General features: G+C 37.4%; 81 protein-coding genes and 3 pseudogenes (1 of these 84 running past the window's edge). 57 read left to right on the top strand and 27 right to left on the bottom strand.

The features are described from left to right. Positions 1-140: 140 nt before the first annotated feature. Together RTR43_RS06160 and RTR43_RS06155 are read right to left on the bottom strand one after the other, a co-directional pair. Positions 141-608 carry a phage tail protein gene (locus RTR43_RS06160; protein WP_312470438.1) on the bottom strand — a complete coding sequence of 156 codons (468 nt, stop codon included), beginning with the start codon at positions 606-608 and terminating at the stop codon, positions 141-143. A gap of 22 nt (positions 609-630) precedes the next feature. Continuing rightward, positions 631-1,110 carry a GyrI-like domain-containing protein gene (locus tag RTR43_RS06155; RefSeq protein ID WP_312470437.1) on the bottom strand — a complete coding sequence of 160 codons (480 nt, stop codon included), beginning with the start codon at positions 1,108-1,110 and terminating at the stop codon, positions 631-633. Between the two features lie 110 nt (positions 1,111-1,220). Here RTR43_RS06155 and RTR43_RS06150 point away from each other — a divergent pair, with 110 nt between their 5' ends. Beyond that, entirely contained in the window at positions 1,221-2,183 is a 963-nt protein-coding gene (locus RTR43_RS06150; protein ID WP_312470436.1) for a helix-turn-helix transcriptional regulator, read from the top strand. 419 nt (positions 2,184-2,602) lie between these two features. On the opposite strand, the gene RTR43_RS06145 is transcribed toward RTR43_RS06150, so the two are convergent. Beyond that, a complete protein-coding gene (locus RTR43_RS06145) occupies positions 2,603-3,169 on the bottom strand; it encodes a TetR/AcrR family transcriptional regulator (RefSeq protein WP_312470434.1) in 567 nt (188 codons plus the stop codon). A 129-nt stretch (positions 3,170-3,298) separates the two neighbouring features. Here RTR43_RS06145 and RTR43_RS06140 point away from each other — a divergent pair. From RTR43_RS06140 to RTR43_RS06130, 3 genes and pseudogenes are all read left to right on the top strand, one after another. After that, positions 3,299-3,463, top strand: a pseudogene (locus RTR43_RS06140) (dihydrolipoyl dehydrogenase); the annotation flags it as partial. 87 nt (positions 3,464-3,550) lie between these two features. Further along, complete coding sequence (locus RTR43_RS06135; RefSeq protein ID WP_312470433.1) at positions 3,551-4,183, top strand: biotin/lipoyl-containing protein; 633 nt, start codon at positions 3,551-3,553, stop codon at positions 4,181-4,183. Next, a complete protein-coding gene (locus RTR43_RS06130; RefSeq protein ID WP_312470432.1) occupies positions 4,167-5,363 on the top strand; it encodes an ABC transporter permease in 1,197 nt (398 codons plus the stop codon). The genes RTR43_RS06135 and RTR43_RS06130 overlap by 17 nt, the downstream gene beginning before the upstream one ends. A 470-nt stretch (positions 5,364-5,833) precedes the next feature. Here the strand turns inward: RTR43_RS06130 and RTR43_RS06125 are convergent, their stop codons facing one another. After that, positions 5,834-6,148: a thioredoxin family protein gene (locus RTR43_RS06125; RefSeq protein WP_312470431.1), complete on the bottom strand. Its 315-nt coding sequence runs from the start codon at positions 6,146-6,148 to the stop codon at positions 5,834-5,836. Between the two features lie 125 nt (positions 6,149-6,273). Between RTR43_RS06125 and RTR43_RS06120 the strand changes: the two genes are divergently transcribed. Then, on the top strand, positions 6,274-7,188 hold the full coding sequence (locus tag RTR43_RS06120; protein WP_312470430.1) for a LysR family transcriptional regulator: 915 nt from the start codon (positions 6,274-6,276) through the stop codon (positions 7,186-7,188). Between the two features lie 330 nt (positions 7,189-7,518). Here RTR43_RS06120 and RTR43_RS06115 read toward each other — a convergent pair whose 3' ends face one another. Further along, complete coding sequence (locus RTR43_RS06115; RefSeq protein ID WP_312470429.1) at positions 7,519-8,316, bottom strand: AraC family transcriptional regulator; 798 nt, start codon at positions 8,314-8,316, stop codon at positions 7,519-7,521. Positions 8,317-8,454: 138 nt separating this feature from the next. On the opposite strand from RTR43_RS06115, the gene RTR43_RS06110 reads away from it, so the two are divergent. From RTR43_RS06110 to RTR43_RS06095, 4 genes are read left to right on the top strand one after another with little or no spacing between them, the layout of a single operon-like run. Further along, positions 8,455-9,225: a sugar phosphate isomerase/epimerase family protein gene (locus RTR43_RS06110; RefSeq protein ID WP_312470428.1), complete on the top strand. Its 771-nt coding sequence runs from the start codon at positions 8,455-8,457 to the stop codon at positions 9,223-9,225. Positions 9,226-9,239: 14 nt separating this feature from the next. After that, complete coding sequence (locus tag RTR43_RS06105; RefSeq protein WP_396954539.1) at positions 9,240-10,331, top strand: Gfo/Idh/MocA family protein; 1,092 nt, start codon at positions 9,240-9,242, stop codon at positions 10,329-10,331. 21 nt (positions 10,332-10,352) lie between these two features. Further along, positions 10,353-11,399: a Gfo/Idh/MocA family protein gene (locus RTR43_RS06100; RefSeq protein ID WP_312470426.1), complete on the top strand. Its 1,047-nt coding sequence runs from the start codon at positions 10,353-10,355 to the stop codon at positions 11,397-11,399. After that, the gene (locus RTR43_RS06095; protein ID WP_312470425.1) at positions 11,396-12,364 is read left to right on the top strand and encodes a sugar phosphate isomerase/epimerase family protein; all 969 of its coding nucleotides are present in this window, start codon (positions 11,396-11,398) and stop codon (positions 12,362-12,364) included. Before RTR43_RS06100 ends, RTR43_RS06095 begins: the two co-directional genes overlap by 4 nt. A gap of 340 nt (positions 12,365-12,704) precedes the next feature. Here RTR43_RS06095 and RTR43_RS06090 read toward each other — a convergent pair whose 3' ends face one another. From RTR43_RS06090 to RTR43_RS06060, 7 genes are all read right to left on the bottom strand, one after another. Beyond that, the gene (locus RTR43_RS06090; RefSeq protein ID WP_312470423.1) at positions 12,705-13,487 is read right to left on the bottom strand and encodes an alpha/beta hydrolase; all 783 of its coding nucleotides are present in this window, start codon (positions 13,485-13,487) and stop codon (positions 12,705-12,707) included. A gap of 31 nt (positions 13,488-13,518) precedes the next feature. Then, positions 13,519-14,484, bottom strand: coding sequence for a LacI family DNA-binding transcriptional regulator (locus RTR43_RS06085; protein ID WP_312470422.1), 966 nt, complete (start codon positions 14,482-14,484; stop codon positions 13,519-13,521). 61 nt (positions 14,485-14,545) lie between these two features. Further along, positions 14,546-15,376 (bottom strand): carbohydrate ABC transporter permease, encoded by an 831-nt coding sequence (locus tag RTR43_RS06080; protein ID WP_312470421.1) that lies wholly within the window; start codon positions 15,374-15,376, stop codon positions 14,546-14,548. Between the two features lie 15 nt (positions 15,377-15,391). Next, complete coding sequence (locus tag RTR43_RS06075; protein WP_312470443.1) at positions 15,392-16,285, bottom strand: carbohydrate ABC transporter permease; 894 nt, start codon at positions 16,283-16,285, stop codon at positions 15,392-15,394. 272 nt (positions 16,286-16,557) lie between these two features. Next, positions 16,558-17,805, bottom strand: a complete 1,248-nt coding sequence (locus tag RTR43_RS06070) for a sugar ABC transporter substrate-binding protein (RefSeq protein ID WP_312470420.1) — start codon at positions 17,803-17,805, stop codon at positions 16,558-16,560. 86 nt (positions 17,806-17,891) lie between these two features. After that, positions 17,892-21,257 carry a GH36-type glycosyl hydrolase domain-containing protein gene (locus tag RTR43_RS06065; RefSeq protein ID WP_312470419.1) on the bottom strand — a complete coding sequence of 1,122 codons (3,366 nt, stop codon included), beginning with the start codon at positions 21,255-21,257 and terminating at the stop codon, positions 17,892-17,894. 13 nt (positions 21,258-21,270) lie between these two features. Further along, complete coding sequence (locus tag RTR43_RS06060; RefSeq protein WP_312470418.1) at positions 21,271-23,427, bottom strand: glycoside hydrolase family 3 N-terminal domain-containing protein; 2,157 nt, start codon at positions 23,425-23,427, stop codon at positions 21,271-21,273. Positions 23,428-23,659: 232 nt separating this feature from the next. Here RTR43_RS06060 and RTR43_RS06055 point away from each other — a divergent pair, with 232 nt between their 5' ends. From RTR43_RS06055 to RTR43_RS06015, 9 genes are all read left to right on the top strand, one after another. After that, entirely contained in the window at positions 23,660-24,028 is a 369-nt protein-coding gene (locus RTR43_RS06055; RefSeq protein WP_312470417.1) for a GntR family transcriptional regulator, read from the top strand. Continuing rightward, on the top strand, positions 24,025-24,726 hold the full coding sequence (locus RTR43_RS06050) for an ABC transporter ATP-binding protein (RefSeq protein ID WP_312470416.1): 702 nt from the start codon (positions 24,025-24,027) through the stop codon (positions 24,724-24,726). The genes RTR43_RS06055 and RTR43_RS06050 overlap by 4 nt, the downstream gene beginning before the upstream one ends. 657 nt (positions 24,727-25,383) lie before the next feature. Continuing rightward, positions 25,384-25,938: a class I SAM-dependent methyltransferase gene (locus tag RTR43_RS06045; protein ID WP_312470414.1), complete on the top strand. Its 555-nt coding sequence runs from the start codon at positions 25,384-25,386 to the stop codon at positions 25,936-25,938. Between the two features lie 487 nt (positions 25,939-26,425). Continuing rightward, positions 26,426-26,887, top strand: a complete 462-nt coding sequence (locus RTR43_RS06040; protein ID WP_312470413.1) for an FMN-binding protein — start codon at positions 26,426-26,428, stop codon at positions 26,885-26,887. A gap of 4 nt (positions 26,888-26,891) precedes the next feature. After that, positions 26,892-27,773: an FAD:protein FMN transferase gene (locus tag RTR43_RS06035; RefSeq protein WP_312470412.1), complete on the top strand. Its 882-nt coding sequence runs from the start codon at positions 26,892-26,894 to the stop codon at positions 27,771-27,773. Next, positions 27,774-28,601 carry an RnfABCDGE type electron transport complex subunit D gene (locus RTR43_RS06030; RefSeq protein WP_312470410.1) on the top strand — a complete coding sequence of 276 codons (828 nt, stop codon included), beginning with the start codon at positions 27,774-27,776 and terminating at the stop codon, positions 28,599-28,601. Positions 28,602-28,697: 96 nt separating this feature from the next. Then, entirely contained in the window at positions 28,698-29,369 is a 672-nt protein-coding gene (locus RTR43_RS06025) for a response regulator transcription factor (RefSeq protein WP_312470409.1), read from the top strand. Between the two features lie 8 nt (positions 29,370-29,377). Beyond that, positions 29,378-30,625, top strand: coding sequence for a sensor histidine kinase (locus RTR43_RS06020; protein ID WP_312470408.1), 1,248 nt, complete (start codon positions 29,378-29,380; stop codon positions 30,623-30,625). Between the two features lie 361 nt (positions 30,626-30,986). Next, positions 30,987-32,564 (top strand): cation:proton antiporter, encoded by a 1,578-nt coding sequence (locus tag RTR43_RS06015; protein WP_312470407.1) that lies wholly within the window; start codon positions 30,987-30,989, stop codon positions 32,562-32,564. Positions 32,565-32,752: 188 nt separating this feature from the next. On the opposite strand, the gene RTR43_RS06010 is transcribed toward RTR43_RS06015, so the two are convergent. From RTR43_RS06010 to RTR43_RS05995, 4 genes are all read right to left on the bottom strand, one after another. Then, positions 32,753-33,889, bottom strand: coding sequence for a Ger(x)C family spore germination protein (locus RTR43_RS06010; protein WP_312470406.1), 1,137 nt, complete (start codon positions 33,887-33,889; stop codon positions 32,753-32,755). 44 nt (positions 33,890-33,933) lie between these two features. Next, the gene (locus RTR43_RS06005) at positions 33,934-35,352 is read right to left on the bottom strand and encodes a spore germination protein (RefSeq protein WP_312470405.1); all 1,419 of its coding nucleotides are present in this window, start codon (positions 35,350-35,352) and stop codon (positions 33,934-33,936) included. Next, the gene (locus RTR43_RS06000) at positions 35,349-36,434 is read right to left on the bottom strand and encodes a GerAB/ArcD/ProY family transporter (RefSeq protein ID WP_312470404.1); all 1,086 of its coding nucleotides are present in this window, start codon (positions 36,432-36,434) and stop codon (positions 35,349-35,351) included. The genes RTR43_RS06005 and RTR43_RS06000 overlap by 4 nt, the downstream gene beginning before the upstream one ends. A gap of 133 nt (positions 36,435-36,567) precedes the next feature. Beyond that, positions 36,568-36,972 carry a VOC family protein gene (locus RTR43_RS05995; protein ID WP_312470403.1) on the bottom strand — a complete coding sequence of 135 codons (405 nt, stop codon included), beginning with the start codon at positions 36,970-36,972 and terminating at the stop codon, positions 36,568-36,570. A 411-nt stretch (positions 36,973-37,383) separates the two neighbouring features. Here RTR43_RS05995 and RTR43_RS05990 point away from each other — a divergent pair, with 411 nt between their 5' ends. The 5 genes from RTR43_RS05990 to RTR43_RS05970 all read left to right on the top strand — a co-directional run bounded on the left by RTR43_RS05990 (position 37,384) and on the right by RTR43_RS05970 (position 41,477). Further along, entirely contained in the window at positions 37,384-38,688 is a 1,305-nt protein-coding gene (locus RTR43_RS05990) for an alkaline phosphatase (RefSeq protein ID WP_312470402.1), read from the top strand. Positions 38,689-38,844: 156 nt separating this feature from the next. Continuing rightward, positions 38,845-39,486, top strand: a complete 642-nt coding sequence (locus tag RTR43_RS05985; RefSeq protein ID WP_312470401.1) for a hypothetical protein — start codon at positions 38,845-38,847, stop codon at positions 39,484-39,486. 154 nt (positions 39,487-39,640) lie between these two features. Then, positions 39,641-40,231: an MOSC domain-containing protein gene (locus RTR43_RS05980; RefSeq protein ID WP_312470400.1), complete on the top strand. Its 591-nt coding sequence runs from the start codon at positions 39,641-39,643 to the stop codon at positions 40,229-40,231. A gap of 175 nt (positions 40,232-40,406) precedes the next feature. After that, positions 40,407-40,859: an NUDIX hydrolase gene (locus RTR43_RS05975; RefSeq protein ID WP_312470399.1), complete on the top strand. Its 453-nt coding sequence runs from the start codon at positions 40,407-40,409 to the stop codon at positions 40,857-40,859. A 276-nt stretch (positions 40,860-41,135) separates the two neighbouring features. Continuing rightward, the gene (locus RTR43_RS05970; RefSeq protein WP_312470398.1) at positions 41,136-41,477 is read left to right on the top strand and encodes a DUF6054 family protein; all 342 of its coding nucleotides are present in this window, start codon (positions 41,136-41,138) and stop codon (positions 41,475-41,477) included. Positions 41,478-41,527: 50 nt separating this feature from the next. Here RTR43_RS05970 and RTR43_RS05965 read toward each other — a convergent pair whose 3' ends face one another. Further along, positions 41,528-42,595 (bottom strand): BMP family lipoprotein, encoded by a 1,068-nt coding sequence (locus tag RTR43_RS05965; protein WP_312470397.1) that lies wholly within the window; start codon positions 42,593-42,595, stop codon positions 41,528-41,530. 398 nt (positions 42,596-42,993) lie between these two features. Here RTR43_RS05965 and RTR43_RS05960 point away from each other — a divergent pair, with 398 nt between their 5' ends. From RTR43_RS05960 to RTR43_RS05935, 6 genes are all read left to right on the top strand, one after another. Then, positions 42,994-43,602 (top strand): histidine phosphatase family protein, encoded by a 609-nt coding sequence (locus RTR43_RS05960; protein ID WP_312470396.1) that lies wholly within the window; start codon positions 42,994-42,996, stop codon positions 43,600-43,602. A gap of 95 nt (positions 43,603-43,697) precedes the next feature. Continuing rightward, positions 43,698-44,660 (top strand): LacI family DNA-binding transcriptional regulator, encoded by a 963-nt coding sequence (locus RTR43_RS05955; protein WP_312470394.1) that lies wholly within the window; start codon positions 43,698-43,700, stop codon positions 44,658-44,660. Between the two features lie 57 nt (positions 44,661-44,717). Continuing rightward, on the top strand, positions 44,718-45,329 hold the full coding sequence (locus RTR43_RS05950; RefSeq protein WP_312470393.1) for an HAD family hydrolase: 612 nt from the start codon (positions 44,718-44,720) through the stop codon (positions 45,327-45,329). Between the two features lie 420 nt (positions 45,330-45,749). Then, entirely contained in the window at positions 45,750-46,130 is a 381-nt protein-coding gene (locus tag RTR43_RS05945) for a GntR family transcriptional regulator (RefSeq protein WP_312470392.1), read from the top strand. Beyond that, entirely contained in the window at positions 46,127-46,999 is an 873-nt protein-coding gene (locus RTR43_RS05940) for an ABC transporter ATP-binding protein (RefSeq protein WP_312470390.1), read from the top strand. The genes RTR43_RS05945 and RTR43_RS05940 overlap by 4 nt, the downstream gene beginning before the upstream one ends. Beyond that, a complete protein-coding gene (locus RTR43_RS05935; RefSeq protein WP_312470388.1) occupies positions 46,987-47,616 on the top strand; it encodes an ABC-2 transporter permease in 630 nt (209 codons plus the stop codon). Before RTR43_RS05940 ends, RTR43_RS05935 begins: the two co-directional genes overlap by 13 nt. A gap of 225 nt (positions 47,617-47,841) precedes the next feature. On the opposite strand, the gene RTR43_RS05930 is transcribed toward RTR43_RS05935, so the two are convergent. Together RTR43_RS05930 and RTR43_RS05925 are read right to left on the bottom strand one after the other, a co-directional pair. Further along, the gene (locus RTR43_RS05930) at positions 47,842-49,095 is read right to left on the bottom strand and encodes an ATP-binding protein (protein ID WP_312470386.1); all 1,254 of its coding nucleotides are present in this window, start codon (positions 49,093-49,095) and stop codon (positions 47,842-47,844) included. A 222-nt stretch (positions 49,096-49,317) separates the two neighbouring features. Then, complete coding sequence (locus tag RTR43_RS05925) at positions 49,318-50,766, bottom strand: L,D-transpeptidase family protein (RefSeq protein WP_312470383.1); 1,449 nt, start codon at positions 50,764-50,766, stop codon at positions 49,318-49,320. A gap of 356 nt (positions 50,767-51,122) precedes the next feature. Between RTR43_RS05925 and RTR43_RS05920 the strand changes: the two genes are divergently transcribed. Continuing rightward, entirely contained in the window at positions 51,123-51,728 is a 606-nt protein-coding gene (locus RTR43_RS05920; protein ID WP_312470442.1) for a Crp/Fnr family transcriptional regulator, read from the top strand. Here the strand turns inward: RTR43_RS05920 and RTR43_RS05915 are convergent. Both RTR43_RS05915 and RTR43_RS05910 read right to left on the bottom strand, forming a co-directional pair. Continuing rightward, positions 51,715-52,434: a DUF4386 domain-containing protein gene (locus RTR43_RS05915; RefSeq protein ID WP_312470382.1), complete on the bottom strand. Its 720-nt coding sequence runs from the start codon at positions 52,432-52,434 to the stop codon at positions 51,715-51,717. The genes RTR43_RS05920 and RTR43_RS05915 overlap by 14 nt on opposite strands. 228 nt (positions 52,435-52,662) lie before the next feature. Next, entirely contained in the window at positions 52,663-53,916 is a 1,254-nt protein-coding gene (locus RTR43_RS05910) for a cation:dicarboxylate symporter family transporter (protein ID WP_312470381.1), read from the bottom strand. 116 nt (positions 53,917-54,032) lie between these two features. Here RTR43_RS05910 and gltC point away from each other — a divergent pair, with 116 nt between their 5' ends. The 9 genes from gltC (at position 54,033) to RTR43_RS05865 (ending at position 66,432) form a co-directional block, all read left to right on the top strand. After that, on the top strand, positions 54,033-54,935 hold the full coding sequence (gltC, locus tag RTR43_RS05905) for a glutamate biosynthesis transcriptional regulator GltC (protein WP_312470380.1): 903 nt from the start codon (positions 54,033-54,035) through the stop codon (positions 54,933-54,935). A 796-nt stretch (positions 54,936-55,731) separates the two neighbouring features. After that, the gene (locus RTR43_RS05900) at positions 55,732-57,675 is read left to right on the top strand and encodes a BglG family transcription antiterminator (protein WP_312470379.1); all 1,944 of its coding nucleotides are present in this window, start codon (positions 55,732-55,734) and stop codon (positions 57,673-57,675) included. Between the two features lie 186 nt (positions 57,676-57,861). After that, positions 57,862-58,167 carry a PTS sugar transporter subunit IIB gene (locus RTR43_RS05895; RefSeq protein WP_312470378.1) on the top strand — a complete coding sequence of 102 codons (306 nt, stop codon included), beginning with the start codon at positions 57,862-57,864 and terminating at the stop codon, positions 58,165-58,167. A 13-nt stretch (positions 58,168-58,180) separates the two neighbouring features. Continuing rightward, positions 58,181-59,533, top strand: coding sequence for a PTS cellobiose transporter subunit IIC (gene celB / locus RTR43_RS05890; RefSeq protein ID WP_312470376.1), 1,353 nt, complete (start codon positions 58,181-58,183; stop codon positions 59,531-59,533). Between the two features lie 10 nt (positions 59,534-59,543). Further along, the gene (chbG, locus tag RTR43_RS05885; protein ID WP_312470374.1) at positions 59,544-60,305 is read left to right on the top strand and encodes a chitin disaccharide deacetylase; all 762 of its coding nucleotides are present in this window, start codon (positions 59,544-59,546) and stop codon (positions 60,303-60,305) included. Between the two features lie 90 nt (positions 60,306-60,395). Further along, positions 60,396-60,704 carry a PTS lactose/cellobiose transporter subunit IIA gene (locus RTR43_RS05880; RefSeq protein WP_312470372.1) on the top strand — a complete coding sequence of 103 codons (309 nt, stop codon included), beginning with the start codon at positions 60,396-60,398 and terminating at the stop codon, positions 60,702-60,704. 31 nt (positions 60,705-60,735) lie between these two features. Beyond that, a complete protein-coding gene (locus tag RTR43_RS05875) occupies positions 60,736-62,064 on the top strand; it encodes a 6-phospho-beta-glucosidase (RefSeq protein ID WP_312470370.1) in 1,329 nt (442 codons plus the stop codon). A gap of 457 nt (positions 62,065-62,521) precedes the next feature. Beyond that, positions 62,522-65,692: an ATP-binding cassette domain-containing protein gene (locus tag RTR43_RS05870; protein WP_312470369.1), complete on the top strand. Its 3,171-nt coding sequence runs from the start codon at positions 62,522-62,524 to the stop codon at positions 65,690-65,692. A gap of 398 nt (positions 65,693-66,090) precedes the next feature. Further along, positions 66,091-66,432, top strand: coding sequence for a zinc ribbon domain-containing protein YjdM (locus RTR43_RS05865; protein WP_312470368.1), 342 nt, complete (start codon positions 66,091-66,093; stop codon positions 66,430-66,432). Between the two features lie 191 nt (positions 66,433-66,623). Here the strand turns inward: RTR43_RS05865 and RTR43_RS05860 are convergent, their stop codons facing one another. Further along, positions 66,624-67,508 carry a helix-turn-helix domain-containing protein gene (locus RTR43_RS05860; RefSeq protein ID WP_312470366.1) on the bottom strand — a complete coding sequence of 295 codons (885 nt, stop codon included), beginning with the start codon at positions 67,506-67,508 and terminating at the stop codon, positions 66,624-66,626. A 96-nt stretch (positions 67,509-67,604) separates the two neighbouring features. Between RTR43_RS05860 and RTR43_RS05855 the strand changes: the two genes are divergently transcribed. The 4 genes from RTR43_RS05855 (at position 67,605) to RTR43_RS05840 (ending at position 70,116) form a co-directional block, all read left to right on the top strand. Beyond that, the gene (locus RTR43_RS05855; protein ID WP_312470365.1) at positions 67,605-68,333 is read left to right on the top strand and encodes a CPBP family intramembrane glutamic endopeptidase; all 729 of its coding nucleotides are present in this window, start codon (positions 67,605-67,607) and stop codon (positions 68,331-68,333) included. A 130-nt stretch (positions 68,334-68,463) separates the two neighbouring features. Further along, positions 68,464-68,655: a hypothetical protein gene (locus RTR43_RS05850; protein ID WP_312470364.1), complete on the top strand. Its 192-nt coding sequence runs from the start codon at positions 68,464-68,466 to the stop codon at positions 68,653-68,655. Positions 68,656-68,682: 27 nt separating this feature from the next. Further along, entirely contained in the window at positions 68,683-69,648 is a 966-nt protein-coding gene (locus RTR43_RS05845) for an alpha/beta hydrolase (RefSeq protein WP_312470363.1), read from the top strand. A 219-nt stretch (positions 69,649-69,867) separates the two neighbouring features. After that, the gene (locus RTR43_RS05840) at positions 69,868-70,116 is read left to right on the top strand and encodes a hypothetical protein (protein ID WP_312470361.1); all 249 of its coding nucleotides are present in this window, start codon (positions 69,868-69,870) and stop codon (positions 70,114-70,116) included. A gap of 92 nt (positions 70,117-70,208) precedes the next feature. Here the strand turns inward: RTR43_RS05840 and RTR43_RS05835 are convergent, their stop codons facing one another. Together RTR43_RS05835 and RTR43_RS05830 are read right to left on the bottom strand one after the other, a co-directional pair. Then, positions 70,209-70,475 (bottom strand): hypothetical protein, encoded by a 267-nt coding sequence (locus tag RTR43_RS05835; protein ID WP_312470359.1) that lies wholly within the window; start codon positions 70,473-70,475, stop codon positions 70,209-70,211. Positions 70,476-70,478: 3 nt separating this feature from the next. Beyond that, complete coding sequence (locus RTR43_RS05830; RefSeq protein WP_312470358.1) at positions 70,479-70,679, bottom strand: hypothetical protein; 201 nt, start codon at positions 70,677-70,679, stop codon at positions 70,479-70,481. Positions 70,680-71,052: 373 nt separating this feature from the next. Here RTR43_RS05830 and RTR43_RS05825 point away from each other — a divergent pair, with 373 nt between their 5' ends. Further along, the gene (locus tag RTR43_RS05825) at positions 71,053-71,553 is read left to right on the top strand and encodes a hypothetical protein (RefSeq protein ID WP_312470356.1); all 501 of its coding nucleotides are present in this window, start codon (positions 71,053-71,055) and stop codon (positions 71,551-71,553) included. A 4-nt stretch (positions 71,554-71,557) separates the two neighbouring features. Here RTR43_RS05825 and RTR43_RS05820 read toward each other — a convergent pair whose 3' ends face one another. Together RTR43_RS05820 and RTR43_RS05815 are read right to left on the bottom strand one after the other, a co-directional pair. Continuing rightward, the gene (locus tag RTR43_RS05820; protein WP_312470353.1) at positions 71,558-71,941 is read right to left on the bottom strand and encodes a hypothetical protein; all 384 of its coding nucleotides are present in this window, start codon (positions 71,939-71,941) and stop codon (positions 71,558-71,560) included. Between the two features lie 338 nt (positions 71,942-72,279). Beyond that, on the bottom strand, positions 72,280-73,251 hold the full coding sequence (locus RTR43_RS05815; protein ID WP_312470352.1) for a TRM11 family SAM-dependent methyltransferase: 972 nt from the start codon (positions 73,249-73,251) through the stop codon (positions 72,280-72,282). Positions 73,252-73,549: 298 nt separating this feature from the next. Here RTR43_RS05815 and RTR43_RS05810 point away from each other — a divergent pair, with 298 nt between their 5' ends. From RTR43_RS05810 to RTR43_RS05785, 6 genes and pseudogenes are all read left to right on the top strand, one after another. Further along, positions 73,550-73,696 carry a hypothetical protein gene (locus RTR43_RS05810; RefSeq protein WP_312470351.1) on the top strand — a complete coding sequence of 49 codons (147 nt, stop codon included), beginning with the start codon at positions 73,550-73,552 and terminating at the stop codon, positions 73,694-73,696. A 369-nt stretch (positions 73,697-74,065) separates the two neighbouring features. Beyond that, positions 74,066-74,540 (top strand): annotated as a pseudogene (locus RTR43_RS05805) (PspA/IM30 family protein); the annotation flags it as partial. Positions 74,541-74,590: 50 nt separating this feature from the next. Then, entirely contained in the window at positions 74,591-75,619 is a 1,029-nt protein-coding gene (locus tag RTR43_RS05800) for a TFIIB-type zinc ribbon-containing protein (RefSeq protein ID WP_312470349.1), read from the top strand. Then, positions 75,616-76,530, top strand: coding sequence for a TPM domain-containing protein (locus RTR43_RS05795; RefSeq protein WP_312470347.1), 915 nt, complete (start codon positions 75,616-75,618; stop codon positions 76,528-76,530). The genes RTR43_RS05800 and RTR43_RS05795 overlap by 4 nt, the downstream gene beginning before the upstream one ends. A gap of 78 nt (positions 76,531-76,608) precedes the next feature. Continuing rightward, on the top strand, positions 76,609-77,613 hold the full coding sequence (locus RTR43_RS05790) for an SPFH domain-containing protein (RefSeq protein WP_312470345.1): 1,005 nt from the start codon (positions 76,609-76,611) through the stop codon (positions 77,611-77,613). Between the two features lie 769 nt (positions 77,614-78,382). Beyond that, complete coding sequence (locus RTR43_RS05785; RefSeq protein ID WP_312470344.1) at positions 78,383-79,297, top strand: hypothetical protein; 915 nt, start codon at positions 78,383-78,385, stop codon at positions 79,295-79,297. A gap of 348 nt (positions 79,298-79,645) precedes the next feature. On the opposite strand, the gene RTR43_RS05780 is transcribed toward RTR43_RS05785, so the two are convergent. Next, positions 79,646-80,089: a GNAT family N-acetyltransferase gene (locus RTR43_RS05780; protein WP_312470342.1), complete on the bottom strand. Its 444-nt coding sequence runs from the start codon at positions 80,087-80,089 to the stop codon at positions 79,646-79,648. Between the two features lie 298 nt (positions 80,090-80,387). Here RTR43_RS05780 and RTR43_RS05775 point away from each other — a divergent pair. From RTR43_RS05775 to RTR43_RS05745, 7 genes and pseudogenes are all read left to right on the top strand, one after another. Further along, positions 80,388-80,522: pseudogene (locus RTR43_RS05775) on the top strand (hypothetical protein); the annotation flags it as partial. Positions 80,523-80,554: 32 nt separating this feature from the next. Continuing rightward, positions 80,555-81,190: a YczE/YyaS/YitT family protein gene (locus tag RTR43_RS05770; RefSeq protein ID WP_312470341.1), complete on the top strand. Its 636-nt coding sequence runs from the start codon at positions 80,555-80,557 to the stop codon at positions 81,188-81,190. Between the two features lie 559 nt (positions 81,191-81,749). Then, positions 81,750-82,997 carry a TerD family protein gene (locus RTR43_RS05765; protein ID WP_312470340.1) on the top strand — a complete coding sequence of 416 codons (1,248 nt, stop codon included), beginning with the start codon at positions 81,750-81,752 and terminating at the stop codon, positions 82,995-82,997. 556 nt (positions 82,998-83,553) lie between these two features. Then, the gene (locus RTR43_RS05760) at positions 83,554-83,745 is read left to right on the top strand and encodes a site-specific integrase (RefSeq protein WP_312470339.1); all 192 of its coding nucleotides are present in this window, start codon (positions 83,554-83,556) and stop codon (positions 83,743-83,745) included. 363 nt (positions 83,746-84,108) lie between these two features. Beyond that, entirely contained in the window at positions 84,109-85,446 is a 1,338-nt protein-coding gene (locus RTR43_RS05755) for an ABC transporter substrate-binding protein (protein WP_312470338.1), read from the top strand. 61 nt (positions 85,447-85,507) lie between these two features. Beyond that, the gene (locus RTR43_RS05750) at positions 85,508-86,368 is read left to right on the top strand and encodes a carbohydrate ABC transporter permease (RefSeq protein WP_312470337.1); all 861 of its coding nucleotides are present in this window, start codon (positions 85,508-85,510) and stop codon (positions 86,366-86,368) included. A gap of 8 nt (positions 86,369-86,376) precedes the next feature. After that, positions 86,377-86,479, top strand: the 5' end (the start) of a protein-coding gene (locus tag RTR43_RS05745) for a carbohydrate ABC transporter permease (RefSeq protein ID WP_312470336.1). Its footprint extends 722 nt past the window's final position; 103 of the gene's 825 nt are visible here — the first part of the coding sequence; the start codon lies at positions 86,377-86,379; its stop codon lies beyond the right edge, outside the window.

Raw genomic sequence — 86,479 nt, 5'->3', positions numbered from 1 at the left:
TTTCCTTTATCTCAGTTGGAGTGCTCCAGGCCATACGCCGCTGACCAGGGCGCTTCCGCTTTTCTTATCCAAATGAAGAAAATCCTGATTGAGCAAATACAAAAAATGGCTGAATTCCTCCACTTGCGTTTTTGCTTACTTTAATATTCTCCTTTAATTACAAAAAACGTGCCCCGAATTGTTCCAGCTAGTTTAGACTTCTGCCTAGCAAACTTAAACTTCTCTTCTAACTCCTTTGGTACCTCCATCCCCTCAGAAAGCTTAAAACCAACGGCCCGCTTCGGCTTAGGGTCATCAACCGTATACATGACGTTGACCGCAAGACCATCCTCATAAAAGACGTAGGCAAATTTGATATTTTCCACTTGAAAACGCGACGTTTCTAAAGGTTTGGCCGCAAACTCAATATCACGTTCTTCTTTCAAAATTCGGTTCACATAATCAAGGGTCTCGCAGGACTCGCTAGCTGGTACAACCGTAAATTCATGCTTGTATTTGTTCATAAAATAACGGGCTTCATTAGCACGTAAACCAGCAAGCGCTTCTACTACAGGTGAAGACTCTAAACCAACCGTAGACACATTTTTAAAATCAACGATATAGGACATTTCTATCTCTCCTTTTATCTCTTTATTTCCTAACAACAGGAATCCACATTTCACCAAAAACTAAGCCGTTTCGCTGCCCCATCTCAACCGTTGCATTCGGCCCACCAACATAGGCAAAATTCTTTGCTTCTGGCAAGACTTGACCAAAGGCAATGCCAGTAAGCTTATTATTCAATTCATCAGCCGTCTTCCCTTCCCCTTTAACAACTAGGTAATCCCCCTTCGGAAATTGGATGACTCTGGTTGCTTCTGGTACCGATACCTCTGTCATAACGCCAGCATAATGCATCATCTTGTTATTCACCGCTTCGTTCACGGCAAAAATGTAGTCATTGGTTGCGATGGTTTTTAAAGTGTCAAGCCTTCCATCTTGTTTGACGGCCCCCCAAAAGTCTGCCTTTTCCTTGGTTATGCCAGCAAAGTCTGTGTAATCGCTCTTAAGCTCAGTTCCAATACCTAAAACGGTAAAGCTGTCTTTTTCATCTAGGATATAATCTGCCATATTCAAAACCTTCCTTTTTTTAAAATTAATCAAATGATTTGTCTTTTCACTTGATGAGTTTATAATAGCCTTAAATCATGTCAAAAAATGATACTGTTTAGGAGGTCCCGATGAAAAAAGTTGAACGGATTAATATCATCATGCGGTATATTAACAACCGCGCCCACTTTACAATTTCTGAAATCATGCGAGAATTCAACATCTCTCGTTCGACAGCTATTAGAGATATCAGAGAAATTGAAGCCATGGGGATGCCACTTGTCGCTGAAGTTGGAAGGGATGGGGGTTATTTTGTCATGAACAACTCTGTCCTGCCCACTGTCCGCTTTACCGATAATGAAATTAAAGCTCTTTTTATTGCCTTTATGGCCACAAGAAATCAACAACTCCCTTATCTAAAGAGTCGTCAGTCTTTAGCTGAAAAATTACTAGGCCTCATCTCAAAAAACCAGCAAGATGACCTTGTTCTTTTAAATCAAATCTTGCTTTTTGAAGGGACCAACCCTTATAATCCCGACTTGCTTGATCTTTCAGACCTCCCCCATCCTATGTTAGAAAAACTCATCCAAATCCTTCTTTTGGATAGCTATTTATTGATTACCATCAAAGAAGAGAAGGTAATAAGGTCTTATCCAATTTATCTCTTGCACCTTTATCATGAAAAAGGCTTTTGGCTGATTGAAGGCTTTGTCTTAGAGGATGAAAAGAGGAGGATTTTCCCTGTCGACAATCTCACCAATGTCGACCCATTCCCTACGGAAAAAAGATTAAGTAAGAAAAAGATTTTAGAAAAACTAAGTAAGCAGGATGAAGTAATTAACCTTGTCCTTGAACTTGGTCCAAAGGCGATTGCCCAGTTCAAAAAATACCATACTTTAAAAGTTTCAATTTCCTATACGAATCCTTACCAAACCACAGCCATTCTAAAGACTTTTATCAATGTTAATAATCCCGAAGAATTGACCGAAATAACAAATTGGCTCCTTTTCCTAGGTGGGGATATCAAGGTCAGGGAAGTGCCAGAAGAAGTCTTAGAAGGTTTACAAGAGAGATTATGCTTATTCTGCCCATAAGCAGTGCCAGTTAAAACCCAAATAATTTTGAGCTTGGCCAGTTACCCCTTATTTTCGCATACCCAGAAGATGAAGGTTTCTGAATGTTAGAAAAAATTTTAAAGGGTAATAGCATTTTTATCAGTATTGTTCTTGATTGAATTTCTAGTAAATTCATTTTAGTAAAAAAGGTTAAACCACATTTAGATGCGTTACGGTGAACCGTATCACAAATAGTGGTAAAACGGAGAATGGAGTTAGTGGTGAGATTGAAAGAGTGCAATCATGTTAATAATTTGCTCTGCATACCCCTACACAAAAGGATGTAAGAGGTGTTTCACAGATAAATTAATTGATCCCGCAATCGTCCACCAAGTACCTAACACAAGCGGCAGAGATGCCGCTTTTTAGATTATGCGCCTCAAAGCTGGGTTGTAACATTAGGTCTTAATTAGCCCTTTGGCATGCTGCTTGCCTGCCGTGAGAAGGCTGTCGCTGAGTTTACAATCATTAACGGATCGTGCCAGCACTAGCGCTCCGACCATCGTACTAAGCAGTACGCTACCTGTGGCTGTGTCTACTTTTGCCGTGTTGGAAATAAAGTCAATCATTCGTTCCAGCTCGTGGGTGAACACCTGCCGAACCTCATCTGAGGATCGGGAAATTTCACTGGAAAGGGCAGGAAGGATGCAGCCCATCTCTGTTCTGTCACGGTGATGCCGGCTTAAATAGTAATCAATGATGGCATTGATTTTGGGTCCTTGCTTCTCCTGGTCAGCGGCTTTCTGCAGAAGCGCAATCGTATCGCTGATGGCATACCGGCAGGCTTCGGCGACTAGTTGTTCTTTGTTGTCAAAGTGCGAGTAGAACCCTCCATGAGTCAGTCCGGCTCCTTTCATAATGAAAGGGACACTTATGTCACGAATCCCATTCGTACGAAAAGCTTGAGCGGCACTTTCGATGATCTTTCTTCTAACTTTTAACTTATGGCCTTCAGGATAAGGCATCGCAATCACTCCGATACTTATAAATCTATTTTAAAATATTATAGTTATCATAATAAAGCCTGTCAATTTTTCTTATGGCGTCGTAAGCAATAGAGAAAGAATAAACTAAGCTATTGACTAGGTTAAAATATGATGATTATAATATATTACGGTCATCATATTTTAATTTGGCATTTTATTAGGAGGTGTCAGGGGGTGAGTCAGCTTGAAACGGTTGACACATTGGTTATTGGATCAGGTACAGGAGGGTATGTGGCGGCGCAGCGATCCGCGCAGCTTGGGATGAAGACGTCAGCCGAGAACGCCGTTCGAAAAATCAAAATGAATAGATATAAAGAGCTGCACGTTTAGAAGCATTCAGGGAGAGGGAGAGATCGAACTATGAAACTTAAAGTAGGTTTGTATATTGGAATTGCCGTTGCGGTTATTGCAGGAGGTGCGCTTCTTGCTGCTAAAGGCAATGATGCAATTAGTCAGGCGGAGAGCAGAAAACAAGGCGTGCTTGAGGCGGAGCAAAAGATGATCGTGTATGATAAAAGTCCAGGGACAATCATTAAAATCAACGCAGTTGCAGGCGATTCCATCAAACAGGGAGACATTCTATTTAAGGTGAAATCAGCCCAAGGAGCCGAAGTCGACGTGCTTTCGCCGGATGATGGATTGATTAGCAGAATCATTGTAAAGCCGGGAGATCAGCTTGCGCAAGGTATGCCGGTTGCAGTCGTGCAAAAGACCACCTATTATGCAGACCTCTATGTGCAAGAAGGGGAAATTCAGAAGCTTGAGGTCAATAAAAGCGTCCAAGTTCGTTTTCCATATCTGAAGCGTTCTGCCCAGGTCGATGGCGTTGTCGCTTCGATCTCGGCCGCTCCTCAATTTGCCAGCTTACGCATGACGCGCGAGAGAGGGCAAGCTGATTTAAGCATGTTTCTTGTCAGAATATCCGTAAATTCAAACTCCGATCTTCTTCCAGGGATGACTGCGGAGGTGGACCTCGATGAAATCGCTGATTGAGGAGTGGAAGTACGTAGCGGGCAGCAAGTTCCTTCTTACGATTTTTATCGGTCCGCTGATTGCGGCTTTGTTTTTTGGGTTGATGTTTTCGAAAAACCAAATCAGCAAATCACCGGTTATTGTTATTGACGAGGACCACAGTGCTTATTCGCGACAACTGATTTCGAAAATGAACGCGTCCCAATATATGAAAGTCACGAATGTAATCGCCAACCGCATGGACCCCGAAACCTTGCTTGCAAACGAGCAGGCTGTAGCGGTCATTATGCTTCCTAATCAACTGGAGTTGCGTAAGCTGCAAGGGAAGTCTTCGAATATCGGGATTCTAATGGATAACACGATGCCCTCAGGGCTAATGGGTATCCGAACCGCGATTCAAGAGATCCTCACAACGGAAAATATGACTCTTTCCATGACACGTCTGGGGCAAAGCGGGATGGATGCGGAAACTGCCAAAGGGCATATATCTCCGTTATCTCTCCAACAGCGAATGCTGTTTAATCCGACGACAAGTTATGTCGACTTTATGGTTCTTGGATTTGTGAATATCATCGTGCTAATGATGACAACTAGCGCAGCCGGATCGATTGCCCCTCGTCTTCGCAAAGAAAGGAAGCTGCTTGCAAATGGCGTATCGCCTGTCCAGCTTTGGGTTCGCAGTGTACCTTATTCTGTTCTGAGTACATTCTCTTTAATCCTAAGTTATGGACTTTTAAAGCAAGTAGGAAATATGCGGTTTGAAGCGGAGACTTATCTTTTTATTATCCCATTGCTGGTTTATTCTTTTGCCTTGTCTCTTATGGGGATATTGATTGGTTATACGGCCAAAGATACGTCCAAAGTGGGTTCACGAACAAGTCTTGTCTTGTATCCGTCATTTCTGGCCACGGGGATTCAGTTGACCCCGCTTGCGTTTCCAATGTTTTTTCAGGTTACCGCATGGGCGTTGCCAATGAACTGGCTTAACCGTTTAATCCGTGGAATGGCATTTCGTCATGGATCACTGACAGCCTACAGTCTGGAGATCGGAGCACTGTTAGTCATTATTGGCGTTGCGTCCTTGTTAATCGGATTGTTGATGCTTCGTGAAGCGCGCAAAACGAATTCTCCTGTGGAGCAGCGGCAGATTCCGGCGTTTTATCCGTCAGCAATTAAAACGGAAGAGCCAACGACTTGCTGATAGGATACAAAAAAACGACATATCTGTCGTTTTTTTTTGGTGCTGGTTTTTATCTCCGAACCCAACACATGTGGAGTGTTACACGTAGGTTTAAAAAAAAGCAGGAACTAGCTGGAAGTTCCTGCTTATAGGTTTAAAGGAGCAAAGCCTTGGCACAGAATTAGTATCGTTCATTGTCTTCAACCCAGTTAATTAATCTATTTACTTCAGCTGGTGTTTGTTCTTTAAAGCTTAGAAAATCAAATAACTTATTATTAACTTTGGAGGATTTTCGGTAATTTGATCATTTTAGTCTAATCATTATTTTCTCTGTCTACTAATTTCTCAGCAGCTTCTAGATTATTGACTTCACCTATTTCAAGAAATTCCTTTTGAGTAATTTTGTTAGCAGTTATCCTATTGATATATTTTTGGGTCCTTCAATACATAAGGTATTTATTTAGGAGAATTATAGAAAATGCTCTTTTTATTCAATCCATCCACTCTTTTAAGGATTCAATCAGCAATGCTTTAGGTTGAAAACCAGTTATCCTCTTCACAAGTTGACCATCTTGAAAAAGCAATAATGTAGGTATTCCGAGTACCTGAAACTTACTTATAAAATCTTCATTATCATCGGCATTCACTTTTACAATTTTTATTCCAAATTCTTGATGAATTTCCTCCAAAACGGCACCTATCATCCTACAAGGAGGACACCATGGTGCCCAACAATCTATAAGCACTAAATTACTTGTTTGGATTTCATTAAGAATTTCTTGCCCTTGTGCGTGTAAAATACTCATCAAACTTCCTCACCTTTCTTCTGTTTGTCGTTGATTGTAGTATATGATGAGTTATGATATAAGTAAAATTAATACTTTTAATAATTTATATAAGTAAAAACTAATGCATATGAAAGAGGTTTCCAATGACTCTATTTCAATTAGAAGTTTTCTTAAAGGTAGTTGAAACGGAAAGTTTTACAAAAGCTGGAGAGCAAATCGGTCTCTCACAATCTGCAGTCAGTCAAGCTGTAGCAGCTTTGGAATCAGAGTTAAATATCAAATTAATAAACCGACATAGGAAGGGTGTTAGCTTAACAAAAATTGGAGAACGCATAACGGGTCTGATTAGAGATTTACTAATAATTAAAACAAAGATAATAAATGAAGCAGCTGGAATCACGGGACTTGAAACTGGGACGATAAGAATCGGAAGTATATCAAGCATATCAGCTAAATTATTGCCAGGAATAATCAGTTCGTTTAAGAAACAATTTCCTGGTGTAGAAGTCATTCTCTATGAAGGAAATTATGAAGAGGTAAATAACTGGATTAAATTGTCAGTTATTGATGTTGGTGTGGTCACTGAGGAAAGTCATGAATTTGAATTTATCCCCTTGCTACAGGATAAAATGATCGTTTTTGTACCAGAAAAACACCCATTGAGTAATCAAGCATTCATCCATTTAAAGGAAATCGCTAATGAACCTTTCATTATGCCAAAAGAATGTCATCGTGTGCTTCATTCAATCTTTAAGGAACATGGAATATCTCCTAACATTCAATTTGAAGTAAGTGACATTGCCACCATCATAGCTATGGTTCAAGAAGGGGTTGGAAATACGATACTTCCGGAGATGGCAATTCCCACAACATTGCCCAAAGTCACTGCTTCATATTTAAGTCCTCAAGTGTACCAAAATTTAGGGCTTGAGATACGTTCAACGGATTACATTAGTCCCGTCCTAACTGCCTTTATTCATGTGACACAAGAATTTACAAAGAATTTATCATTAAAATTATTTAACAGCTATCATTCCGTTATTGTAAAAAAAAGGTAAATAAAGTAGACGGTTTTCCTGCACTTTTTTAGTTAGGCTGAAACTGGAGGAAAAAGGAGGAAGCAAAAGAACTGTCCAAATAGGACCGGGATTCAAACAGGTTTTCGTTTTTGGGTCCTTGTCCTGTCCGAATAAGACTGGGGTTCAGACAGGATTTCACTTTTTGGCCCTCGACCTGTCCGAATAGGACCGGGATTCAGACAGGATTTCACTTTTGGGTCCTCGACCTGTCCGAATAGCACCGGGATTCAGACAGGATTTCACTTTTTGGCCTTCGACCTGTCCGAATACGACCGGTATTCAGACAGGTTCGTCATCCATCCCTTCACTTTATCCCATCCGTCTGTATGCCCCCGGGGCTAAGCCGTACTTCTTATGAAATACCCTGTGAAAATATGTATAGCTACCGAAGCCGCAGTCTTCAGCAATCTGTTCAAGCGTCATTGTGGTGTACTTCATTCGCTCGATTGCAGCGGTCAAACGGATTTCTAACGCGTATTCAATTATCGTTTTTCCGACGCTGCTTTTGAACAAATGAACGGCACGGGAGATACTAAGATCAGCATGCTGCGCCACCTCCTCCACTTTCAATGCTGTAGTCGCATGTTCTTCAATGTAGCGCATCATCCGTGTCACGGTATAAGGTCGATTGAAGGAGGGAGCAGTTTCATTAACTGACCGCTCTAGAGATAAACAAAGTGCTCGTAGTAAATAGTCGGAAAGCTCTTTGTTTTCCTCGGATGATGGACGTCGTTCTTCGATAATGAGGTGGCGCCATAATGCTAATAGCTTTTCGTCAAGATCAATCCGGGAGATCGTTGGCTTGTCAGAACGTTTCCACCATTCGTCCACCCAAGGGCCTTCGCAAGCTAGATGGTAGTCCCCGCTCACAACCATTGTATCCTTGGAATTATCCCGCTTCCCTTCAATTAACAGTTCATAATGATCCCCTGGTTTAATGAGCAAAAGGTCACCTTTCCCGATAGAAACCTTTCTTCCCTTAACAATCACTTCGCAAGTTCCCTCTGTTTGTAGGCGGAAAAGGTACGCGGGAAACCCATTTCGATCGTGGGAATAGAAGGGTTGTGTATGGTAGGAATATCCGCAATAGCCAATGTTTGTCGTCATATGCTCTCCTTAGAAAAATACAAAATAGCAAAATAGTAGATATATTAATTATATCATCTATGTTTATTTACTGATATGTAATATAAGATTGTGTCAAATAAGTAATGTTAAAAATAGTAGAAGAAATGAGGGTTAAAGATGAAGAAAATTCCAGTAGCTGTACAAATGTACACATTGCGTGAGGAAAGCGAAAAAGATTTTGCCGGTACGTTAAAAAAGGTGGCAGAGCTTGGATATGCTGGTGTTGAATTTGCCGGTTATGGAGGTTTGACTCCAATAGAGTTAAAAACGTTATTGGATGACCTTGGACTAAAAGCAGTTTCCAGCCATGTGCCTCTTGAAGAAATAGAAAGTAATTTAGCACAAGTCATTGAAGATCAAAAAATATTAGGAAGCAATTATGTTGTCTGTCCCTATTTAATGCCAGATTGTCGAAGTGAAAAGGATTATTATGCGCTTATTTCCGTCTTAAACCAAGCAGGTGAGCAGTGCCACCTTGAAGGGCTTACACTTCTATACCACAACCATGATTTTGAACTGGATCTCCTTTCGGATGGCAGAATGGCCCTTGAAACCATTTTTGACGATACAAATTCAGATTATGTAAAGACAGAGCTCGATGTGTACTGGCTGACAAAAGTAGGTGAGAATCCAGGAGAGTGGATGAATCGTTATAAAAATAGAACACCGCTTGTCCATTTGAAGGATATGACGCGTGACGCGGAACAGTTTTTTGCCGAGCTTGGTACAGGTGGTGTTGATATTGAAGCGGTACTAGATGCAGGAGAAGGAGCTGGGGTTCAATGGTGGGTGGTTGAGCAGGATTTCAGCCGACGTACTCCGTTTGAAAGTATTGAGATTAGCATGAACTACTTGAAATCAAAACTGCCGTATCTAGCGAATAAATAAAAGGGGTAATGACCTTGGGCTTAAAAGTGGGGCTTGTTGGCTGTGGAAATATTAGCAGCATTTATATTGAAAATAGTCATCGTTTTTCGGAATTTGATATTATCGCTTGTGCGGATTTGGATCATTCAAAAGCAGAGGAAACTGCTTCAAAATACGGAATTAAGCACGTATTCACTGTAGAGGAAATGATGGTTTCACCACATATTGATCTCATTCTGAATTTAACGATTCCTCAGGCACACTCAGCATTAGATTTGAAGGCCATCGAGCATAAAAAGCATGTGTATTCAGAAAAACCACTCGCTATTTCGTTTGAAGATGGAAAGCTGGTTGTGGATACAGCACGTCTAAACAATGTCCTGGTCGGTTCCGCACCAGATACCTTTTTAGGTGGAAGTATTCAGCTTGCTGGTCAAGTAATTGAAGAGGGGATTATTGGCAGGACAATCGGTGCGACGGCATTTATGATGTCATGTGGTCCTGAGTCCTGGCACCCAAATCCCGAGTTTTTTTATTATCTTGGCGGCGGCCCAATGTTCGACATGGGTCCATATTATCTTACCGCACTAGTCAGCTTAATGGGCCCAGTCAGTCGGCTCACTGGCTCAGCGCGAATAACATTCCCTGAGCGCATCATAACGAGCCCTGAGAAATACGGAGAAAAAATAAACGTTCAAGTACCGACACATGTATCTGGTATTCTGGAATTCACAAACGGTGCAACGGCAACCATTACAACAAGTTTTGATGTAGCAGCAGCCCGTACTCCATTCATTGAAATATACGGAGAAAAGGGAACCATTGGTTTGCCTGATCCGAATCAATTTAACCAGCCAATTTTACTTAAATTGCACGGTGAAAAAGAGTGGAAAGAAATGAAGCCAGACGGAGACACCCACGATAATTTGCGTGGAATCGGACTTGCAGATATGTCACATGCGATTGAAACAGGTATTACTCCACGTGCCAATAGTGCGCTTGGCTTACATGTGCTCGAGATCATGCATGGTATTCACCGATCATCGGAGATAGGGAGTCATTACACAATGGAAACTACATGTGTGCGGCCAGCATTATTGAGTAAAAAAATGGAGCCTTTCAAGTAAACAAATAGGAGGAAAATAACAATGAGTAAATTAAAAGTAGCGGTTATTGGGTGTGGAAGTATTGCGAAATATCGACATTTACCTGAATACCATTTGAATAATCAAGTAGAACTGGTAGCAGTATGTGATATTGTGGCAGAGCGCGCAGAGGAAATGGCTGCCCAATATGGTGCAAAGGCGTTTACGGATTATAAAGAAGTGATCAAACTTGAGGGTATTGATGCGATTAGCGTGTGTTTGCCAAACTACTTACATGCACCAGTATCGATTGCTGCACTGAATGCGGGTAAACACGTCCTTTGTGAAAAGCCAATGGCTACTTCAAAAGAAGAGGCAGAAGCAATGATTCAAGCAGCGAAAGCAAACGATAAAAAGCTAATGATCGCCCATAACCAGCGTTTCGTTTCTTCACATCAAAAAGCAAAGGAAATTCTTGATCTCGGCAAGCTCGGGAAAATTTACAGCTTCAAAACAACTTTCGGCCATCCAGGTCCTGAAGGTTGGAGCGTAGACGGGGCTGGAAGTTGGTTTTTTAATAAGGAAAAGGCATTTATTGGTGCAATGGGTGACCTTGGTGTTCATAAGGCTGACTTAATGCGTTATTTGCTTGGAGAGTTTACAGAAGTAGGGGCATTCATTGAAACGAATGCGAAGCAAAATACAGAAGTCGATGACAATGCAGTTTGTATTTTGCGTACAGCACACGGTGTAATCGGAACCCTTACCGCAAGCTGGGCCTATGTATCAGGTGGTGGAGATAATTCTACGATAATTTACGGCGAAAAAGGGACGCTTCGTTTAGAAGCAGACCCAGAGTACTCACTGATTGAAGAATATCGTGACGGAAGCGTCGTCTATCATAAGCTTGATAAGATCCAAACAAATGAAGAGGGCGGTCAGTCAACCTCCCATGTCATTAACCACTTTGTTGAAAGTATTGCCCTAAATAAGGAACCACTCATTACTGGTGAAGAAGGAATGAAATCGCTAGAAATTATTCTAGCTGCGCTCGAATCCCAGGAAACGAAACGAATTGTTTCCTTAAAGAAGGAAGTGTTATCAAAATGAAATTAGGCGTCTTTTCTGTTTTATTTGCAAATAAATCATTTGAAGAAATGCTCGATCATGTAAAAGCATCAGGGTTGGATGCAGTGGAAATTGGCACCGGCTGCTATCCAGGTAACGCTCATTGCCCACTGGATGAGCTCTTAGAAGACGAGCAAAAACGAAAGGCCTATTTAGAAGCGGTCACATCACGTGGTTTGACCATCAGTGCATTCAGCTGCCACGGAAACCCACTTACGCCAGACAAAAAGTTTGCGGAGGAATCCGATTCCGTTTTGCGTAAAACAATTAAACTAGCTGGGCTTCTTGGTGTGCCTGTTGTAAATGCATTTTCCGGGACCGCAGGTGACAGCGAGGAAGCTAAGCAACCGAATTGGCCGGTCGTTCCGTGGCCAGCTGAATTTGGCGATGTGCTTACGTGGCAATGGGAAAACAAATTGATTCCATACTGGAAGGGAATCGGAGAACTTGCTAAGGAGCACAATGTCAAAATCGGGCTTGAACTACACGGCGGTTTTCTTGTTCATACACCCTATACGATGCTGAAACTCCGCGCGGCAACCTGTGAGACAATCGGTGCAAACCTAGATCCAAGTCATTTGTGGTGGCAGGGAATTGATCCGGTTGCGGCCATAAAAATCCTCGGTAAAGCGGGTGCCATTCACCATTTTCACGCAAAAGATACGTATATCGACCAAGACAATGTTAATATGTATGGCTTAACAGATATGCAGCCATACGGGAATGTGCTGTCACGGTCATGGACGTTCCGAAGTGTTGGCTGCGGACATAGCCTACAGGAATGGTCTGATATGATGAGCGCTCTTCGGATGTATAACTATGACTACGTTGTCAGCATAGAACATGAAGATCCGCTCATGTCAATCGACGAAGGCTTTGCACGTGCTGTGAAAAACTTAAACGACGTCCTGATCCGCGATACGGCGGGTAATATGTGGTGGGTATAGAGAGTTTTTAAATGTAATTTTGTGATTTTGGGGTCTGTCCCTCACCCAGATAAAGTTAAAATCGGTAATCCAATCACTTTACGAAATGAAAAAAACTCCTATTCTAGAAGACTTGTTTTGTTCCCTAAACAAGTCTTCTACAAAGGAGTTTTCACTTTTAATAAAAAAATATAAGCCATGAAAAGCTAATTTGTCAATGCCTATCCATTCTTCCCGACAGAGGACGTTTATTGTCCACTGATAGAATTACCCCCACCATTCAAAGTGAATGCCGGGTGCAAACTGGCATAAGGACGTATCATTGGTCCTTATTCTCCATGAAGATGTGGCTGTTTTATGGTTAGGTTCGTTGATTGGCTTTTAGAGGAAGCCATGCTAGTACATCCTGAATTTTTTTATCCCAATAGCCCCATTCATGGTCTCCTGGTCCAAAATCTGATGTTACATCGTAATTTGTTTTCTCACATAACTGTTTGAAGTGAAGATTATCTTCATATAAAAAGTCTTCTGTACCGCAGCATTGATATAATTTTGGTTTTTGTTCGTTCCTATGTGTTTCTTTAATGAGTGAGAGTAAATCATTTTCTGTACCTGAAATATCCTCATCTCCAAAGACTAAAGAAAATATAGGTCCTAAATCGGAATGTTTTACATGGCTAACAATATCTGTTACACCGGATAAACTGGCAGCGGCACTAATTTGATCAGGCCGATTCAAAGCCCATTTTAATGCCCCATAGCCCCCCATGGAAAGTCCAGCAACAAAATTATCCTCTCTGGCATCTGATAATGGAAAAAATGACTGGGCAATAGAAGGGAGCTCCTCTGTTAGGAATGTCCAATACTTGTTCCCATACTTCATATCGGTGTAAAAACTATGATGGAATTGAGGCATGACCACGGCCAAGCCAAGAGGGGCCACATATCTCTCAATAGAGGTCCTTCTTGTCCAAATGGTATCATCGTCACTGAATCCATGAAGTAGATATAATGTCTGGTGCCGTTCACTCATTATTTTATTCTTCATTCCAATTTGTGTGGTCGTTTGCTGGGGCAGAATGACTGTCATGGATGTGCTTAAATTTAATACCTCTGAATAAAACTGACATTGAATGAAGGCCATGCTAATCATCCCTTAAAAAAATTATTAGAACTTACTTTTCAGTAGATCCGCGTCTAAGTAAAGTGGTGTAGATTAAATCATTTTTTACATTTTTGCCGTCTAATAATTGAATGATTTTTTCAGCAGCAACGGCACCCCATTTATATTTGGAGTATTCAAATGTTGATAACCCCGGGGTGATGTAGCTACCGATTTCATCATTATCAAAACCAATAAGTTTTATGTCTTTTCCTATTTGTAACGGGCTGTCTTTTAAAATATCATATATCCCAATCGCCATCTCATCGTTCAAGGCAAAAACTCCAACAGGTTCTTCATTCCATTCTTGGATAATGGTTTTCGCCGCCTGCCGTCCACTTTCTTTTGTAAAATCTCCTGTTAAAACCACTGCCTCGCAATTATCATAACGTTCTAATTCTTCCAATGCTGTTTTTAAACGTATTCGACTGTCATAAGCAATGTCTGGCCCGGAGACCACATATATCTTTGCCAATTCTTTTTGAATAAGGTAATCAATTGCCAGTGTAGCGCCACCTATATTATCCAATAATACTTGGCTGACATTTTTATGATCTAATTCCCGGTCCATAACCACAATATGATGCCCTCTATCGGCATAATGAGTAATCTCTTCGCTTTTGTAGGAAGAATCTAAAATAATCGCTCCATCAATTAATTTTTCTGGTAAAAATAAATGCGATTTTTTCCCGGTACATACAATGAGTTCATAGCCATGCTTTTTTAGAGTAGAGCCAACCCCTTCAAGGATTTGCCCATAAAAATACCCACCATAGTCTGTAAAATAAATCCCAATAATATTGGTTTGCTTCCTTTTTAAAGCGCGTCCAGCCATATTGGGAATATAGTTTAGTTCATCGGCTATTTTCAAAATGCGTTGTCTTGTTTCTTCCGTGATTTTCGAACTTCCATTTAAAGCATATGACACAGTAGATATAGAGACCCCGGCTTGTTGAGCAATATCCCGTATTCCAACCATGCTTTTCACCCTTTCTCTTATACCCACTATTTTACAAAAAAACGTTTCTCATTTGAATCTATTATTTCAAACCGGATACATTAAATCCATCCAAAATATATTTTTGCAAACATAAAAAGATGATAATAATTGGAACGACCATAAAGGTTGCGCCGGACATTTGCAATGCGTAATTTGTTCCGTGCTGTCCTTGGAGCAATTGCAATCCAACGGAAAGCGTATAAAATTTCTCATCATTCGCGATAATTAATGGCCAAATAAATGAATTCCAGCCTCCAATAAACGTTAATATACCTTGCACGGCTAGGACAGGTCGTGAAATGGGCAAAATAATTCTTGTAAAAATATACCATTCGCTAGCCCCGTCTAACCGGGCTGCTTCAATAATCTCATTTGAAATCGTCGACATAAATTGGCGGAATAAAAAGATCCCAAACGCACCGACTAATCCTGGTAGAACAATTCCGGTTAGCGTATTCGTCAAACCAACCATGTTTAATAATAAATAAACGGGAATCATCGTCACTTGCCCAGGAATCATCATCGTGGCTAATACGAGGAGAAATATTTTCTCTTTGCCTTTGAACTTATATTTGGCAAAACCATACCCTGCCATGGCATTTAAAAACAATCCTACAAAAGAAAAAGCTGTAATCAACAATGTATTTTTTAAATAAACATTAAAATTTAATTTAAAAAATAGTTCTTTAAAATTATCAAGTGTTGGATGTTTAGGAAAAAGGCTTGGGACTATTTGTGAAATTTCTGCATTTGTTTTAAAAGAAGAGGCGATCATCCATAAAAATGGAATAAAGGTAATAAATCCCCAAACACCTAAGATCACTCCAACAATTATTTTTGCTTGCTTTTGTGATTTTTTATTTGAATCCATCTAGTATGCCCCCTTCTACATGCCTTGTTTTTCATGTCTATTTTGTATTTTAAATTGAATAGCTGTGACAATAATAATGCTAATAAATAAGATAAATGATCCGGCAGCTGCATACCCAAACTTACTATATTGGAAGCCGTTTCGATAGATAAACAAGGCAACAGATGTCGTACCATCAAGTGGGCCGCCTTTTGTCATAACGAGTGGTTCTTCGAAAAATTGGAACCAACCAATCAGTGTTGTCACACTAACAAAGAAAATGGAAAAACTCATAAGCGGTATCGTAATTTTCGTAATTTGTTTCCAACGATTGGCTCCATCGATTTCGGCCGCTTCATAATATTCCTTAGGAATCCCTTGTAGGGCAGCTAAAAAGATGATCATATTAATCCCGATTGCTTTCCATATTGCTAAAATAATCAATGAAATCTTAGCCATCGTGGGATCTTGTAGCCATGGAACTGGTCCCATATGGAATTTAGCTAAAATAAAATTAAATAAACCAATGCTAGGATTATATAAATAAGACCAAACAACGGCGATAGCGACGGTATTTGTAATCGATGGTGTATAGAAAACCAAACGAATAAGTTTAAAAAAGGCTGATCTACCGAAGTTAATCATAATAGCAATAGCTAATGAGAATGCCACTACTAACGGAACTCCTATGATTACGTAAAACAACGTATTTCCTATTGCTTTTGCAAAAACAGTATCTGTCAAAACACTTTTGTAATTATTCCATCCAATAAAATGAACACGTGACCAATCAGCTAAACCAGCGAGACTTAAATCTGTAAAGCTAATAATCAAAGCCACAATAATAGGAATGATTGAAAATAATAGTAGCAGAGTAAGCGCAGGAAAAATAAACAAAAATGGTGCCAATATTCCTTGTTTTTTCATCATCATTTTTCCTCTCATTAAAAATAAGAAAAGCGCAAGCGCCCGTTTAGCAGCGGAGGGAGAAGAGCGAAGTTCACTAGCCGCTGGGCTGCTTTCGCTAGACAGTTATCAAAGTTCAATGATATATATTCCTATTAAATAAGAATGAACCTTCTTGTCGGTTCATCAAATGCGGACAGAAAGCTTTAGCTTTCTGTCCGCCCCAAGAGAGACTATGTTTTTGGCTTGCTTGCCAGTCAAAAAGTCACCCCATACATCCATAAGCAAGTTCGTTCTTATTTTCCTAAAATTGATTTGGTTTGAGCGTTTAAATCATCCATAGATTTTTGAACATCTTTGCCTGCGGAATAAATTTGTTCCCACTCTTTCAAGTAGGCTTGTGTAATTTGATCCCATTCTTTCATAAGAGGCATTGGCTCAGAGCTTTTCAATTGCTTTCCAAAAGTCGAAATAAATGGATCACTTGTAAAAGTTGTATCTTCCCACGCTTTTTGGCTTGTTGGCAATGAACTGCTAGATTTGAAGAATGCTAATTGATTCTCAGGTTTGGCTAGGAATTCAATTAATTTAAGTGAATTATCTTTATTCTTACTTGTGTTAAAGATGGCTAAGTTTGAACCGCCAGTATTAGATATATTGTTATCAGGTCCCTTAGGTAGTTCAGCTGTTGCCCATTTGCCTTCAATGTCTGGAGCATTGTCTTTAATCGCATTAATCATCCATGGTCCACTGATAAACATTGGCACAATTCCCTCGCCACCAAAGCCTACGCTAATATCTAACTTTAAGTCGTGGTCAGGAGCAGCGCCAGTTTTAATGAATTTTTCTAGGTATTTCAAGGAATCTACAAAAGGTTTCTTATTAAACTGCGGATTTCCCTTATCATCAAATAATTTGGCACCATTTTGACGCGTAAACATAAATCCAAACGTAGGTTCACCACCATCTACATTAAATCCGTATTTGCCTTCTCCACGTTTAGAGAGCTTTAAAGATGCATCATATAATTCATCCCATGTTTTTGGTGCATGGTCATATCCCACTTGATTTAATAGATCGGTACGGTAGTATAAGGCACGTGTTTCTGTATACCAAGGAACAGCATAAAATTTATCATCGAATTTGGTCGTATTAACTGATCCACTGAAAAAGTTTTCAGGTTTTATCGTCTCATTCTTTTTAACATCATCTGTAAGATCCATCAATATCCCTGCATCAACAAATTCAGACATATACGTTGTTCCCATTTGGACCACATCTGGACCCGATTTAGATGCAACAGCGGTTAATAATTTGTCATGTGCTGAACCCCATGGAATACTTTGAATTTTAACCTTTATTCCGGTTTCTTTTGTAAAGTTATCCACGATCGGTTTAATTTGTTTGTCACCATCGCCCATAAACCAAAATGTTATTTCTTTAGATTTACTACTGCTGCTGTCTGTATTTTTTGATGAACAGCCGGCGATAAAAGTTGAAAGCACCAAAGTCAAAATGACTAACCACAAAGCTTGCTTTTTCATTGAATAAAACCTCCAATTTGTTTATCGAAACGTTTCTATGGATTATTATACTTCCAACTGAAATCGTTTTCAATAAAAATATTTTACTAAAGCCAAATTTCAAATTTATTGGTATGATTTTGAAATAATGGGTCTATTTTTTCCTTTATAAGAGAAATACCACCCTGACGGTAATAGTTTTTCTCGTCTTCAAAGGTCAATTCATGGTCATTTAATAAAATTTTCCTCTTATCACTTGAATTTGCCTTATGAAAGTCTACCGCAATTTGATAGTTGTGATAGGAAAATTGAAACGTTAAACCAGATTGTAAAAGTTCTCCTGGCAATACTGGATCAAATACTAAATGGGAAGAGGTTTCTCTAAAACCTAACATATTCCGTACGAATTGGTGCAGATAAATCCCTGGTCCACTGGAATATACTCTCCAACCACCTTTAACACTTACATTTTTTGTTTTTAAGTCCTTAAAATGTTCTTGTGCCTCATACCGTGATTTAAAATCACCATCTGAGCTACTGAAATACGTATTACTTTGCCTGATACCTGCATTTGAAACATAATCCTGAATAAGAATCGGGTTAATAAGTTGCAAGGCCTCCCAAGCCTCATTCTCCTTACCAAACTTTGCTAATGCTTCAACATAGCGAATATGGGCATGTACATATTGGAGTCCAATTTCTCTTCCAAAATTCGCTGCTTGCTCTGCACGTTTGAAAACTTCGCTTACGCCACCATGATAGGCCGCTGGCTTATTCATCAAGCGAACGCCATCTGGAAAAAGGAGATGCTGTTGGATTAGTTGAAGATGATGCTCTGCTTCATCTTTCTCTAAAAGGTCACTTGAAATACTCTGTATCATTGGCAATAAACGATACTGAATATTTGTTTTGTTGTCAGTGGGATGAAGCATATAGGAAACCTCACTAGGATTTTCCATCGAAATAAATCCTGGCAGTGTACTATCCTTTAAAAAGTATCTTCGAAAATCGTTTTTGATATTTTCAGCTAAGACTTTCAAATCATTTGCCCAATTTTTATCATACTGTTTTAATGCTTGATAGCTTTGGTAGATGGTTTGATAGGTTAGTGCAACCGTCCAGGTGCTGGCCATTTGTTTTTTTAGCTTGGCATTTGCTGGCTGTAACGTATCATCCCAGTCACCATCCCCATAGCTGGATAAATAGGTATCATGCAAAAAGTGGTCTTGGATGTAGGATACTTCCTTTTTTAAATGCTCCAACAATGTTTCTTTATATGGTGTCAATTCCTTTGTTTCTTTATCCATATATGGTAGTTCCATGGATAAAATCGTCACGTCATTCGTCGCAAGTAAATATTCGGAAACCATTTTTAGCGGCCAAACAATGATATCTCCATGACTCTCATGGGCCATAATGTTGGAGTAGCGATCAAACATAAACCATTGCGACCAGTTGCCATCTTGAATAAATTGATGGGAGAACAAAGTTTCAATTATTTTTCTCACGACAGGATAATGCTGCATCGCCATAAAGTATTCAGTTGGACCTTGGCATACGTCACGTGTTCCCCATGCTGCCCCACTATATTGTTCTAACCCGTGTGGTGAAAGGAAGTGGATCAGCATATCATGGGTATACCACCAAAAGATGGTGTTCATTCGTTCTAATTCAGGGGTTTGCTTCGAATTTTGAGATAAAGCAAATCCTCTCATAAGTGTTTTGTAATGCTGCTGAAAATCAGCTTTGGCATTTTCAAAAGTTTGTTTAGACGGTTGGTCGTTTCCTTCATATAAAGACCCGCCGATGGTCAGTGCTAAATCAGATGTCGGATCAAATGCTAATGACAATAAAGAGCTTTGATGGTCAGTTTCCGGACCTTCAAAGAAAATTTCATCCGTTGAAACTTTTACATTTTCCCCATTATAGGTCAGAAAATAATGCAAATGTGGATAAACCTCGTTTGCCAATGTCCCCTCTAGTGTATGAAAGGTGATGCTACCATTTTGAGGATCATGTACAAATGAAACCGGCACTTTATATTCTGTTTCATTCATTACCACTTGCTGTGTAACGACCATGCGATATTCTTTTTGATTTTGAGAATGAACTTCTAGTCTGACTTCAGGACGGTCCGATACAGTATAGACCGTAACAACTAATAGATCATCAGGCATTTTATAGTACCATTTCGCATAATTAAAACCCATTTCATATGCAGAGGGCATGGTTAGCAGTTGATAGTTGCCATCTACTTCAAGATAGATACGCTGTCCTGAAGTTTTCAAGCAATTCAAAGCATTCCTTGGGTTGGTAAACAATTTATGCATCGACGTATTGCCAATCACAACTTGGGATTGAAATATTCCATACATATAAGATGTCGATGCTAACACCTCTTCGTGTGGATCAAGATGGTTCCCGCTTAATAAAATATGTCCATGTGGCCGTTCAGAAAGGTTCTCTTTTTCTTTTAATACAACATGTTCGTGTGAAGGTGTGAAAAAGGATAACAGTTGTTGATCGTGCCACTCCTCCTGTTTACGTTCAGGAAACAAACTCTGTAAATCTTCCTTAGATAAAGAGTGTCCAACTATATTTTTGCTTAGGAATTGTTTGTTAAATTTCAGCTGATTCACTGGTTCCCATTGATTAGGGAACCGAATATCAATTCTTGCTTCGTCGAGGACAGCTTGGTATTCCAATTGTTGAATCGCCTCTGGTTGATTTTCTACAAAAAGCCCATAAAAGGTGAAGTGCTGATCGTTCGATAAGGTAACAGGCTTCGACTTCAATGCTGTAAAAGCAAACTCATATTGATACACTTCATTATCCAGGTTTTCTTGATCAAAAGCTTTTGGACGATTCGTTGTCTTGTAGGATTTACCGAAAAATTGGAATCCGTCGGTACTGAAACCCTCTGAATATGTCAAAGCACCTTGTTGAAGATAGGGAAAAACGCCATCATTTTGAGATTGATTTTGCCGTGAACAAACAACGTATCCTTTATTTTCATCAAATAAGACTTTGTGGTCAATATATTGTGATACATACGCTTCATTGGATTGAACCGCATTTTGGTTAGCTAAACCGAGATCTTGTGTGTAGATCACATCCACGGTTTCGCCATTTCCTTTTAAGTGAATATCCCAAAACCATATGTTATGGGAACTTAAAGAGAAAATCACTTCATAGTGAATATTTTCCACTAAACCATGCCAAAGTAATTGATTTTCTCTCTTTTGCCAATTACTTTGAGATTCGTTTCCAAGCAAAGGATACACTTGATAGGTTCCATCTTCTTGGTATATGCGAAGATAAAGGTTGTTTAAAGACCCATCAACAGGGTTCCCGTTTATTTGATTGATCATAATGCTCTCGTCATACATCGCATCATATAGCGTTCCATTTCGTAAAAAATTGAATTGTAATTTCCCTTTTTGCAAGGTAATAAAACGATTATGTTCCAACATTCACCCTTCTTTCTTACAAGACTAAAGATAATCTTTCTTGTAAAATATTTTCACTATCCCCGCCAACCATGAGAATAAACTCACCAGGCTCAATCGTTTTCTTAAAATCACTATGGATATAAGTTAATTGATCTGTTGTGATGGTAAACGTAATTTGTTTTGATTCATTTTTCTTTAAATGAATCTTTTCAAATCCTTTTAATTCTTTTACCGGACGGACGACTTTTCCTACTAGATCACGAATATACCATTGAATCGTTTCGACTCCATCATGATTCCCTGTGTTTCTAATCGTGACTGAAGCGGTAATCTCACCATTTTCCATTTTCATTTCTTTTGATGAAAGCTGCAAATCTTGATAATCAAAACTTGTATAACTCAGTCCAAATCCAAATGGAAACAGCGGCGTATTCGGAACATCTACGTATTTAGAAATGTATCGACCCTCTGTTCCTAGAAGCTCGGTTGGACGTCCTGTATTAAAGGCATTGTAATATACCGGAATTTGCCCGATATTTCGTGGAAATGACATGGTAAGTTTCCCCTGTGGAACAGTGTTGCCCACCAATATATTCGCAACTGCTTCCGCCCCTTTTGAACCTGGGAACCATGCTTCAAGGATAGCATCACACTTCTCACTAACATCGCTCAAGTCTAACGGGCGCCCATTAATTAATACGAGCACAATTGTTTTATTTAATTTGCTGATTTCGTTCAGCAAGTTCAATTGACATTCTGGTAACTGTAGATTTGTAACGCTTGCTCCTTCTCCCACCATATCGGCAGATTCGCCTAAAGCCAAAATAATTTTGTCTGCATTTTTGGCAATTTCTAACGCTTCTTCTAATTGGGTGGATGATCCATCTAATACTCCACATCCTTGCGCCTCTAATAAATGAGGATAATAGATAGAGAGTGCCGATGTAAGGGTCTGTGTTTCAGAACGATCACCCTTCCAAGACCAATTACCTAATAAATCAGTGCTATTTGCAACTGGTCCAATGACAGCAATTTTGTCTTCTATTTTTAAAGGAAGGGATCCATTATTTTTTAATAGAACAATGGATTCTTCAGCTGCTTTGAGGGCAATCTGTTGGTGCTCCTCACTGTAAACAACTTCAGCTTCTTTTTGTTCATCTGCACCGCGGTAGGGGTTTTCAAATAATCCTAAATCATTTTTTAATTCCAAAATTCGGAGGACGGCTTCATCAATCAAACCTTGCTCAATAAGCCCTTCCTCTACTAACTCTTGTAAGAAGTGGTGATAACAAAATGTCATCATTTCAATATCAACTCCGGCCTCGATAGCCAGTTCTGCCGCTTCTGCTTCGTCCGCTGCCACTCCGTGTGGAATTAATTCCTTGATAGCAGCCCAGTCAGAAATTAACACACCATTAAATTTCAATTCTTTTCGGAGAATATCTCTCATTAATTTTTTATTGGCGGTTGCAGGAATTCCTTCCAAAATATTAAAAGCTGTCATGACTAATTTAGAACCAGCTTGAATGGCTTCTGCATAAGCCGGTAGATAAAAGTCGCGAAATTCCCACTCAGAAATATCGACTGTATTATATTCTCTTCCACCTTCAGGAGCACCGTAGCCAGCAAAATGTTTCACACAAGCGGCTATACGTTCATGGTCATTTGTTAAATCCTTTCCTTGGTAGCCGTTCACAAATGCCTTTCCATAGAGTTGGTTCAAATAAGGATCTTCTCCTGTTGACTCCATCACTCGTCCCCATCTTGGATCCCGTACTAAGTCCACCATTGGCGAGAAAGTGACATGCAGGCCAGAAACAGCGGATTCCTTCGCTGCCACTTGTGCTGTTTTTTCTACCAACTCCGGATTCCAACTGCAAGCTAGCCCTAATGGAATTGGGAAAATCGTTCGATAACCATGGATAATGTCTGCCATAAACAATAGGGGAATACCTAATCTACTTTTTTCTATATAGTTTTTCTGTACTTCTATTAAATCTGCCGCTCCAGATAACCCAAGAACGGAGCCAGCTTGATGCAAGAGATTCTCATCCAATCCGTATTCCTTCATAGGTCCAGTGATGGCAGTTTCTCGATCAATAAAAAAATCTCCCGTCAATTGCTGCAATTGCCCAATTTTTTCGGGAAGCGTCAGTTGTTCAACTAAATCAATTAACTGTTCATGTTTCAAATGGATGCACTCCTATTATTTTTTATAGAAACGTTTCACCAAAATTATAAACACTTTCACTGCCTGAATCAAGTAAAACTTCCGTGCTTGCACTCTCCAAAGTTAACATCCTCCTAAAAAGTATTATTTTTTTGTACTACAACTGTGAAAAATAGATATTGACATTATATTCCATTGTTGATACTGTATTAATTAATTAATACAGTAATACAATCTGGTATTGGAGGTTGTTATGGAATTTAATCAGAGGGAGCCAATTTACTCTCAAATTATTAATGACATCAAAATAAAGTTCATTAATGGCACCTATCATTTAGGGCAAGAAATCCCCTCTAGACGTGAGCTGGCCAAAAGATTAGGTGTAAATCCTAATACGATTCAGAGAGCTTATAAGGAAATGGAGGACATGAATTTAATTGTGACCGTCAGGGGACAGGGAAGCTTTATGACAAGCGATCAGGAAATGCTCGAATCTTTACGAGAAAATGTGTTATTTGATGCGGTAAGCCAAAGCATTGAGATGCTGAGGTCATTCGGAAAAGAGGATAATGAAATTTTGGACATTATTAAAAAGTATTTGGAGAGGGGAAAGTTACAATGATTGAAGTGGATCATGCTATAAAAAAGTTTGGAAGTAAAAAGGCATTAGATGCACTATCTTTTACTATAGAAGAAGGAAAAATCATCGGTTTGCTTGGGACGAATGGGGCAGGGAAATCGACATTACTCAAGGTTTTGATGGGGCTGCAGCGTTTGGATAACGGAAGAATTACCATTGATGGAAAAGTGCCTTCCTTATCGACAAGAGGAATGATGGCCTATCTACCTGACATTGATGTCTGGTATCCTTGGATGAAATTATCTGATGTCATGCAATACATGAAAGACATTTACTGGGATTGGAACGTTAAAAAGTCACATAAATTGTTGGAATTTTTCGAATTAGAGAAAGACACTTTTATCAAAGATGCCTCAAAAGGTACAAAGGCTAAAATAAAATTACTTTTGGCATTAAGCCGCCAAGTGAAATATTTACTTCTTGATGAACCCTTTTCAGGAATTGATCCATTTGCAAGACAACAGATCGCAACAGCTATCGTGGATGATTTTGTAGAAGAAGGTCAAACAATCATTATCACCACTCATGAAATAGCCGAAGTGGAAAAACTCCTCGACGAGGTGGTATTTATACACGAAGGGAAACTGCTACTTAAGGGACATGTAGAATCACTTAAAATGGAAAAATCCATGTCTTTGATGGATATCTTGGAAGAGGTGTATAACCATGCACGCATTTAAACGTCTATTAAAGACTGACCTGCGAAATAGAAGAAATACTATATTTATTAATCTTGGCGTAATTCTTATCTCAAACATCATACTAGCCCTGCTTCCATTTCAATTAAACATTCCTCAAACGGGATACAATTTCGTAATGACACTTAATATAATTGTTTTTTTTGCAGTACTCTACATTCCTTTACTAAATTGCTTTTCAACCTGGAGGGAAGAATGGAAACAACATGCCATTTTCCAATTATTATCTCTTCCGGTCCCAAGGACATATTTGCTCATTTCTAAGTATATTTCGATTTTAATAGAGTTTTTGCTCATTTCGGTGGTTATGTTAACAGGCTTAAGCGTACAAAATTGGCTTCAAAAAGGATTATTATTTAGAGTAGAGCCTCTCATCACCTTGAATTGGTCTAAAGGGCTGTTCATTACAGAAATCATGTTTTCCGTAACATGTCTCATTTTTTTATGTTTCTTTAGTACACTTTTAGGGAAATGCTTCCGAAGATTTTCTCAGTTCATTACCTTCATTACCTTTTTTGTTGGATGTGTAATTTCGATTATAGTTTTGTTTACTATGCAGCCGTTGTTCGTATCAATCCTGCTAAGTCTTATCTATTTTTTCGGTAGCTTATATTTGCTGGAAAAGAAGGTGGGGATCGAATGAATAGTGGATTGTTTTTTGGTGAGTTTTTAACAAATGCAAGTCAGGTAGGCAGCGTGATTCCTAGTTCAGGTTTTTTAATTAGAAAAATGCTTCCAGTAACTATACCTTGGCATAAAATGAATCAGATTGCTGAACTTGGTCCAGGAACAGGTGTATTCACACAATATATTCAGCAAGAGAGGACCTCTTCAAGTGAATTCTATTTGTTCGAAAAAAATAATAAGTTTAAGGATAATTTGCATCAACGCTTTCCGCAACTTCCACTGTATAATGATGCGTTGCAACTGAAGGAAGTGGTAAAAGAAACAAACCGTCCTTTTGATTTGATCGTTTCCGGTCTTCCATTTACCAATTTCTCGAATGAATTGCAGCATCAATTGTTACAAACAATTAATGATTCATTGGCAAGTAACGGGGTATTTGTTGCCTTTCAATATTCCTTGCTACTCAAAAGGAAATTTAATCGATACTTTCGGATAATGGATACCGGATTCACTTGGATAAATGTACCTCCAGCATGGGTCTTTAAATGTGGAAAACGTGAGCTGTAATTTTAAATGGATGAACTTACTCAAAAAAGCGATGTAGCAATAATAATCGTGACATTTCAGGCTAGAAATGAAATGTATGGGAATCCTGGGATTTTGATATAAGAAAAAAGATTACGAACAGTGATCGTCACTGTTCGTAATCTTTTTGCGATAAATTCATTGGCTTATATTTCTTCCAACTAAATACCTCAGTTGTCGCGAAGTTCTACAATTGTTCCTTCAGGGGCTTTCACTTTACATAAGTAGCCGTTTTCACATGATAAATGGCTTCATTATTCTTCGGTAAAAATTCAACGTCTAATTTTCTTAGACGAGTAATCTCTGCGTTTAAATTCTCAACCCATAGGCAAAAATGTGCTAGATGTTGACTATTTGTATTTCCATTCATAGGAATCAAGTACCCATTTCTAAGAAAATTCTAATTTTGCTAAGCTATACTTTTCTTGTCTAAAGTACTGAGTACGAAAAGTGTTAGGAGGATTTTCAAATGAAAAAAAAGGATAAAAAGTGGGTACTCCTTTGTTCTACTGCCCTTGCAGCAGTTTACTCAGCTGGTTATTTTACTACAGAAACCCAGGCAACCATAGGTCAACCGATACATCATGTTGAAAATAGCTTTCAAACAAAAAGCAGTACCTTAAGTAATTCTAATGGAATCAGCAACAAAACAAATAGCCTGTATAAAGATGGTACATTTAATGGTACAGGAATGAATAGACGTGGATCCATTGATGTACAAGTAACCATTAGAAGCGATAAAATTACCGATGTTGAAATTAGCCATTTTGCTATGCATTATACGGAAAGTGACGTAGTGGGGCTGCCAGATGAAGTAGTGCAGAAGCAAAGCGCTCAAGTAATGAATGTATCAGGTGCAACTTATAGTACGCAAGCATTCGAGGATGCGATACAAGATGCCCTTAATCAAGCCCAGAACGTAGCAGGTTAACAAAATGAAAAAAGCGAAATTGTATATGGATACCCTTGTAGATATACAGGTAGTCACGGAGAAATCAAAGGAAAAGATGGAAGAGAAAATAAATCGTGCGTTTACCGCTTTTCAAAAAGTTGAGCAAGCTTGCAGTCGTTTTACCCCTTCAAGTGAATTAATGCAGGCTTGCCAAATAATCGGAACACCAGTGGAAATTAGTCCTTTTTTATTTGAACCCCTTTTGCTTGCTATCGAAATAGCAAAGTTGACGGATGGTTTATTCGATCCTACGGTGGGAAAGGTGATGGAAGAGAATGGATTTAATCGCCATTATTTAACTGGGGATTTAATGGAAAGTCCATCTTCTGATTCCGTTAGTTTTCACGATATCGTCTTAGATCTACGAGCAAGGACATTAACCTTGAAAAAGCCTTTAGTTATTGATTTAGGGGCTGTGGCCAAAGGGTTCGCGATTGATTTGGCTGTAAATGAGTTGAAGGAGTTTGCAGGATTTGTCGTCAATGCTGGTGGCGATCTGTTTGCAGGCGGAGTGGACGAAAAGGGGAATCCGTGGAAAATCGGTATCCAGCACCCCCTTCAAAAAGATGAAATAATGAATACCATTGAAATTTCTGATGAAGCGATCTGCACATCCGGAAGTTATGAGCGAAGGAGTCCGAATAGACCAGATTTGCATCATTTAATGAATCCGAAAACAAAACACTCACCCAATGAATTGATTAGTTGTAGTGTGATCGCCCCATTCGCGATGATGGCAGATGCTTTTTCCACAGCATCATTTCTGCTTGGTGCAAACAAAGGGAAAAGGCTGATTGAAGAACTAGATATGAAAGGATTACTCATCAAATCCGATTTACAAATTGTTAGAGCTGGAGGGATTTAATTGACTGCAAAGAAATGGATGAAAACTCCAAAGGGCTATGTCACCATTGCTATGGTTGCTTATCTTATTATCGCTTCCATCGGCTCAAAAAATATAATGGGCATTTTGAATAGTATCATCGCGGTTAGTATATCATTAGCTGTAAACTTCCTCTATTGCACGATTACGAATAAAAAAGGCAGTAAGGATGGTTCAGTTATTACCGGATTAATCATTTCTCTGATTTTGAGTTTTACGACATCTTGGGCTATTGTGGCAGGAACGGCTGTTATGGCCATCTTGTCTAAGCATCTATTGGTCTATAAGAAGAAACCAATTTTTAATCCAGCCGCCTTTGGTTTACTGCTATCGATTTTTATTTTTCATACAGGGCAAAGTTGGTGGGGAGCTTTTGGGGATCTTCCTTCGTGGATGATTATTTTTCTCTTGGTTGGTGGATATATCGTAACCGATCGAGTGAATAAATACCCTCAAGTTTTTTCATTTCTGGGAGTCTTTTTTATCTTGCTGTTTCTTATGGGTTATTTCAACGTTGGAAATGCAGCTGATGCACTACGGCCGCCATTTATCAATGCTACCCTATTTTTTGGCTTTTTTATGCTCACAGATCCACCAACATCGCCAGCTAAAGTTAAGAATCAAGTCATTTTCGGTATTCTGTCTGCAGTATCAGGAATTCTTGTTTATGGAATATTCGGTGGTCTAACCTATTTGTTTATCGGGTTGTGTATCGGGAACCTTTATAGTTACCTCAATAAACGCTCATCTTCAAAGGTGTCTGCTCTTAGGCAACAGGTAAAACCAACACATCGAGTTCTTGGTAAATAGAATTGGCTATCTACGCAAATTTTTGTAAAATTTTAGTTGAAAAACGTTGGGGAATACTATATTCTATGAAGATTTTAAGGGAGTTGGCAGGGGAGAATGCGTGTATTGGTCGTAGAAGATGATTTACCATTAAGACGAATCATTTCAACTATATTAGAGGAAGAAGAATACGAGGTGGACCAAGCTGAAAATGGGGAAGAAGGCTATTTAATGGCTTCATTGTGTGAGTACGATTTGATCACCCTTGATATTATGCTCCCGAAAATGGATGGGTTTTCATTGATGAGAAAATTACGGAGTGAAGGGTATCAAACACCTACATTGTTCCTTACGGCCAAGGACCGGATTGAAGATCGAGTAAAGGGCCTAGATTATGGCGCAGATGACTATATCGTGAAGCCGTTTGCAACCGAAGAATTTTTAGCAAGAGTCAGATCGTTGCTCCGTCGGTCGGGGAAAATCGGATTGGAAGGAAAAATAACTTATGGTCCGATTCTCTTAGATACCAATCAGCATGAAGGTTTTATCAATAATGATGGTTTAAAATTGACCATTAAAGAATATGAATTACTTTTTTATTTGATTCAAAATAAAGAACAAATCTTAACGAGGGAACAAATTTTTCAAAGGGTATGGGGAATTGAATCGGAAACAACAGACGCCATTGTTGATCTTTACATCCACTATTTACGGAAAAAATTAGCTCCTTTTGACTCTGAACGTCTGATTCGGACTGTCCGTGGTGTGGGATATATGTTGAAGGAGTAGTCGAACCCATGTTTAAAAAAACGAAACGCCGGCTTGTCATTCTTAATGCACTTGTCTTTTTTATTCTCCAAAATACTTTTGGGGCTCTTATTTATTTTTATACGTACTATAGTTTGTACCATCAAGTGGATCAAAATATTTTAGAAAAGAAAAATCACCTGCTCCACGAAAGGGAGAGAATGGGAACGGAATTAAACCAGGAGCGTGAAGAAAATCATCGGCTTGTCTATCTACTATGGGGGAAAGGTAATAAGCTAAACCAGGTGATTCCTAGCAACTCCATTACCCATGTAGGTACGGACCGTTTTTCGCAATTGTTAAATAAGGAAGGGCTGCAATCAACAACTATTGGAACGGAATCCTATCGCTTTATCAATATATCTGTTTCAACGTATAAAAACTATTCACCTGTACAGAAAATCCAAGTGGTATATAACCTAAAACGAGAAAATGAAATGTTATCTCATTTACTTATGGTTATCGGTTTTGGCTCATTATTAAGTGTATTTATCGCTATCCTAGCAGGAATCTATCTTGCCAATAAAGCATTAATACCGATCAAGATGTCCTGGGAGAAGCAGCAGCAATTTGTGGCAGATGCCTCACATGAATTGCGCACACCACTCTCAGTTATGAAGTTGAATTTAGAGCATTTATTTCGTCATCCTGATCATAGTGTCGAACAGGAAAGTGAGACCATTCATCAGGCCATTCAAGAAATTAACTACCTGTCAAAAATGGCATCCGATTTACTGACCTTAGCGCGCTCTGATTCCAATCAGCTGCAGCTGATCCAAGAGACCATCCAGTTAGATGAGATACTCCATCAAGCGGTTAAGGATTTTAAAACGCTAGCAATCTTAAAAAATATTCAGTTAACAGCTGACATTCACCCAATTAAGATGATTGGCGATAAAGAGAGACTAAAACAATTGTTTGTCATTCTATTAGACAATGCTCTCAAATACACAAAGGAAAATGGAACCATTTCCATTAAAGGCAGTGTGAAAAATTCGCGCACAATCATTGAAATATCTGATACAGGGATTGGTATACCGAAGGAAGATCTTCCCTACATTTTTGATCGATACTACCGTGGTGATAAATCCAGAACTCGTCATTTAGAAGGAGCTGGTTTGGGGCTTTCTATAGCAAGATGGATTATTCAATCCCATTCAGGCAAAATTCGTATTATGAGCAAAGAAGGGGAAGGGACCCATGTTTTAGTCAGCCTCCCTCTAAAAAATAAAAATTAGTTTTTAGCTAAAAAGCACACCATTTCAAAATAATACTGAATCCTCAAATTTATAGGTGCCAAACCCCGAAAAGTTAACGTATTAACACACTTGGGGTCTGGCACCTTTTTTGAAGAGTAATCAGATACTTTATTTAAAACGAAGCAAACAGAGTACATGTTACCAAATAGTCATATAATAAATGTGACCATATATACATGTATGGTGAATCCCGTTGCTGCTACTTTATTAAGGAAGAAGGGTTTTTCCGAAAGGGAAGAGTTCAGATAATCTTGGCGGATTCCCCTGTTTATAGTGGAATGGCCTCAATTAAAAACTGGATGGGACAGGAACTATTTAAAATTAAGGAGGGTTTCAATCGGTGCATGATTTAGATTTACATCATATATTTGAACTCGGTCTAATTTTAGTTATGATTGCTGCTGGTATTACCGCTATTGCCAAAAAGTTTAAAAAGCCTTATCCGATTGCGCTCGTCATTGTGGGTACAATTATTGGTCTTGTAAATATTCCGGTGTTAGAGCCTCTAAAACAATTAATAACCCAAGGAGAAGTTTTTCACTTTGTTATTATCACTTTATTTTTACCTTCGTTATTAGGAGAAGCAGCATTAAAGCTTCCTTTCTCCCACCTTAGAGAAAATAAAAATCCTATTATTGCTTTAGCATTTGGCGGAACCTTGTTATCATTTGTCATCATCGGTTTTCTGGCAATCTGGCTTTTAAATTTTTCTATCCCAGCAGCGTTTGTATTTGCGGCCTTAATGAGTGCAACCGATCCAGTAAGTGTACTATCCATTTTTAAAAGTGTGGGCGTAAACAAAAAGTTGGCTACGGTAATAGAGGGAGAAAGCTTGTTTAATGATGGATTAGCGGTTGTCTTTTTTAAAATATCTGCCTTTTATTTACTAACATATATTGAGCTTGGGATCGAAGGAGCAGGCCTTGGTTTATGGGAATTTTTTAAGGTGATTTCTCTTGGTCTCATCATTGGTGGAGCCCTTGGCTATGGATTTTCACATTTAACCAAATACTTTGATGATTATCCTTTGGAAATTATTTTTAGCATGATTCTTTTTTACGGTTCCTTTTTGCTCGCTGAAAGTGTTCATGCATCAGGAGTAATTGCCGTGGTTGTTGCCGCTCTTATTTTGGGGAATTATGGAGCAAAAATTGGGATGAGCCCCACGACAAAGTTAAATATTAATAACTTTTGGGATGTTGCTGCATTACTGGCAAACTCTCTTGTATTTCTAATGGTTGGATTAGAAATCACAAGAATTAATCTAGCGGACAAATGGGGTTTTATTGTTTTAGCGATAGTAATTGTTTTATTTGCTAGGAGTTTTGCCGTGTACATAAGCTTATTGTTTATTAAAAATTTCCCAAACTCGTGGAAGCATATCATTAATTGGGGAGGCCTAAAAGGGTCATTATCGATTGCTCTTGTTCTAAGCCTACCCAGAGATTTTGTGGGACGGGAGGAGATTTTGATCCTAGCTTTTAGTGTGGTGTTGTTCTCATTAGTCGTTCAAGGACTTTCGATTAAACCGCTTTTAACATTCTTAGGTGAGAATAAAAAAGAAAAAGGCTATGTGGTGTATGAGGAACTGATCGCACGTGGTCACCGATTTGAGACAGCCATATCAGAAATAAATAAGGTAAAAAAGAACTTATTTATAACGGAAACCGTTGCAAATGAGATCGTCAATCAATATCAACAAGAACTTGTTAAATTACAAAGTGAAATGGAACTTCTTTTTCAAAAATATCCTGAACTAAAAGTGAAACAGCAAACCATCTTACAAAAACATTCCTTATATGCTCAGCACGAAGCTATTGAAATCCTGCTAAAGGAAGACATCATTTCTAATGAAGTCGCCGCAAAAGAACACGACCAGATTACAAACAATCTTGTGAAATTAGAGGAATCTCATTAGCGGAAATAAGTTACTTTTTGTCACCCTCACGGTTCAAATTGGTTCACTGATAATCTTAATAGAATAAACTAAGGTAAAATCACGCTAACAAGTAATGGCAATGGATGATAATCATGCAGATTATTACATGAAGTAGGCAATAGATTACCCTTTGCCATTCAACCCTCGACTTCCCTTCGCAATAAACGCTACTTTACCTTGGAAATTCCACCACTTATAAGCTTTACTTTTACATCAATGGATGCAATGCTACTTTTGTCTAAAGGAAGTTTGCCGCCTTCTTCCAGTCTGTTCCACTCGTTTGGCTTATCTCTGTATATGGTTTCTGACAGTCCAAGAACATCAACCCCTAATTCAAGACCTTTGAGGTAGGTCCCCATTATTTGCTTTTTTACTTCTCGAGCTGCTAATTTCTCAAGTTCCTTTTCCTTAAAATGTTCTTTTATTTCTGGGATGGTTGCCTGCATCGAGATTTTAATATTGAAGGTGGCTTTACCAGCTGTTACCTTCGGCTTAATGGATGATTTTATTTTATTCATTACTAAAATAGCCCTCACAGATTGTTTTTCTTTAATTTCTATAGGTGTACGCTCCGTTTTTTTTTCCAACCAACGGAGTCCTAAGAGATAACGACGAGCCAAACACCTTTTGAATTGCTTGTTTTCAAGAAAACAAATCCCGCCAGGTTTGAGTTTGGGCGAAATCTTCTTATTCTCTGTCCAGTCTCTCACGATGGTTAAATACGGTAACGGGACGGTTTGTCCATCTTCATTCCATTTCCGGATAAACTCGTAAAGATATAGTGGGGCAATTTCTGAACTTTGGGTGTATGGGTTTAAAGGGCTATTTAACTGAGAATAAAGAACCGATAATTCCGCAGTCGAAGGGGTATTAAATACTTCCTCGATAGGTTCTTTAGTAGCCATGGTCCAAACTGTATACCGAAATTCATAATATCTATCCCAAACGTCTAAAACCTCGTTAACAACACCACGCTTTAAAGCTTTTTCGCTAAAAACAATGGTTTTAACATGACTCCAAGCAATTTTTTGTGGGATTGATGAATACAAATTGAAAATGGCAGCATCGAAAGAATATCCTTCTCCTTTTGCAACATATGTCTTTTGTCGTTGAGACTGCCCTGATTCCTTTTTTGCTATTCCACTAAAGTTTATCATCTGTAAGTAAATAATCACTTTACCGTTCCTATAATCTACTCCAACAGAGTTAACATAGATCATGTGTTCAATCTCTTTTGCTCCCCAACAACCAGTAAGCAAAAGAGAGAGCAGCAAAATGACAAGAATGTTTTGAGTAAATTTCATGGTAATCGTCTTTCCTTTTTTCTGCTTATCAAAAAAATAAACAGTTATTTTTTTCTCCCCCATGGCATTCGAAAGAAGATTTTGTATATTTCTTGGAAACTTGGCGGGGAAAGAGGAGTCATATAATACATGCCAAAGGAACGTAAATTTACCAAGTAAAGAATAAAAGACAACAAACATATTAACACTCCAAACAAACCAAAAATGCCACTGATTATTAACACCACAATCCGAATCAAGCTGAAAACACCAACCAAAGACTGATTTACCAAAGTAAAGGTGGAGAGCACTGAAATGGCAATAATAACAATAATCCCAGGAGCTGCAATCCCGGCGCTAATGGCTGCTTGACCGATAATTAGTCCTCCTACAACCGATAATGTTTGGCCAAAGGAAGATGGCAGCCTTAAACCAGCTTCACGAAATATCTCAAACAGGAGCAACATAACGAGCGCCTCCAGCGGAACTGGCAGTGGCACGCCTTGTCTAGAATTCACTAATGTCGCAAGAAAAGTGAAAGGCAGCTGATCTTGATGATAGGTTGCGAGTGCTATCCAAAAACCAGGCAAAAACAAGGCAAGTGCCACTCCGCTTATTCTTAAAAACCTGGTAAATGCCACAAAGAAATTATTCAAATTAGCATCTTCGGAAGTATTTAATAAAAAATTAAAATTAATTGGTGCGATTAATACTGTTGGTGAACCTCCGACTACCAGTACAAATTTACCGTGAAGAAGGGAATTAACGGCAAAATCAGGTCTTCCAGTATAGGCGAATAATGGGAATAATGAAAATCTGGTCAAAATTTCTTCCAGTTGATTACTGCTTACAATCCCGTTTACGTGTATGTTCAACAGTTTTGTCTTAATTTCATGTAACGTGTTTGGTTCAATTGCGTTTTTCAGGTATAAAAGATGAACTTTTGTGGCCGTTTGCGAGCCAATGGTGTATTCTTCTACTGCCAATAATTCGGTTTTGAGTCTTTTTCTAATAAGCGCAATGTTTATCATCGCTTCTTCAGTAAACCCATCTTTTGGACCTCTCATTGAAATCTCTGTATTTGCTTCCTCCGGATCTCTTTTTGGGGGATTGGCTAAATTTACAGAAAACATGTTGTTCGAAGGAACAAACAAAAGCAAGAGTTCACCATGTAATACAGTATCTATAATTGATTTTTCAAATTGGTCCATTTGAAGAGCGGTCATGTGAAATGGAACATTTTGTTGAAAGTCTGGAACGGTTAACAAAGGAAACTGATTTGTCATGTTTTTTAAATTTGGAATGATGTATTGTTCCACTTTTGTACTGTCGCACAATCCTTCACAGTAAACTAGATGAACAGCAGTTCCCTGAATCCCTTGAGAAAAGGGGAGCGTGATTTTTTTTATGTCCGAACTTGAATCAAGCAATCCTGTTATTGCTTCAAGTGGTGATTTATTTTGAAAACTGTTATTTATATTCAAGGGTTTAATTTCTCCCTTCGATAGCCGAAGTTAATTAGCCCAACAACAATCAAAGAAAATATAAGGATGCCAAATAATGAATACGGGAGTATATATTTTGACATAAGATGCAAAAAAAACGGATCACTATAAGGAATGACAGTAATACCAACTAATATTAAAAACATAATACTAAGAGTTATCACTTTATTTTTATTATTTTGAATATTGAACACATCGATGATTAAAAACATCATCAATGAAATTCTCAAAAATGCACCACAAAACCATTGATAAATACTTAAAAAATCTAAATGCTCTACGTATCGACCAATTGTCACTAATCTCCATTCTTCATATGCGGGAAATCTGAGCTTTGCCGCTTCCTCAGGTCCAAATTCAATGATTGCCCCAATTAAAGGACCAATGGTTAGCCCCATTATCAGCAGAATAATGATCGCTAATGAACGATAAGATATACGCGACCGAATATGATGTTGCAAAAAGAAGAGCATAAAAACCTCAACAAACCCAGCACCCACATAAATGGTTCCGTCCCATGCAGGCTGCATTCCATGAGCCAAAATAGGTTTTAAGAAAGAATAATTTTTATGAGGTATATTTGCGAGCATAACAAAAATACCCAAGATAATGACAAACGGTAACAAAACTCCGGCAGTATTAGCCAAAGAATGAATTCCCATAAAAGCGTTGATTGCAGAAATAAGAACCAATATAAGGGTAAGAATAAGGACTGGGGTATTCGGAGAGAAAGCAAGATGGATCCAATGAACAGTGTCCCTAACTGTAACAGCACATAACACAAACAGATATACGCTTGCTACTATGGCAAGCAAGTGACCCACTATTGGATGATAAGCTTGCTTTAGCCACTCAAAGAGGTGCTGCTTACGTATTTTGAGGATTCCGGTGTGCAACAATGCAATCCAAACAAGAGAACATGCACTGGCTAACAATACAGAAACCCAGGCATCACGTTTCGCTGCATCAAGCAAGATAGGGATGATGATTACATGATTTAAAAGCCCAGTACTAAGCATGATAATCATCACAGTTTGTACAAGCGATACCGGAGATCTCATTTTCTTATCCTCCTCAATAATCCGCGGATAGTACTATCGTCCCTTTTTTACAATAATTTATTCACACCCCACTGTGAGGAGTCAGTAGGGTGGAAATTTTGAAAGTCTCCCACTTCTTATCAAAATCTAAACACTAAATACCCCTGTTGTCACGAAGTTCTACAATTGTTCCTTCAGGAGCTTTCACTTTACATAAGTAGCCGTTTTCAACATGATAAATGGCTTCATTATTCTTTGTTAAAAATTCAACGTCTAATTTCCTTAGACGAGTAATCTCCGCGTTTAAATCCTCAACCCAAAGGCAAAAATGTGCTAGGCCTTGACTATTTGTATTTCCATCACTAAGTATTTCATTGTATTTTCCCGTTTGTAGTTCAATATAAAAATCACCTAATTGTATCCAGGTATTAAAGTCTCTCCCATGGAAATTGGGAGATTCTTGTACCACTTTAAACCCTAATCCTTGCGTATAAAAGCTCAACGTCTCCTTATAAGAATTCGTTTGGATACACAAATGATGAACAAAATTGTTTGTCATGAAAACTTCCTCTTTTCAATTGATAATAAGTACTGGTAAAACCATGATACCAATATACCAATTTTTAAAGATTTATTCTCTTTAAAACGCCACTTTTGGTTTGTTTTTATCCTAGATTTTTATTATTTTACGTCTATTCTTAATTTACTATGAAAGCATTAAATGATTGTAAAGATAGTGTGAAAATGTCGTATTTTGTAGGAATTTCATAAACAATGAGAATATTGGCTTCTGACCCCAATGCTGAATCATTAAGAATTGTTAGAGTTTTGTAAAACTATTGTGATACCTGATTGTTTCTTCTCTTTTTATGTTATAAATGGGGTGTCATAAGGTATTCCGCTCGTTTTATAAAAATGATAGGCGCAGAAAAAATCGAGGTTGGCTCAATAAAGAAAGGTGTTGTTAACTATGTTACATTCCACCATTCAGAAAAAAGATTATCGTTTGAATCCATTCCATCCTATTATAAAAAACAACGGAACAAAAAAAGTAAAAAATGTCATCGTCCTTATCGGCGATGGGATGGGTTTTTCATATACCACCGGTCTTCGTTATTTCAATCATGATTCCCAAAAAGGATTCATGAATCCCACTATATTTGATCAATACTTCGTCGGTTCCCAATCTACCTATTCATTGGATACAGAAAGTAATATTACAGATTCCGCGGCAGCAGGAACTGCTTTATCAACCGGTTATAAAACCTATAACGGTGCCCTTGGCGTGAACGTGGATAAACAAGTCGTTCCGACCGTTTTAGAATATGCTAAATTTCGTGGCAAATCTACGGGGCTGGTTGGAACAAGTCAAATTAATCACGCCACACTGGCGGCGTTCGCCGCACATAATGAATCCAGAGATCAATATGATCAAATTGCCGATGATTACCTTGATGAACAAATTGAAGGCAAACATAAAATCGACGTGATGCTTGGGGGAGGAACCTCTTATTTCTGTCGAAAGGACCGAAATTTAATCGAAGAGTTTGTAAAAAATCAATTTGGTTATGTAACAAATTTACAAGAGCTTGTCACAAATAAAAACGAGAAGCTCATAGGTTTATTCGCACCGATTGAATTGCCGAAACAGATAGATCGAGATCCATCTGTTCCATCACTTCCACAAATGACGAAAGCTGCTCTTCAACGTTTGCAGCAAAATCCAAATGGTTTTTTTCTATTAGTAGAAGGAAGTCAAATTGATTGGGCGGGGCATGACAATGATATCGTAGGGGTAATGAGTGAGCTTAAAGACTTTGAAGCAGCGTTTCAAGAGGCGATTCACTTCGCCTCAAATCGGGAAGATACGATTGTAATTGCGACAGCTGATCACTCCACTGGAGGGATGAGTATCGATCGCAATGATAACTATAAATGGAATCCAAGTGTGATTAAATCCATTACATCGACACCGTTTGTTATGGCAACACGATTGCATGAAACGAAAGATATGACAACCTTAAGGCAGCATATGCACGTTACTCTTCAGGAAGAGGACGTAAAAACCATACAATCAACGTTAGAAATGGAAGTAGAAGATACACGGCAAGCTCTGATTAACATCATCAATAACTATTCCAGTACGGGCTGGACAACAAAAGGACATACAGGTGAAGATGTTCCCATTTATGCATTTGGTCTCAATAGACATTTGTTTAGTGGAAGAATGGAAAACAGTGAAATTGCCAGGATTCTATTTCAGATTATTGATTAAGCTGGGATCGGATCCGTGTAGAAAGATTGGTGCCTGACTCTCGATGCTTTAACACAACACCACAAATGCTATCTGGAACGCTATTTCGGTTTGTTCTCTTAAACTGAAAAGTTGTACAATAGTTAAGATATGAATATTTCATCTAGGAGCAGACCAATGGATACTAAAGAGCAATCGTTACTAAATTACTACTATAGCAAGTTGATCGATAATACGTTTGATGAGAAGGATGCCTATACATTTTTGCTTTTAATTCGAAATCGGAGCAAAGAGATACACTGTATCAATGAGCTGGCAGATTTTGTTGCGAATCGAGACCAGCACAATGGCTATATCAAGGATTATCTGTTTGAAATAAGGAAAAAATTTGAAAGCCTGGGAAAAACGAATACAGCTATTAGGATTGAAGATGTATTTCCCTTCAAGGAAATGAAAAAAGGTATCAACCAGACATTGGCGGAGTATCAGTTAGCAGGGTTAACCAATGAAAAGATAAATGATTTTGTTGTCTGCCTGATTTCCATCCTGCAGCAGGTCAAAATTACCGATGAAACCGAGAGAGAAATTGGTAAACTATTTTTTGCCCTCTCCAATAAACAGATGATCTTGATGGCGGAAATAGAGGTTTCTCAAAACCTTTTCAAAAAAACCAATGCGGTTTTTCCGGTATTGACCGCCAATAATTGTTATGTCGACATCAAAAAGCAAGACAGGTATGATACTCCATATCTCTTTGCTGACAAGGTGATCGAAATAATCAATCAGGAAGGGAAACTGGAAATTATAATCCCAAAATAGGTGGATAATTTTTAGCCTCTAATAAAAGAGGAAATAGGTAAGAGAATTAGATGTATAAGGAGCAGATAGGGGAAACTTTATAGCGAAGGATAGAGCAGAAAGTGGAACCTTTTTATGTAACCGATGACTCTTGTATAATTATTAACGTATTGAAATGAGCGAAAGGTGGGCTTTATTCGTGGAAAAGGTACCGGCAAAGGTAAAGGCGATATTATTGGCAGATGATCCAGAAACATTTGTGACGAGAAGGATTTCAGAAGTGAATCTTGAATTTGGGGGAATGAGAGGGGATCGCCATTTCGGGGTGACCAGTAAGGCTGATTCAAGACAGCCGATGTATCCAAGAGGAACAGAGATACTAAACCGCCGCCAAGTTACCATTGTGTCAGAGGAAGAGTTAGCCAGGATTGCTGATGAATTAGCGGTCGAGTCAGTAATGCCTGAGTGGTTAGGGGCTAATCTCTTAGTAAAAGGATTTCCTGATTTAACTAAACTCACCATGGGCTCACGTATCCTTTTTTCAAGTGGTGCAGGATTAATTTGTATGGGAGAAAATCAGCCGTGCACCTTACCTGGGGATGTGCTCCAAAAGAATTATGAAGATCATGAGAAGCTGGCATTCCGTTTTGTGCGTGCAGGTTACAAACGGCGGGGAATCGTTTGTGCAGTCGAAAGACCGGGAATGATTCACGAAGGGGATGAAGTTCAGATCCTGATTAATGATTTTACCAATCCAATGCAATAAATAACGTGGAATGAAGTCAATGTATATAACTGGGTCATGAGGTTCATTAAGGGGATGGATTCATACATAGCTGATGGTTAAATAAACAAAATTGACGGACAACAAAAGGGAAAGATGACCATTTCTCGAATAAATATAGTGACGGATATAATTGAAGAATTTTTGGAGGATGCAGATGGGCTATATTGAGGATTTGCGAGAAATAATTGGAACGCGACCGCTCATTTTAGTAGGTGCTGTCGTGGGGGTAATAGATGAACATGGAAAAATTCTATTACAAAAAAGACCTGAAGGCGTCTGGGGGCTGCCAGGAGGCCTGTTAGAATTAGGTGAATCTGCTGAGGATGCTGGAAGAAGGGAAGTTTTTGAAGAAACAGGAGTTGAACTTGGCCAGCTTCAGTTAGTAGATGTATTTTCAGGTAAGCAGTATTTTAGAAAACTGCCAAATGGAGATGAATTCTATCCAGTCACGATTGCTTATTTTTCAAAAGATATTATAACCAGTACCATCAGGATTGATGGAAAGGAATCGATTGATGCAGGATTCTTTGATTTACGAGAATTACCAAATCATACAACCCCTTTAGTTAGGAAGTTGATTCAACAATATTATAGTATCTTCAGTTAGACCTTCTATTGATGAAGGTCTATTTACATTAGGGAGATTTTTCGTAGAGGGTGCCTAAAACAAGTAATATATAAGAAAATGAAACAAAAATAAAAGCAGAACGTATAAAAGGATAAGATTCCCATATTTTGAAATTGAGGAGTGGTTTTTTTGTGGGCATTTGGTTCTGGGGAATTTTAGTCTGTTTTAATAATAAATTGGTTAATCCAAATCAATGATAACCTGAAAAATTTATTAATGGGCGATTTGTAAGGGCCATAAAGGGGATGAAATAAAATGGATTTCAGTGAAATCGTCGTGTCATTAACTCCTAAAGAAGCAAGCGAAAAAATAGAAGATGCAATCGTGAGTGGTAGTATTTCAGGGACATTAATTGATCGTTACCTTCGTTCGGTCGGAGAGAACCAAATCATCGTATTGGTGTTAGAAAAATTCTATTTTCGTTCAAACAATCGTGGTTCCATGACAGTTACGATTGATAACTTTGAAGGAGCAACAAAAGTCCATTCAGCAGCATCCGGCACTGGCCAAGGAGCTATATTCAGGTTTGATTGGGGGGCAGGGGACAGTTTTATTAATAGTGTCATGAATACTTTAGAAATGTATAAAGTTAAGTAGAAAAGGAAGGTGCCAAGCACCTTCCTTTAATTTGTTCGCTATCCGTACAATTATTTTGCGCTAAATGTATCTACTTCATTTAGTGTTCCAGGAACTTTTACAGCACCTGATTTAATCTTGTTAATCCAATCGTTTACAGCTGTTTCAATTTCTGCTTTGTTTGTCGCCTTCGCATTGATAGGAGCTAAGCCAACACCGTCTTCAGCTAAACCATATAACGCAACTTTGCCGCCAGGGAATTTTCCATCTTTAGCCTTTTGAGAAAGGTCTTCAACTGCTACATCGACGCGTTTAAGAGCGGATGTAAGAACGATGTCTGGACCCATGTCAGCTTGGTCACGGTCTACCCCAATTGCCCAAAAATCTTTGCTAGGGTCTTTTTTCTTTCGGTCATTGGCTTCTTTGAATAGACCGTTACCAGTTGCACCTGCTGCGGCGAAAATTACGTCTGCACCGCTAGAATACATTTTAGAAGCGATTGCTTGACCAAACTCAGCCTTGTCAAACGCACCAGCGAATTGAACATCGACTTTTACTGCTGGCTTCACTGCTTTAATACCAGCTAAAAAACCAGATTCAAATCGTTCGATAACAGGGACCTTCATCCCGCCAATAAATCCAACATGGTTCGATTTTGTCGTAAGAGCAGCCGCTACACCAGCAAGGAATCCTGCTTCTTGCTCTTTGAACAGAACACTGGCAACATTAGGCTCTTTTACTTGATCATCAACGATTGCAAATTCAGTATTTTTTTGTTGTTTAGCAATTTCATCAACTGCCGCTGTCATTAAGAAACCGATACCGTATACTAAGTCAAACCCCTGACGAACAAGTGTATTTAAGTTTGTAGTATAATCGGCATCCGATTGGGATTGAAGGTAATCATAACCACCCTTCCCTTTTTTTAAGCCATTTTTTTTACCGAATTTTTCAAGCCCTTCCCAAGAAGATTGGTTAAATGATTTATCATCAACACCACCAATATCAGTAACCATTGCGACAGAGAAGGTTTTTCCTTTGCCTCCGCCTTTGTTATCATTACTTTTTCCACAAGCACCTAGAAGTGTACCAAGAGCTAGAACAATTGATAGCATCATTGCGACATTAAGTTTTTTCAAGTTAGTGTGCCTCCCTATGATTGTTGTTTGATAAAGCAGTAATGTTTTCTTGAACATAAGTTTATAATACAAACTTAAGTTTGTATTATACTTCTAACTACATATTAGGTCAACAAATTTATTTTAATCAATCCAACCAAGGTTTAGTCATCAAATCTTATGTTGTATTTTGCTCCATGTAAGAAAACAAAATGCACATTGACGATTTTTATGAAGTGCTAAATCCAATTGTGGGAGATGAGAATAAGTGAATTTCCTAACAGGGCACACATAAGGATTAGGATAATGAAGAAATAAAAGTAGATTTAATAGTCCTCTCGAGATACTATATTGGTAGATTTCATGAAAATATTGACAACAAGAACCGTTATTTTCACTTTTGAATGGAGGACGATCATTTGAATCAAATAATCTACTTACTTAGGCATGGAGAAACCGTTTTTAATACACAGGGAAGATATCAAGGAGAACTTGATTCACCATTAACCATAGAAGGAATCGAACAAGTAAAAAATATATCTAAGTTGTTAAAAGTTGTAATTAATGACCCCGATGAGTGGGAAATTATTTCAAGTCCATTAGGTAGGGCTATGAAAAGTACGGAGATTATTTGTGAAACAATTGGATTTGATTTAAATAAGGTGACGACGGACACTCGTTTAAGAGAAGTATCATTCGGCTCCTGGTCTGGTTTAACAACAAAGGAAATTGAAGCTTCATGGCCAGAACTTATTAAAAATACGGATAGAAACAATTGGTATTTCAATTCACCAAATGGAGAGAACTATGATTCTGTAGTGGAGAGAGTATCAGATTGGTTAGAGAGTATAAAGAATAAAGAAAAAGTCATCGCTGTATCCCACGGACTTACCGGAAGGGTATTAAGAGGCGTATACAATAATTTAATGAAAGACCAAGCCTTAAAGCTAGAGATATCTCAAACTACTTTCTTTAAATTAACAAATCAAAATATTGAACGATTCTGTTACGAATATGATGAATTTTAAATAGGAAAGGCAACTGATTTGCCTCATTGCCTTCAATTGTTGGATTAAAAGAGTTAGGGGAGTTTAACGAGTCTCTGGGTAAGGAGAAGGATTTGATGACAAATATTAACGATATAGCAAAAAGGGCCGGGGTGTCCGTATCGACTGTGTCAAGAGTTTTAAACAACCATAAATATGTATCGAATGAAAAAAGAGCCGTCGTTCAGAAAATAATAGAGGAAATGAATTATACCCCTAATAAAAATGCCATCGATTTAATTAGAGGAGAGACAAGAATGATTGGAGTTATCATTCCATATAACAATAATCAAGCATTCGATCAAATGTTACATGGGGTACTCAATAAATCTGTTGAGAAGGATTATTCCATTACTGTCCTCCCCACTAAATACAATAAGGATAAAGAGATAGAATATCTTTCCATGCTAAAAAATAAATTGCTTGACGGTATCATCATCACTTCTAGATCAAATGATTGGGAAACCATTATTCCGTATACTAATTATGGATCAGTGATTTCTTGTGAATTTACGGATCACCCAGAGATAGGTTGCGCCTATATAGATAGATACGCCTCGTACCTTGATGCTTTTCAATATCTTAAAGATAAAGGACATAGAAAAGTAGCTTTTACAACAGTTAGAGGAATGGAAAGCATGAGTACAAGGCAACTTATTGCAGCTTATAAAGAAGTATTTGGAGAACTTCAATCCGAGTTTTACCTATCAGATTGTTCTCGTTTTGAGGATGGCTACAATGCGGGGAAGAAGTTGTTGAGTCTAAAAATAAGACCAACAGCCATATATGCAAATGGCGATGAAGTGGCCGGGGGGATGTATCAGTATGCCCAATCTATCAATATTAGAGTACCAGATGATTTAGCTATCTTAGGGCAAGAAAATCAACCTATTGGGGTGGGAATGGGGATTACTTCAGTTGATCATCAATTAATTAAGGTTGGTGAACAAGCTTTTGACCTTGTCATCAATAAATCTAGACAAAAAACTCAAATTCCTTATAAAATTATCGAGCGTTCATCCATTAAAGTATTGACCTGAAATCCATTTCATCCTTTACCATATTCTAAACAGATAAAATTGGGGAGGATGAATAGGATGTATAGTACGTTTATTTTTGATTTAGATGGGACGATTATCGATTCTGAAATGATTGGACTTCAAGCATTACAAGCAACATTAAAGGAACAAGGAATTGAAAAAAATTTAGATGAACTCCGTTTTTCACTCGGTATTCCAGGTCTGACGACATTAGAAATATTAAATATTGCAGATATTCCGACCACACTTGAATCTTGGCTAGAGAAGGAAAAACCCTTTCTGAAAAATGTTCCTATATTTGAAGGAATGATCGAAGTAATCGCGGGACTACCTAAAGCCGGGATTGTGACCTCTAAAACTGCTGAAGAAATGAACAATAGCTTTTATTTATTAAGTATCGACCACCATTTTCATTCAGTTGTTTGTGCTAGTGATACCGAAAACCACAAGCCTAATCCGGATCCATTAGAACTAGCTCTACAATTGTTAGGGTGTAAAGCGAAGGAAGCAATTTATATAGGGGATTCCCCATACGATATGCAATGTGCAAACGCAGCTGGTGTAGATTTTGGTCTAGCGTTATGGGGAGCACGAACTGTATCGGGATTTGAAAATGCAGATTATATTTTTGAAAATCCGAAAGATATTCTTAATTTGATAAATAAATAGACTTTGATGGCGAACAGGGACTGGTATTGTTCGCCTGTTTACCTCATAGACAAACTTCACCCTATGGAACGGCAATAACTATCATCTTGCGACAAACATGGCAAAATCGTTTTATAATCATGGTTGAATAAAGAATAAGCGGCTGGGGACGGATCCCTCGCCGCTTATTTTCTATTTATTCCAATCCCTTTTAATCAATTATCTTGAGAAATCTTTTGTTTCCCTTAGAAATCAATTGAGTATTCAACATTACCTCTCCCTCAAACTCTCCAACTTTGAAGTAAAATGCAATATTTCCATTTATTAGTTTGATAAATCCATATTTAATCCAATGTACCATAAAAAGGGATAATTCTATTGACTAATCTGTATATAATGTATATATTGTATATATACGATATATGAATTGAAGGTGACTAATTGGATATCATTATTTCGAATTCCGTGAAAGATCCCATTTACCAGCAAATTATTAAGCAAATTAAGGACCTTGTTTTAACAGGAGAGCTATCAGAAGGTGATTCACTCCCCTCAATTCGCCAATTAGCAAAAGATTTGCAAGTTAGCGTTATTACGACAAAGCGAGCCTATGAAGAATTAGAGAGTGATGGGTTTATCGTCTCGATTGTTGGTAAGGGATCATTTATTGCTAGTCAAAATCAAGAGTTGTTAAAAGAACGGCGATTGAAAATAATCGAGGAAAAATTAATCGAAATCATTGAAGAAAGTAAGCTCGTTCATCTTTCAAAAGAGGAACTAATGGAAATGATTTTAATTTTGTATGGAGATGATTTGAAATGACGAATGTAGTTGAATTTAATAATGTGACAAAATCGTTTAAGAATTTTTCATTGGATGATGTTTCATTTTCGATAAAAAAAGGATATGTCACTGGATTTATTGGGGCTAATGGAGCTGGTAAAAGTACAACGATAAAATTATTAATGAATTTATTAAGAAAAGATAGCGGCAACATTACAATTTTTGGTCTTGACCAAGATAAATATAATCAAGCAATTAAGGAACGAATTGGTTTTGTGTATGATGAAAATTGTTTTTACGATACTTTATCCATCAGGGAACTACGAAAAATAATAGCACCCATGTATCAAAAATGGAATGATAACCTTTTTTATAAATACTTAGATCAATTTAGTTTACCTGAGAAACAGCCAATTAAAGGCTTTTCAAAGGGAATGAAAATGAAAATGGCGATTCTTTTCGCGATCAGCCATGACCCGGAATTCATCATTATGGATGAACCTACATCTGGGCTTGATCCTGTTTTTAGAAGAGAAGTATTAGAACTCTTGCATGAAATCATGTTAGATGAACAAAAAACGATCTTCTTTTCCACCCATATTACAACAGATCTAGATAGAATTGCTGATTATATTACCTACATTCATAAAGGAAAAATACTATTTTCAAAGGAAAGAGAGGAACTGCTAACCGAATATGGAATTGTCAAAGGAAGCAATGACTTATTAGATCGAGATACAGAAAAAGAATTTGTTAGTATTCGGAAGACGAATGTTGGTTTTGAAGCATTAACAAGTTGTGTGAAGAAAACAAAGGATATTTTTGGTGATGAGGTTTTAATTGAAAAGCCCAGCCTTGAAGACATCATGTATTATACAAATAAGGGGGATTTGACATGTACTCGCTGATTTTAAAAGATTTTCTCATGTTGAAAAGGATGCTATTACTTATTACCGGATTAATTGCCTTATTTTATATCCTAGAGAATCCGCCCATTTTTGCAATTTCATTTGCTGGCTTTATATTTATTTCTAGTGCTGGCAGCTTCGAAGATCGCAGTAATTCGCATATCATGCTAAACAGTTTGCCTATTAATCGGAAAAGTATCATCTCCTCAAAATATATTGGTGCTATTATTTTTGGGATATTTGCTATTTGTTTATCGACTTTGTTTCAAGTTGTCTTTTATTTTGTTTTTGATGCTTATGACCAGCCTTTTCCTGAGGTCAATCAGTTATTAATTGGTATGCTGTGCATCCTTTTATTTACATCTATTTATTTTCCTATTTTATATAAATTTGGAGAGAAATATACTAGAATCATAACTATAATTATAGCAGTTGGTTTTATAGTCCTTGGTCAAATTATGATGTATTTATTAAAAGATAAAATAAGTTCAATTCAATTATTTTTGAGTCAATTTACAGCCACTCAATTACTATTAACTGGAAGTGTAATTACAGGTCTTTTATTTTTATTATCATGGCTATGCACAATAAAAATATATGAAGCGAAGGATTTTTAGGGGAAATCATATAGGCTATCGTTTTGTAATGGAATAGCTGCAAGAACTTAGGTAAAATTCATGTTGATCTTTCCAATTGAAAAACTAAAATTTATTAACCTCATTTAGAAACACAATATAGCGAGGATGGAGGACTTGATCTGGTTCCTTGTCCGCTTATTGATGAAATACAAAAAGCAGACTAAAAGGGATGTTTTCTGCCTTAAGGAAGCATCCCTATATTACTTAATCCTCGCAAGGTTGGGCAGGGATTTTTAGCACAAAGGTTGTCCCTTTTCCTTTTTGACTATCGATTTCAATGGTTCCTTTTACTTTATTGATTGTGCTGTACACCATGAGCATACCGAGGCCTGTTCCTTTTTCCTTGGTAGAATAATATGGCTTACCTAAACGTGAAATTTGATCGCGGGTCATTCCAATGCCCGTATCTTGAATTTTGATGATAATATTTTGCTTTTTTTCGGAAATAGAAATAAATAAGGTGCCGCCGCCGGTGTCTTTCATCGCTTCTATTCCATTTTTATATAAATTAATTAAACATTGCTGGATTTGGTTCTGATCATATCTTGTATATAGCGTGTTATTAAAATGAAATTGAACATCCACTTGGTGCATGGTTGCATAAGGGATAATCAGGTTTTTGGCATATTCTGTTTCTGTTAAGAAGTTGGAATAGACCATATTTTCGCATTGGGGCTTTGCAAACGAAAGATAATCACTCACAATTTTCTCTGCTCTGAGAACCTCGAGTAAAGATAACTCAATATATCTTCTTTCCTCCAGTGTGATGGTTTTTGATGCTTTTAATAACTGTAAAAAACCGCTAGTAACTGTAAGCGGATTTCTTATTTCATGGGAAACGCTCGCTGATAGCTCACTTACAACATTTAATCTCTCCGAGTGTATAAACTGTTCACGATTTTCCATATTGGAGATAATTTTCTCAATTAAAACCATAATAACCAGAATTGCCCCAACATTTGCCGTTAATGTAGAAAAAGTAATATACCAGAAATCACTATTCAATACTTCAAAAACTGTACTTAAAGTGGCCAGGTAAAAAACAAATGTAAGAAAACATACAGTTCCCGCAGATATTATTCGATTTTTTGAACTCATCTGTACAAATTTGCGGTTTATTAACGGTACAACCATAAAAATAAGGGTTGAAAACAAAAAGGAATTAAGTGTTCCATCTCCCCCAATGTAGGTTCGATAGAGATTTAACACAATATAAAGCGGAAATACATATTTGTAACCCCCATAGAGAGCAACAATGATAAATGGGATGTATCGTAAATCAATAATAAATCCAATTGATAATTTAATAGGCATAGTGATACAAAGAATCATCGTCACAGCCGATAGTAAAATAAGAATAATTTTATTATATGAATGTGGTTTATGTTCAAAAAAAATTAGAAAGATTAAAACCGGGAGTAATAAAAATAAAAAATTTAATAATAATGTTTCAAACAATGAGAAGCTTCCTTTCTGATCATATTTATAAGCTTATATATTGATAATAATATCTCCACAATATTACCAGATTTTTAAAAATTACGTTAAGTGGTGAAAAATACCCCTTTTAACCGCAGGAATAATTAGTGAGGTTAATCGTACCATAAGTAATTGAGGTTTTTGAAAAGAAAAGGGACGGCGCTTGTACCTCCTTGGCTGGAAGCGCAAGAACCGTCCTTCTTAATAAATAACAACCGGATCGTAGGTACTGAGAGTATCATACACGGTTTTCATTATACTAGGGGGCGTGTTGACGCAGCCGCCTGAACCTGCCGTTAGATAGGCATTGTTTGCCCAGTTTGTCCGCCAACTGGCATCGTGGAATCCTTGTCCGCTGTTTGTAAACGGAGCCCAGTAATTTACCTTAATGGCATAATCGGCTTTACCTACTGCACTGCCCTTAAGTGTGTACTGTGGTCGTTTATAGAGGATATACCACACTCCTCGTGAAGTATCTTCACCGGTGCTGTGTTTGCCGGTCACCACATTGGTTGTGACGACTAATTGTCCATTTTTATAAATCCAGATACGTTGTTCCGCAATAGACACTTCAGCATACGTGTCGCCAATGCCATTATTCGTTGTAGTTTCATAGCCAATGCCTTCATTGCTCCAGCCATTTCCATAAATATTATAAGTAGAAATTGATTTCTCTCCTTTTTCAAAAGCTTCCTGGATTTTCGCTGTTTCTTTCTCAACATTTATTGCCCAGCCATAGCCTTGTCCTTTAACTTGAATAACCGAACCTGAATGGGTCTTAAATGTGAAATTTTTATTTAATGTTGATTGAGAACTATTAATTTCATCAATCTTGTTCTTAATGTCACTCCTAGTAATTGTAACCTTCATATCTTTTGATACAGAGGCATTTTTAATTAATTCACTGGCTTTAAAAGTATGAACTTTGTCTTGTACCTTATAATCAACTGTTCGTTGAAGGAGATCCTGCAGCATTTTCTCCTCTTCTTTTATAATCGGACTGTCCTCTTTGATTGGCTGTGTGAATATGGGTTTTAGATGAATATCACTAGTATATTTCTGTTTATCATAATCCTTTAATAGACCGTCGATATCATACTGTTCTCCATTAATACTATTGGAGATGACAATTTTACCCTGTTCCAATTTCGCCTCCGCATCTTGGGGTGCTTTTAAGCTCTTATTCATTGACAGGAGCTTTTCTTCTACTTGCTTTTTCATCGTTTGGCTTCGAAACTGATCCGCCCTTTTGGGTATCAAAGAATAATTTTTTACCTTTGAGGAAGGAAAAAACGTCCACTGGCTTTTCAATAATTTCTTAACCTCAGGCAGATCTTTATCCGTAAATACCATCTGCGTATCTTTTTCATCTAAAATTTGTTGTTTTTCGACATAGACTCTATTTTTTAATTCAGATGTTTTTAATTTATTTATCACCTGATCAGCAGTCAGTCCACCGACTTTTTTGTCATTAATCGTAATTTGCGAATTGAACCGGGTTGCCTGTAAATAGCTAATTCCCGCAAATAGGAGTGCAATAATAATGATAATTCCTATTGCAATAAATTTACGGTTTGCAGGCCGTTTGAATCGGTTAACCCGTCCTTTATCAATTTCTTCCACTGTTTCATTTACCGTACTCATAAACATTCCCTCCGCTATTTGGTAACCCAGCTATCAACGTCCTCCAACTTTAAACTTGTGGATTTTCACCAATATCTTTTGATTAGGTTACCTTACTATTAAGTTATTACTATTATACTACTACATTTAACGGTGTGGAAATTGTCAAAATTTGTATACATGCAAAATTTTATACATTTCTTTGTCCTGTTTTAATATCCCTTTATTAAAGTTTAATAAGGCAAAAAGAAAACCTTAATTAGATACACTACGGAGAACCGTACCATAAATAGTGGTAAAGTTATAAATAATCTATAATAAGTCATAGCTAAGAACCAAGTTGAGCATATTGACTTAATCAAAGGATTTGAATGGAGAGCAAAATGAAAAAAATATTAATGAAATATATGACTAGATTTACATCACTAAACGCAGAAGAACGACAGGCTATCGTTGAAGATGTACAAATTGAAGAAAATAAAAAAGGAACAATACTCCTTAGACAAGGAGATGTTCCGACTAAATGTTATTTTGTATTGAAGGGATGTGTTAGGCAGTATTCTATAGATGAAACGGGAAAAGAGGTCACATCCAATTTTTACACAGAAGAACAAGCCATTTCGAATTTCAATCACCATAAACAGGATAAGTCATCCGTGTACTCTTTAACTTGTCTAGAAGACTGTATATTGGTCGTTGGGGACTTTGACGCCGAACAGGACATGTATAACAAATACTCACAATTGAAAACAATGACACGCAAGATGATCGAGCACAACTTTGGTGAGGTACAAGATGAATTGGCTTCATTTATTGCATCTACACCAGAAGAACGCTACAAAGCACTATTACGGAAACGACCTTATTTAGTCGATCGTGTACCCCAACATCAATTGGCGAGTTATCTTGGTATTACCCCCGAATCATTAAGTAGAATCAAGAAGCGAATCAATAAAGATAAATATGAGGAAGTTGTCACACGTCTTTAGGGACTTTTCCTCCTTTGAATAACAGCCATATACCAAAGCCCAATTCGCCTACAATCATTGGTACATTAAATACAATTTTAAGAATTGAAATTACCGCATCATATTGTGAAAGAATCGTGTTAAATAAGTTAATGACAATATAACCTATTGAAGCAAGCAACAATAAGATGCTAATGACTTTAGGTATTTTGTCTGATTTGAAAGCCAAATAGCCTACAATCATGAGATGCCCGCCAAAAATGATCAATCCTATATACCAAATAGATTCAAATGCTTCAAGAAACAACATCATGTGTGCCTGAAGTTGATCGGTTTTAAATAATGATAAATAGTCTGTACTTTTCGAGAGATGCAATACAAAGATCAAATTCAGAATGGCAATTCCCAATATAGTCGCATAAGTAAGACGGAGCAATAAGCCGAGCAATGAAAGGTTTTTATTAATAGGCATCAGAAAGATATAGAAAGCCCAGGCAACCACAATGTCAGTGATCAAGATGATGACCCAACCAATGATTTCAGCTTTAAAAAGCATATTTGATGACTTAATGTTATTAAAAGTGGCGCTGACATCCCCTTGCACTACAAGGCTTCCATGGACAAAGCCATAGGAAAAAAATGCAGCAAGAGTCATGATGATAAGTGATGTGCCAGCAATCAGAGCAGATTTTCGTTGATATGATTGTTCTTTTATTGATGTAGCCATTATATACCCTCCTATATTACAATGTTGATTTCATTTTAATAGGAAGATAATGTCTGGTCATTGACTTAAATCAAGGGTCCGAGTTATTTTTAATATTCTACAATTATATAAAGTAGTTGGTGTGGTAAACCGTACCATAAGTGAATGAAGTCTTCTATTTTTTAGTCAAAGACTTGCAAAAGAAAAAGGTGCAGTCTCGAGAAACCCCGAGAATTGCACCTTCCTTTTTTAAGCTATTTTTTGTCCTATTTTTTCCTCAAGTTTATTACCTTTACTCTCCCATTTTGTTATTACAAGGGCTGCCAGTGAGTTTCCGACAATATTGACAGCTGTCCGTGCCATATCAAGGATCCGGTCAATTCCTGCAATAAAGGCAAGTCCTTCAACAGGTATCCCCACACTTCCAAGTGTCGCAAGAAGAACAACAAACGAAACACCCGGAACTCCGGCAATTCCTTTGGACGTAAGCATTAATACGAGAACCAATGTGATTTGCTGACCGATACTCATATGAATTCCATACATTTGGGCGATAAACATGGCAGCAATCGCTTGATAAAGAGTCGATCCATCAAGGTTAAAGGAATAACCAGTTGGAATCACAAAGGAGGTAATGGCCTTTGGACAGCCTAACTTCTCCATTTTTTCCATGATTTTCGGAAGCACAGTTTCGGAGCTGGCTGTGGAAAAGCCTAATAATAATTCGTCTTTTAAATACATTAAGAGTTTAAAAATATTATATCCAGCTATTTTAGCCGTCAATCCCAACACGACAAGAATAAAGAAGATCATCGCCCCATATACAACCAGAACTAGTTTTCCTAGCGGAATTAAAGAAGATAAACCGAATGTGGATACAGTAACGCCAATTAAGGCAAATACCCCAAGTGGTGCAACCTTCATAATTTGGTTCGTTACATAAAACATGGCTTCAGCTGTTCCCTTGAAGAACTGGATAATCGGTGTTCCTTTTTCACCTATTGCAGCTACCCCTAACCCAAACATAACCGAGAAGAATATGATAGCAAGCATATCCCCATTCGCTAATGATTGAATGATATTGGTAGGAACGATATTTACAAACGTGTCGACCATCGAATGTGACTCCGTTGTTTTCGCAGTAGTTACATACGCATTAATATCGGATTTGGTAAGTTGTGAGCGATCCACACCTGTTCCTGGATGGAAAAGGTTTGCGGCCAAAAGCCCGACCACGATGGCAATCGTCGTAATTATTTCAAAGTAAAGAATGGTTTTCCCGCCAAGTTTCCCTAATGACTTCATATCCCCAACACCAGCAACGCCAACAATCAGACTGGAGATAACAATTGGAATCACAATCATTTTGATTAGGCGAATGAATATATTTCCAATTGGTTGCAGGTACTCAACAACATGAGGATTTCCGTAAAAAATCCCGCCGACCGCAATACCTAGAATCAAACCTATGAAAATTTGCCATGCTAACCCGATTCTTTTCATCTTAATTCACTCCCCCTATTAAATCCCTAAGAAGTTATTCTAATATATATTTATCTATATTAACAATATATAATATAGATAAAAATCATCTCAATTTGAGATAGGAAGGGCGCAATATGGAACTAAGACAGTTAAGATACTTTATAGAGGTTGCGAGGGTCGAGCATTTTTCTATGGCTGCAGAAACCTTGCATGTTGCCCAGTCTGCTTTAAGCCGCCAGATCGGGCTTTTAGAAAAAGAATTAGGAGTAGAGTTGTTTGAAAGAGAAGGGCGGAATGTAAAATTAACTTTGATCGGAAAATTGTTCGCTGACCAGGCCATGGTTGCTTTAAAGGCGGTTGACAATGCCACACAGATAGTCGACGAATATTTAGACCCGGAACACGGGACGATCCGAATAGGGTTTCCCTCGAGTATAGCGAGCAGAACCCTGCCAACCTTTATTTCAGCTTTTAAAAAAGAGCATCCCGAGGTAAGGTTTCATTTGCGGCAAGGATCCTATGAATTTCTCACAGAGGGAATTAAGAGTCGGGAGATTGATTTAGCATTTATCGGTCCTGTTCCGGTTAGTGATCCAGATTTACATGGCGAAATCCTTTTTTCAGAACATTTTGTTGCTCTCTTACCTGAAACTCACTCTCTTGCAAAGGAAGGCAGTTTATCATTATACCAATTAGAGAAGGATTCCTTTGTATTATTTCCAGAAGGCTTTGTTCTTCGGAAAATAGTAGTAGATGCCTGCCACCAGGCTGGCTTCCGGCCATTCATTCCTTTTGAAGGCGAAGATTTGGATACGATAAAAGGATTAGTTTCAGCGGGGATAGGTGTCACTCTTCTCCCCGAGACAACACTTTTTGAGAATATGCCTAGTGGAACAGTAAAATTAAAAATCAACGATCCAGAAGTGAAAAGAACAGTAGGAGTCATTATCCCAAAAAATCGCCAGCTTTCTCCTTCAGAAGAGCTGTTTTATGAATTTGTGCTGTATTACTTTAGAAATATTAATTTGTGGACATAGGTGCCTGTCCTAAAAGTGGAAAAATAACGGAGAGCACACACTTTTTTGAAATACTGCAGATTTTCAAGGAAATACTAATATTTTTTACAATATATGGAAATTTCATCAACTAAGATGAATAATTCAATTTTAATGAGTATGGTAAATATATACTTGGAAATATGCGTTTGACAAAACTGCTGAACGCCTTTTGTCTTTGGCTAAAATAGAGGATGTAACTAATTGAAGTGAATGAATGTAAATGAAAACTCGCCGCCACCATGGATGCAAAAAAGGCCCAGTCTTTACGTTAGTAATGAGGACTAGGGCCGTTTCTTATATATTCACTGTATCTGAAATTTTTATTCCTCTTCCGTATATGCTTCCACAGTCGTCTCTCTGCACTCCCAGCATTCCGTTCGATTCCTCTCCATAATTGATAATTCCTTTCCACAAGAAATGCAATTATCCATAGGTAAAGATTCCCCTTTCTAGTGAAAATGTTTTATAAATATATGTGTTTACGAATACAATTATGCTCCTTTATTTTTGATACCTTCATCAAAATGATTTCCGTTAAAGAAATTAATTCACTATTAGAAAAATAGGAATAGGAAAATAACCCCAAAGTCAATTAACTCATATTATAATAAAAGTAAAATATAGGATTTGTACCGAAAAGAGGAAAAAAGGGTGCCACAAAAATCATTCTTCATAATAATATAATTTCAGGTGGGAAGAGAAATGAACTTGATATAATAGGGATCCATTGTAATGAAAGGTAAAAAATAGCGATGAAAGTAGAAAGGAGATTAGAATGATTCATACAAGGATAATTTCGATATTACGAGAACTGATGGCAGCCAGAAATCCACTAACAAGTGAATATTTAGCCAATAACATTCAGGTTACGTCACGTACAATTAGAACAGACATGAAAGACTTAGAATCCATACTTTCTAAGAACGGTGCAGCAATCAAGTCTGTTAGAGGAAAAGGATATGAACTTATCATCAAAGAAGATCAACTTTTCCGATCGTTTTTACAGAAAATATTTCAGAATAAACCTAGAGAATCAGGATTTATACCTACTTTACCAGAGGAACGTGTTCAATATGTAATAAGAAGACTACTTCTGACTAATCAGTTTGTGAAACTTGAAGAGCTTGCAGAGGAAATGTACATTAGTAAATCGACGATTCAAAATGATTTAAAGGATGTCAAAAAAATTTTACAACAATATGATATTTTCCTAGAAAAACGTCCAAATTACGGTTTGAAATTAATTGGGGATGAACTTAAATTACGGTTTTGTATGTCAGAATATTTATTCAATAGGAGACAAACTGCACTTGATTTGATCAATGAACGAATTTTGATTCTTCCTCCTGAAGAAATGTCTGCCATACGAAGGATTATTTTAGACCAAATTAAAGAATATCAGATTAATCTTTCGGATATAAGTTTAAGTAATTTAATCATTCATATCGCTATAGCCTGTGTCCGTATACGTCATGGGAATTATGTATCTTTGTATCCTGAAGAGTTAAAGGATATTGTTAAGCAAAAAGAATATATCGTAGCATCCAATATTGTAAGTAGGATTGAAAAAGCATTAGACGTACTGTTCCCCAAAACAGAGATTGCTTATATTACCATCCACTTATTAGGGAATAAAATTGTCGTGCAACCTAATATTAGTGAAAAAGAAATACAATCATTTATTGATGTTGAGGACTATGAACTTATATTAAAAATACTAGAATCCATAGAGAATAAATTGAAACTTGGTATTAAGCATGATAAGGAGCTAATTGTAGGAATCGCTTTACACTTAAAACCTGCCATTAATCGTTATCGATATGGTATGAACCTGCGCAATCCTTTGCTAGAGGCGATTAAAGCAAGCTATCCAATTGCATTTGAAGCCGGAATTATCGCTGGTAGGGTAATTAAGCAAGAAGTAGGAATAGACATAAACGAAAATGAAATAGGCTATTTGGCCATCCATATCGGAGCAGCTTTAGAAAGAAGTAAGATGAACAAACAAGTAAAGAGATGTATCATCGTGTGTGCATCTGGGATTGGCAGTGCAACACTACTTAAATATAAATTAAAAGCCGAATTTGGATCGAAGCTTGAAATCGCTGGAACTACAGAATATTATAAACTTCATGAAATCCCGTTACATACCATCGATTTTATTATTAGTACGATCCCCATTTCTGAGTCCCTTCCCATCCCTATTATTGAAGTGAATACCATCTTTGGCGGGAATGATTTTGAGAAAATAGCTAACGCATTGATAGCTGATAAAGAACAAACATTGGAATACACAAAAAAAGAATTAGTCTTTCTTCAACAAAGACTGGAAACAAAAGAAGAGGTTATAAGCTTTTTGTCAGAAAGGCTGCAATCGTTAGGATTAGTAGATGAAACATTTAGAGAGGCTGTATTAGAGAGAGAAGCCGTTGCCCCAACTAGCTTTGGGAACCTTGTTGCTATTCCCCATCCAATTATACCGAAAACAAATTCCACATTCTGGGCTGTTTGTACATTACAAAAACCGATTGACTGGGGCGGCAAAAAAGTCCGCTTTGTTTGTATGTTATGTGTAGAAAAAGACAGCACAACTGATTTGAAGAAAATGTATGATTTACTGCTTAATGTAGTAGATAATGAAAAGCTGGTTCAGCAATTAGTAAAATGTGAGACGTACAATGAGTTATTACACATATTCTTAAAAGAAAAAAGGCAATAAATTATATTGTAATTTATTGCCTTTTTTCTTTTTTTGATAAAAATCTAAAAAAATGTTTTCTGAATATACAAACAATTATTTCCTTTGATCAACGGAAAATAATTGTGTCTTAATGTAAGCGTTATCAAAATAGAATTAATCTACATCATAGTTCAACTTAAAATATTGATAAAAGGAGGACAGGAAGTGAATATTTTACTATGCTGTGCAGCAGGGATGTCTACAAGTTTGTTAGTCACAAAAATGGAAAAAAGCGCAAGGGAACAGGGCCTAGAAGCTAAAATTTGGGCGGTATCAGGTGATGCAGTAAGGAATCATATTGATCAGGCAGATGTGTTGCTTGTGGGTCCACAGGTACGATATATGCTACCGCAATTAAAAAAATTAGGAGAAGAAAAAGGAATCCCTGTTGATGTCATTAACTCCGTTCATTATGGTACATGCAATGGATCAGAGGTTTTGAAGTTTGCCACACAGTTAGTCACTAAATAGGAGAGTGATTGGGATGAGCAACTTAAATAATATTTTAGAAAACAAGGTTATGCCTGTTGCCGGACGTATAGCAGGACAACGTCATTTACAGGCATTGCGTGATGGACTTATTTTAACGATGCCATTAATCATTGTTGGTTCGCTATTTTTAATATTAGGATTCCTTCCAATACCAGGCTATGAAGATTTCATGGCAAGAACCTTTGGCGAGGCTTGGCTGACAAAATTATTGTATCCCGTAGGAGCTACCTTCGATATTATGGCCCTTATCGCAGCCTTCGGGATCGCCTATCGACTGGCTGAAAAATATAAGGTAGATGCCTTGTCGGCTGGTGCCATTTCTGTTGCTGCTTTCCTCTTGGCTACCCCTTATCATGTGTCGTTTTTACCTGAAGGTGCCACAAATCCGGTTCTAGTTGGCGGAGCTATACCTTCCGCATTAATGGGAAGTAAAGGATTATTTGTTGCGATGATTATTGCCATGATATCTACTGAAATTTATCGATTTTTTATTCAAAAGAATATTATTATTAAGATGCCAGATGGAGTTCCACCAGCAGTAAGTAAGTCATTCATTGCCTTAATTCCTGGTTTTGTTGTCATAGCTTTTATTTGGATACTTCGTTTAATTGTCGAACAAACAAGTTTTGAAAGCCTTCACAATATTGTAGGGGAAATTTTAGGGAAACCACTTGGTGTACTGGGTGGAAGCCTTATTGGAAGTTTGGTCGCCGTTTTCCTGATTCAACTACTATGGTCGTGCGGATTGCATGGTGCTTCCATTGTTGGTGGCGTTATGGGACCAATTTGGCTGGCATCAATGGATGCAAACCGGATTGCTTTTCAGGGTGGTCAAACAGATTTGCCAAACATATTCACGCAACAGTTTTTTGATATCTTTATTTATATTGGCGGTAGTGGTGCTACTTTAGCATTAGTAGTCGCGATGCTCTTACGTTCTCGTAGTCAACAAATGAAACAGTTAGGCCGCTTAGCGATTGGACCTGGAATTTTCAATATTAATGAACCGATTACGTTCGGGATGCCAATCGTTATGAATCCCCTTTTGATTCTGCCATTTATTTTAACACCACTTGCAACTGTCATTATCACCTATCTTGCCATGAAAACAGGTTTAGTAGTGAAGCCTTCCGGGATTGCAGTACCATGGACGATGCCGCCAATTATCGGAGGATATTTAGCAGCAGGTAATAAAATCTCAGGAGCCGTTCTCCAAATAGTAAATTTTGCTGTCGCATTTGCGATTTACTATCCATTCTTTAGAATATGGGATAAACAGAAATTTGCAGAGGAAAAAGGTGAAACAAAAGCAACTCAGATGGAGAATAACGGTATAAAAGCATAGGAGGGCAATCGTGACGAAACTAGTAATCAATGCAGATGACTTTGGGTACTCCAAAGGGGTAAATCTAGGAATCATCGAAGCATTTAACTTTGGCGTGGTTACCTCGACAACGATGATGACAAATATGCCAGGAGCTGAGCATGCTGCCGCTCTTGCAAAGGATAACCCAGGATTAGGAGTTGGGATCCATCTTGTAGTAGATTGTGGTACACCAGTCAATAATGATGTTCCATCCCTTATAGATGAAAAAGGGAGTTTTCACAATGTCGAGGGACTTGTCCAAATTGCTGAGGTTGTAGACATTGAAAAAGAATTCACTAGCCAGATTGAAAAATTCCTTTCTTTCGGGTTGAACCCCACTCATATCGATAGTCACCATCATGTTCATAGTCATGAAAGAATATATCCAATTATGGAAAAAATAGCGCAAAAATATCAACTGCCAATTCGTAAAGTATCGGATGATCCGAAGCATACAAGTAATAGTAGATTACAAACTGTACAATGCTTTATACATGAGTTTTATGGGAATGAACTAACAAGCAGAAGTTTCATTCATTTACTTGATAAAGTTCTGTCTTATGAAACGGTAGAATTAATGTGTCATCCCGCCTTTATCGATGAGCCATTATTGACAGGAAGTTCATATGCTCTCCAGCGTGTAAGAGAGCTTGCTATTTTAACAGACAAAGAAGTTCGAGATGCAATCGTGGACAGAAAAATAAAACTGGTTACTTACAAGGAAGTGACCAAACAGTCTAATGCATTTTAAAGTGAGTTGACAATTAGGTTAAATAGTTATTTTTAAAAATTTATTTGGCTTTGGTCACGCCGAATGCGCTTAGGGTAGGGGTGGAACAACATGGAAAATCAGGAACAAATTATTTTTCAGATTATCCTTCATGGTGGGAATGGAAGAAGTTTAGCAATGGAAGCAATCGCAGCTGCGAAACAAGGTGATTTTTCGGAAGCAAGAGAAAAATTACAGGAATGTGCAGATGCATTAAATGAAGCACATCACATTCAAACTTCTCATATTCAAGCTGAAATTGGAGGAGAAAGGACGGAAGTTTCATTATTAATGGTTCATGCACAAGATCATTTAATGAATGCAATGACAATGAAAGATTTAGCAACTGAATTTGTTGATCTATATGAAAAAATAAAGTGAAAAAATCCCAAGTAATTGGAGGGTTGAAAAAATGGTTAAAAGGCTTAAAGTTGCTACGATAGGTGGAGGATCAAGCTATACTCCGGAACTCGTTGAGGGATTTATTAAAAGATATGATGAGTTTCCTATCAGTGAACTATGGTTAGTTGACATTGAGGCAGGGAAAGAAAAGTTAGAAATTGTTGGTGAACTTGCAAAACGAATGGTGCAAAAAGCAGGATTACCTATTGAGATTCATTTAACACTGGATCGAAGAGCGGCATTAAAGAATGCGGATTTCGTGACCACGCAATTCCGTGTAGGGTTGCTTGAGGCCCGTGCAAAAGACGAAAGAATTCCATTAAAATATGGTGTTCTGGGGCAAGAAACAAATGGTGCTGGCGGATTATTTAAAGGATTACGGACGATACCGGTGATTTTGGGGATTTGCCGTGATATGGAGGAATTATGCCCGCAAGCATGGTTAATCAACTTCACAAATCCAGCTGGGATGGTTACGGAAGCAGTTCTTCGTTACTCGAATATTAAAAAAGTTGTAGGGCTTTGTAACGTTCCAATCGGCATGGAAATGGGAATTGCTAAGTTACTGGACGTAGAACATTCTCGCGTTCGGATTGACTTTGCAGGTCTGAACCATATGGTATATGGACTAGACGTTTATGTTGATGGTGAGAGTGTGAAAGCTCAAGTGATTGAGTTTTTGACTGATCCTAACAACAGTAGTTTTGTAAAAAACATTCAAGGAATAGGTTGGGAACCAGAGTTTCTTAAGGCGCTAAATGTTCTCCCTTGCCCTTATCATATGTACTATTACAAAACAAAAGAAATGGTTGAAAAGGAAATAGAGAGTTCAAAAAAAGAAGGCACACGAGCAGAGGTAGTTCAAAAATTAGAAAAAGAATTATTTGAACTGTATAAAGATGAAAATCTTGACATTAAGCCTCCTCAATTAGAAAAGCGCGGCGGAGCTTACTACTCAGATGCAGCAGTAAGGCTAATTACTTCGATTTACAATGACAAAGGTGATATTCAACCTGTTAACACGATGAACTGTGGTGCTATTGCCAGTATACCTTACGAATCAGCAGTGGAAGTTAGCTGCATCATTACGAAGGAAGGCCCGAAACCGATTGTAGTGGGCGATTTACCAGTTCCTGTACGCGGGCTTGTTCAGCAAATTAAATCATTTGAAAGAGTAGCAGCTGAAGCAGCTGTAACTGGAAACTATAATACGGCACTGTTGGCTTTAACAATCAATCCGCTTACACCATCAGATCAGATTGCCAAAGAAATTGTTGATGAAATGCTAGAAGCCCATCATGAGTATCTACCACAGTTTTTTAAAGAGGCTAAAGTTTAACGGAGAAATTGAATGACTTCTAAAATGGTTCTGGTGTTAATATCCATCAGAACCATTTTGTTATACCTATTCAATTATGCTACTTTATAGTCAAAAAAATATCCGGCGAAAGGCCGGATAAAAAAATATATATATAAAGGGGGGGTTGAAAGGGTATGAAAAGATCATGTCCGTTTCATATATTCATCATAAACACTTGAAATGAACAAACTATGAATAAACCATTAAAAGTGTTGAAATTTTTTGTTTAGGCAGCAAGGTATTTTTGACCACTAATTGCTGGATTTGAGCCATGAAATTGTTTTTTCAAAACGGTATAAGTGAATATATAACAAGAAATTTAGAAATCTTCCTCTACAATTAGTATGAGTTTGTCGATTCGGAAAAAACACAACAAATTCATTTGAAGTTGTGCTAACATGGCAATACTAGATATAGAGAATGGAGAGGGTATCCGATGAAAATAAATCAATTAATTGCCAACAATATTAACCGTTTAGATGCCGTCTTGCCGGAAGATCAATCGTTAGGAATTGCTGGTTTGTCCGGATCTGGTAAAACCACATTTTGTCAAACCATTGGTGAAGAATCCAAGAAGCGTCTCGTTTCCTTATTGCCTAAGGCTGAATATCAGTATTTGTTTCCTAATATAATGGAAACGAATTTTAGTGCCATCAAGATGGAAGACATGCCTTTAGTTCTTTTTCTAGGGAGATCGTCGATTTCTTCCAATCCGCGTTCAACGATTGGCACCCATACCGGCGTTTTTACAGAGTTACGCGTGCGACTTGCAGAAAACTTTCATCTTTCGCCAGAAGTTTTTTCATTTAATAATGAATTAGGCTGGTGCCCTGCATGTAAAGGGCGCGGTACTACCAAAAATGTCGAATGTAAAAAGTGTGAGGGCAGACGTTATAATCCGGAAGTTGAGCAAAAAAGAATAGAATTATGGAATCAACCACATAGTATTTCCGATATCAACAATTTAAGCGTTGAATCGATTTATTCCCTTGCAGAGGAATTACATATTAGTGAAACGAAACAACTTATTCTTAAAAATATTATCAATATGAATATTGGTTACTTAACATTGAATCGGATCATGGGGACATTGTCTGGAGGAGAATTAACACGGCTTTACTTGGCAGAATTCATGGCAGCAAGTGTTAATACCGTGATTATTATTGATGAAATCTCCGTTGGTATGGACCATCAAACCCTATTGAAAATTTTAGAACAGGTTAAACAATTAGGCAATAAGAATCAAATTTGGCTCATTGATCATTCTGACACAGTGCTAGATACAGCTGATGAGCAATTGTTCTTTGGGCCTGGCAGTGGTAAATATGGTGGAAAAATTGTTGAAGAATCCCCACGTCCAAAACCAATCATTTGGGAACGAAATCAGGCAATACCAACAGAATACTATCAATTTCATGATCTTTACTGTCGTAATATTCAAATGGCTGAAATTCAGATTCCCCAAAATAGACTTGTAACCTTTACGGGTGAGTCTGGATGTGGCAAATCGACCCTTGTAAATGAGTGTATCTCCAAGGATTTTCTGAAGCGATATCCAAAAGATAAACTGGTCATGGTAGGGCAGGACCGAAACCAATCGATTACCAGCCGGTCAACTGTTGCGACGTTTCTTGATATTAAAAAGAAACTCACCAAATACAGTGACGAAATTGATGATATTTTTCAGCGCTCAATTGAAGACATTATTGAGGACCTTCCAAATGAAGACATCGCTCATAAACGCTTGAGTTTACTGATCAAACTGGGACTCGGTTATTTGACGTTGGAAAGAAAAACACAAACCTTGTCGACAGGTGAATTTCAATGTGTTCATTTAGTTTCTGAGCTGTTTTCAAACTCAAGAAACCCCCATACGCTGTTTATTTTTGACGAGCCTTCAAAAGGTTTGTCACAAAATATTTTAAACCAATTCATTGATAGTGTCAGGGGAATACTAAAGGATGAATCTGTCTCAATGATGATGATTGAACATAATGCCTATATGTTAGAAAGCTCTGATTTTATCGTTGATTTTGGTAAAAGACAGCCTGCACCTGTCGAGCACCTTGATGTTGTCAGTCATGATGATTATTATCGTCAACAAAACAGTACAGATAAGGTTGCTCCATTGCATATTTCTTCAACACTAGATTCAAAAAATGGCATTAACTACTTAAAAGAAAATCATATTAGCTATTATAAAAATGCAGAAAACGTCTATAAAGGCGGCATCTTAAAAAGCTTATCATCAATGGCCCGTTTGATTTATGGTGAATACGAATCTGACACCATCGCACCCGTCATCGCCATTGATCTGGAACGGCACTTGTATAGTCAATATAGCTTTCTCTATGAAATTGGCGGCTTGATTAACCATATAGTCGCGGCTCATCCAACCACTAAAGATACGAGTAGCTTCGATTTCTATACTACAGACAATCATTGTCCATGTTGCTCTGGCCGCCGGGTGATTGAAAAATTTGATTTTGATGTTGTGATTCAGGATAAAACCAAGCCATTTTGGGATGGCCTATTGCTTCCAGATGTGATGGAGATTTTAAAATTCTATCAATTTCCAAAATTACAATTCATCTTTGATGAGATTAAGAATGAGCTCGGTCAGGATATTAGCAAAAGTTATAACGAGATGACAGAAGAAGAAAAGCATACCTTTTTATATGGGTATTGGGAAAAGTCATTCTATGATAAAGCAGGCAAGACACGGAGGACATGGGAGGGCTTTAATAAGATCATTGGGATGTATATAGTCATTTCGAAATCGATTATTAAAGAGCATATAAAAGCATCAAAAGAGATGATTACCTGTCCGATTTGTCAAGGAACCGTGCTAAATCATCATAAAAAGCTCAAATTTGGCGACACAGATATTCGTAAGATTATTCAACAGCCGCTTGATCAAGTGATTAAAACAGTAGGGAAGTTACCGGAACTGGAAAAATTGAAAGCTATTGTTGGCTGCGATATGGCTTTGACAGAAGATGTCTCACTAATGCCTAGGGAAACACAAGTCGCGCTGAAAATGTTTGAATTGGAACTAGCAAGCTTTGTTGGTTATGAAATGGTATTACAAAATGTCTTACCATTCTGGGACAGAATTAAAGGCAATATCGAAGCAATAAGCAGTAAAAATCTGATAACAATCTGTGATTTTGCCAATATAGACGAAACGAGAGAAACAATTATTGATAAGTATTTCACCAATGGAAAATACAAAAAACTGACGTATGTCTATGAAGCGTTTGGTTACAAAAAAATTGTTACCCAAATTAATAAGATTAAAGCAAGTCATCCATGTCCATTCTGTAAAGGGAAGAAAGTAATTTCAGAAGATAATCTCCATGATGGCGTGTTTAAATTATCGGTACCATGTGTTAGTTGTTATGCAAGTGGTATCAATGAAGAAGGGCGTAAGGAAATCGTCGATGGTATTGACGTGCAAACATGGCTAACAGGCAAAGTAAGGGATGTTGTTACTGAAAGCTTAAATATTGAGCCTGTTGCAGATCTTCTAATTTTCAAGCGTATTCGTGAGTTGAATAAAGAAGAAATGATGGCGATTTACCAATTCCTTGAGCAAAATAATTAAATTAGATTTATTAAAACAAGTGATATTTAAGTAAAGAGCTAGCTGTCAGTCAGTTGCGAAAACTCATTTGCAATAATAAATTGCAAATGAGTTTTTATGCTATTCTGAAGAGGAGCTTGTTGGTTTAAAAGAAAATTAAAAGTGTCAATCTAGATAGACAAAAGAACGGAGATGTTTGTAAGGAAACTAAGAAAAATAAAGAGTAGGTCAAAAGATTATAATGGAATTTCTAGTGGGGATTGCCGATATAAGAAGACTATGACAATATAGGAGGATATAAAGAAATCTTTATTAAGTTTCCAGTTTGCTATCGATATTCTTACGAAGGTGTAAAAAGGAAATTGAAAATAAATTCTTAAATTTTGGAATTTACAGGAACGAATGGAGGAAATAATGTTATGTCAAATTTGCCAAATTGTCCAAAATGTAATTCAGAATACACCTATGAGGATGGACGACTTTTTGTTTGCCCAGAATGTGCTCATGAGTGGACTATAGAATTAGAAAATGAAAATAATGAAGAACAACAGATAATTAAAGATGCAAATGGAAATGTTTTAACCGATGGTGATTCTGTATCAGTAATCAAGGACCTGAAAGTAAAAGGAAGTTCATCAGTCTTAAAAGTAGGTACGAAAGTTAAAAATATTCGTTTAGTTGATGGGGATCATAATATTGATTGCAAAATTGATGGTTTTGGCGCTATGAAATTAAAATCTGAATTTGTTAAAAAGGTATAAATGCAGGAATAATCAACAGAACTGAAAGCTAGTGAAAAATCTAACTTTTAGTCAAGCGATTGACGCTTATTTTTTATTGGTATCCTTTGTTCAACAATAATTTAATATATCAAGTTAAATCTTATCCAGAGAGGTTAACGTGGACTTTGTCGCAACAATAGAACGATTTTAAAAGACTTTAAAGATCAAATTTATTTCTGATAACGTAAGAAGTAATTCTTTGCTTTTTCGTTATGGATTTGAAAAATAATCTTATAAAAATGGCATTCAGATACTGGAACGTTATCAATTCTTCGTAAGAAACTATCTATCTCTTCCTTGGAAACAAAATAATCTAAGTATAGACCAAGTAAAATCTCTATGAAATGAAATTGAATGAATAGATTAAGATCGTCAATTCCATTCATCAAATTTGAGTAATCTTGGAATACCTTTTCCGCTTCAGATATATTGTTTAGGACTAGCAGACTTTGGATTCTATTGAAATACAAATCGGCTAGTTCTTTTTGATAGACCATATCACTAAAGTTCATATACTTTGACAATTCTTCTGATATCTTTTTATAAAGCTTGAAGGATTCTGCCATTTCTTTCTCTGGTATCGAAAGCAGAACTAGCTTAGCTAGTTTAATTTCATTTAATGTCCAATATTTGGTAATTTCTAAATTTGAAATTATTTCATTAAAAGGATCTCTAGAAAAGTTGTAAAAGTTACTATTTGTAATCAATACTAAAAGATAAGCTTTTGAGGCTAAGTAACGAACCTCTCTAATACTACTTGTGTAATATTCTTGATAAATACTAAACAATTCCTCAAATTTACCTTGTTTGTAATAATCATCAATATCTTTTTCTAGTTTCTGAGTATCAGATATATCCATCTGGTTATGGAAGTATAGAAATTCTTCAAAAGATATATTTAAGTTTTGGAGAAGTCCTTGAAACTTGTCCACACTAACAGAGTATTTGTCTGCTTCAAAATCACTATAAAACGATTTTGACACTACACCAGTATAAATCTCTTTTTGAGTTAGCCCCTTTTGTTTTCTTAAATTCTTCATTGTGGCTCCATACATGATTTCTCCCTCCTAAATTCCTGTATACAGGAATTTTAACAAATAAAAGTTTTAATCTCTATGATAAATTAGAGAAAATTAAGTGTTGGAGGGTTCATGATGATTAAAAAAAATTCTTACTTGGTGCTTATTCTGTATAGCGTATTCTTGACTTTTACAGTTTCATTCTTTTCCGCATTATCTGTGATCTCTAATGTCAGCGAGAAAGGTATGATACTATTTCAAATTCTTGCTTTTTCTCTCATGGCAGTCTTCTTTACAAGACAAATTATTAAGAGCGATATGCCGCTTAAGAAATTAGGATTCTCTCTAAAAAATATTGACTATCGTATTTTTATCATGTTGGGGGTTATTGTATTAGTTCAACCAATTATGTTAGGAATAAACTTAAATATTTCTTTATCAGTATTTCTGCTAACCGTCGTGCAGATGATTTTAGTTGGATATACAGAGGAACTACTTTTTCGGGGGATCTTTTACCTGAAATTAAAAGATAAAAGTCCAGTTTTGTATGTTTTATTTTCTTCTCTTGTTTTTTGCCTTTTGCACAGTGCAAGTGCCATTAATCCAGAGACTGGTTCAATCCTAGTCATTCTTCAAGTAGTAAATGCTTTTTTGCTAGGTATTATTTTTGCTTTAATTTATTTCTTAACTAAAAAGATATTGATAGTGATTTTAGCCCACACGTTCTTTAATATCTTTGCAAGTATCTCTAATCAAGTTTCACTTGAGAGAAATGTTTACACTGTAATTGTTTTATCTATTCTTTATGTCTTTTGTATATTAGTGCTTGCTATTATTCGAAAAAAATATAATCAGGCTTAACAAAAATCATGATATAGGCAAGAGTATTATATTCGTGACGTACGCTTTTCACTATAAAGATTTTTTAAAATAAAGTTTATTAATGCTATACTTGGGGAACTGATTTGGATTCTGAAAGGAGTTAAATATTTTGAAGTATATGAAGTCGCAGATGCTACAGCTAATCAAGGATAATAAAGAATTGCATACACGCTTAAAAGAGTTGAAGGCAGAACATGGCCTTGAAAAAAACAATGCCCTCAAAGCTTTGTACCATTCAGAAGTTGCTGACGGGGGAAAGTACCAGTTAGCTTACCAAGCACTTGACCAGCCCAAAAAGTAGACTTACTTAAGGCTTTGAGGTGAAACCTTGATTTATACTAAAATGAACGTATACGCTTTCTACGCAGGAAAGTATTTTAGGGAAGGACAAAAATATTATTTACGATTGTTAGCATCAGGAGGATTACTTGGAATGATAACAGAAGGGACATTTAATGGTGTCGATGGAATAGAGCTATTTTTTCGAGTGATCGAACCATTAACGGCTCCAAAAGCAGCAGTTATAGTAGTGCACGGACATGGGGACCACAGCGGAGGGCTACAAAATATTAGTGCAAGCCTGGTGGATAAAGAATATATTGTTTATGCCTTTGATTTGCGTGGTCATGGAAAAAGCGCTGGGAAAAGGGGATATATACAGTCTTGGGGTGAATTTAGAGGAGATTTACATGAGTTTCGAAAGCTCGTTTCTCTCGATCAGCCCGAATTGCCCTTGTATATCGTCGGACATAGCATTGGCGGCCTGATTACTCTCGAGTATGCATTGGAACATAGTGCGGGAATTTCAGGAATTATGGCGATTTCTCCTGCCATCTCTTATGAAATAACACCATTTGAGCAGTTAGGTATAAGCCTAATGGGTAAGGTTAAACCAGACTATAGTATCAAAAAACCGGGCAGGATTCGATTGCTAAAGAAAAAATCAGTGATGCGAGCTAAATACGAATCTGACAGTTTACGTCACAATATCGTGACCCCTGGTTTAGGACGCAGCTTAATCCAAACTATTTCACGGGTAGTGAATAAAGCACCGTCGATTACCCTGCCAATATTATTACAATACGGCTTGGATGATAAAATTACTCCCCCAACAAAGCTGCGCCACTTCTTTACCCTTGTTTCCTCACAGGATAAACAGCTATATGAATACCCTTCAGCTAGGCATCGTCCGTTTGATGAAGTAGGAAAAGAGAAGTCTTTAAGCGATTTAGTCGACTGGTTAGATCAGCAACTTGATAAACAACAAAAGGTGACTTGCAGAGAGTTTGGTTAATTGACCAGAAGTAAATTTGTTTTTGAGGGATAATTCATCATAGAGAGTTTCCATTAATAGGTGCCTGACCCCGGAGGTAACAAACGGCAGGGGCGTGGTGGAACCCAAACCTGAAAAAAAAGTGAAAGAAAGCTGTCCAAAGTCCCCGCGTTCACAGAAGTAAATATAAAACATAAGATGGATTACAGAAAAGATGAGAAAGAAGGGGAGGACTATGGAGTGCCTTCAGTCATTAATTTAGGAATATTTAATGTTAACTCTCCACAGCCCAGCTCAGCAATCTTTATTGGTGAATCAATTGTTACCGGGATGGACGCCAATAGAAAATATAATTTAGGCTTTGGGGGTATTTATGGATTTGGAAATGTGCAGGCCGGAAACTTAGTCAATAATTTAGATAGCTTTGAGGTCATAGACGGGGCAATCTTTGACAATGATATTAAACCAAATTTTGGTGCGAATATATAATATTTAAGCGATATTCCCCAAAATATTTCTTTTGCCCCGTTCTGGAATGAAGAAAAAAACAACAAACCCTTATTTTAACTGGGGTTTGTTGTTTATTTTTGTTGGGCCATTTCTTCCATTTGTTCTTGTTTGATTCCTTTCTTTTTCTTCGGGACGCGCTCGTAATTGGTTAATGAGGCAGTAGCATGATCAAAGGTGTTCTGATCTCCGTGGATATTCCCTAAGCCCTGGTTATGTTTTTTTCTGCTCTTGAAGTCTTCGATAAAATTGTTTCCTATACTAAAGCAAGAAGCCTCTTCAATGGTCCCAATTTTGATGGTCCCGATATGAAAGGTCGGGGATAAAATGGGGGAAGACACGAATTATTCAGCCTCCCATGTTTCTTTGTTTTTCACCCAACAATTATAGGTTAACTTATTTTCATTTCCAGACAAGGTTCCAACTGCTTCGTTTATCGTCGTTTCACAAGAAAAATGTTTGTGTCGGTTTTTTTCACCAATGAAAATACCGGCAGCTGTTTTCAGTTGGTCTACGGTAATATTTCCGAATGTCATTTCAATCATATGCAGGATCTCCTTTCCTTTCTTTAAAATATCAGAATTTATATCATCGGACTTTGAGAAATGTCCAGCTCCAGCGCCCTAGCGGCAAGTGTCCTTCGCACTCCGCCCTACGATAAGTCAACATCGGATCGCTCCGCTTTCCGTGTTTCCTTTATCTCAGTTGGAGTGCTCCAGGCCATACGCCGCTGACCAGGGCGCTTGCGCTTTTCTTAGTAGCTTATTCAATGATTTGGGCGTTTGACACCTTTCTTTGCTATTTCTTAGGCAATCGTCACCATCCTAAATCCAAACACATAAGGTACATTAAATAGAAGGAAAGGTGTATAGGAACGATACATGAACAAGATCTTAACGGAAACGTGGTGATCAGGATATGAAAAATTCGTCACAATTTAATTTTATCGGAGATATCAATGTCCAAACCATGCAAAGGCAATCTGGCATTTTTATAGGGGAAGAAAATAATGCCATCGGCTGGAGTACCCATGGCAAAGAAAATAATGTGATTGGGGGGATTAGTGGTCAGTCTAATCTTCTTTTTTACAATATCTCTATTTTAAATGATCCTGATTTTATCGATACTCCCATTGATGACCGTGATATTAATATTTCATTTGAGAATCCTAGTAAGGAAGATGCTTCGAGTATCACGCTTGGATCAGTAAATGTCAATTCGATGCAGCAAAATAGCTCTGTATTCCTTGGGAATTCTCATGTGACGGGGATGGACGGAAATGAAAAAGTGAATTATTCACAAGGTGCTGTATTTGGAAATCAAAATCAATTGTTGAATAATTTAAATACAAACAATGATCAAGATTTTATAGATGCCATAATGGAAGATCAAGATATCAAGATTGCTAATTTAAGATGAAAATTCAATGATTACTGAAACGATAACCTTTTGCTGTTTTGGTTATTTTTTTTTGAGTTGGTGTGTTAGTTTCTGACATTGTTTCTTGTTTCGCCTTTTCTTTGTCCATTTTTAAAATGTAAGGGTGGGAAAGGTCTTCCGTGCTTCCAATATTATTTCCAATAATAAGTTTTCCGCTCAACTCGTCAATTTCTAGATTGTCCAGTCGGAAAATAATGTTTTCTAAATAATCAATTTGGACATGATCAAATTGAATGTTTTTTCCATTCTCCTCCTTTTGTTTTTGCTCAAGCAGTTCAATAATTCGATCTAATTTATTGAGAAGAAGAGAGTCTATTTTATTTTCTTTTTCCATCTGTTTCTTTTTAAAAGAAAAAAATTTAAACATAAACTCCCTCCAAACGGATAAATTGGGGAACTTGAAATCAATAGGAGTCCATCCATTTTCCGCTTTTTGCATGATTATGTATAGGCTGCATTTTTCGTTTTGCATAAGACACCTTTTTTTAATTTATGCGGTGGATAGTAGACATATTCCGGTGCCTGACACCGCCTGATAGAATACTAGTGCCTGACCCCCGATGCGTTAAAGCTTTAACACGTTGGGGGTCAGGCACCACTTCTATAAATCGACTCCTTATTCATACGTTCCTCTATTTCCGTAAAACTTACCTTTTACCACATTGCTTTATATCAAAAGAGAATTGGCTCTAAATGGAGTTCAGATTAATTACATACAATCACTTCTCGAATAAATAATCCTTTTTTAGCAACAGCTCGGTCAATAATCGAAAAACCTGCTTTTATTAGGATTTCATCGACGGGTTCAACGGTCACCACGACCACTTTGTCTGCGAACACACGTGCACTTTGGAGTATTTCCAGCTGTTCTTCTGGAGTTATTACCGAACACAAATTATAAGGCAAATCTATAATGGCTACATCATAATGATTGGTGATATCGCGAATATCTGCTAAGTTTATTTCTCCAATAAGACCAAAGTGTGCCATGTTTTCTCGTGCTCCAGGGAGGATCAGCCGATTTCGGTCGCTTCCGACGATATCAATGCCCATTGACCTAGCTTCAACCAGGACGGTTCCAATTCCACAGCAAGGATCAATTGCCTTAATCCCGGTTGGATTGGGAATGGCGATATTTACTACCGCTCTAGCAACACGTGTGTTAAGCGCAGTGGAGTAACCATTTGGCTTCTTTTGATGTAGAAACCAAACCGCCTCACTTTTCACATGCTCACCGAATACCCATCTTCCGTTTACATGCATCACGCCAAACAATCGATCTGGGTGACGAAGGTCTGCTTTGCCATTGACATGTAAACCAATCTCTCGTTCAATTGCACGTCGTTTCTCGAATCCTTCGTTTTCACTTTTAGTCTGACCATTATTTTTTACATAAGTTACTTTAAACGTTGCTCCGCTTAGTTGTAAAGCTTCTACCTGCTGACAAAGATCGGCCAGGCTTTCTGCTTCATATATCACACCAATTCTTTCTTTAATAAAAGGGCTTCGACTTGGATCAACTTTTACGAAGCTTTCCAAGACGTTAGAATGAGACACCTTGCCGAATAATGAGCGCATTTCCAAAGCACACAAAGAGCGTTCATCCTCAGAGCAGGCATAAGTATATATATAGGTTGTTCCTTTTTGTGGAGTAAAATCCAATACATTATCAAACATTAATTTTTCTATTTCATCTTCACCTCAAGTGTTATCTAAAAAACATTATCTATTATACCAAGAAAAGAGGTATCATTAGAAGTTACCTATAATTGGAAATGGTTTGCCGTACAAAATAACGCATTTTTTCTAATAGAATTGTAGAAAACTGTCCAGTCGTAGGCAGGGGGGCACCGATTTTATGTTCCACTAACTTTGAAAGCCCGCTTGTATGATTAAAATGACCATGTGTCAAAAACACACAATCATTTATGCTTTACTTGGGGAACAAATCGGGTTCTGAAAGGAGTTAAATATTTTGAAGTATAAAAAATCGCAAATGCATCAGCTAATTAAGGATAATAAAGAATTGAAGGTAGAACACTGCCTTGAAAAAAACAATGCCCTCAAGGCTTTGTATCATTCAGAAGTTGCTGACGGGGGAAAGTACCAGTTATCTTACTAAGCACTTGACCAACCAAAAAAGTAGACTCACTTAAGGCATTGATGTGGAAAAAAGGGAAGGTTCTCTTATTTACCTTTAAACAAGAGAACCTTCCCTATAATATTCAACTCTTCTATTTTATAATAATACTCTTTATCACGTTCAGTTATTTTCCTTAATACACGACATGGATTTCCAACAACAACTACATTTCTCTCCTTTTTCAAAAGAAACCTGGGCAATTGACTACTATACCAATGCCCTTCTTATCCTATTCGTTTTAGTTTTTAAATTCCCCTCCCCATAAATGTTCTAGCAAAAAATGAAACTTTTTTTTAAATATGACAGTATACTGTAGTAATGTTTTCTTTAAGGGAGGATTGGGATTGTATGAGTATGATGTCGAGATTTAAGGATATTATGGCAGGCAATATCAACTCTTTATTGGATAAGGAGGAAGATCCGGATAAAATGCTGGATCAGATTGTTAGAAACCTTAACAAGGATTTAGCGAAGGTAAAGTCGGAAACGGCATCCGTGATGGCAGAAGAGCAGCGATCAAAACGAGTACTAAATGAGTGCCAAGATGAGATTGGAAAAATGGAACGCTATTGCCACAAGGCATTAGAAGCAGGTAACGAAGGAGATGCAAGGGAGTTCCGAGAGAAGAAGGCGCCATTGGAAGCACAGTTATCCTACTTGCAAGCCTATTATCAAATGGCTCTATCAAACTCACAAAAAATAAAACAAATGCATGATAAACTTGTCGCAGATATAAGTGAATTAATCAGCACGGAGAAATTTAGTGAAAACGAAACGGTCTGTGGCAAAGAGACAGGAACGAATGAATAGGATTAAGGCATCTAACTGCTATTAAACTATAACATTTGCTTGATAAAAAAGAGGTGATAAGTATTGATCCTTCAATATAAATGCCCAAGCTGTGGGAGTGATATGAGCTTTGATCCTGAATCAGGCGAATTATCTTGTCAAAGCTGTGGCAAACACGAAAATATCGAAAATTATCCTGAAGAGTTGAGGACGGCTTCATTTTCAGAAGATGAGGCGAATGAGTACCATTGTGAGAATTGTGGAGCTGTTCTCATTACAACAGCTGAGACAGCCGCAACAAGTTGTGGTTTCTGCGGAGCGGGTGTAGTCATTGCCGATCGATTATCAGGTCATCTTGCACCACAAAAGGTCATTCCTTTTACCATTAGTAAGGAAGAGGCCATAAAAGCATTTCAAAAATGGTGTAGAAAAGGGCTTCTGACCCCGAAAGGCTTCATGACGGCCGACCGGATCAAGAGTATAACAGGGATGTATATTCCATTTTGGTTATTTGATTTAAATAGTAAGGTGCAAGTAAATGCAGAATGTACAAAGGTCAGAACCTATACACAGGGAGATTATATTTATACGGAAACAAATTACTATGATGCCTTTCGCGATATCAACCTAGAGTATGTCAAGGTCCCGGTTGATGCATCAGAAAAGATGAATGATGAATTAATGGATAAATTGGAACCATACCCATATGACCAACTAAAAGATTTTAAAACCCCTTATTTAGCGGGATATATTGCCGAGAAATACAATTATACAGATGGAGAACTGCTCCCAAGGGCGAAAGATAAAATCAGCGGATATATTGAGTCCTATATTTCTTCGACATTAACAGGATATCATTCAGTAAATTATAAAAATAAACACATTGATACGAGAAACATGAACAGCGATTATGTTTTACTGCCTGTATGGATGGTCAGCTATGATTATAACCATTCAGAGTATACGTTTGCGATGAATGGACAGACGGGAAAAATTGTCGGCAAACCGCCGATTAGTACTGGTAAGGTGGCTACTTGGTTTAGTGGTATAGCAGCTGGTACCTTCCTTGCCTTAAAATGTGTCTCCTATCTATTGGGAGGTGGCTTTTGGTGAGTGGAATTCGTATGCAAAAGCAAGGTTTCCTTTTCTTATTCATGGCTCTGTTGCTCCTCCTACCTTTGGGGATACGGGCTAAAGCTGAAACATTTGATCGAAATCATTATATTTATGATTATGCTGAGGTGCTAACGGATCAAGAAGTGGCAGAACTTCAAGCTTTATCAAGTAAACTGGGAGAGGAAAGAGATACTGCTTTTATCATTATCACGGTAAATGGAACGGATGGAAAGGAAATCAAACAATATGTAGAGGATTTCTATGATGAGCATGCTCCTGGATATGACCAACCGCATGGAAATACCGCGATATTAACTATCGATATGCAGGAACGGGATGTGTATTTGGCAGGATTTAAAAAAGCAGAGCAGTATTTGGATGATGGGCGGCTGAATTCTATTCGTGATCATATTACCCCTGATCTATCAGCTGGTAATTACTTTCAAGCATTTTCGGCATTTTTAAATACTACTCATGAGTATATGGGCTATGAGCCAGGTAATGGTCCGGAAGAGTCCAAGGGGTATGATCCGGGTGGTGGAACGGGAGGGTACACGGGCTATGATCCGGGTGACGGCCCTGGAGAGTATTCGGGCAATGAACCGAGTGTCAATCCAGAAAATATCCTTTTTAAATGGTGGTTCCAATTAATTGCTGCGATAACCGTGGCTGGAGTCATTGTAACAATTATCGCCTTTCGCTCAGGTGGAAGGGTAACGGTAAATGCGCAAACTTATATTGATAGCAATCAATCAAAAGTGATTAGCCAGTATGATAACTTTGTCAGACAAACAGTGACGAAACAAAGAAAGCCGTCAAACAACAATACGCATAGTGGTGGAGGTGGCAGCGGTGGCGGAATCACGAGTGGTGGTCACTCACATAGCGGAAGCAGTGGCAAGTTTTAGCTAGGGCGCTTGCGCTAGACAATTCTCAAAGATAAGTTGATATAAATTCTGATAAAAGTGGAAGGGAGCAGATGATCGATGTCTTTTTTTAAAAACCAATTTGCAAATGTAGTAGAATGGCAAGAATTTAGAGATGATATGATTTTCTATAAATGGAGCAACCGCGAAATCAAAAAGGGGAGCAGATTGATCATACGGCCTGGTCAAGATGCGATTTTTTTTAACAATGGAAAAATCGAAGGGGTATTTCGTGATGAAGGTGAGTATGATATCGAATCGCAAATCATCCCCTTCTTATCGACCTTAAAGGGATTCAAGTTTGGATTCAATAGCGGTATGCGGGTTGAAGTGCTGTTTGTGAACACGAAAGAGTTTGTTGTGAAATGGGGAACACAAAATGCCATTAATATCCCGACACTGGGACTCCCAGGCGGAATGCCGATTCGCGCAAATGGAACGTTTAATTTTAAAGTACATGATTATATTGCATTAATTGATCAAATTGCCGGTGTGAAGGATCAGTATGTAGTGGAGGATGTCAAAATTCGCATCACATCCGTCCTCGATCAGCTCCTGATGAAATGGATTACAAGGGAAGGAAAGGATATGTTCAATCTTCAGGCCAACTCCTTCGACATTTCTAAAGGCATTCAAGAGGATTTAGATATGCAGATGATTAAGAGCGGCATTACGATCAGTGGATTTACGGTGATGAGCTTCAGCTATCCAAAAGAGATTCAAGATATGATTACCAAAAATGCATCACACGGAATGGTGAGTGATGTTGGCAGGTACCAGCAAATCTCCTTAACAGATGGCATGGCTTCTGGAAAAATGAGCGGAGGTGGAGCAGCATCCGATATGGCCGGGATGATGATGGGAATGAATATCGCGGGACAAATGATGAATCAAATGAATCAAATGAATCAAAATTCCCAAAATCAACCCGTATCATCTCAAAGTACGCAACCTCCTGCACAACCACTGGCCGGCGATCAAAAGAGACCAAATTTTTGCCCGAATTGCGGTACAAAAACAGGCGTAGCCAACTTCTGTTCTAACTGTGGGCAAAAACTCATTTAAATGGGGTAGGGTCTACTTACCATTCAATTTCTAAGTGGTTCCACTCAAAAAGGAAGGGGATTTAGCTTCCCTTTCCTTTTAGGAGAACCTTATTACAAATAAATACGGTTATTCGATGGGATAGTTCTATTGTCCCAATGTACCAAGTGGGTGCAAGTACCTCTACATCTCTTACTATTAGATTAAAACAACTTGGAAAAAAAAGGACAATATTTATTTATCAGTCACTTCCCCTGGGAAAGTTGAAAGTAAACGGATAAAAATTAGTTATGCAGCAGAAAAGTAGGAACAAAGCATAAGCGTAGGTATCTATGCTTGTGCTTTTTACTGTTGGATATACCAGAGCATAAATAGCATCGTATTTATTAAAAACACAACAAATATTCAATTAGATTTAAAACCTCACTTACATCACGGTGAACCGTATCATAAGTAAATGAGGTTTTTTTCTTTAAAGAAAATACAAGCCAAAAATAACAAGTTATGAAAAAAACTTGAATATTTTTGGCTTGTTTATTGACCTCAAAAAAATTTTTAATATTTTTTTCATAATGTCTTTTGAATTAGCTGATAAATATTCTTCCTTGCCCTCTAAATAACTCAATTGAATCCAAAAATCAATTTAATGATTTACCATAATTATCTAGTGCTATTGCATATTGCTCAGTATACTTATGAGACAAACGCATTTCTCTTGTTACTACACAGCGGACGTTGAAAATACAACTATCAATCTATTTGCTAAGATATACATATGGGGGTTATCGAAGTGGAAACTAATAAAACTATTCAACATGCTATTGGAGACTCTATTAAATTTCTTGAATCTTATCCGGATTTGCCCATTGAACGAATCGGAAATAGCCGTAGAAAATGGGATGGACTCTGGTGGCATATGGCAGCTCTTTATGAGATGGGGGAAGTAAAACAAATTCCTGAATCAGCTATTGTGAAAGCTAAATATATACTCGAAGCTCAAACCTGGCCCATCTTCATTAAATCCGCCGAAGACCATCCAACAACTGAAATCGATAATATGAAGATGGATTGCTGCCACTGTGAGCTTGCAGTATACTATATGATTTTGATGGACTATGGCTGTGATTTGGACAAGGAACTGCCTTGGATTCGAGAATGGTTATTAAAGCATCAGCTATCCGATGGTGGGTTGAACTGCGACCCCGATGCTTATACTCATTCTAATAAGAGTTCAATCATTTCGACACTACCTCCTCTTGAGGCAATTTTATGGTATACGAACCGTGATTTCACTGAAAAGGAAGCTTTTTTCTTGGATCAAGGCGCACGTTATTTGATTGAACATCGTCTGGTATGTTCTAAACAAACTGGAGACATCATCGATAAGGAATGGCTAAAGCCTTGTTTTCCAAGGTTTTTTGAATACGATATACTACGGGGTATGTCCTTCTTGGTGGAATGGTCACGTCGCAGGAATAAGCCGCTACCAACCGACCTACTTCGTAAAGGTGTGCAACGACTGGAGAGCCATGTCGAAGCAACGGGCATAAGAATTGGGAGGCAAGTATTTGATCCAAAGGGTCCATGGGGTGGGCACACCTTTGCACTGCTTGAAGCCGTATCCGAAATTGGCCATGTTTCGCCTTTTCTAACCAAACATTTTAATGGAATTAGAAGCCAATTGAATCAGGCTCTTAATAATTAAAACAAAATAAACAATTTTATGACCGAATCAAGCAATAGTATTGATATTAATGAAATTATTGTTAAGGGGAAATATAAAAAATACTTTTTATAAACACTATAAACCTCATTTAGATACATTACGGTGAACCGTATCATAAAGTAAATGAGTTCATTTTTAATAAAACTATATAAAGTTAATTTAATGTTTTCCTCCTTGAATTTTAGGTGAAATTTATTAATGATCTAAACTTAGATATATCATTCTTATTAATGATTTTTTTAGATAACCTAACAAATGAAGGAATTTTATATCTTCAAAAAGAAAAAGCTGACATGGCTATATATTGCCTTCATCAGCTTTTTAATGTTAGAACGTAAAGCGTGATACTTGTTCGTCTCCGATAATAAGCCCGTCTATTTCTTGGAAACCAATTTTTTCGTAGACGCGTTTTGCGTGTTCGTTAGTAGGCACATAAGAAAGTGTGATGGTTTGATGGCGATCCTCTTTCATAATCCTAATATCGTCTATTACAAGTTTCATCGCCTTCAATCCATATCCTTTTCCTTGATGTTTTTGATCAATCATTATGCGATAAATCCAGTACTCATGGTCGTCTTCATCAATTCCATAGAGCGTGAAACCAATCATTTCCTCGCCAAGATAGATTCCTTTTGCATAGAAATTTTCAAGGAAATTTAACTGGGCCAGTGATACTGCATTGGATGCTACGAACTTCACTTGATCTTCCCGGACACGCAGCGAAATAGCCTTCAGCCAATTGTCCTTTGTAATAGTTTTTAAATGAAGCATTCTTTATTTTTCCTTTCATAATAATATACATTCATTCAACAATTAAAGGGATGGCTAAAGAATATATAAACTATTGAACTCACTTTATAATATACTTCTCAATATTCCTCACTCCTTTTGGATGAAACAAATTTGATGATTTCATACCGCACTAACTTTTTTCCAAAAAGTCTATCCCTTCCAAATCAATTTATTCGATTGAATCAAGGCCCGAAGAAGGGAGTATGAAATCCACTTTTTGGTATTTAATTAAAATTTTATTCGCTTCTATTAAGTTATGCAACTATTAATAAAGAGAGGAATAAGTACACAAAAACTCCATGCTCGTGGACCAATGGGTTTGTCCACCTTAACCTCAACCAAATATATCTTTTTGAGATATATTTCAGAAAATATAGATTACAAATTCTGTCCAAATTTAATGTTATATTAATAAAAAATAAGATATAAGATTGAGGAGCAGTTATGAAAAAGGAATGGATTCTACGCTGGTCTTTTTTTATTTTTGGATTAATGGTGTTAGCATTTGGCATATCTTTAACAATTGAAGGAAAGCATTTAGGGATTGGACCATGGGATGTTTTTCATTATGGTCTATTTACTAAATTTGGCTTTACTATTGGAACTTGGTCGATAATAAGTGGATTTTTACTTTTGTTGATCAGTTCAATTTTCAATAAGGCATGGCCCAAAATAGGGTCCTTTCTGAATATGTTGTTTTTAGGATTATTTATTGATCTTTTTAATTGGATGTTACCTAGCATTGATAGTTTAGCAGGAGCAACTATTGCCTTTATCATAGGGTCTGTTTTAATTGGGTACGGTATTGGATTATATGTTTCTGCTGATTTTGGAGCAGGCCCTAGAGACAGCTTTATGTTATTAATTGTTGAAAGAACGGGTTGGAGTATCCCGTTGGTCAGAAATGGAATTGAAGTACTCGTTTTTCTTCTTGGTTGGACGTTAGGTGGGCCTGTTGGAATTGGAACAGTGTTTATTGCGTTTGGATTAGGTCCAATTTTAGGATTTTCTATTCCTCAATGTAAGAAATTGATGGCATATTTCCTTGACCAAAAGGATCGCCTGCTAACACATATGTAGACAATGGAAAATAAATAAACATGATTTAGGAGTATCCCTTCATTCTTGGTATTGAATATTAAAGATATATAATAGAAATGAATAAGATTTAAAAATAGTTTTTACCTCTCCTATTATGAAATAAAGTTATTATAAGAGTTAACAAATTAACGAAAGAAATATGAATACTAAGAAAAATAATCTATTTGGTGCAATTTTTGTAGCAGTAAATTGTTTGAAAAATTACCAAGTTGATCATGAAATGAATTATTTAACCCTAAAGTAAAACCTTATAATATTCCATCGATAAGCATAATATCTGCATTATCACATAGTCTCTTGGCACTTTCTTAAAAATAATATGATGTAATAAAATATGAGTAATTAGGAGTGAAGCTTATATATCTAAATTTCTATATAAAAAAACATAAATAGTTCTGAAAATAGAAGTCGACGGTTCATAGATGTTCCTTAACATATTCTGATATAAGCTATCTACAAAAGGCTATAAGAGGATTTTGTAGTGATTTATAAAAAATTGTTAGGTCATAAATGGATAGAGGAGTAGGGAGTGGTTTAAATGAATCAATTTCTTCAGATGGGAGCCAATACAGTTTTAAGTTCTCCAAAAGGTAATGTTACTGTTAGCTACGAAATTTCTAATTCGATAGATATTTCCTTAACAGCTTTCCTTTTAACTGATTCAGACAAGGTACAAGGAGATAGCGGGATCATATTTTATAATCAACCACAGAGCTCTTCTGGTGTAGCTACCCTTTTACCATCTGAGCAAGTGGGTAATACAAAAGTACATAAAATTAATTTTGACATGAGTAAAGTCCCTGAAGGTATTACTAAAATAGCTATAACTCTTACAGAGGATAATAGCACGGGGTTTTCAAATGTTAAGAATTTAAAGGCCGAAATATGTACTGATCATAATATTATCCAGTTAACCCCTTCTAGTTTCAAAAATGAAAATGGAATTGTAGTAGTAGAATTATATCTAAGGAATGGTCAGACAAAGGTAAAATCAATCTGGCGCGGTTTTGATTCTGGGCTTGAGGGGTTGTGTGAAAATTACGGTGTTGAGGTTGAATTTGATGAGCAAAGCAAGCCATCTGAACCTAAAACTATTCAAAAACAAATCCCAAAAGAACCTGAAAAGACTCTAACTATTCCTGAAAATAATAATAGACAAAATATGTTGTCACCGATAAGTCTTGAAAAGGTAAAGGGTAAGGTAAGTCTCGACAAAGGTCAAAAGCCAGTTATTATTGATAAAACACCAGAGATTACTGCTACGGTATCTTGGAAGTCCGGGACAGATTATGATATATATGCTTTGGTCTATACAAAGGCTGGTAAGCAGATAGATGTAGCCATGTTTGGGGCGAAAAGAACTCCTCCCCTCAGGAGTTTTGGCAACGGAGCAGTGGAACATATGGGGGATGTTGGGAGAAATAATCAATCAACTAAGACAGAAGTAATTAAATTAAGATTAAATGATGATATTCTCGCAGTTGTTCCTGTGGTGTATTCTGCTCAGTCAAATGGAACAGGCTCATTCTACAGATACCAAGTGTCCATGAGTATAGACAATCATAATGGAACCTCCGTTACCATATTCGCCAAGAATGCAAATAATAATGATAGAATTTATTCCTGTGTGCCCGGAATACTTCATAATACGCAAGATGGAGTTATTATAAGTCCATTAGAGCTTTATAGTACACCAAACTCAGAGCGTAGACCTAAACTTAGGATGGGGTCTTCAAATATGGTAGAAGTTATAATGGATAAAGGACCAATAAATGATTACAAGTAGACTAGAATTATATAAAAATTGAATATAAAATAGCTAGACAGATAGACCTTTAATCGTTATATGTCATGTCTAGCTTCCTTTTTTTATCTGGGAGTACTTGACCTAAGTGAAAGTAAAATGCTCGGTTTTATCAGCTATTGATTAGGCTTATTCTTCTTTTTTTCTCCTGAAAGTATAAATTACATCAATAATCAGAATAAGGATTAATACTGGGTACACAGCACCTAACAAAAACCGTCTCTTTAGTAGGTACGGAGAACCGTATCACAAGTGATGGTAAACCAAAAATTAGAATGTACAATTGAGATTAGTAAGTTAAATGAAATTAAAAATAAGTTAAATAGGTAGAATTATAAAGCGAAAAAGAGAAAGGATACAATTTTAACGGGTTCCGTTTCCTATCGCAAACATTGAAAATGTAATATAAAATGGCTATCAAATTGTATATGAATTTGATAGCCATTTTTTGTTGATGGAGAGGGATTTTCGTTATTGGTGTAGAAATAAAAGTTTGTGTAAGAATGTATGACAATAAATTGAGATTGGTGTAAAAAAAATGCTTAATACAATACTAAGATTTAATAATATTGCTAGAGAATTAAATACAATTTTGAGGATGAAATTCATTAAAGGAAATAAAGATTATCAACACCCAATTGGACAGACTTTATATAGAGCACTTCATAATTATAACAATCGAGATGCTGTACAGGGTAGTGGTCATGATGGCATTTGCCAACCAGGGTGATAGGCAATTGTTCAATGCTATTTGAATAGAATGTGCTGCTACTATAATTCAATTGATTAATAAAGTTAAAATCTGCTTGAATATTAGGAGGGATTTTCCTCTTTACTCTGCATCCCCTAGGGAAGCTAGCTCTCTCATTACTTCCTTGCCTACAAGTTAAAGGAAATCGGCTGCCAAGCCAGCGTCAAGCAAGTTATTCATGTTATAAGCATAAGGTAAGGGGGGAGGGAGAGGTGTGCAGGAATTACTAAAGTATGGGACAATATGGTGGAATTTTTTTTTAAACAGAAAATAAAAAAAGTATTTACTTTCATTTTTCAGAAAATTATAATTAAATTGTTCGATAACCAAAGGGGGGTTCATATGAAGTCAAAAAGCTTACTATTGATCGTTTGTTTTATGCTAGCCTTGGGTGTGCTTGCAGCCTGTTCAGACAAATCTTCCGGTTCTCCGGAAAAGGCTAATGGGAGCGCAAAGGTGTCCATGGTGTATTGGCCAGGACCAGAGTCTGATGCCATGAAAAAAGTGGTGGATGAATACAATAATGGCCAAGGTAAAAAGGATAAAGTAAATGTTGAAATGGTGTTATTAAGCCGTGATGGAACTTATGAAAAAGAAGCAACCATGATGAGTTCAAAATCAAGTGAAGTGGATATGTATTTTACGGCTAGTTATATTATTGGACAACATGCCCCTTCCTTAGATCCATTAAATAATAAACTGAACTTGAAAGATTATTTGCCTTCCGCTGTTGATTCACTGACTGTTGATGGAAAAACACTTGCGATTCCAATGGATGTTAGCAATCACTTCTTATTTTATCGGACTGATTTGATTGAAAAGTTATTATCTGACAATGCTTGGAAAGCGAAATATGAAAAGGTAAGTGAAAAAGTGGTGGGACAAAAGTTATCTCCAAAGGATCCAAAGGATTGGAATTGGGATGATTTTGTTGCAACCGCTGCCTTCTTCTCGCAAAAAGAAAATAGCAATTCACCTACTAAGTATGGAACAGCTCTTCAATTAAAAAATTTAATTTTCAATACTATGATTTGGGATGACGTACTATGGGGCAATGGCGGAAGCTGGTTAGACGAAAACGGCAATGTTACATTAACATCTGATGCTGCTAAAAAAGCCATGGGAATTTATCATACCATTTATAAAAATCAATATACATCACCAAACTCGTCTGTTGCTGAATATGCTGAGACACAAGAAGCATTGAAATCTGGAAATTCTGCCTTTGCCCTTCAGTGGTCGGCTGCTTACGGAGAATTGAATGATCCGAAACGTTCACCAAACACTGCAGGGAAAATTGGCGTGGCACCAATTCCAGGAGGAAAAACTCATGTTCATGCGCTTGCCGTTGGATTAAACAAGTATAGTAAACACAAAGAGGCTGCGCTAAAATGGATGGATTATTTAACGAAAGAACAGGCCCTTACCACATATGCAAAAAATGGGGGAATCCCACCACTTGCATCTGTACTTGAGAAATTAGGAACAGACAACCCTGTTTTACCGATGATTTCCAAACATATTGATGAATATGGATATTCCGTTCCAATCCTTCAACAAACGCAATCCATTCTTGAGGCACTTTCGAAGGATCTAAGTGGTGCTTGGGTTGGTCAAGGTGAAATTGATCAAGCGCTTAAGAATGCACAAGATTCCGTGGGGTCCTTGTTAAAAAAGTAAGGAATGAATGAGGGGGGGCATCTTGCCATCCCTTTTTCTTTCTATACAAGAGGTGATTTGTATGTATCAAAATGAAAAGTGGGCCAAGTGGGTGTTAGCCTCTCCTTTACTTCTGTTTTTGCTAGTTCTTGTGGTATTCCCTGCTTTTTATGGCATTTATACCAGCACACAAAATATGACGCTGGGGCTGCCGGATTCAACATTTGTTGGAATCGATAATTACTTGAAAGTGTTGAAGGATGATACCTTTTGGCAATCGATGTGGTTCACCGTACGCTTTACCGTCATGACAACGCTCGTGGAGTTGATCTTAGGATTTGGGCTTGCGCTATTATTTGACCGTATCTTCCCGGGAAAACGACTTCTGTTAAGTTTTATACTAATTCCCATCATGGTCGCTCCATCATTAATGGGGATTATGCTCCGGTTAATTTTAAATGAAAATATTGGAGTAGCAACCTACTTTTTTTCAAAAATAGGTTTGGATATCAATCTGTTCGACCCGTCGACGATTGTCCCTCTTTTGGTAGTGCTTGATATTATTCAGTGGGTACCGTTTACCTTCCTTATATTATATTCCGGTCTTCAAACAGTTGACCATGGTCTTTATGAAGCAGCAGCCATTGATGGAGCATCCTACTGGAAAACAATTCGAAAGGTGATTATCCCTGTTGTATCGCCGATTTTGTTTATCGCGTCCTTTTTAAGGGGAATTGATGCATTCCGAACCTTTGACGTGATATACGTGCTGACCAACGGTGGTCCGGGTAATTCTACCACAACCGCAAGCATTTTTATTTATAAAACCGCTTTTAAAGACGGAAATATTGGTGAGGCATCTGCCGCATCTATGTTAATCGCACTAATGCTGCTTGTTCTTCTGTCCTTTTTATTAAAACGCATTGGTACAAAACAAGATTAGGAGGGAAAATGATGAAAACGAAGAAAAGTTGGAACATCACTGCAGCCGTAGTCGTGATTGCGTTCATCTTAAATATCCCTTTAATCAATACGGTTTTTACCAGTTTAAAAA

Source organism: Neobacillus sp., assembly GCF_031988165.1.
In the GTDB taxonomy this organism is placed as follows: domain Bacteria; phylum Bacillota; class Bacilli; order Bacillales; family Cytobacillaceae; genus Neobacillus; species Neobacillus rhizosphaerae.
The sequence above is the reverse complement of the archived record's forward strand: the minus strand, read 5'-3'. Positions and strand labels throughout refer to the sequence as shown.

Excerpts from the sequence above, each read along its gene's own strand:
- RTR43_RS06145 (WP_312470434.1), bottom strand. The coding sequence starts at position 3,169 with ATGCCTTATCCTGAAGGCCATAAGTTAAAAGTTAGAAGAAAGATCATC.
- RTR43_RS06085 (WP_312470422.1), bottom strand. The coding sequence starts at position 14,484 with ATGGTTGGAATACGGGATATTGCTCAACAAGCCGGGGTCTCTATATCT.
- RTR43_RS06115 (WP_312470429.1), bottom strand. The coding sequence starts at position 8,316 with ATGACGACAAACATTGGCTATTGCGGATATTCCTACCATACACAACCC.
- RTR43_RS05750 (WP_312470337.1), top strand. The coding sequence starts at position 85,508 with ATGTATCAAAATGAAAAGTGGGCCAAGTGGGTGTTAGCCTCTCCTTTA.
- RTR43_RS05955 (WP_312470394.1), top strand. The coding sequence starts at position 43,698 with ATGACAAATATTAACGATATAGCAAAAAGGGCCGGGGTGTCCGTATCG.
- RTR43_RS06095 (WP_312470425.1), top strand. The coding sequence starts at position 11,396 with ATGAAATTAGGCGTCTTTTCTGTTTTATTTGCAAATAAATCATTTGAA.
- RTR43_RS05780 (WP_312470342.1), bottom strand. The coding sequence starts at position 80,089 with ATGCTTCATTTAAAAACTATTACAAAGGACAATTGGCTGAAGGCTATT.
- RTR43_RS05765 (WP_312470340.1), top strand. The coding sequence starts at position 81,750 with ATGAATCAATTTCTTCAGATGGGAGCCAATACAGTTTTAAGTTCTCCA.
- RTR43_RS05990 (WP_312470402.1), top strand. The coding sequence starts at position 37,384 with ATGTTACATTCCACCATTCAGAAAAAAGATTATCGTTTGAATCCATTC.
- RTR43_RS06075 (WP_312470443.1), bottom strand. The coding sequence starts at position 16,285 with ATGATGAAAAAACAAGGAATATTGGCACCATTTTTGTTTATTTTTCCT.
- RTR43_RS06155 (WP_312470437.1), bottom strand. The coding sequence starts at position 1,110 with ATGGCAGATTATATCCTAGATGAAAAAGACAGCTTTACCGTTTTAGGT.
- RTR43_RS06025 (WP_312470409.1), top strand. The coding sequence starts at position 28,698 with ATGCGTGTATTGGTCGTAGAAGATGATTTACCATTAAGACGAATCATT.
- RTR43_RS05760 (WP_312470339.1), top strand. The coding sequence starts at position 83,554 with ATGCTTAATACAATACTAAGATTTAATAATATTGCTAGAGAATTAAAT.
- RTR43_RS05875 (WP_312470370.1), top strand. The coding sequence starts at position 60,736 with ATGGTTAAAAGGCTTAAAGTTGCTACGATAGGTGGAGGATCAAGCTAT.
- RTR43_RS05770 (WP_312470341.1), top strand. The coding sequence starts at position 80,555 with ATGAAAAAGGAATGGATTCTACGCTGGTCTTTTTTTATTTTTGGATTA.
- RTR43_RS05970 (WP_312470398.1), top strand. The coding sequence starts at position 41,136 with ATGGATTTCAGTGAAATCGTCGTGTCATTAACTCCTAAAGAAGCAAGC.
- RTR43_RS05855 (WP_312470365.1), top strand. The coding sequence starts at position 67,605 with ATGATGATTAAAAAAAATTCTTACTTGGTGCTTATTCTGTATAGCGTA.
- RTR43_RS06150 (WP_312470436.1), top strand. The coding sequence starts at position 1,221 with ATGAAAAAAGTTGAACGGATTAATATCATCATGCGGTATATTAACAAC.
- RTR43_RS06135 (WP_312470433.1), top strand. The coding sequence starts at position 3,551 with ATGAAACTTAAAGTAGGTTTGTATATTGGAATTGCCGTTGCGGTTATT.
- gltC (WP_312470380.1), top strand. The coding sequence starts at position 54,033 with ATGGAACTAAGACAGTTAAGATACTTTATAGAGGTTGCGAGGGTCGAG.
- RTR43_RS05935 (WP_312470388.1), top strand. The coding sequence starts at position 46,987 with ATGTACTCGCTGATTTTAAAAGATTTTCTCATGTTGAAAAGGATGCTA.
- RTR43_RS06100 (WP_312470426.1), top strand. The coding sequence starts at position 10,353 with ATGAGTAAATTAAAAGTAGCGGTTATTGGGTGTGGAAGTATTGCGAAA.
- RTR43_RS05870 (WP_312470369.1), top strand. The coding sequence starts at position 62,522 with ATGAAAATAAATCAATTAATTGCCAACAATATTAACCGTTTAGATGCC.
- RTR43_RS06125 (WP_312470431.1), bottom strand. The coding sequence starts at position 6,148 with ATGAGTATTTTACACGCACAAGGGCAAGAAATTCTTAATGAAATCCAA.
- RTR43_RS06090 (WP_312470423.1), bottom strand. The coding sequence starts at position 13,487 with ATGGCCTTCATTCAATGTCAGTTTTATTCAGAGGTATTAAATTTAAGC.
- RTR43_RS05915 (WP_312470382.1), bottom strand. The coding sequence starts at position 52,434 with ATGGCTACATCAATAAAAGAACAATCATATCAACGAAAATCTGCTCTG.
- RTR43_RS05825 (WP_312470356.1), top strand. The coding sequence starts at position 71,053 with ATGAAAAATTCGTCACAATTTAATTTTATCGGAGATATCAATGTCCAA.
- RTR43_RS05900 (WP_312470379.1), top strand. The coding sequence starts at position 55,732 with ATGATTCATACAAGGATAATTTCGATATTACGAGAACTGATGGCAGCC.
- RTR43_RS06065 (WP_312470419.1), bottom strand. The coding sequence starts at position 21,257 with ATGTTGGAACATAATCGTTTTATTACCTTGCAAAAAGGGAAATTACAA.
- RTR43_RS05790 (WP_312470345.1), top strand. The coding sequence starts at position 76,609 with ATGTCTTTTTTTAAAAACCAATTTGCAAATGTAGTAGAATGGCAAGAA.
- celB (WP_312470376.1), top strand. The coding sequence starts at position 58,181 with ATGAGCAACTTAAATAATATTTTAGAAAACAAGGTTATGCCTGTTGCC.
- RTR43_RS06110 (WP_312470428.1), top strand. The coding sequence starts at position 8,455 with ATGAAGAAAATTCCAGTAGCTGTACAAATGTACACATTGCGTGAGGAA.
- RTR43_RS06020 (WP_312470408.1), top strand. The coding sequence starts at position 29,378 with ATGTTTAAAAAAACGAAACGCCGGCTTGTCATTCTTAATGCACTTGTC.
- RTR43_RS05940 (WP_312470390.1), top strand. The coding sequence starts at position 46,127 with ATGACGAATGTAGTTGAATTTAATAATGTGACAAAATCGTTTAAGAAT.
- RTR43_RS05980 (WP_312470400.1), top strand. The coding sequence starts at position 39,641 with ATGAGCGAAAGGTGGGCTTTATTCGTGGAAAAGGTACCGGCAAAGGTA.
- RTR43_RS05830 (WP_312470358.1), bottom strand. The coding sequence starts at position 70,679 with ATGATTGAAATGACATTCGGAAATATTACCGTAGACCAACTGAAAACA.
- RTR43_RS05920 (WP_312470442.1), top strand. The coding sequence starts at position 51,123 with ATGAAAAAAATATTAATGAAATATATGACTAGATTTACATCACTAAAC.
- RTR43_RS05755 (WP_312470338.1), top strand. The coding sequence starts at position 84,109 with ATGAAGTCAAAAAGCTTACTATTGATCGTTTGTTTTATGCTAGCCTTG.
- RTR43_RS06045 (WP_312470414.1), top strand. The coding sequence starts at position 25,384 with ATGAATAGTGGATTGTTTTTTGGTGAGTTTTTAACAAATGCAAGTCAG.
- RTR43_RS06040 (WP_312470413.1), top strand. The coding sequence starts at position 26,426 with ATGAAAAAAAAGGATAAAAAGTGGGTACTCCTTTGTTCTACTGCCCTT.
- RTR43_RS06130 (WP_312470432.1), top strand. The coding sequence starts at position 4,167 with ATGAAATCGCTGATTGAGGAGTGGAAGTACGTAGCGGGCAGCAAGTTC.
- RTR43_RS06010 (WP_312470406.1), bottom strand. The coding sequence starts at position 33,889 with ATGAAATTTACTCAAAACATTCTTGTCATTTTGCTGCTCTCTCTTTTG.
- RTR43_RS06070 (WP_312470420.1), bottom strand. The coding sequence starts at position 17,805 with ATGAAAAAGCAAGCTTTGTGGTTAGTCATTTTGACTTTGGTGCTTTCA.
- RTR43_RS05815 (WP_312470352.1), bottom strand. The coding sequence starts at position 73,251 with ATGTTTGATAATGTATTGGATTTTACTCCACAAAAAGGAACAACCTAT.
- RTR43_RS05910 (WP_312470381.1), bottom strand. The coding sequence starts at position 53,916 with ATGAAAAGAATCGGGTTAGCATGGCAAATTTTCATAGGTTTGATTCTA.
- RTR43_RS05950 (WP_312470393.1), top strand. The coding sequence starts at position 44,718 with ATGTATAGTACGTTTATTTTTGATTTAGATGGGACGATTATCGATTCT.
- RTR43_RS06035 (WP_312470412.1), top strand. The coding sequence starts at position 26,892 with ATGAAAAAAGCGAAATTGTATATGGATACCCTTGTAGATATACAGGTA.
- RTR43_RS05975 (WP_312470399.1), top strand. The coding sequence starts at position 40,407 with ATGGGCTATATTGAGGATTTGCGAGAAATAATTGGAACGCGACCGCTC.
- RTR43_RS06120 (WP_312470430.1), top strand. The coding sequence starts at position 6,274 with ATGACTCTATTTCAATTAGAAGTTTTCTTAAAGGTAGTTGAAACGGAA.
- RTR43_RS05820 (WP_312470353.1), bottom strand. The coding sequence starts at position 71,941 with ATGTTTAAATTTTTTTCTTTTAAAAAGAAACAGATGGAAAAAGAAAAT.
- RTR43_RS06050 (WP_312470416.1), top strand. The coding sequence starts at position 24,025 with ATGATTGAAGTGGATCATGCTATAAAAAAGTTTGGAAGTAAAAAGGCA.
- RTR43_RS06160 (WP_312470438.1), bottom strand. The coding sequence starts at position 608 with ATGTCCTATATCGTTGATTTTAAAAATGTGTCTACGGTTGGTTTAGAG.
- RTR43_RS05880 (WP_312470372.1), top strand. The coding sequence starts at position 60,396 with ATGGAAAATCAGGAACAAATTATTTTTCAGATTATCCTTCATGGTGGG.
- RTR43_RS05860 (WP_312470366.1), bottom strand. The coding sequence starts at position 67,508 with ATGTATGGAGCCACAATGAAGAATTTAAGAAAACAAAAGGGGCTAACT.
- RTR43_RS05865 (WP_312470368.1), top strand. The coding sequence starts at position 66,091 with ATGTCAAATTTGCCAAATTGTCCAAAATGTAATTCAGAATACACCTAT.
- RTR43_RS06055 (WP_312470417.1), top strand. The coding sequence starts at position 23,660 with ATGGAATTTAATCAGAGGGAGCCAATTTACTCTCAAATTATTAATGAC.
- RTR43_RS06000 (WP_312470404.1), bottom strand. The coding sequence starts at position 36,434 with ATGAGATCTCCGGTATCGCTTGTACAAACTGTGATGATTATCATGCTT.
- RTR43_RS06080 (WP_312470421.1), bottom strand. The coding sequence starts at position 15,376 with ATGGATTCAAATAAAAAATCACAAAAGCAAGCAAAAATAATTGTTGGA.
- RTR43_RS05995 (WP_312470403.1), bottom strand. The coding sequence starts at position 36,972 with ATGACAAACAATTTTGTTCATCATTTGTGTATCCAAACGAATTCTTAT.
- RTR43_RS05985 (WP_312470401.1), top strand. The coding sequence starts at position 38,845 with ATGGATACTAAAGAGCAATCGTTACTAAATTACTACTATAGCAAGTTG.
- RTR43_RS05925 (WP_312470383.1), bottom strand. The coding sequence starts at position 50,766 with ATGTTTATGAGTACGGTAAATGAAACAGTGGAAGAAATTGATAAAGGA.